Genomic DNA, 114,488 nt, shown 5'->3' on the forward strand with positions numbered 1-114,488 from the left:
GCGCAGGCCGTAGCGCTCGCGCAGTTCGGTCATGCGGTCGTCGAGCAGCATCAGGGTGAGCCCGATGCGCTCCTCCTGTTCCTCGTTCAGGTCGCCCTGGTCGAAGCGGCGCAGCGCCTGACGCTCCATCAACTGGCGCAGCAGTTCCACCACGGTGAGGACGAGCTTGACCAAGTCGCGCTCGACGGTGTCGGGTTCGAGATCGAGGCGTTTGCGCGAAGTCGTCACATCAGATCCCCCCAAGGCGACGAGACGTTCTCGTTGACGGAGCTGATGAGGGCGTTGAGGTCGATCCGGACGAGGTCGACGTCGGCGATCCGCAGGGTGATGTCGCCCGTGATCACGACCCCGCCGGCGAGCAGCCGGTCGAGCAGGTCGACGAGGGCGACCTCACGGCGCTCCACGACGGTCATGAGCCGGCCTCCTGGGAATCCCTCTCCGCCCCCTGGGTTTCCATGTCCACGAAGGAATAGGCGGCCCACGGCCCGGTGAGCTCCACGCGCATCCCGGGCTCCTGGTCCTTGGTGTGGTCGACGATCTCCACGAACTCCTCGGACCCCGCGCGCGGCACGAGATAGGCCGCGTTCAGGACGTTCTGGCCGGACGCCTTGGAGAGGGCGGGGTTCTGCGGCGCGTGGAGACGGGCCGCGTCGGCGTGCTCGGAGAGCAGGGAGTGCAGTCGGCCGGCGAAACGCTCGGCCCGCTGCCAGGTGTCGTCCTGCGCCCTGGCCTGCATCCGGCGCCGCAGCAGATAGTCCCGGCCCGAAGCGGGCTTCGCGCCCGCCTCGGAGCCGGCGCCGCTCGCGGGAGGCTCCGCCTGGGGCTCGACATAGACCTTCACGCCCCACTCCACCCGGCCCTGAAGCCGGTCGAGAGTGCGCCGGAAGTCGTCCTCGCGCTCCTCCATCATCACGCGGACGCCGCTGTCGTCTCGGAAGACGGTGGCGAGCCGCAGCGGCAGCGGTGTGGTGACCGCGGTGAGCGCGTCGATCACCTGCTGGTGGCCGCGGGCGGTCGCACTCAGCCAGTCCAGGTCCTCCAGATGGGAGCGCAGCGGCTCCTCGGCGAAGTCCTTCACCGGCACGTCACTGACGACGGCGACGAGGCCGTGGTGGTGCAGCAGCTTGGCCGGTGCGCCCGCCACCCCCGTCAGCTGGACCTGGAGCGGCGCGTCGAAGGGCCGGCAGACGGCGTACACATAGCGCAGTCCGGTCATGTGGACTCCTCCTCCCGGGACCGGGCACGACCCAGTTCCAGCTCCTCCAGCCGCGCCAACCGCTCTCGCAACTCGGCGTTCTCACGCGTGAGTTGGTCGCGGCGGGCGCGGGTGGAGAGCTCCGGGTCGTCCTCCCACCAGTCGATGCCCATCTCCTTGGCCTTGTCGACCGAGGCGACGATGAGACGGAGCTTGATGGTCAGCAGTTCGATGTCGAGCAGGTTGATCCGGATGTCGCCGGCGATGACGATGCCCTTGTCGAGGACGCGTTCGAGAATGTCCGCGAGATTGGCTCCGCCGCTCTGACCGTACGGCTCCGGCATCCGGCTCGGCATGGTCATCGACGACTCCCGCCCTCGGCGTACTCGGCGTCCTCGTCTTCGGCCTCGTCCTCGTACTCGCCGTCCTCGTCGGCGTCCGCGGAGCCTTCGGCGTCCTCGGCGTCCTCGTCCTCGTACTCCGCCTCGGGCTCGTCCTCGTCGTACTCCTCCTCCTCGGGCTCGCCCTCCTCGTCGTACTCGTCCTCGTACTCCTCGCCGTCCTCCGGCTCGCCTTCCTCGCTGCCGTTCTCGCCGTTCTCGCCGTTCTCGTCGTTCTCCTCGGCCTGCTGCTCCTCCTCCAGCGCGTCCTCGTGGGACTGGACGACCTCGCCGTCGCGGATCTCACCGCGCCAGCCGTCCTCGGCCTCTCCCTTGAGGGTGATGAAGCGGGCGTAGTTCTTCAGATCGAGCCGGGCGCGGCGGCCCTGGGCGCGCCAGATGTTGCCCGTCTTCTCGAAGAGCCCTGAGGGGTAGTACTCGATGACCAGCAGCACGCGGGTGAGGTTGTCCGCGAGGCGGTGGAAGGAGACGACGCCCTTCGTGGTGCCCTTGGCGCCCTCCGAACTCCAGGCGATCCGGTCGTCGGGGACCTGCTCGGTCGTCTTCGCCTTCCAGCTGCGGTTGGACCACCAGACCTTCGCTTGCCAGTCGCTGGTGGTGTCGTCGGCGCGGCTCGCGCTCTTGACGCCCTTGGCGAAGGTGCTGAAGTCCTGGTACTTGGTCCACTGGTCGTAAGCGGTGCGCAGCGGCACGCCGACGTCGATCTGCTCGATGATGACGGTCGGCTTGTTGCCCGAGCCGCTCTTGCCCTTCTTGCCCTTGCCGCCGAGGCTCTTGAAGGCCCCGGTCACCTTGTCCTTGACGCTGGAGGCGCCGACTTCCAGCGCGCTGCGCAGCGGGCCCTTGCCCTCGGCCAGCTTGCGGCCGCCGTCCAGGGCCATTTTGGCGAAGCCGGGGCTGTTGCCCTCGGCGATGTCGTTCAGCTTGCCCGTCGTCTCGCCGAGCTTGCGGCCTACGCCGGTCAGCACGCGCTGGGCCTGGGCGGAGAGGTATTCCTGCACCTCCGCCTTCAGCCGGTCGGCGGCCTCGCTCTGGGCGAGGTCGGAGAGCGGGTTCCCGCCGTCGCCCTTGGCCGCCTTGCCCGCGGCGGAGGTCGCGGATCCGAGGGTCTCGGTCATCACTCACCGCCTCCCTTCGACCCCCGGCTACGGGAGGCCGTCTTGCTCGCCGTCTTGCCGGCCGTCGCGGTCTTCTTCGCGGCGGTCTTCCTGGCGGGGGCCCGCTTGGCGGCGGCGGCCTTCTTGGCCGGGGCCTTCTTCGCGGGCGCCTTCTTCGCGGGCGCCTTCTTCGCGGGCGCCTTCTTGGCGGGCGCCTTCTTGGCCGCCTTCTTCGCGGGGCGCTCGTCCTCGCCCTCGTCCTCGTCCTCGCCCTCGTCGGCGTCGTCCTCGCCGCGGGCCTCCTCGGGCTCCTCCTCGTCCTCCTCCTCGTCCTCGCCGCGGGCCTCCTCGGGCTCCTCCTCGTCCTCCTCCTCGTCCTCGCCGCGGGCCTCCTCGGGCTCCTCCTCGTCGTCGGAGTCGTCGCCCTCGTCCTCGCCGCGGGCCTCCTCAGGCTCCTCCTCGTCGTCCTCGGCGGCCTCGGGCTCCTCCTCGTACGCGTCCTCGGGCTCCTCCTCGTCGTCCGAGCGGGAGCCGGACGCGTCGGGCACGACGCCGTTCAGCTGGTCACGCACGTCGGAGGTCCGGCTGTGCAGCCGGTCGGCGAGCGCGCTCATCTGGCGTTCGACCATGGCGCCGGAGGCGGCCTTGCCGACTCCCCGCAGGTCCTGGCGGAGCTGGTCGCCGATCTCCTTGAACTGCGGGTTGTCCTTCAGCTGCTGGGAGACCATGTCGGCCAGGCCCCGCGGGGTCAGGTTCATCCGCTTGCCGGCCACCAGGGACCCCACCGCGAACGCCAGCTTCATCTTCTTCGTACGCCCGAGGAGATATCCGGCCCCTACCGCGAGGCCCAGTCCCATTCGGTTCATTGTGTCGTCCCGTCCGTTCCCGCGCTTCTGCGCGACGCGATCTCCAGCCGGTCCAGGAGTTCGTCCTCCATCCGGTCGAACTCGTCCTCGGTGATCTCGCCCGCCTCCAACTGCTCTTCGAGCCGGGAGAGTTCGGCCCGGACCGCAGCGGGGTCGTAATAGATCCGCTCGGCCTCCTTGACGACCTGTCCGATCACCCAGCCGCTGCCTCGCACCGGGGCGAACGGCAGCAGCAGCACTTCCGAGATCAGGCCCATTCCTCTGCTCCCTCGCTCGCGCGCCCGGCGTTCGCCGGCCGCTACACCGCGTGCTCGGCCGACGGCACCGCGGGCTTCGCGGGACCGGGTTCGACGAAGCTGTACGGCGGCAGCGGCCCGTTGACGCGGACCTCCAGGTAAGGGCGGCTCTCGCGCAGCGATTCCGCCGCCTCCAGGAACCGTGCCGCGGAGTCGCGGTCCACCAGGAAGGACACGTTGGCCAGCCAGCCGGTGGACTCGGGGCCCGCCTCGACGTCGGCGGCCAGCGGCTCCAGCGCCTGCCGCACCTCCGCCGCGTCCGTGGCCTCACGGGCCTTGACCGCGGCCGCCACCATCTCGCCGAGCTGGAGCTTCTGCTCGTAGGTGCCGCCGCCGGCCTGGCGGTTGGCCTCGGCCATCCCGCGCAGTTCGGGGCTCTCGGCCATCACCTGGTGCAGGACCGCCTCCTCGACGTGGGAGGCCTTCACGTTGTACTCGACCTTGTTGTCGAGGGCCGCCAGCCGCTCCCTGTAGTGCTCCATGCGCTCGGCGAGCACGCCGGTGACGGCGCTGTCGTCGGGGGCGACGCTCCCGAAGCGCATGGGCAGCACGCACCCCTCGGCGCCCGCCTCGGCGAGGACGTTCTGGTGGGCGAGCAGGTCCTTGCGCTTGGGGCGCAGATTCTCCGGGGCGTCGCTGACGATCGCCGCGAGTTCGCCCTCCGTGAGCACCCGGATCTGCATCGGCGGGTCGCCCACACCGCCCAGGCCCTCCGGGAGGGCCGGGTGGGAAGCGGCGGTGATGCCGTAGACGTACGTGCTCACTCCTGCTCCTCCTTACGGCTGCGCGAGGCGGTGGACTTGCGGGCACGCGGCCGCGACTCGGTCTCGCTCTCCTCGCGGGCCTGCTTGAAGGCCCCCGAGATGGTCTCGGCGGCGCCGGACAGGGCGCCCTTGGACTTGCCGCGCGCGCCGGACTCGGTGACCTCGCCGACGATCTCCGGCAGCCCCGGGCTCTTGCGCGGGCCGGCCTCCAGGTCGAGGCGGTTGCACGCCTCGGCGAAGCGCAGATAGGTGTCGACGCTCGCGACGACGACACGTATGTCGATCTTGAGGATCTCGATGCCGACCAGGGATACCCGCACGAACGCGTCGATGACGAGTCCCCTGTCGAGAACGAGCTCCAGGACGTCGTAGAGGCCGCTGGAGCCGCCTCCGCCACCGGACTGCTGTGCCGGGACAACGGTCATGCCGACCGCACCTCCTTGTCTCGCGGATGATGTTCGGGATGTGCCGGGGCCGGGCGGTCTAGCGACCGCCCCGCCGATGTGCGTCGGCCCGTCCGCGCTCGTAGCGGCGAACGCGCCGGTAGCCGGTGAGCTGGCCCTGCGGGTCGAGCTCCACCTCGTAGCTGGCCATGAGGCTCATGGTGTCGGGCACCCGCTCCAGTTCGAGGACCTCGACCTCGAGCGACCAGCCGTCCTCCGTCTGCGTGAAGGACGAGACGCTCTCGGCGGTCATGCCCGTCAGCTCGGCGAGCTGGGCGCGCGCCTGACGCAGCACCTCCATCGGGCTCGGCCGGTCCGCCACGGTGTCGTCCTCGTCTCTGCGGGTGTCTCGGGTGCTCCGCTCGCTGCGCTCCGGAGCACTGTCGTCTTCCTGTGAAGACCGTGAAGTCTTCGTCTCCGATGTGTTCTTCGTGTTCGCCATGACCACCTCTCCTTCCGGGTGGCCTGAAGGTTGTTGGCCAAACCTTCACGAGGGCACGGGTCTGGGCCGCCGCGCGGACACCACTGCGTACCGGCGGTACGTGTATCAGCCACACGAGTCGGCGGGGCCGCGCCGGGCGAGGCGCCGCCGACGCGGGCCGCCCGTCACGGCACGACCGCCGTCTCCACCAGCAGTCGCGCCGAGGCGGCGATCGACTCGGCGTCGATGCCGGCGGCGTGCAGCTGCTCGTCCGGGCTCGCCGAGCCCGGCATCGTCCGCACTCCCAGCCGCACCAGGCGGGGCACCGGCCGGCCGTCGGCGAAGGCTTCCGCGACCGCGTCGCCGAGGCCGCCCTCCTCGTGGTGGTCCTCCACCGTCAGCAGACAGCCGGTCTCCTCGGCCGCGCGCCGCAGCGTCTCCCGGTCCACCGGCTTGACCGAGTACAGGTCGACGACCCTGACGTCGACGCCCTCACCGGCGAGCGCGTCGGCGGCCTTGAGCGCCTCGTGCACGGTGACGCCCGCCGCCACCACGGTGAGCCGGTCCCGGCCGGAGGAGCGCAGCACCTTGCTGCCGCCCACCGGGAACTCCTCGTCGGGCCCGTAGATCACCGGGCTCGCGCCGCGCGAGGTGCGCAGATAGCGGACGCCGTCCAGCTGGGCCATGGTCGCGACCAGGCGGGCGGTCTGGTTGGCGTCGCACGGGTACAGCACGGTGGAACCGTGCACGGCCCGGAACATCGCCAGGTCCTCCAGGCCCATCTGGGAGGGCCCGTCCTGCCCGATGGCCACACCCGCGTGCGAGCCGACCAGGTTGATCCCGGCCCCGCTGATCGACGCCATCCGCACGAAGTCGTACGCCCTGGTCAGGAACGCCGCGAAGGTGGAGGCGTACGGCACCCGGCCGCGCGCCGCCAGGCCCACCGCGGCGGCGACGAGCTGCTGCTCGGCGATGTAGCACTCGAAGAACCGCTCGGGGTGCTCCTTGGCGAAGAACTCGGCCCGGGTGGAGTCGCTCACCTCGCCGTCGAGGGCGACGACATCCTCGCGGGCGGTGCCGAGGGCGGCGAGCGCCTGCCCGTAGGCGTCACGGGTGGCGACGCCCTTGTCGGGGTCGCCCTTCTCCCAGCGCGGCAGGTCGAGACGCCCGTCGGCGACGGCGTGCAGCAGCCGGGCGCTGGGCGGCGGCTGCACCCGCACGCGCAGGTCGCGGACCCCGCCGAGCTCCTCGATCGCCTCGTCGGCGTCCGGGAGCGGCTTGCCGTGCAGCCCCTCGCGGTCCTGGACGGCTTCGACGCCCTTGCCCTTGAGGGTGCGGGCGAGGATCGCGGTGGGCTGGCCCTTGGTGGAACAGGCCTCGCCGTAGGCGCGGTCGACGGCGTCCACGTCATGGCCGTCGACCTCGACCGTGTGCCAGCCGAAGGCCTGGAAGCGGCGCGCGTAGGCGTCGAGGTGGTGCCCGTGGCGGGTCGGGCCGCGCTGGCCGAGCCGGTTGACGTCGACGATGGCCACCAGGTTGTCCAGCTGCTCGTGTCCCGCGTGCTCGGCGGCCTCCCACACCGATCCCTCGGCCATCTCGCTGTCGCCGCACAGCACCCACACCCGCGCCTCGGAGCGGTCCAGCCGCTTCACGGCGAGCGCGATGCCGACGCCGACCGGCAGTCCCTGCCCGAGCGAGCCGGTGGCGGTCTCCACCCAGGGCAGCCGGCGCGGGGTTGGGTGCCCTTCGAGCCGGCTGCCCAGCTCCCGGAAGGTGAGCAGCTCGTCGTCGTCGACGACCCCGGCCGCCTTGTAGGCGGAGTAGAGCAGCGGGGAGGCGTGGCCTTTGGAGAGGACGAAGCGGTCGTTGCCGGGGTGGTCGGGGCGGTCGAAGTCGTAGCGGAGGTGGTGGGCCAGCAGGACGGCCATGAGGTCCGCGGCGGACATCGAGGACGTCGGGTGCCCGGACTTCGCGGCAGCGGCGGCACGGACGCTGTCGACGCGCAACTGCTGTCCGAGTTCGGTGAGTTCGGCGGTGTCCATCGGGTCGCTGATCTCCTTCCACGGGTCGGGGGTGCGAGGGCTGTCGTTGGCTCCTGATATCTGTCGGGCCGCGGCCCCGCCGGGCTCGCGCTCCCCGGCGGCTCACCACGGATCCCTCACGAGCGGACCCATCACGGGCCCACTGAGCGGGCCGGTCACCCGGGCTGACTCACCACCGGGCTGGTCCTGCGCGGTCTCACGGCCCGGCAGGTTCCTGACGGGCTCACCGCCCGGCTGGTTCCTGACGGCGTCGCCACCCGGCTGGTTCCCGGTGGGCTCACCGCCGAGCTGGTCCTGCGCGGTCTCACCGCCTGCGGCTGCGTCATGGCGGGCTCACCCTCCGGCTGGTTCCTGGCGGCATCTCGCGAGCCGGCTGACTCTTCACGGGCTCTCCGCCGGGCCGGTTCCCGGCGGGCCCACCGTCGGGCCGGTTCACGGCGGGTTCACCGCGGGTTCCGCTGGGTGGGGCGGCCGCCGGGCTGGTTCTTGGCGGGTTCGCCGCCCGGCTGGTTCTTGGCGGGTTCGCCGCCCGGCTGGTTCTTCGCGGGTTCACCGCCCGGCTGGGGCTTCGTGGGTGTGGGTTCGTCGGCGGCTTCGTCCTTCGGCGGCCGGCCGTCCGTCCCCGTGGGGCCGTCGTCGTGTCGCCGCTTCGCGGGTTCGTTCTTCACCGGCTCGGGTGTGGGCGAGGTGATCGTCCGGGTGGTGTCCTCGCCGCCGCCCCCGCCCACGGCGCTCTCGACGGCGGTTCCGTCGGCCTGGGCCGGCTCGGGCTGCACCCGGCGCCGCGCGGGCTCGGTGCGCACCGGCTCGGGCGTGGGCGAGGTGATCGTCCGGGACGTGTCCTCGCCCCCGCCGCCACCCCTGGCCCGCGATCCGTCGCCGTGCGCGCTGTCACCGTGCGGCCCGCTCCCGGCCGGGGCCCGGACCAGCTCCGGCGAGGCGGTGTCCAGCGGCACCGCCCAGGAGCGGACCAGGCCCAACTGGACGCCCTGGCGCGGCAGTACGGCGTCCAGGAGCCAGTCGGCGGCGACCCGGACGCGGTTGCCGGGCATCGCGGCGAGATGGTACCCACGGGTCACCACGCCCGCAGGCAGCCCGGAGAGGTGGACGCCCAGCGGGTTGGCAGCGGCCTTGACCCCGCCGAGGTCGACGACGAAGCCCATGTCCTTGTGCCGGTAGGGCCGCAGCTCGCGGCCGGTCAGCGAGGCGGCGATGTTGTGCGCGGCCACCTTGCCCTGTCGCCAGGCGTGCTGCGCCGTCATCGGCGTGTACTGCCCGGGCTTCTCCAGATCGGGCACCGCGGCGGCGTCACCACAGGCGAACACCTCGGGCCGGCCCGGGACCTGCAGCGTCGGTTCGACCAGGAGCCGGCCGCGCTCCAGGGGCAGTCCGAGGGACTCGGCGAGCGGGTCGGGCCGTACGCCCACGCACCACACCAGGGTGTGGGTGTCGACGGACTCGCCGTCGGTCAGCAGGACCCCGTCACGGGTGGCCTCCTTCACGGACGTGCCCATCCGGACGTCGACGCCCCGTCCGCGCAGCACGGAGTCGGCGGTGCGCGAGAGCCGCTCGTCCAGTTCGGGCAGGACGCGGTCGGCGATGTCGAGGAGCATCCAGCGCGGCCGTACGTCCTCGCGCAGCGGGCGGGAGCGCACCAGCGCGTCGGTGAACAGCTGTCCCTGCGCGGCGACTTCGGTGCCGGTGTAGCCGGCGCCGACCACCACGAACGTGCAGCGCGCCATGCGCTCGTCGGGGTCGTCGGCGGTGGCCGCCAGCTCCACCTGCCGGGTGACGTGGTCACGCAGGTAGAGCGCCTCGGGCAGGCCGCGGAAGCCGTGCGCGTGCTCGGCGACGCCGGGGATGGGCAGCAGCTTGTTGACGCTGCCGGCCGCGAGCACCAGCCGGTCGTACTCCAGCGTGTCCTGGCGGCCCTCCGGGTCGGTGTAGTGGACGGTGCGCCCGTCGAGGTCGACGCGGCCCGCCTCGCCGAGCACCAGCCGCACGTCGGGCAGGGTGCCGGAGAGGGAGACGGTGACCCGGCGCGGTTCGAGGATGCCGGCGGACACCTGGGGCAGCAGGGGAAGGTACAGGAAGTAGTCGGTCGGGTTGAGCAGGGTGATGTCGGCCCGGCCCCGGGCCGCCCGCGCCAGGCTGCGGGCCGTCCGGTACCCGGCGAATCCGGCTCCGACGATCACGATGCGGGGTCGACTCACGATTCGCCTCCGGTTGGGGAGTCGTACGGTCGTACAAGGGCTTCCGCGTCCCCCTGGGCAGGGGGGCCAAACGTCGCCGGTGCGCGCGGTCGCGGTTTCCCGGCCGGGCGCCGGGTACCCGGGCAGGCGACCCCCACCCACCCGCGGCACACCAGCGGAGGTTCCCCCATGCCCGAGTACGGCTACTTCCTGTCCACCGAGGAACACGGCCCCGCCGACCTGATCGAGCAGGCACGCATGGCCGAGCAGGCCGGATTCCAGGCGCTGTGGATCTCCGACCACTACCACCCGTGGAACGACGCGCAGGGCCAGAGCCCGTTCGTGTGGTCGGTGATCGGCGCGCTGTCGGAGGCGGTGTCGCTGCCGATCGAGACGGCGGTGACCTGTCCGACGGTGCGGATGCACCCGGCGGTGGTGGCGCAGGCCGCCGCCACCGCGGCGGTGATGACCGACGGCCGGTTCCGGCTGGGCGTCGGCTCGGGCGAGGCCCTCAACGAGCACATCCTCGGCGACGCGTGGCCGCCCGCGCAGGTGCGTCTGGAGATGCTGGAGGAGGCGATCCAGATCATGCGCCGGCTGTTCACCGGCGAGGAGGTCAGCCACCACGGCACCCACTACACGGTGGAGAACGCGCGCCTGTACACCGTCCCCGACCAGCCGGTGCCGATCGACATCTCCGGCTTCGGCCCGAAGGCGACGGCGCTGGCCTCCCGCGTCGCCGACGGCTACATCACGATGATGCCGGAGGAGTCGATGGTGGAGCAGTTCCGCAAGGGCGGGGGCGGCGGGAAGCCGGTCAGCGGCGGCACCAAGGTCTGCTACGGCACGGACCGCGAGGAGGCTCTGCGCACGGCGCACCGGCTGTGGGCGAACGAGCTGCTGCCCGGCGAGCTGGGCCAGGTCCTGCCCACGCCGCGCCACTTCGAGCAGGCGCAGTCGCTGGTCACCGAGGACATGGTGCGCGAGAACCGGGTGTGCGGCGACGACGTCGACGAGCACGTCTCGGCGCTCACGGCGTTCGCCGACGCCGGCTTCGACCGGGTCTACGTCAACCAGATCGGCCCGGACCAGCGGGGCTTCTTCGACTTCTACCGTACGAAGGTGCTGCCGCAGCTGTCGTGAGGCGCCCCCGACGCCGCAGGCCGGGACCCACGACGACGGCGGGGTCCCGGCCTGCGGTGTGACGGCGGTGGTTCAGACGGCGCGTGCCTTCCGGCGCAGTCCCGCCGTCACCGCCGCGCCGACGCCCGCGGCGAGCAGCCCGGCGCCGACCCGCCCCCGGTTGCGGGAGGCCCACTCCTGCGGGCTGTGACCGATCGCCTCGTCGTCGAAGCGGCCGTGGGCGCCGTGGTCGTGCCCGTGGGGGCCGTCGGCGGGTTCCCACAGGTTGCCGGGGCCGTGGGAACCACGGGTCCCGCCCTCCTGCTGCCCGTCGAAGGCGGTGCGGGCCAGGTAGCGGTCGAGGAGGCCGGGGATGACGGCGTTGGCGACGAGGGTGGCGGCGGTGGAGCCGCCCACCCAGTACTCGCGCCGCCGCGCGTGTCCGGCGGCGTGCACGATCGCCCGGGCGGCGACCTCGGGCTGGTACACGGGCGCCACCGGGCGGGCACGGCCCGGCATCCGGTTCAGAACCCAGTCGAACTGCGGGGTGTTGAGGCCGGGCAGCTGCACCATCGTGGTCCGCACCCGGCTGCGGGAGTGCAGCAGCTCGCAGCGCAGGGACTCGTTGAACCCCTGGATGGCGTGCTTGGCTCCGCAGTACGCCGCCTGGAGGGGAACCCCTCGGTAGGCGAGCGCGGAACCGACCTGGACGATCGTGCCGCGGTCGCGGGGCAGCATGTGCCGCAGGGCGGCGCGGGTGCCGAACACGAAGCCCAGGTACGTCACTTCCGTCACCCGGCGGAACTCGTCGGGGGTGATCTCGGTGAACGGGGCGAAGACGCCGGTGAACGCGTCGTTGACCCATACGTCGATGTGGCCATAGGCGTCGACGACCTGCTGTGCCGCGTCCTCGACCGCTTTGGCGTCGGCCATGTCGACGCTCACGGTCAGCGCCTCGCCGCCCGCCCGCTGCACTTCGTCGGCTGCCGCGGCGAGGCCCTCACGGCCCCGGGCGAGGAGGGCGACACGGTCGCCCCGGGCGGCGAAGGCGCGGGCGGTGGCCCGCCCCACTCCCCCGCTGGCACCGGTCACCACGACGACCCTGCGTCCGTCGTCCACCGCCGTCCTCCACGGTGCGCGCATCCGGCATCACGCCCCGTGGTGCGGGCCGTCGGGGCCGCCCTGCCGGGGCACCTCGGGCGGGGTGGACGGCATCGGCGGGACGGACATGCCGAGACCGCCGGCGGGCGTGCCCACGGGCGGGGCGGCGAGGCCCGCTCCGGCGTCGGGGTGGCCGCTCGTGCGGCGGTGCGGGCGGGCGGCGCCGCGCAGCACGTACGCCAGCACACCGAGGATCGCCGCGGTGATCAGCGCGGCGGCCCAGTCGGGCAGCACGAGGGCGAACGCCAGGCCCACGGCGAGGGAGACGGCGGCGCCCGCGTACAGGGCGAGGGCGCCGGACGAGGCGTACAGCACGGCCGTACGGCGCTGCTTGCGGGTCTGCTCGCGCACCTCCTCCCGGATGGTCTCGCGTGCCACCTGCGCCAGCTCGTCGACCAGGTGCTTGTCCAGATGCTCCAGGTGATCCATGCGCTCCATCGGGCTCGGGTACCCGGGGTGTGCGGAGGATAACGCCGCGGAACGCCATGGGGATCGGGTGAAGGCGCCCCGCCTGCGCCGCCGCCCCAACTACGCTCTCACGCATGGAGATTCTCGGAACGACGCTGCGGGTCTGCGTCGACGACCTGGAGGCCGCCGTCCCCTTCTACGAACGGCTCGCGAACGCGCCGGCGCTGCGTTTCGAGCGCGCCGGGGTGCACGTCGCGGCGGTCGGCTGCTTCCTGCTGATGAGCGGGCCCGCCGCCGAGCTGGAGGTGCTGCGCAAGGTGGCGGCGACGATCGCCGTCACGGACGTGGACGAGGCCTACAAGACCCTCACCGACCTGGGCGCGAACATCCTGGCGGGCCCGGTGTCGACCCCGGCGGGCCGAAACCTGGTGGCCCGCCACCCCGACGGCACCCTCTACGAATACGTCGACCGCCGCCGGGGCTGACTGGGCGCGCGCCCGTTCATGCCCGCCCGAGGGCCGCGACGACGAGGTCCGCGAGCAGCGCCCCCGCCGTGCCCTCGGGGTCCAGATCGGGGTCGTAGATGGTCACGTTGAGGCCGGCGCAGCGCGGAGAGGCGAGCAAGGGGCTCAGCAGGCCGACGAGTTCGTCCGGAAGCAGGCCGTCGGGGTCGGGGCTGTCGACGGCGGGCATGACACTCGGGTCGAGCACGTCGGCGTCCAGGTGCACCCAGAACCCGTCCAGTCGGGGGGTGTCGAAGGCCTGGGCGGTGGTCCGGCCGACGGCCTCCGGCCCCTGTGCGCGCAGGTCGCCCACCGTGAACACCGGCATCTTCAGCTCGACGAGTTCGGCGCGGTCGTCGGCGAACTCGTCGCGGATGCCGAAGAACCGCACGTCCTCGTCGCGCAGATAGGGCCCGAGGCCCTCCAGGTCGGTCAGGTCCTGCTGGCCCCGCCCGGTGGCGAGGGCGACCTCCTCGCCGCCCGCGGCGCCCACGCGGTCGGAGTTTCCGGGGTGCCGGAAATCCGGCGAAGCGTCCACCGCGACCAGACCGTAACGGCCGATGCGGCGCAGCGCGAGGGACGAGCCGAGCCCGATCGAGCAGTCCCCGCCGAGCACCACGGGGAAGTCCCCGGCGCGCACATGGCGCTCGATCCGGTCGGCGAGCCTCGCAGTGTAGGAGGCGAGGGCTCGCGCGTTGAAGACGCCGTCCCCCTCCCGCCAGTCGCCCCGGTCGTAACGCGGCGGGACGACCACCCCGCCCTCCAGGGCGCCCAGCCTCTGGACGATCCGCTGTTCGCGCAGCGCACCGGCGAGCTTGTGGCAGCCGGGGACGGTGCCGGGAGCGGGCGGGCGCAGGCCCAGGTTGGAGGGCGCGTCGAGCACGACGAGATTCCGCATGCGGGCATCCTCGCGGACGCCGGGTCGCGCCTTCAACGGCGTTCTCGGGCGGGCGTGGATCTCATCTCCGCCGTCAGGGCCCAGCGTTGGTGGTCTCGCCAGGCGCCGGCTATGTGGATCAGGCCCGGGGAGAAGCCCTCCAGGCGGAAGCCGCAGCTCCGGGCGAGGGCGATCGAGGCGGCGTTGCCGGGCTGGACGTTGATCTCCAGGCGGTGCAGCCGCATCGGGCCGAAGGCGTGGGCGACGACCAGGTCGAGTGCCTCGCGCATCAGTCCCCGCCCGGCGGCGTGCGCGAACGCGCCGTAGCCCAGCGCCCCGTTCTGGAAGGCGCCCTGGACGATGTTGTTGATGTTGACGAATCCGGCGATGGCCCCGTCGTCCTTGGTGCACACCAGGAAGCCGGCCTTGGAGGGGTCCTGGATCAGCCGGTCCGCGTATGCGGTGTACGCGCCGGGGGTGTCCGGCGGGAACAGCCACGGGCGGTGCAGGTCGTGGCTCTCGCGGGCGCGGGCGGTGAACTCGGCGCCGTCCGCGTGGGTGAAGTGGCGTATGCCCACGCGGGGGCCCTCGGCGAGGTAGCGCGATGCGGTGTGCGGCATCCGGCCAGCCTAGTCAGCCGCGCCGCCGCACGGCGTGGGCGCCGCACAGCGCGCCGACGGTCCTCCCGCCGCTCAGATCAGCGCGGGCGCGTCCAGGGTCAGTGTCCCGGCGTCGGCGTCCAGCTCGGCGCTCACGCCGAACGGCACGGTCAGCGCCCCCTCGCAGTGCCCGAAGCCCAGCTCCTCCACGACGGGCACCCCGAGTCCGCCCAGCCGGTCGGCGAGGACGGGGCGCAGCCCCTCGTAGGGGCCGCAGCCCTCCCAGGAGCCGAGGGCGACGCCGGCGACGCCGTCGAGCCAGCCGGTGCGCAGCAGTTGGGTGAGGGCGCGGTCGAGACGGTACGGCGGCTCCCCCACGTCCTCCAGCAGGAGCAGTCCGCCGCGCGCGCCGGCACGGGTGTGCGGGGTGCCGTAGCCGGTGGCGAGGAGGGTGAGGCAGCCGCCCAGGGTGACGCCCCGGGCCCGGCCGGGGGCGAGGGCGGTGCCGGTGGAGGCGAGGACGCGGACGGTCTCCGGGGCGAACAGGGTGGCCCTCAGGTGGTCCTGGGCGCGGGCGTTCTTGATGAAGTCGACGCCGGCGGCGACGGGGCCGTACAGGGTGACCAGGCCGAGGCGGACGGCGAACGCCTCCTGAAGGGCGGTGCTGTCGCTGAAGCCGATGAACACCTTGGGCCCGGCCGCCCGCATGGCGTCCCAGTCGAGCAGGTCGACGACGCGCTGCGCGCCGTAGCCGCCCCGTGCGCACATCACGGCGTCGACGGACGGGTCGCACCAGGCGCGCTGGAGGTCGGCGGCCCGGTCGGCGTCCTCGCCCGCGAGGTGGCCGAGGGTGCGGTGCCGGTCGAGGGCGTGGGGCGCGGCCACCGGGTCGAGGTCCCAGCCGCGCAGGACGTCGAGACCGGCCTGGAGCCGCTCCTCGGCCACGGGTCCGCTGGGGGCGACGACCGCCACCCGGGCGCCGGGGGCCAGCCGGGAAGGGCGTACGAGGTCGTTCACCGTGTGAACTCCAGGGTCGGGATGCCGGGCGGACGCAGCCCGAACACCTGAGCGTACAGCGAGAGCTCGGCCTCCAGGGCGCGCACCATGGTCTCCGCCCGCCGGAACCCGTGCCCCTCCCCCTCGAAAGCGAGGTAGGCGTGCGGGACGCCGCGGCCTGCGATGCGGGCCAGGAGGCGCTCGGCCTGGGCGGGCGGGCAGATCACGTCGTCGAGGCCCTGGAGCAGCAGGAACGGCACGCGGATCCGGTCGGCGTGCTCGACGGGCGAGCGTTCGGCGTACCGGGCGGGCACCTCGTCGAGCGGCCCGACGAGGGTGTCGAGGTAGCGGGACTCGAAGTCGTGGGTGCCGCCGGTCGCCCAGGCCGCGAGGTCCAGGACGGGGTAGACAATGGTGCCGCAGGCGTACACCCCGGCGCCCGTGAGCGAGACGGCGGCGGTCCAGCCGCCCGCGCTGCCGCCGCGGATCGCCAGCCGGTCCCGGTCGGCGGTGCCCTCCTCGGCGAGGGCGAGGGCGACGGCCGCGCAGTCCTCGACGTCGACCACGCCCCACTGTTCGCGCAGCCGGTCGCGGTACTCCCGTCCGTAGCCGCTCGACCCGCCGTAGTCGACCTCGGCGACGCCGATGCCCCGGGAGGTGAAGTAGGCGGTCTCCAGGTCCAGTACGAGCGGGGAGCGGTCGGTGGGCCCGCCGTGCGCCCGGATGACGTACGGCGGCAGCTCGGCGCCCGGGGCGACGCACCCGGGGTTGTGCGGCGGGTACACGTGCGCGTGGACGTCGCGGCCGTCGGGTCCGGTGAAGGTGCGCAGCTGCGGCTCGGGGTAGTAGGCGGGGTCCACGGTGTCGTCGTGCGGCGCGCCGATCACCCGGGCCCGGCCGGTGCGGGTGTCGAGCTCCACCACCTCGTAGGCGCTGCGCGGACTGGCGCCCACGCCGACGACGCGCTCGCCGTGCACGGCGAGGGTGGAGGCGAACTCGGTCCACGGCCCGGCCACGTCGACGACCTCGCCGCTCTCCGGGTCGAGGACGCCGAGCGCGGCGGCCCCCCGGCCGTGCACGACGGCGAGCAGACCGCCGGGAAGGGGCACGAACCAGCGGTGGCCGAGCTTCCACAGCGGCCCGCCGAACTCCTCCTCGCGCGGGCAGACGGGCTCGTGGTCGCGGTAGACGTTCCACCAGCCGGAGCGGTCGCTGGTGTAGAGCAGGCGGCCGTCCGCGGACCAGTCGACCTGGGCGACGGACTCCTCGGGCCCGCCGGCCACCACCCGGGCGTCGTCGAGCGCGCCGTCCGTCCCGATGCCGGCGACGACGACGTCCGTGCCGTCCCAGGGCATCCGTGGATGGTCCCAGGCCAGCCACGCGGCCCGCCGGCCGTCCGGCGAGATGCGCGCCCCGGTGACGAACCGCCGCCGGTCGTCGGTGAGTTCGCGTACGGCGGTCCGGTCCCCGGCGGCCGATCCGTCCAGCGGCACGGCGGCCAGGACCCGGCGCACGTCGGTGGGCCCGTCCCCGGTGAACTCCTCCAGTACGCACCACACTTCGCCCCGGTCGAGCAGCAACTGCGGTTCGGCCCAGCGCAGTCCGCCGCCCACCGGCGACAGCGGGGTCAGCGGCCGGGGCTCGCCGCCCGGCCGCCAGACGTACAGCCGCTGGTCGGCGAAGTGCGCGAACACCACCAGCGGTCGCCCCTCGTGGAGCGCGCCGGCCCAGGGCTGCCCGCCGTACTCGAGCACCCGGCTGCGCACGTTCCACGGAGCCGGCAGCACCGACTCCTCGGCGCCGTCGGCGCGCCGTCGCACCAGGGTGCGTCGGCCGCCCTCGGCGGGGCGGGGCGCCGTCCACCACACCTCGTCGCCGACGAAGCCGACGTACTCGGGCCGCCCGTCGTGCGCCGCGGCGAGCCGCGCGTCGAGCGGCGAGGGCCAGGAACCGTACGGCAGGATCTGCACGTCTCCCCCGCCCTCTCAGGCCGTGCGCAGGAAGCGGTCGAGGACGTCGACGCCGAAGTGGAGCGCCTCGACGGGCACCCGCTCGTCGACGCCGTGGAAGAGCGCCTGGTAGTCCAGCCCCTCCGGCAGTCTGAGCGGCGCGAACCCGTAGCCGGTGATGCCGAGCCGCGAGAACTGCTTGGCGTCGGTGCCGCCGGACATGCAGTAGGGCACCACGTGCCCTCCCGGCGCGAACTCCTCCACGGCGGCGCGCATCCGCGCGTACGTCGGCGAGTCCAGCGGCGCCTGGAGGGCGACCGTGTGGTGCTGGAACTCCCAGTCCACGTCGGGGCCGGTCAGTTCGTCGAGGGTGGCGCGGAACTCGTCCTCGCCGCCCGGCAGATACCGCCCGTCGACATAGGCGACGGCCTCGCCCGGAATGACGTTGATCTTGTAACCGGCTTCCAGCATGGTCGGGTTGGCGCTGTTGCGGACGGTCGCCTCCACCAGCCTGGCGGCCGGCCCCAGCTTGTCCAGCAGGGCGTCCACGTCGTCGAGGCGGGCCTCGAGGCCGTACAGGGCGGCCAGTTCGGTGAGCGCGGCCCGCACGGTCGGGGTCAGCCTGAGCGGCCACTCGTGCTCGCCGATCCGCGTGATCGCGGCGGACAGGCGGGTCACCGCGTTCTCCCGGTTGACCTTGGAGCCGTGCCCGGCGCGGCCGCGGGCGGTGAGCTTCAGCCAGCCGGTGCCGCGCTCCCCCGCCGCGATCGGGTAGATCTCCCGGCCGCCGCCGTCGTGGAAGGTGAACGCGCCGGACTCCCCGACGCCCTCGGTGCAGCCCTCGAAGAGGTGGGGGTGCTCGTCGGCGAGGAAGCCCGAGCCGTCCTCGGCGCTGGCCTCCTCGTCGGCGGTGAAGGCGACCACGACGTCACGCCGGGGCCGTACGCCCTCGCGGGCCCAGGCGCGTACGACGGCGAGGATCATCGCGTCCATGTTCTTCATGTCGACCGCGCCGCGCCCCCACACCACGCCGTCGCGGATCTCCCCGGAGAAGGGGTGCACGCTCCAGTCCGCTGCCTCGGCGGGCACCACGTCGAGGTGGCCGTGGACCAGCAGGGCCTCCGCGGACGGGTCGGAGCCCTCGATGCGGGCGACGACGTTGGTCCGGCCCGGCGTACGCTCCAGCAGCGTCGGCTCGAGTCCCGTCTCGGCGAGCAGCGCGGCCGCGTACTCGGCGGCGGGCCGCTCCCGGCAGTCCCCGCCGCCCCGGTTGGTGGTGTCGATGCGGATGAGGTCGGACGTGAACCGCACGACCTCGTCCCTCGCCTGCGCGTCAGCCATGCTGCTCCTCAGCCGTGTTGTTGCTCAGCCGTATTGTTCCTCGACCGCCGCCGAGGCGACCGTCGTGACCGCCTTGAACGTGCGGATGCCCTCGTACATGGTGCCGCTGGTGTACGCCACCTTGCGCTCCCCGATCCGCGCCACACCCGGCACCACCGTCGCGGCCATCGCCAGGTGTTCGGCGTCGAACTCCACCGCCACGGTGAACGGTCCTTCCTGCGACGGTTCCTGACGGACCGCCAGACGTGCGGCCTCCTTGGCCGCGGCCCGGATGTCGGCGGCGGTGCGGGCCGGCGTCCGGCACACGGCCGCGTACCGCGACACATGGTCCTTGACCGCCACCTTCAGCGCCTCGGGCGCGTACCCGAGGGCGTCCTCGCAGGCCACGTCGTCGCCCGTGACCAGCACCACGGGTACCCCGAACTCGGCGGCCACGCGCGCGTTGAGCAGCCCCTCACTGGCCCGTACGTCGTTCAGCCACACCCCGGTGATGGAGTTGGCGAGGTAGGTGTGCGCGAGGACGCCCTCCGCGCCGGCCCCGGCGTGGTAGCCGACGAAGGCGACGCCGTCCACGTCGCCGTGCTGGACGCCCTCCACCATGGACAGCGACTTGTGCCGCCCGGTGAGCATCTGGGCCCGCTCGTCGAGCTGTTCAAGGAGAAGGTTGCGCATGGTCCAGTGGGCCTCGTTGATCAGGACCTCGTCGGCGCCGCCGTCGAAGAAGCCGAGGACGGCCGCGTTGACGTCCGAGGTGAACAGCGCCCGGCACCGCTCCCACTGCGGGGTGCCCGGCAGCACGTCGGCCGGCCAGGTGACACCGGTGGCGCCCTCCATGTCGGCGCTGATCAGGATCTTCATACCGGCATCCGCCCTTTCCGGGAAACGCCCCGAGCTTAACGGGTCCGTTTCTGCTCTGATCTACCTCGCACGCCGCTCACCGCTCACCTTCGACGAACGGGGAACCAGCCATGACCGGGCGCATACTCTCGCCGGAACGCTTCGAGGCGGACCGGCCGCGACTGCGGGCCGTCGCCCACCGCATGCTCGGCTCGCTCGCCGAGGCCGACGACGCCGTCCAGGAGACCTGGCTGCGGGCGTCCTCGGCCGACCTCGGCGAGGTGAAGAACGTCACCGCGTGGCTGACCACCGTGGTGGGCCGGGTGAGCCTGAACATGCTGCGCTCGCGCAGGACGCGGCGCGAGGAGCCGCTGGAGGCCGCAGAGGCCGGCCTCGGGGCCGGCGGCGATCCCGAGGAGGAGGCGCTGCTCGCCGACTCCGTGGGGGTGGCGCTGCTCGTCGTCCTGGACTCGCTGGGGCCGGACGAGCGGCTGGCGTTCGTCCTGCACGACCTGTTCGCGGTGCCGTTCGACGCGATCGCCCCGCTGATCGACCGCACCCCGGCGACGACCCGGCAACTCGCCAGCCGTGCCCGCCGGCGGGTCGGGGGCGCGACGCCGGCGCCGGCCGGCTCACGGGCCGTGCCCGCCGCCGACGCGCCCCGGCAACGGCAGGCGGTGGAGGCGTTCCTCGCCGCCACCCGCGGCGGTGACTTCGAGGCCCTGCTCGCGCTGCTGCATCCGGACGTGGTCCTCACCGCCGACCGGTTCGTCGTGCCGACGCCGGAGCCGGTCGCGGTCGTCGGCGCCCGCACGGTCGCGCGGGGCGCGATGGCGGCGGCCGGCCGGGCCCGGTTCACCGGCCCCGCGCTGCTCGACGGCCGCGTCGGCCTGGTGATGGCGCCGCACGGGCGGCTGCGCCTGGCCCTGCTGCTCACGGTCACTGACGAGGGGATCTCCCGCATCGAGATCATCGCGGACCGCGAGCGACTGGCCGGGATCGAGGTGGCGGTGCTCGACGACTGAAACCGGACGGACGGACGCGGCGGCCGGGGGATCCCGGCCACCGCGCCCCGGGTCCGGCCCCGGTCGTGGCCGCTCAGACGTAGAGCGCGGGGACCCCGGCCGCCGCACCCCGGGATCCGGCTCCCGTCGGAGCCGCCCAGAACCAGAGCCCGGGGCCCCCTGGCCACCGCACCCCGGGTCCGGCCCCGGTCGTAGCCGCTCAGACTCAGAGCGCGGGGACCCCGGCCACCGCACCCCGGGTCCGGCCCCGGTCGTGGCCGCTCAGACTCAGAGCGCGGGGACCCCCGGCCATCACACCCCGGGATCCGGCTCCCGACGAGAGCCGCTCAGAACCAGAGCATCAGTGACGCGGCGGCCGGCGCCCCGTAGATCAGCGGGAACGGCAGGTGCGAGAACCAGCGGGCGCGCGCCACCGTGGCGGCGGCCCCGAGGAAGTACAGGACCAGGCCCGCCGCGGCCAGCACGCCGATCACGGGCACGAGGAGCCCGGCCAGCAGACCCGCCGCGCCGGCGGCCTTCGCGACGCCCAGCCATGTCCACCAGGCGCGCGGGACGCCGTAGTCGGCGAGCGGCTTCACGGTCCACTCGGCGCCGAGCAGCAAGGACGCGGCCGAGAACCCGGCCAGGACGGCTCCCAGGACGGTGACGACGACATAGGCAGTGGACATGTCAGTGGCTCCTCATCGGGGTGTCGTGCTCGCTTCACCCTCCTGACACGCCGCGCCCCGGAGGTGTGACAGCACCGGGGCGGAATGCCGCCATGACCCAGCTCACATCGTGCGTCCCGCCAGCAGCCACCTCGACGGCAGCTCGATCCGGGTGCCGTCCGGGGTGAACTCGGTCGTGGTGAGCGGGAGTTCACCGGAAGCGAGGACCGTGAGGCCGGCGGCGGCCAGATAGACGGGCACGGCCTCGTCGGCGACCTCGCCAGGGGCGATGCCGTGACTCAGGACGGGGGCGAACTTCGGGGGCGGTCCGGCGGGCCCGCCGGCCAGGTCCTCGAGGAGTGGCCGGGCCGTCTCCGACAGCTCGACGAGGAAGGCCCGGCCGGTGCCGCCGAGGAGGGCGGCGACACCGTCCACGAGCGGCTGGCGGTCGTCGGGCTCGCACTGGTGCAGTACGCCCCTCATATAGACGTTGGCGTCGCCGAGCTCGGCATGCAGCGTCTCGGCCTCACCCTGGGCGGCCGCGTCCAGCCGCCGGTACGCCGCGCGTCCTGCGGGGTCGGCGCGCCGGGCGTGGTCGAGGGCGGCGTCGGCCAGGTCGACGCCGATCACCCGCGGGAAGCGGTCGGCCAGGAAACGCGTCTGGGTGCCGTTGCCGCAGCCGAGGTCGACCAACGGCAGGGCGGCGTCGAGGAGTCGGGGCTCGAAGAAGGCGAGATGGTGGGCGGAGGTCACCGCGGGGTCCGCGTCCCAGAACACCCCGCCCGGCGTCGTCGGGGCCGCCCGCCAGAACCCCTCCCAGGAGTCCCGGTACCGACTCGTCACGCTCATGCCCAACTTCCCTTCGCGCGACGCCGTTTCGGCGTCACCCTCGTTCAGCGCCCCGGCGGCGTCGGCGCGCACCGGACGAACTTCCCGGCGGCCGTGCGGCTGGAGCCGCACCCCCGGGCCGGCGCGCTCACCACGCGGGGCCTCCGGCCCGTGCCCCGCGCCGCTGCACACCCCAGTCGGGGGTGACGGGCACTCGGTCGTTCCGACTGAACTCCAGTACGGGGTAGCCGAGTTCGAGGACCTGGGCGACGATGCGGGCGCTGTCGCCGACGCTGATGCCGGGCAGGATCCCGGGCAGCCGGCGGGCGAGTTCCCCGGCGCCGGGGACGTCGGTGTGCAGGGCGAAAGCGGGGGCGACGCATTCGACGGTCCGCCGGTCCGGCTCCTGCCGCCGGTCCAGGCTCTCGGCGTCGGCGGCCAGCACCAGCAGCCGCTCGGACCCCGGGCCGACGAGGGGGTACGCCCACCACAGGACGTCGACCCTGCCCTTGGCCCCCGTCCCGCCCCGCTCGGGCACGGTCAGCCGGGCCCGCCCGGCGGCCGGATGGCTCAGCGCGCCGTCGAGGGAGGCGTCATCGGCGTGGGAGGCCGGGCCCTCGCAGGGAAGGTCCTCGTCCACCTCGGGGAGCGCCCCGGAGACGGGGAGCAGGTCGATGGCGGGCCGGCCGACCGCCTCGTCCGCGGCGACGCCGAAGAGCCCGCGGGCGGAGCTGCTCCAGTGGGTGACGAAGCCGCCCCGGTCGACGACGACCACGGCGAGCGGGATGCGCGCGACGCCCGAGGGACCGCCCTCCGAAGGCCCGTCAGGTGGACCGGCGTCGGCGCCACGGCTGGGAGGTGCGTGCCTCTCGGTGCCGCGGTCCATGGCCCAGGCCCTCCCGGAGCTGCGCAAGATCTGTTCCGAAGGCACCACCGTACGGCGCGCGCGGCTCGCGATGTGCGTCATTTCTGTAATTGGTTTCACCGCCGGGCCGCCGGGGAACTCCCCCGCCCGGCGCACCGCCGGAGCCCGCGCCACCGCAGGTCAAGCCCCGAATCCAGGGCCCCGGAACGACACGACGGCCAAGGGCCGCCGGGCCCTTGGCCGCCATGGTGACAGCGTGTCCTACTTCTCGACCTCGGTGGCGAGGTTGGCGAGAATCGCGTCGTAGATCCGGCCGAGACCCTTGGGCGCGAAGGTCCTCTCGAAGAAGCCGCCGATGCCGCCGGCGCCGGTCCAGGTGGTCGTCACGACGACCCGGGACCTGCCCTCGCCGGCCGGGGTGACGCGCCAGACGGTGACCATGGAGGAGTTGCGGTCCTTCTCGACCAGCTCGCCGTCGGTGGGCTCGGTGACCTCCAGGAGGCAGTCTCGGACGCGCTTGCTGGTGGCCTGGAGCTTCCAGTGCACGAGGGTGCCCTCGCCGTCGCCGCCCTCGCGCACCTCGTACTCGCTGAACTGCTCGGGCAGCAGCTTCCCGCGCGTGCCGCTGTAGTCGGCGATCGTGTCGAACACCGTCTCCGGGTCCGCCGCGACGACCCGCTCCGTGGTGGCTTCGACCTGCGCCATGGGTTCCTCCAGGTCCTTGTTGCTCAGGGCTGAACAGGGGTTTCCTCAGCTTCGGGGCAAGCCAACCACCCCGCTGTCCGGCCGCCAAATCGGGGCCCCGAAAGCGGTCGCCGGCCGGTCGGAAAGCACCTTCGCACGATCATGGGAACACATGTTCTATTGTGGGCCCAGTGCTACCGAGGAGGCGTCATGCGCTGGGAGAACCTCACCGTGGAGTCCCGCCACGACCGCGCGGCGGACGCCGCCCTGTTCGGCGCGGACGCGGTCACCACCAGGACGTTCGACACGCCCGAGTTCCGCGGGATCACCTTCCACGAGATCCGCGCCCGTTCGATTCTCAACCGGGTGCCGGGCGCCTCCCGCATGCCGTTCGAGTGGACGGTGAACCCCTACCGGGGCTGCACGCACGCGTGCGTCTACTGCTTCGCCCGCAAGACGCACAGCTATCTGGACCTGGACACCGGCATCGGCTTCGACACCCAGATCGTCGTCAAGGTGAACGCGCCCGAACTGCTGCGCCGGCAGCTGGCCTCGCCCCGCTGGCAGGGCGAGCACGTGGCGATGGGCACCAACGTCGACTGCTACCAGCGCGCCGAGGGCCGCTACCGGCTGATGCCGGGCATCCTCTCCGCGCTGCGCGAGCGGGCCAACCCCTTCTCGATCCTGACCAAGGGCACGCTGATCCTGCGCGACCTCGACCTGCTGCGGCAGGCGGCCGAGGTGACCGACGTGGGCGTCTCCGTGTCGGTCGGTTTCGTCGACACCGAGCTGTGGCGCACCGTCGAGCCGGGCACCCCCGCGCCGGAACGGCGGCTGGACGTCGTCCGCACCCTCAGCGAGCACGGCATCGGCTGCGGGGTGCTGATGGCGCCGGTGATCCCCTTCCTCGGCGACGAGCCGGCCCAACTGCGGTCCACGGTAAGGGCGATCGCGGAGGCCGGCGCGACCTCCGTCACCCCGCTGGCCCTGCATCTGCGCCCCGGTGCCCGCGAGTGGTTCATGGCCTGGCTCGGGCAGCACCACCCGCACCTGGTGCGCCGCTACGAGCGGCTGTACGCGGAAGGGGCCTACGCGCCGAGGTGGTACCAGCGCCGGATCACCCGTCAGGTCCACGACCTGGCCGAGGAGTACGGGATCGGCCCCACGCGCGCGGGGATGCCGCGCCGGATCCGGCCGCCCGAGCCGGTCGAGGAGCCGGAGCCCTCGGGCCCCACCCAACTCACCCTGATCTGAGCCTCTTCGGACCGATCCCGAACGGATCGGAACCGATCACGTCGAACTGAGTACGTTCGAGGGCATCCGGCGACCCGATCGGGTCAACAATCGCCGGAACGGGCTCCAGTGATCCCTCTTTCCGGGACGATGCGCCGAGGGCCGTGACCCACGCGGTCCCTCGACCTCCGTCCTGGGAGAACCCATGAGAAAACGCGCAGCCGTGCTGTGCGGAGCCGCCGCCGTCGTGGCCGGGACGATCACCGCCGCGCCCGCCGACGCGAGCCCCACGCACCCCGCGCGCACCGCCCCGGCGACCCGGCTCGCCTGGAAGGCCTGCGGCACCACCGACTCCCCGACGCTGCAGTGCGCTTCCCTGAAAGTGCCGCTCGACCACGCGAGGCCGCACGGCGAGAAGATCACGATCGCCCTGTCCCGCGTCCCGCACACCGCGAAGAAGTACCAGGGGCCGCTGCTGGTCAACCCCGGCGGCCCCGGCGGCAGCGGGCTGGCCCTCGCCGGGTTCGTCGCGTCGTCGCTGCCGAAGGCGGTGGCCGCCCAGTACGACGTCATCGGCTTCGACCCGCGCGGGGTGGGCAAGAGCACGCCCGCGCTGAACTGCGCGCCGGGCCACTCCAAGCCGGTCCGCCCGGACTCGCTGCCGGCGACCGCCGCGGTGGAGCGGGCGAATCTGCGGCGCGCCGAGGGCTTCGCCGCGGCCTGCGGGAAGAAGTACGCCCGCCTGCTGCCGTACATCGACACCCTCAGCGCCGTACGGGACATGGACGCCGTCCGTGACGCCCTCGGCGCGCCGAAGCTGAACTACTTCGGCTACTCGTACGGCACTTACCTGGGCGCGGTCTACGCCAAGCTCTACCCCCAGCGGGTGCGGCGGCTGGTCCTCGACTCGATCGTCGACCCCACCGGCGTGTGGTACGAGGCCAACCTGGCGCAGGACCACGCCTTCAACGACCGCCACCGCGCCCTGATGGCCTGGATCGCGAAGCACGACGCCACGTACAAGCTGGGCACGGACCCCGCGAGGATCGAGGCGAAATGGTACGGGATGCGGGCGGCGCTGGCGAAGCGGGCGGCCGGCGGCAAGGTGGGCGCCGCGGAGCTGGAGGACACGTTCCTGCCCGGCGGCTACTACAACGGCTACTGGCCCCGCCTCGCCGAGGCGTTCGCCGCGTACGTCAACGGCAAGGACACCGGCCCGCTGGTCAAGGCGTACGAGACCTTGGCCGCGGTGGACGCCTCGGGCGACAACGGCTACAGCGTCTACACCGCGGTGCAGTGCCGTGACGCCAACTGGCCGCGCTCCTGGAGCCGGTGGCGCGCGGACAACTGGGCGGCGTACCGGAAGTCGCCGTTCATGACCTGGAACAACGCCTGGTACAACGCGCCGTGCGCGTTCTGGCCGACCCGCTCCCTGGGGCCGGTGAACATCATGAACGGCAAGCTGCCGCCGGTCCTGCTGTTCCAGGCGACGGACGACGCGGCCACGCCGTACGAAGGCGGCGCGACGGTCCACGCGCTGCTGCGCGGGTCCAGCCTCGTCGTCGAGCGGGGCGGCGGCAACCACGGCATCACGCTGAGCGGGAACGCCTGCCTGGACAAGCACCTCGCGGCCTATCTCACCGACGGCACCGTGCCGCGCGACGTCGGCGGGGTGGACGCGGTGTGCGCGGCGCGGCCCGACCCCACACCGCTGACCGCGAAGGCCGCTTCGGGCACGGCCCGCGGTTCCACCCTGCACGGCCTGCTCGGCTTCCGCGGCTGACCACCCGCCCACCCCGTCGGGGGCGCTGTCAGGCCCGTGGTCCAGGATGACGCCATGAGCGATCTGACACGGATTCACGCCCCCGACGGGGTCGCCGCGGCCGCGCAGTACTCGCATGTGGTGTTGGGAGCGGGCCGGTTCGTGGCCGTCTCCGGCCAGCTCCCCCTCGACGAGGACGGCCGCCTGGTCGGCGAGGACGACCCGGCAGCCCAGGCGCGCCAGGTCTTCGAGAACCTGCGGCGCTGCCTGGCCGCCGCCGGCGCGGACTTCGCCGACGTCGTCAAACTCACCTACTTCGTCACGGACATGGCGCACCTGCCGGCGATCCGCGCGGCCCGCGCCGCGCACATACCCGACGACCGGCTCCCGGCCTCGTCGGCCGTGCAGGTCGCCGCGCTGGTGCGCCCCGAGTTCCTGATGGAGATCGAGGCCTACGCGGTGGTGTCCGAGTGACCTCTACGGTGGTTCGCCCGATGGCGCTCGACGACTGTGAGCGGGTCTCCGGGATCCGGATCCGGGGCTGGCAGAGCGCCTACCGGGGACTGATGCCGCAGTCCCACCTCGACGCGCTCGACGTGGGCGAGGACGCCGAGCGGCGGCGCACCTGGTTCGCGCAGGCGGACGGCAGTGTGCGCAACCTGGTCGCGGAGCGGGACGGGCGCGTCGTCGGCTGGGCCGCCCACGGGGCGTACCGGGACGGCGAAGTGCGCACGGACGACGGCGAGTTGTACGCGATCTACGTCGACCCCGAGCACCACGGCGAGGGTCTGGGCCGGGCGCTGCTTGAGGCGTCCCTGCGGGGGTGTGCCGCCGACGGGCGCCGGCTGGTGCGGCTGTGGGTCCTCAAGGGGAACTCCCCCGCCCGCCGCTTCTACGAACGGGCGGGCTTCCACGCGGACGGCGCCGAGGAGCCCTTCGAGGTGGACGGCGTCGAGGTCCCGGAAGTCCGGTACACCAAGCCCCTGACGTGATGACCGTGCCCTGGTCGGACGCTCACGGTGCGACGGCCCCTCAGCGTTGCCGGGGGATGCGGGCCAGCGCGCCGGCCGCCGCCGCCGCGAGGGCCGGGTGGGCCAGCGCGTCGTTGAGGACGGGGCGGGCTCGTGTGTCGCCGAGGACGCCCAGTCCCTCCACGCACGCGAGGGCGACCCGGCGGTAGGGGTCGTGCGGGCGCAGCCGGCGTTCCAGGGTGGTGATCAGCGCGGGCACGGACTCGGGGGCGCGCAACTCCACCAGCAACCTGACCGGTTGCAGCGCGTAGGCGATCCGTAACTCGTTGGTGGCGAGGGTGGCCGCCGCGCGGGCGGTGCGGGGGTCGCCGAGGCGGGCGAGCGCGTGCGCGGCGCCGGCGCAGCGCGGCGGATCGCGGTGGTTGAGCAGCAGGACGAGCGCCTCGAAGGCCCGCCGGTCGCCCGCGATCCCCAGCCGGAACGCGGCCAGTTCCCTCGCCCACAGCGGCTGCCCGGCGGCGGTGAGCACCGCGGCGAGCTCGTCGTGGTCACCGGTGCGCACGAGCCGCTCGAAGGCGGCATCGCCTCCCGACTCCTGCCGTAAGCGTTCCGTGAGCGATCGCAACTCCCCGTCCATGGAGGCGAGCTTAGGACCATCGGGCGGGCGCGTCGGGAGGTATGTCACAAAGTCGAGGTCTGGCGCGCTCGTTACCCGGCGGTTAAGCTCAGACGAGCGAGTTACCCACTCGCACAACCCGCTCGCGGTGGCCTGGTGACGCAGCCGCCGAGAGAGCAGTCGGTTCGGTACACAGGTACCTCAGGCGTGACCCGGCCCCGGGACAGGGCCGGCCGGTCATCACCGTTCCCTCGGGCGTGTGCGCGCCCCGAGCGACGGCCCCGGGCGTGTGCGCAGTGCCCTGACAGGCGCTGACAGCCCGGCAACACCCGCATCCAGCACCTCTGTTCACGCACCGGTGCGCCACGGCCCGGCTCTCGGCAGGGCCTCCCCGGCGCACCCGGTCGCGCTTTTCAGTCGTCACCCTCTTCTCTGGAGTCCCGCGATGGCCACTCCCCTGTCCCACACCTCTCAGCCCTCCCTCCGCACGATCGCCGTGGTCGGTCTCGGCACCATGGGCGCCGGCATCACCGAAGTCCTCGCCAAGGCGGGCCGCGAGGTGATCGGCATCGACGTCGACGAGTCCCAGACGGCGCGCTGTGTCGCCGCCCTGGAGTCCGCCACCGCCCGCGCCGTGGAACGCGGCCGGCTGACCGAGCGGGAGCGTGCCGACGCCCTGGCCCGCCTCCGCACCTCCACCGATCTGCGCGACGCGGCCGACGCCGACCTGGTCATCGAGGTGGCGCCGGAGTCGTACGAGGTCAAGCAGCAGATCTTCCGGGAGCTGGACGGGATCGTGCGGCCCGAGACGATCCTCGCCACCGGCACCAACGCGCTGTCCGTGACCCGCCTCGCCGCCGACTCCGCCCGCCCCGAGCGCGTCCTCGGCCTGCACTTCTTCAACCCCGCCCCGGCGATGAAGCTCGTCGAGGTCGTCTCCTCCGTGCTGACCGCGCCGGCCGCCGTCACCGCCGTCACCGACCTCGCCCTGGACCTGGGCAAGGAGCCCGTCGCGGTCGGCGACCGCCCCGGCTTCGTCGCCGACGGGCTGCTGTTCGGCTACCTCAACCAGGCCGCCGCGATGTACGAGGCGCGGTACGCCTCCCGTGAGGACATCGACGCCGCGATGCGGCTGGGCTGCGGTCTGCCGATGGGCCCGCTCGCCCTGCTGGACCTGATCGGCGTCGACACCGCGCGCACGGTCCTGGAGGCCATGTACGCCGCCTCGCACGACCGGCTGCACGCCCCCGCGCCCATCCTCAAGCAGCTCAGCGAGGCCGGTCTCACCGGCCGCAAGGCGGGCCGCGGCTTCTACACCTACGAGGCCCCGGGCGGCGCGACCGTCGTCGCCGACGCCCTCACGCCGGTGACCGGCGGCACCGGGACCCCCGGCCGTGCGGTGCGCTCCGTCGGCGTCGCCGGGTCCGGCACGATGGCCTCCGGCATCGCCGAGGTGTTCGCCAAGGCGGGCTTCGACGTCGTCCTAGCCGCCCGAAGCGAGGAGAAGGCGCAGGTCGCCAAGGCGCGGATCGGCAAGTCGCTGTCCCGTTCCGTCGACAAGGGCAGGATGACGGCCGAGGCCGCCGCGCAGACCCTGGAGCGCGTCACCCCGGCCGGTTCCTACGACGCCTTCGCCGACGTCGACCTGGCGGTCGAGGCGGTCGCCGAGGACCTGGAGATCAAGCGGCAGCTGTTCGCGACGCTGGACAAGGTGTGCAGGCCGGGCGCCGTCCTCGCGACGACGACGTCGTCGCTGCCGGTGGTCGCGCTGGCGCGTGCCACCTCGCGGCCGCAGGACGTGATCGGCATGCACTTCTTCAACCCGGCGCCGGCGATGAAGCTGGTCGAGGTGGTCCGCACGGTGCTGACCGGCGAGGACGTCCACGCCACGGTGCACGAGGTGTGCGGCCGGATCAGGAAGCACGCCGTGGACTGCGGCGACCGGGCCGGGTTCATCGTGAACGCCCTGCTGTTCCCGTACCTCAACAACGCGATCAAGATGGTCGAGGAGCACTACGCGACCCTGGACGACATCGACGCCGCGATGAAGCTGGGCGGCGGCTACCCGATGGGCCCGTTCGAACTGCTCGACGTGGTCGGTCTGGACGTCTCCCTGGCCATCGAGAAGGTGCTGCACCGCGAGTTCCGCGACCCGGGGCTGGCCCCGGCGCCGCTGCTGGAGCACCTGGTGGCCGCGGGCTGCCTCGGCCGCAAGACCGGCCGCGGCTTCCGCGAACATGCCCGCCGCTGACGGCGCCGGGGACCGGCCGCGGGCCGGAGAGGACTGGGGCGGGCTGCTGGACCCGGCGGCCCCCCTCCCGCCCGCCCCGGCCTGGGCGGGGGGAGCCCGCCGGCCTCGCGGACCGGCGCACCGAGCTGCGCGCATGCAGTACGTTCAGGGCATGCCCCAGCCCGCCAAGTCCTCACGTACCTCAGCTCCGACCGAAGCCCCGGACAGCCCCGCGGGCAGCCGCGCGGCGGCCCAGCGGCTCAAGATGCGCCGGGAACTCGCGGCCGCGGCCATGGAGTTGTTCGCGACGAAGGGGTACGAGGCGACCACCGTCGACGAGATCGCGGCCCGGGCCGGCGTCGCCCGCCGCACGTTCTTCCGCCACTTCCGCTCCAAGGAAGAGGCGATCTTCCCGGACCACGACGACACCCTGATCCGCGCCGAGGCGGTGCTGAACGCGGCGCCCGCGCACGAGCATCCGCTGGACACGGTGTGCCGGGGCATCAAGGAGGTCATGAAGATGTACGCGGCGCGGCCGGAGATCTCGGTCGCCCGCTACAAGCTCACCCGCGAGGTGCCCACCCTGCGCGAGGCGGAGATCGCCTCGGTGGCCCGCTACGAGCGCCTCTTCACCCGTTACCTCCTCGGGCACTTCGACGAGCACGCGCACGACGACGACGCCAACGACGACCCGCTGCTGGCGGAGGTGGCCGCGTCGGCCGTGGTCACCGCGCACAACCACGTGCTGCGGCGCTGGCTGAGAGCCGGCGGCCAGGGCGAGGTGGAGGCGCAGCTCGACCACGCCTTCGCGATCGTCCGCAAGACGTTCGGCACGGGCATCGGGGCCGGGCGCGTGGGCGCCGCGGCCGGCGCCTCGACCCCGGCGTCGGCGGCGGTGTCCGCGCACGGTGAGGTGCTGGTGACGGTGGCGCGGACGGACGCGCCGCTGGACGAGGTGATGCGGACCATCGAGCAGGCGCTCAAGGAGCGCTGAACAGCCCTCACGAGCCCTGCGGCACTGTGATGACGGCCACCCGACCGGGTGGCCGTTTTGGCATGTCAGAGGCCGTTTTCGCGCGGATTCACGAGCCCGTTCGATCGATCATCGCTCATTTGTGACGTAAAGATTTCAGCTGAGTGGAAGTTCTGGCACTCAGTGCCTTGCGAGGTGACACGCGGTGTCATACGTTGAAGGAGTCCGGGCGGCCGGCGTGCAGAGACCTTTCGTACGTCGGCTGTCCCCGCAAGCCCACGGCTTGCGCGCCCGGACGCCTGCGTCACAGGCACCCTCCCGCGCCACAAAGCGCTGCCGAACAGCACCACCGAGCCGAACCGACGGCACACACCCATCCCTCAGCAGCACCGACGTAACCATCGGCGCCCCTCCCTCAGGGCGCTCACCGCCGGAGGCAACACCGTGACCGTGAAGGACATCCTGGCCGCGATCCAGTCGCCCGACTCCACGTCGGCGGACTTCGCCGCCCTCCAGCTCCCCGAGTCGTACCGCGCGATCACCGTGCACAAGGACGAGACCGAGATGTTCGCGGGCCTCGAGACCCGCGACAAGGACCCGCGCAAGTCGATCCACCTCGACGAGGTGCCGCTGCCGGAGCTCGGCCCCGGCGAGGCCCTGGTGGCCGTCATGGCCTCCTCGGTCAACTACAACTCCGTGTGGACGTCGATCTTCGAACCGCTGTCGACGTTCGGCTTCCTGGAGCGCTACGGCCGCACCAACGAGCTGGCCAAGCGCCACGACCTGCCGTACCACATCATCGGCTCCGACCTCGCGGGCGTCGTCCTGCGCACCGGCCCCGGCGTCAACGCCTGGAAGCCCGGCGACGAGGTCGTCGCGCACTGCCTCTCCGTGGAGCTGGAGTCCTCGGACGGCCACAACGACACGATGCTCGACCCGGAGCAGCGCATCTGGGGCTTCGAGACCAACTTCGGCGGCCTCGCGGAGATCGCGCTCGTCAAGTCCAACCAGCTGATGCCCAAGCCGGACCACCTCAGCTGGGAGGAGGCCGCCGCCCCGGGCCTGGTCAACTCCACCGCCTACCGCCAGCTGGTCTCCCGCAACGGCGCCGGCATGAAGCAGGGCGACAACGTCCTGATCTGGGGCGCGAGCGGCGGCCTCGGCAGCTACGCCACCCAGTTCGCGCTGGCCGGCGGCGCCAACCCGATCTGCGTCGTCTCCAGCGAGCAGAAGGCCGACATCTGCCGGTCCATGGGCGCCGACGCGATCATCGACCGCAACGCCGAGGGCTACAAGTTCTGGAAGGACGAGCAGACCCAGGACCCCAAGGAGTGGAAGCGCTTCGGCAAGCGCATCCGCGAGCTCACCGGCGGCGAGGACATCGACATCGTCTTCGAGCACCCCGGCCGCGAGACCTTCGGCGCGAGCGTCTTCGTCACCCGCAAGGGCGGCACCATCACCACCTGCGCCTCGACCTCGGGCTACATGCACGAGTACGACAACCGCTACCTGTGGATGTCCCTGAAGCGCATCATCGGCTCGCACTTCGCCAACTACCGCGAGGCCTGGGAGGCCAACCGGCTGATCGCCAAGGGCAAGATCCACCCGACGCTGTCGAAGGTGTACTCCCTCGAGGACACCGGCCAGGCGGCCTACGACGTGCACCGCAACCTCCACCAGGGCAAGGTCGGCGTGCTCGCGCTGGCCCCCGAGGAGGGCCTGGGCGTGCGCGACCACGAGAAGCGCGCCAAGCACATCGACGCCATCAACCGCTTCCGGAACATCTGAGGTCGTCCATGAGTGAGCGTCAGAAGGACCGGCCGTGGCTCATGCGCACGTACGCCGGTCACTCCACGGCCGAGGCGTCCAACGAGCTGTACCGGCGCAACCTCGCCAAGGGTCAGACGGGTCTGTCGGTCGCCTTCGACCTGCCGACCCAGACCGGCTACGACTCCGACCACATCCTCGCCCGCGGCGAGGTCGGCCGGGTCGGCGTGCCGGTCGCGCACCTCGGTGACATGCGGCGGCTGTTCCAGGACATCCCCCTGGAGCAGATGAACACCTCGATGACGATCAACGCCACGGCCATGTGGCTGCTGGCGCTCTACCAGGTCGTCGCCGAGGAGCAGGGTGCGGACGTCACCCGGCTCCAGGGCACGACCCAGAACGACATCGTCAAGGAGTACCTGTCCCGGGGGACCCACGTGTTCCCCCCGGGGCCGAGCCTCCGGCTGACGACGGACATGATCGCGTACACGGTCTCCCACATGCCGAAGTGGAACCCGATCAACATCTGCAGTTACCACCTGCAGGAGGCCGGGGCCACGCCGGTCCAGGAGATCGCGTACGCGATGTCCACCGCCGTCGCCGTCCTGGACGCCGTGCGCGACAGCGGCCAGGTGCCGCAGGAGCGCATGGGCGACGTCGTCGGGCGGATCTCGTTCTTCGTCAACGCGGGCGTCCGCTTCGTCGAGGAGATGTGCAAGATGCGCGCCTTCGGCCGCATCTGGGACAAGATCACGCTGGAGCGGTACGGCATCCAGGACCCCAAGCACCGCCGCTTCCGCTACGGCGTCCAGGTCAACTCCCTCGGTCTGACCGAGGCGCAGCCGGAGAACAACGTCCAGCGGATCGTGCTGGAGATGCTGGCGGTGACGCTGTCCAAGGACGCCCGCGCGCGTGCCGTGCAGCTGCCCGCCTGGAACGAGGCGCTGGGGCTGCCCCGGCCCTGGGACCAGCAGTGGTCGCTGCGCATCCAGCAGGTTCTGGCGCACGAGAGCGACCTGCTGGAGTACGAGGACATCTTCGAGGGCTCGCACGTCGTCGAGGCGAAGGTGGCGAAGCTGGTCGAGGAGTCCCTCGCGGAGATCGAGCGGATCCAGGAGATGGGCGGCGCGATGGCCGCCGTCGAGTCGGGCTACCTCAAGTCGCAGCTCGTCTCCTCGCACGCCGAGCGCCGGGCCCGGATCGAGTCGGGCCAGGAGAAGATCGTCGGCGTCAACATCTTCGAGACGACCGAGCCGAACCCGCTGACCGCCGACCTGGACACCGCGATCCAGACGGTCGACCCCGCGGTCGAGGCCCAGGTCATCGCCTCACTGCGGAACTGGCGCGACACCCGCTACCAGCCCCCCTTCAACCACCCGCGCCCGTGCAAGGCGCTGGAGAAGCTGAAGGAGGCCGCCAAGGGCACCGCCAACCTCATGGAGGCCACCCTGGAGTGCGCCCGCGCCGGCGTCACCACCGGTGAGTGGGCCGGGGCCCTGCGCGAGGTGTTCGGGGAGTTCCGGGCGCCGACCGGGGTCTCCTCGGCGCCGGTCGCCGTCCCCGCCGAGGAGGGCTCGGCCATGTCCGAGGTGCGCCGCAAGGTCGACCTCACGGCCAAGGACCTCGGCGTGGGCAAGCTGCGCTTCCTGGTCGGCAAGCCGGGTCTGGACGGCCACTCCAACGGCGCCGAGCAGATCGCCGTGCGCGCCCGCGACGCCGGCTTCGAGGTCGTCTACCAGGGCATCCGGCTCACCCCGGAGCAGATCGTGGACGCGGCCCTCGCCGAGGACGTGCACGCGGTCGGCCTGTCGATCCTGTCCGGCTCGCACGCCCAGCTGGTCCCGGACGTACTCGAACGGCTGCGTGTGGCCGGTGCCACAGACATCCCCGTGATCGCCGGTGGCATCATCCCGAACGGGGACGCCGAGCAGCTCCGGGCAGCCGGAGTGGCCGCGGTGTTCACCCCGAAGGACTTCGACATCACCGGAATCATCGGCCGCATCGTCGACGAGATCCGCAAAGCGAACAAGCTCGACCCACTGGAGGTCCCCGCATGACGACCGTCAACCGCCTTCGCCCCCGGCGTTCGTGTCTGGCCGTACCGGGCTCGAACCCCCGCTTCCTGGAGAAGGCGCAGGGCCTCCCGGCGGACCAGGTCTTCCTCGACCTGGAGGACGCGTGCGCGCCGCTCGCCAAGCCCGAGGCGCGGCACACCATCGTCAAGTTCCTCAACGAGGGCGACTGGACGGGCAAGACGAGGGTCGTGCGGGTCAACGACTGGACGACCGAGTGGACGTACCGTGACGTCGTCACCGTCGTCGAGGGCGCCGGCCAGAACCTCGACTGCATCATGCTGCCGAAGGTGCAGTCGGCCCAGCAGATCGTCGCCCTGGACCTGCTGCTGACGCAGATCGAGAAGACGATGGGCTTCGAGGTCGGCAAGATCGGCATCGAGGCGCAGATCGAGAACGCGCAGGGCCTGAACAACGTCAACGAGATCGCGACCGCGTCCCAGCGCGTCGAGACGATCATCTTCGGCCCGGCCGACTTCATGGCCTCCATCAACATGAAGTCGCTGGTCGTGGGCGAGCAGCCGCCCGGCTACCCGGCGGACGCCTACCACTACATCCTGATGAAGATCCTGATGGCCGCCCGTGCCAACAACCTCCAGGCGATCGACGGCCCCTACCTGCAGATCCGCAACGTCGACGGCTACCGCGAGGTCGCCCAGCGCGCCGCCGCGCTCGGCTTCGACGGCAAGTGGGTGCTGCACCCGGGCCAGGTCGAGGCGTCCAACGAGATCTTCTCGCCGTCGCAGGAGGACTACGACCACGCCGAGCTGATCCTGGACGCGTACGACTACTACACGTCCGAGGCGGGCGGCAAGAAGGGCTCGGCGATGCTCGGCGACGAGATGATCGACGAGGCCAGCCGCAAGATGGCGCTCGTCATCTCCGGCAAGGGCCGCGCGGCCGGCATGCAGCGCACCAGCAAGTTCGAGATCCCCACCGACTAGAAGGGCGCTGAGCGCGATGCAGTTCGGACGCACCTACGAGGAGTTCGAGGTCGGGGCGACGTACAAGCACTGGCCGGGCAAGACGGTCACGGAGTACGACGACCACCTGTTCTGTCTCCTCACCATGAACCACCACCCGCTCCACATGGACGTCAACTACGCCGAGAACACGACGGACTTCGGCAAGAACGTGGTGGTCGGCAACTACATCTACTCGCTGCTGCTCGGCATGTCCGTCCCGGACATCTCCGGCAAGGCGATCGCCAACCTGGAGATCGAGTCGCTCAAGCACGTGGCGCCGACCTTCCACGGCGACACGATCTACGGTCAGACGACCGTGCTCGACAAGTGGCCCTCCAAGTCGAAGAACGACCGCGGGATCGTGCACGTCGAGACCAAGGGCTACAAGCAGGACGGCACGCTCGTGTGCGTGTTCCGCCGCAAGGTGATGGTGCCGACCGAGACGTACATCAAGGAGCGCGGCGGCGAGCAGCCGGGCCGCCCGGAACTTCAGGAAGGCTGACCGATGGCCCGCCTCGCCCAGACCGCCGGTCTGACCGACGTCCAGCAGGAGATCCTCTCCACCGTCCGCGACTTCGTGGACAAGGAGATCATCCCCGTCGCCACCGGGCTGGAGCACCGTGACGAGTACCCGCAGCAGATCGTCGACGGACTGAAGGACCTGGGCCTGTTCGGCCTGATGATCCCCGAGGAGTACGGCGGTCTGGGCGAGTCGCTCCTGACGTACGCGCTGTGCGTCGAGGAGATCGCCCGCGGGTGGATGTCGGTCTCCGGCATCATCAACACCCACTTCATCGTGGCGTACATGCTCAAGCAGCACGGCACGCAGGAGCAGAAGGAGCACTTCCTGCCGAGGATGGCGGCCGGCGACATCCGGGGCGCCTTCTCGATGTCGGAGCCGGGTCTCGGCTCGGACGTGTCGGCGATCACGTCGAAGGCGGTGAAGGACGGCGACGAGTACGTCCTGAACGGCCAGAAGATGTGGCTGACCAACGGCGGGACCTCCTCGCTCGTGGCCGTTCTGGTCCGAAGTGACGAAGGACACCCCGAGGGCACCGCGCCGCACAAGTCCATGACCACCTTCCTCGTCGAGAAGGAGCCCGGCTTCGGGGAGGTCCGCCCCGGCCTCACCATCCCGGGCAAGATCGACAAGATGGGCTACAAGGGTGTCGACACCACCGAGCTCATCATGGACGGCCTGCGGATTCCCGCGGACCGGGTGCTCGGCGGCGTCACCGGACGAGGCTTCTACCACATGATGGACGGCGTGGAGGTCGGGCGGGTCAACGTCGCCGCCCGTGGCTGCGGCGTCGCACAGCGTGCGTTCGAACTCGGCGTCGGGTACGCCCAGCAGCGGCACACCTTCGGCAAGCCGATCGCCCAGCACCAGGCCATTCAGTTCAAGCTGGCCGAGATGGCTACCAAGGTCGAGGCCGCGCATGCCATGATGGTGAACGCGGCACGCAAAAAGGACTCCGGAGAACGAAACGACCTCGAGGCCGGGATGGCGAAGTACCTCGCCTCCGAGTACTGCAAGGAGGTCGTGGAGGACGCCTTCCGGATCCACGGCGGCTACGGCTTCTCCAAGGAGTACGAGATCGAGCGCCTCTACCGTGAGGCTCCGATGCTGCTGATCGGTGAAGGTACCGCCGAGATCCAGAAAATGATCATCGGCCGCAGGCTGCTCGAGGAGTACCGGTTCCAGGGCTAGATGTCAGGGTTGGGGGTGTTTTCTTCGAGAAGAAGATCACACCCCGTCAACCCGCTCCGGCCGCCGACTCGGCTTCTTGACTTACCCAGTTGCGGCCTCGAACCGCTACCATCGCGGTAAGCCGCCGTCCCCCTGTCGAAGCGCGGCGTCATCCGCTACGAAGGTCATCCATGCCCCACAGCCAAACCTCTGCACCTCGCGACAGCCTGGTCGGCGTACGCCTTGCGCGTGGAGCATCGCCGTGGCTTCTCCCGACCGTCGCCACCGCAGCCGTCAGCCTGCTCCGCGCCCGCCGCTCCGGCGCCGCGAAGGCCGTCGCCGTTCCCGCCACCGCTCTGGCGGCGGGCATGCTGTGGTTCTTCCGCGACCCCGAGCGCGAGATCGCTCAGGGCCGGGTCATCTCCCCCGCCGACGGTGTGGTGCAGAGCATCATGCCGTGGAAGGACGGGCGTACCCGGGTCGCGATCTTCATGAGCCCGCTCAACGTCCACGTCAACCGCGCCCCGCTGTCGGGCACGGTGACGTCGGTCGAGCACATCCCGGGCGGGTTCGTGCCGGCGTTCAACAAGGAGAGCGAGAACAACGAGCGCGTTGTCTGGCACTTCGACACCGAGCTCGGTGACATCGAGATGATCCAGATCGCCGGCGCCGTCGCCCGCCGCATCGTCCCCTACATCCCTGAGGGCACGAAGGTCGAGCAGGGCGAGCGCATCGGTCTGATCCGCTTCGGCTCGCGCGTCGACATCTACCTGCCCGAGGGCGTGGAGGTCGCGGTCGAGGTGGGGCAGAAGACCGTGGCGGGGGTGACTCGCATTGACCGTGATTGACCCACAGACCCAGTCGGGCTGGGTGCCCGAGGCCGACGAGGCGGACGACGAGGAGGAGATGCCCCTCTCTCTGCGGCTGTCGATAGCGGACACCCTCACCCTCGGCAACGCCACGTGCGGCTTCATGGCGGTGTACTTCACCACCACCGGCATCCTGATCCCGCACCTCACCGGCAGCCAGGAGACCGGCATGGCCCGCCACAGCGCGGCCACCGCGGTCATCCTGATGCTCTGCGCGGCGGTGTTCGACCTCTTCGACGGACTGGTCGCCCGCAAGCTGCGCTCCTCGCCCATGGGCGCGGAGCTGGACAACCTCTCCGACCTGATCAGCTTCGGCCTCGCGCCGGCGTACTTCGTCCTCGTCTACGGCATGGTCGCCAACGACGCTCACCAGCGGGTGGCGGCGGTCGGCGCGATCATGGTGCTGCTGGCGGTGGTGCTCAGGCTCGCCCGGTTCTCCTGCGTGACGGTGAAGGACGGCACCTTCCAGGGCATGCCCTCGCCGTTCGGCGCGCTGACGGTCGTCTCCATCGTGCTGCTGGAGCTGCCCTTCGAGGCCACGCTCCTCGCCATCCTGGGCACCGCCTGGCTGATGGTGAGCCGGGTGGAGTACCCGAAGCCGCGGGGTCGCCTCGCCGGCGCGATGCTCTCCTGGATCGTGCTGTCGATGGGCCTCCTCGCCGCCTGGGCCTTCGACGCCCCCGGCGGCCAGCTGCTCCTCCAGGCCGGCTGCGCGCTGCAGCTGGTGATGGGCGCGGTGATCCCCCTGTTCGCCACGGCACGCCGGGTGAACAACTTCCGCGGCAACCGCCGCGAGGCTCGCGCGGCGCAGCTGCCGTAACGCTCCGCTGAGGGCCCCGGACCCGGCTCGGGTCCGGGGCCCTTCGCGTTCCCCACACCCGGCACCGGCGTGACCGCTTGCTGGGGGCTCCGCCCCCGGACCCCCGACCTATGCCCACCCACCACTCGACTCGCTGGGGAGAAGGGTGAGCGCACCCAGCCCGTCTGGGGGTCCCCCCTCTGGGGGAGTTTGAGGACGAGGCCCGTTCAGGGCCGAAGCGGGGGGCTGGGGGCGGCAGCCCCCAGGACGGGAGGAGACCCCCGCTCAGGACAGGAAGTCGTGTCCGATCCGCTCCGCGGTGCGCTCCAGGATCGGACCGGCCTCGGCGATGCACCGGGCCACGTCCGGCTCGACCTCGGTCAGCGCGTACACCCGCCGGATCCCCGCCCGCCCCAACGCCTCGGGCGGCAACGTCACCCGCCCGCACACCGCGACCACGTCCTTCCCCGCCGCCCGCGCCGCCGCCGCGACCCCGGCCGGCGCCTTCCCGTGCAAGGTCTGCTCGTCCAGCGACCCCTCCCCCGTGACGACCAGCTGCGCCCACTCCAGCGCCGGCGCGAAGCCCAGCACCTCCAGCATCACCTCGATCCCGGCCCGGAACCGCGCACCGAGCAGCAGCGCCCCGTACCCGATGCCGCCCGCGGCCCCGGCGCCCGGCGCGACCGCGTACTCCGCCGCCTTCGGCCCGGCCGCCGCCTCCAGCACCTTCGCGTACCGCGCGAGCGCCGCGTCCAGCGCGGCCACATCGTCCGGGGAGGCGCCCTTCTGCGGCCCGTACACGGCCGCTGCGCCCTTCGGCCCGGTCAGCGGGTTGTCGACGTCGCTGGCGAGGATCAGCTCGACCGAGCCCAGCCGGGGGTCGAGGCCCGAGAGGTCGGCGCGCGCCATGTCCGCGAGGCCGCCGCCGCCCGGGGCGACCGGCTCGCCGTGCGCGTCGAGGAGACGCGCGCCGAGCGCGGACAGCATGCCCGCGCCGCCGTCCGTGGTGGCGCTGCCGCCGACCCCGAACACGATCGTCCGCACGCCCGCGTCCAGCGCGGCGCGCAGCAGCTCCCCGGAGCCGTACGTGGACGCGGTGAGCGGGGCGAACACACCGGCCGGGAGGCGCTGGAGTCCGCTCGCCTCGGCCATCTCCACCACCGCGGTCTCCCCGCGCACCGCGAAGGCGGCGGTGACCTCGTCGCCGAGCGGGCCGGCGACCCGTGCCTCCCGGCGTTCGAACCCGGCCGCGACCGCCGCGGCGACGGTGCCGTCACCGCCGTCGGCGACCGGCAGGGCCTCGACCTCGACACCGGTCACGGCCCGGCGCAGCCCGGCCGTGACCCGCTCGGCGACCTCCACGGCCGTCAGCGAGCCCTTGAACTTGTCCGCGGCCACGAGCACCCGCCGGATGCCCTGCCGTGCAGCGTCCGCCACCTTCCCAACCCCTCGCTCCCCGGGCCCCGAACCCGTCGGGGCCAGTCACGCCGCAGCGACCCTATCCGCCCCGCGCCCCCGCCGTCATGCCCCGCCCGCCCCCTGGACCGGTGCCGTCCCACAAGCGGTTCCACAGGTGCGGGGCGCCGATGACGGTCCGCCGGGCCGGAACACCGCGCTAACGGGTACACCACAACCATGACGACCCTCGTGGGCACCGAGACAGAGCTGGCCGGGCGTGTGCTCGGAGGCTGGCTGGGCCGGGTCGCGGGCAACATGCTCGGGAAACCGGTCGAACAGGGCGAGCTGTGGACGCGTGAGCGCATCGACCGCTACCTGCGCCGGGCCGACGCCCTCCCGCTCACCGACTACCTGCCCGAACCGGCCGCCGGGGACGACGGCCCGCCGCTGCGCCCCGAGTGGCGGGACTGCGTGCGTGGCCGGATCCACGGCAGCTGCCGCGACGACGACGTCGACTACGCCATCCTCGGTCTGCACCTGCTGGAGACCCACGGCTTCGGCTTCAGCACGGAGCAGGTGGGCGACCTGTGGCTGCTGCGGCTGCCGTACCGGCAGACGTTCACGGCGGAGCGGGCGGCCTACCGCAACCTCGCCAACGGGCTGAAGCCGCCGCTGACGGCGACGTACGACAACCCGTACCAGGAGTGGATCGGCGCGCTGATCCGCGCCGACGTGTTCGGCTGGACCCGCCCGGGCGATCCGCGCCGCGCCGCCGCGCTGGCCCGGCGCGACGCGGTGCTGTCCCACACCGGCAACGGGGTGTACGGCGCGATGTGGGCGGCGGCGCTGGTCTCCGCGGCGTTCACCGCGCCGACGGTGCGGCACGCGGTGGAGGAGGCGCTTGCAGTGATCCCGGCGAGCAGCCGCCTGTCCCGCGCCGTGCGCCGGGTCGCCTCCCTGCACGAGGCCGGCCTCGGCTGGGAGGACACGCTGACCACGATGGCCGAGGAGACGGCGGGCCTGGGCTGGATCCACACGGTGCCGAACGCGGCCGTCCTCACCGCCGGGCTGCTGTACGGCGACGGCGACTTCACCCGGACCATCGCGCTCACCGTGCGCGGCGGCCTGGACACCGACTCCAACGGGGCGACGGCCGGTTCCGTGGCCGGCGTGCTCACCGGGGCCGACGCCATCCCCGCCCAGTGGACGGAGCCGCTGGAGGACACCGTGCGCAGCGCCGTGTTCGGTTTCGACGGGGTGCGGATCAGCGAGCTGGCGGAGCGCACGCTGCGGCTGGTCGGAGCGGACGGGTGACCGTGCGTGACGGGGACCCGCGTCCCGCCGGCGCTGGCTAGGCTGCCTCCATGACCGCTGCTGACTACGCCACGTACATCGCCTCCCTGCCCCGTGTCCTGGCCGGTGCGGCCGCCGTCTTCCGCGACGCGGAGGGACGGGTGCTGCTGGTCGAGCCGAACTACCGGGAGGGGTGGGCGCTGCCCGGCGGCACGATCGAGTCCGACGACGGCGAGACCCCGCGGCAGGGCGCGAACCGGGAGACGCTGGAGGAGATCGGCCTCGACCGCCCTCTCGGGCGGCTCCTCGCGGTGGACTGGGTGCGCGGCGAGCACCGGCCGCCGCTGGTGGCCTACGTGTACGACGGCGGGGTCCTCGAAGAGGAGGACCTCAAGGCGATCCGCCTCCAGGAGGAGGAGCTGCTGTCCTGGCGCATGGTCCCGCGCGAGGAGCTCCACGAGTACCTGCTCGGCGGCCTGGCCCTGCGCGTGGCGGCCGCCCTCGAGGCGGTGGACGCGGGCGCGGGCACGGCGGAGCTGGAGAACGGCGTCCGCGTGGGCTGAGCGGCTGACAGGGCTGAGCCGACGGCGGCTGCGGGAGCCGCCGTCAACTCCCCGGGGTCAGCCCTCGGTCTGCCGCGGCCGGTCGTCGATCTCGCGGAGCGCCTCGTCGCGGGCGGCCGCCCGCGCCTCCGTGCGGTGCCCGCGCTCGATGTAGTCGCGCACGACGAGTTCCACGGCGTCCTGCGGGTTGCCTACCCCCGCGAGCACCATGGCCTCGACGACGAGTTCGGCGTCCAGAGAGACAGTCACCTTCGCCATGGCGGCAAGGTAGCACCCGCCCGCCCCGCAAACCGTTCGCGGGTCGCGGATGCCTCGTCCTACCCTCGGTGACATGACCAAGCCACTCGTCGCCGTGCTCAGTGGAGCGGGCATCTCCACGGATTCCGGGATCCCCGACTACCGCGGGCCGCAGGGGCTGTGGCGGCGGGATCCCGAGGCCGAGAAGCTCGTCACCTACGAGTACTACATGGGCGATCCGGAGATCCGGCGGCGGTCCTGGCAGATGCGGCGCAAGAACCGCACCCTGTCGGCCGAGCCGAACGCGGCGCACCGCGCGATCGTCGACCTGGAACGGTCCGGCGTACCCGTACGGGTCATCACCCAAAACGTCGACGGACTCCACCAGATGGCCGGCCTGCCCGCCCGCAAGGTCCTCGAACTGCATGGCTCGGCACGGAGTTTCGTGTGCACCGGGTGCCATGCCCGCGGCCCCATGGAAGAGGCCCTCGCCCGCCTCGACGCCGGCGAGGACGATCCGCCCTGCCGGGAGTGCGGCGCCATCCTGAAGTCGGCCACCGTCATGTTCGGCCAGCGCCTCGACCCGGTCGTCCTCGGCGAGGCCCTTGCCATCGCCAAGGCCTGCCAGGTGTTCATCGCCGTCGGCACCAGCCTCCGGGTCCAGCCCGCCGCCGGCCTGGCAGGCGTCGCCGCCGATCACGGGGCCCGCCTCGTCATCGTCAACGCCGAGCCGACGCCCTACGACGAGGTCGCCGACGAGGTCGTACGGGAACCGATCGGGACGGCGTTGCCGCGGCTGCTGCGGGAGTTGGCCGCGGCGGATCGCCGGCCCCGGTCAGAAGAGGGCTGAGCCGCTTTCGAAGGACAGCAGGCGCCGCTTGCGGTCCAGGCCGCCGCCGTAGCCGGTGAGGCTGCCGTCGGCGCCGACGACGCGGTGGCACGGGACGATGATGCCGACCGGGTTCCTGCCGTTGGCGAGGCCCACCGCACGGGAGGCCGTGGGCGCGCCGAGGGCGTGGGCGAGGTCGCCGTAGGTGCGGGTCTCGCCGTAGGGGATCTTCCGGAGTTCGGCCCAGACGCCGCGCTGGAACGGCGTGCCGTCCAGGCGCAGCGGGAGGGTGAACTCCTTCAACTCGCCCGCGAAGTAGGCCCGCAGCTGGTCTTCGGCCTCGGCGAAGAGGCGGTCGCCGCGGGCGCCGAAGGAGTCCTGCGCGGGCCGGTGCCGCTGGTCGGTCATGTAGAGGCCGCACAGGACGCCGTCGTCGGCGACGAGCGTGAGGGGGCCGTAGGGGCTGTCGATGACGGTGTGCTGCTTCATGGCGCGTCCGTTCGTCGGGCTGCGTCGGTCCGAACGTGCTCAGACCGGAAGGAAGTTGATCGGGTGACTGTCCGTCGCCCACAGGTACTGGACCGCGTAGGCCCGCCAGGGCCGCCAGGCCGCCGCCCGCGCGGTGAGCGCCGCCGGGGTGGAGGGCAGACCCAACTCCCGTGCCGCACGCCGGACTCCGAGGTCGGTGGGGAGGAACGCGTCGGGGTCGCCGAGGGCGCGCATGCCGATGACGTCCACGGTCCAGGGGCCGAAGCCGGGGAGGGCGAGGAGCCGGGCGCGGGCCTGAGCCCAGTCGCTGTCGACGTCCAAGTGCAGTGTGCCGTCCGCAAGTCGGCTGACGAGGTGGGTGAAGGTGGCGCGGCGGGTGCGGGGCATCGCCAGGGACTCGGGGTCGAGGGCGGCGAGCGCCTGAGGGGTGGGGAAGAGGTGGGTGAGTCCGCCCTCCGGGTCCTCGACCGGGTCGCCGTGTGCGGTGACCAGGCGGGCCGCGTGGGTGCGGGCGGCGGCGGTGGACACCTGCTGGCCGAGCACCGCGCGCACGGCGAACTCCGCCTCGTCGACCGTGCGCGGGACGCGGCGGCCCGGAGCCTTGTCCACCAGCGGCGCGAGCAGCGGATCGGCGCGCAGTTGGCCGTCCACGGCGACGGGGTCGGCGTCCAGGTCGAGCAGGCGCCGGCAGCGGCTGATCGCGACGGTGAGGTCGCGCGGGTCGCTGAGGACGAGACGGCAGCCGATGTGGTCGGGGTGCGGGGTGAGCGCCACGATGCCGTGCCCGTGGGGCAGCCGGAGCGTGCGGCGGTACGCCCCCTCGCGCCACTCCTCGACGCCGGGCACGCCGGTCGCCGCGAGGTGACCGAAGACGTTGTCCGGGTTGAACGGGGCGCGGAACGGCAGCCGCAGCTGGAGGGCGCCGGGGGTGGCCGGGCGCGTCCCGGTCCTCTCGGGCCGGCGGCGGGTGCGCAGTTCACTCGGGGAGAGGGCGAAGACCTCGCGCACGGTGTCGTTGAAGGTGCGGACGGAGGCGAAGCCGGCGGCGAACGCGACGTCCACCATCGGCAGTTCGGTGGTCTCGATGAGGAGCCGTGCGGTCTGGGCGCGCTGGGCGCGGGCCAACGCGAGCGGTCCGGCGCCGAGTTCGGCGAGGAGCTGGCGTTCGACCTGGCGGGCGCTGTAGCCGAGGCGGGCGGCGAGACCGGGCACTCCGTCGCGGTCGACGACGCCGTCGGCGACCAGGCGCATGGCGCGGGCGACGAGGTCGGCGCGCTGGTTCCACTCGGGGGAGCCCGGGCTGGTGTCGGGGCGGCAGCGCTTGCAGGCGCGGAACCCGGCCTGCTGGCAGGCGGCGGCGCTGGGGTGGAAGGTCATGTTCTCCGGCTTGGGCGCCACCACGGGGCAGCTGGGCCGGCAGTAGATGCCGGTGGTCAGGACCGCTGTGAAGAACCAGCCGTCGAACCGCGCGTCCTTGGACCGCACGGCTCGCACACAGCGTTCCCGGTCGGTGTGCATCGCGTTGCGCATGCGTTCAGCATCGGCCACCGGGCTCGCGGGCGCTGGCGAGAATCCGACATCGACCTCGCCCGGCCGGGACCGTCGCCGATCGCCTCACCGTCGCAGCCCGCGCCTCAGGGCGGTGGGGGCGGAGCCGGTGACGCGGGCGGCGGGGAGGCGGGGGGCTTGCTCAGCGAGCCGGGGGCGTTCGGCGGGCCGGGGGCGTTCGGCGAGACGGGTGTGTTCGTCGGGCCCGGCGCGCTGGGCGCCAGGAAGTCGACGACGCTCAGCGCGAAGAGCAGGGCGAGGGCGAGACCGATGACGACCCAGCCGGTCGGGTACGGCCACAGCACGTAGGCCAGCACGGCCGCGCCGGTGAGGATCCAGGTGATCCAGGTGCGGTAGCGGGCGACGAACGGGCCGACGGGTCCGGTGCGCATCCCCGCGTGGTCGGCCGTCGTGCGGACGGCCCCGATGCCGGAGTGCCACAGCCCGCGCACCAGGCCGGCCCGGCGGCCGGGCCCGGTCAGCCAGGCGGCGAGGGCGACCACCACGCCGAGGGCGACCACCACGCGCACCCCGGTGCGCAGGAAGCGGGTCAGGGTGTCGTAGACGGTCCCGGCGGCGGCCTGGGACACGTCGGCGGGAAGGGCGTCGAGGTAGACGACGCGGAAGACGGTCAGCGCGATGCCCAGCAGCAGGGTGGCGAGGGCGAAGCACAGGGCGGCGGCGACCAGGGCGCGGCGGCGGCGCGTGGCGAGCAGGACGCCGGCGGCGACCAGCAGGACGGCGACGACGGGCAGCCACACGCCTGCCAGTTGCAGCAGCCGGAAGTAGGTCTTCGCCTCGCCGATCTTCTCGGATCTGAGGACGGTGAAGCTGGTGTGGACCTGGGGGATCTTCTCGGCGACCGTGAGGCCGTCGTCGACCAGGCGCTGCTTGACCTCCTCGACCACGGGGGCGAGGTCGATCGTCACGGTGTCGTTCTCCAGCTTGACGGCTCCGCCGCCGCTGCCGGTGAGGGCCTTGTCCAGGGCGGCGTGGACGCGGCGGTTGGCGTCGGTCCAGATCCGCTGGAAGGCGTCGGAGGCGACGACGGCCTGGGTCTTGTCCTGGACGAAGCTGCGGACCGCGTCCTCCAGGGAGTCGCCCAGTTTCCCCAGAGCCTTCTGCAGGAGCGGCCCTTGGTCCTTCGGGGCCACGTCCTGCAGCAGGGCGGGCAGGTCGAGGTGGCTCATGACGGCGTCGGTGACCCGGCCGGCGACGGCCTTCTGGATGTCCTCGTCGGCGGCGAGCGGCTGGACGGTCTGCACATAGCGGTCGGTGTCGCCGACGATGTCGGCGCTCCAGGCGGCGACCACGCCCAGCGGGGCCAGGAGGCAGCCGAGGACGATGAGGATCACCGCGAGGACGGAGCGCACCCGGTGCCGGGAGGGCCGGCGGGCGGCCCCTTCCGTCTCGCGCGTGCGGTGTCCGCTCTCCAGGGCCGCGATCCGGGCCCGCAGCTCCCGGAGCTCCGCCTGTGCGGCGTCCCCGCCGTCCGAGGGGGCGCCGCCGACGGGCATGTCCGGTGTGTCCGGCATGGCTGAGGCTCCCTCGTCCGGATCGGTGCTGGAGATCCAGCACATCGCGGACGACCCCGACCGGCGACCGAGCCGCACCCGTACGGGTGAGCGGCCCCGCCGTGCCTCGGTGAGGCGCCGGCCTCACATGTTGATCATGTGGCCGGCGAGCCCGTGCACCGCTTCCTTGACCGCCTCCCCGAGCGTCGGGTGGGCGTGGACGTTGCGGGCGACCTCGTGGACGGTGAGGTCCCACTGCTGGGCCAGGGTGAGCTCGGGGAGCAGCTCGGTGACGTCGGGGCCGATGAGGTGGCCGCCGAGGAGTTCGCCGTACCTGGCGTCGCTGATCAGTTTCACGAAGCCGGTGGTGTCGCCGAGGCCGTGGGACTTGCCGTTGGCGGTGAAGGGGAACTTCGCGACCTTCACGTCGTGCCCGAGTTCGCGGGCCTGCGCCTCGGTGTAGCCGAAGCTGGCGATCTGCGGCTGGCAGTAGGTGGCGCGCGGGATCATCGCGTAGTCGAGTTCCATGGTCTCCGCGCCGGCGAGGGTCTCGGCGGCGATGACGCCCATCGCCTCGGCGGTGTGCGCCAGCATCAGCTTGGCGGTGACGTCGCCGATGGCGTAGATGTGCGGGACGGAGGTGCGGCAGCGGCCGTCGACGTCGATCGCGCCGCGCTCGGTGACCGTCACGCCGGTGTTCTCCAGGCCGTACCCGGTGACGTTCGGGGCGAAGCCGATGGCCTGGAGGACCTTGTCGGCCTCCAGGACCTGCCGGGCGCCGTCCTTGCCGGTGACGGTGACGCGGACCTGGGGCCCGGACTCGTCGATGGACTCGACGCGGGTCGAGGTGAGGACGCCGATGCCCAGCTTGCGGTACTGCTTGGCGAGTTCGGCGGAGACCTCGGCGTCCTCCAGCGGGGCGACCCGGTCCAGGAACTCGACGACGGTGACCTCGACGCCGTAGTTGTGCAGGACGTAGGCGAACTCGACGCCGATGGCGCCGGCGCCCGCGATGACGACCGACCGCGGGAGGTCCTCGGCGAGGATCTGCTCCTCGTACGTCACCACGCGGGCGCTGCGCTTGGTGCCGGGCAGGAGTTTGGGGGTGGCGCCGGTGGCGATGACGCAGTGTTCGAAGCCGAGGGTGCGGGTGGTGCCCTCGTAGTCGGTGACCTGGAGGGTGTGGGGGTCGAGGAAGACGCCGCGGCCGTCGAACTCGGTGATCTTGTTCTTCTTCATCAGGTAGTGGACGCCCTTGACCCGGCCGTCGGCGACCTTGCGGCTGCGGCGGAAGGCCTCCCCGTAGTCGAAGGAGACCTCACCCTCGACCTTGATGCCGAAGGTCTTCGCCTCACGCGTGAAGATGTGCGCGAGTTCGGCGTTGCGCAGCAGCGCCTTGGTGGGGATGCAGCCCACGTTCAGGCAGACGCCGCCCCAGTACTTCGCCTCGACGACGGCGACCCGCTTGCCCAGCTGGGCGGCCCGCACCGCCGCGACGTAGCCGCCGGGACCGGCGCCGAGGACCACGACGTCGAAGCGTTCGTCCAGCTCGACCATGGGAGGTTTCCTTTTCCGTGAAGTGTGTGACGGCTGATGCGTCGTTGCGGTCCGATTCTTCCTCGTCCCCGGCCGGGGCGCGTGAGTGATCGGACACTGTTCCCGACATCACGGCGGGCACGGCCACCGGACGGTGGCCGTGCCCGTGGGGGTGGGCCGGCGGCGGCTACTCGGTGGTCGCCGTCGGCCTGCGGGAGGCCTGCGTCGCCTCACCGGTGTTCTTCAGGGGGCGCAGCCGGTAGGTGTACGAGTAGTCGCGGTCGGCGAAGAGCTTGTACTCGTCGTGGGTGTGGGCGCCCCAGCTGTTGTCGCCGCCGACTCCCATCTGGCGGTGGTTCAGTCGCAGGACGACCTCCTTGCGCGGGGTGAGCTGGAAGTCGTGGCGGGCGCCCACCGAGAGGTCCTCGGGGGTGAAGTGGGAGGCGTTGACCTCCAGGAGCGGTTCGCCGGAGACGAGCAGGCCGGCGCCGTCACGGTCGGTGAGGGCGATCCAGCGGACGTCGGTCTTGTTGCCGTTCTCCTGCGGGCGCAGGTAGGGCGTCCACTGTCCGGTGACGGTGCCCGAGTACAGGCCGACGTCGGTGGCGTCGTTGCGGTCCCAGTGGTTCTCCTCGGGGCCGCGGCCGTAGTAGTGGATCCGCTCCAGGCGGTCCGGGAGGAACAGCAGGGTGCCGACTTCGGGGATGTACGGCAGGGAGGCCGCCCCCGGGTGCAGGGTGTTGTCGACCTTGATCTCGCCGTTGCCGAACACGGTGTAGGTGGTGGTGTACGTCGATCGCGTCGTCGTCGGCAGGGTGCCGGCGACCTTGATCTCGACGGCCCGGTCGCGCAGCGCCCGCACGCTGACGCCGGTCACCTCGCGCCGCGCGCCGGCGTCGCGCCAGGTCTGGTTGCGGGTGTGCTGGCCGTTGCCCCGGTCGTTGTCGGTGGGGGCGCGCCAGAAGTTGGGGACCGGCCCGGAGGTGATGAGCTTCTCGCCGCCGGCCCGGTACCTCGTGATGACGCCGGCCTTCTTGTCGACGGTGACCGAGAAGTCCTCGCCGGTGACGGTGACCGACGTCTCGTCGTCCCGGAAGCGGAGCGCCGGGACGCTGTCCAGCGGCACGGGCGTGACGGCGGGGCTGCCGGCGTCGACGGCGAGCTGCTGCCGGGCCACCTCGAAGCCGGCCTTCGCCCACTTCGTGTCCTCCCGGGTGGTGAAGGACAGGTTCAGGAAGTACTCGGCGCCCGGCGCGGGGTCGGCCGGCAGGGCGAAGGGCACGGTGACGTGCTTGCTCGACAGCGGCGGGACGTCCAGCTGGTCGCGGCTCAGCTTCCCGTGCTGGACCGTCTTGCCGTCACAGACGAGTTCCCAACTCCCGTCGAACTCGCGGAGGTCGGTGAAGAGGTACTCGTTGGTGAGGGTGACCGGCGCTCCCTGGGCGAGCCGCCCGGCGGCGGCCGGCGCCACGCCGACCGCCTGGTAGATCCGCTTGACCTCGGCGGACTTGCCGGTGAGTCCGCGGTCGGCGGTGACGATGCCGTCGCCGGAGAAGGCCCCGTCGTTGGGGTTGTCGCCCCAGTCGCCGCCGTAGGCGTAGAACGTCTTGTCGCGGGACCGCTTCTCGGTGAGCCCGACGGTGGCGGCGTCGAACCAGAAGCGCACTCCGTCGTCGCCGGGGCCGCGGCTCTCGGAGGCCAGCTCGGCGGCGCTGAGCGGGCGGGCGTAGACGCGGGCCCGCCGGACGGTGCCGCTGAACTCGCGGGTGGGGTTGTCGACGTCGGTGGCCAGGGAGAGCGAGGCGGTGTTGTTGTCGGGCCTGCGGGTGGTGCTCCGGGTGGCCCGGGCCACGCCGTCGACGTGGAGGGTGACGGTGCCCGCGGTCGCGTCGAAGACGCCCGCGACGTGGTGTTCGCGGCCGGTCCAGTCGTCGGGGAGCGCCCAGCTCGCGGTGACCCACTGGCCCCCGCCGTGGATGAAGAACTCCAGGGTCCGGTTGGTCTGCTTCAGCGCGTACTGGGTGTCGCCCTTGGCGATGATCGGCTGGTGGTAGCCGGTCACGTGCGGGGTGATCCAGGCTTCCAGGGTGAGGGACCCGGTGAGGTCGAGGCCGGCGTCACGGGCGAAGACGGTGCCGCCGGAAACGCCCTTGTCCCGGCTGAAGGAGCCGCTGGGCGCGATGACCTCGCCGCGCAGCGCGGCGGGGCCGGACTCGGTGAGCAGCTTGCGGTGCGGGGCGGGCCAGCTGAGGGCCTGGTCGACGAAGTCCCAGATCCAGCCGCCCTGGAGCACGGGGTAGCGGCGGACGAGGTCCCAGTACTTCTTGAAGTTGCCGCTGGAGTTACCCATGGCGTGGGAGTACTCGATCATGACGTAGGGCCGGGTGTCCGAGGTGTCCTTGGCCCGTGCCTCGACGCGGGAGGGGCTGTCGTACATCTCGGAGCGGATGTCGCTGATCCCGGGCCGGTCGTCGCCCTCGTACTGGATGACGCGGGTGGTGTCGTAGGAGCTGATCCAGTCGTGCATGGCGTTGAAGGTGGTGCCGCCGCCCGCCTCGTTGCCGAGCGACCAGATGACGACCGAGGCGTGGTTCTTGTCGCGGTGGACCATGTTCTGGGCGCGGGCCACGCAGGCGGTGGTCCACTCGGGGTGGTTGCCGGGGTATTCGCCGCGGATGCCGTGGGTCTCGAGGTTGGTCTCGTCCACGAGGTACAGGCCGTACTCGTCGGCGAGTTCGAGCCAGACGGGGTTGTTGGGGTAGTGCGAGGTGCGCACGGAGTTGATGTTCAGCCGCTTGATGATCTCGATGTCCTGGACCATGTCGGCGCGGGTGAGGGCCGAGCCGCGGACCGGGTGCATCTCGTGCCGGTTGGTGCCCCGGAGGGAGACGGGTTTGCCGTTGATGCGCATCAGCCCGTCCCGCAGCGCGAACTCCCGCAGACCGACCCGGTGGGACAGGGTCTCGATCACCTGGCCCGCCGGGTCGCGCAGTTGGAGCACCGCGGTGTACAGCTCGGGGTGTTCGGCGGACCACAGGCGGGGCGCGGGCACGGCCTTCGCGGCCTGTACGGTGCTCTCCCCGCCGGCGCCGAGCGTGACGCTCTGCTGCAACGGCCGGGGCCACACCGGGTGTCCGCCCGCGTCGTACAGCTGGGTCTCCACCGAGTAGCGGCCGGCGCTCCGGCCTCCGTAGTCCCGCACGCTCGCGGTGACCGACAGTTCGGCGGCGCGGTAGTCGTCGCTGAGCGGGGTGTCCAGCCGGAAGTCCCGCAGGTGCACGGCGGGTGTGGAGTAGAGGTAGACCGAGCGGAAGATGCCGCTCAGCCGGATCATGTCCTGGTCCTCCAGCCAGTCGCCGTCGGAGTAGCGGTAGACCTCGACCGCGATCTGGTTGGACCCCGGCTTGAGGTGCTCGGTGATGTCGTACTCGGCGGGGTCGTAGGAGTCCTCGTGGTAGCCGACCAACTCCCCGTTGATCCACACGTAGTGGGCTGACTTGACGCCTTCGAAGTGGAGGAAGGTGCGTCGTCCCGTCGTCCAGTCGCGGGGGACGTTGAACGTGCGGCGGTACTGGCCGACGGGGTTGTAGAGGGTCGGCGCGGCCGGCGGCTGCGCCTCCTCGCCCAGGCCGTTGGGGCCCCACCACGGATAGGTGATGTTGATGTAGATCGGGCGGTCGTAGCCGTGCAGTTGCCAGGCGGAGGGGACGGGGATGGAGTCCCAGTCCCGGTCGTCGAGGTCGGTGCGGAAGAAGTCGGCGTCCCGGTCGTCGGGGCTGTCGGAGTAGGCGAACCGCCACTTGCCGTCGAGGCTGATCCGGTGGGGGGAGTCGGTGCGGTCGGCGGCCAGCGCCTGGGGGACGGTGGCGTACGGCATGAGCGTGGTGTGCGGGGGCTCGGCGCCGAGGCGGAAGACGTCGATGTGCCCGTTCCACTCGGGGGTCGCGGCGGCGCCGGGGGCGGGCTCGGCGGCCGCGGCCGGGTGGCCGACGGCCGGCCCGGACAGGGCGAACGCGCCGAGGACGGCGGCGGACCCTTCGAGAAGACGACGGCGGCTGACGACGGCCCGCTGGGGGCGGTTCTGCCGGTCCATGGACGACACGTGCGGCTGCGACATGACCATGACCTTCCACGGGACGAACCGTGCGGCTGCACGGGACGAGGGTGCGTCAGATCTTGTCCGTTCGTGTTGAGAAAACGAACAGGGCCACGCCGTGTTGGCTGATTATCAACTTAGTTCGGCGCAACATCTCTTGACACCCGCCACGGCAGGTCCGTCTTGCCCCTCCCGCCCCCGGTGCACGCTTCCTCAGTAGACGTCCCGCACATACCGTTTGTCGGACGCGAGCCGCTTGACGTACGCCGCCGCCTCGTCCTCGGCCAGACCGCCGTGCACCACGGCGATGTCGTGCAGGGCCCGGTCGACGTCCTTGGCCATGCGGGAGGCGTCGCCGCAGACGTAGAAGTGGGCGCCGTCCCGCAGCCAGGACCACAGCTGCGAGCCGTGCTCGCGCATCCGGTCCTGCACATAGACCTTGGCGCGCTGGTCACGGGAGAAGGCGGTGTCCAGACGGCTGAGGACGCCGTCGGCGTGCAGGGCGGTCAGCTCCTCCTCGTAGTAGAAGTCCGTCGCCCGGTGCTGCTCGCCGAAGAACAGCCAGTTGGGGGCGTGGTGGCCGCGGGCCCGGCGCTCTTCCAGGAAGCCCACGAAGGGCGCGACACCGGTGCCGGGCCCCACCATCACCATGGGCGTGGCCGGGTCGGCGGGCGGACGGAAGGACGGGGCGCGCTGCACGTGCACCGGCACTCGCGCGCCAGGCTCGGCGTCGGCGAGGAACGGCGAGCAGACGCCCTGGCGGGGGCGGCCGGCCAGGTTCTCGTAGCGCACCACGGAGACCGTGAGGGAGACCAGGTGCGGGTCGGCCGCCGGGCTGGAGGAGATGGAGTACAGGCGCGGCTGGAGGCGTCCCAGCGTCCCCGCCCACTCCTGCGGCCCGGCCCGGACGCCGAACTCCGCGGCCACGTCGACCGCCTGCCGGCCCCAGGACCACTTCGCCAACTCCCCCTTGTTGTCCGGGCGCAGCAGCTTGCGCAGCTCGCGCGGATCCCGGGTGCGCTCGGCGGTGAAGCGCAGCAGGGCGGGAGTGATGCGGGTGATGTCGAGATGGCGCAGCAGCGCTTCACCGAGGGGGACCTCGCCGGCCCCGCTCACCTCGACGGCGGCGTCGGCGTCGAGACCGGTCACGGCCAGCCACTCCGCCACCAGGTCCGGGGAGTTGAGGGGGTGCACGCCGAGGGCGTCGCCGGCCTCGTAGCCGAGCGGGGTGTCGTTGTCGCGGGTGTCGAAGGTGAAGCGGCGCACCTCCTTGCCGGAGCCCGGCAGGCTCAGCAGCCGGTTCCCGACGAGGCGGGCGGTGACGGGGGCGGGGCGCTTGGAGCGTGCCGGGGCGGCCGCCGCGGGCGGGGCCACGGTGGGGGCGGGCGCGGCGGCGGCACGGATGCCCGACGGGTGGTGTGAAGGCGTCGGCGGTGCCGGTGCGGGCGCCGGTTCCGCGTTCTCCTTCAGCGCGGTGAGCACATGGTCGAGCCAGGCCTCCGCCTCGCTCTCGTAGTCGGGTTCGCAGTCGGTGCGGGGGGCGAGCCGGACGGCGCCCAGTTCGCCCAGCCGGTCGTCGAGGCGTCGGCCGTGCCCGCAGAAGTCGTCGTAGGAGGAGTCGCCGAAGGCGAGGACGGCGTAGCGCCGCCCCTCCAGGCGTCCCGCGTCGGGCGCGGCCAGGCCGTCCCAGAACCCGGCCCCGTTGTCGGGGGCGTCGCCGTCGCCGAACGTGCTGGTGATCAGCAGCAGGTCGGCGTCGCCGGGGAGCGCGGCGGGGTCGGCCTCGTCCATGGCGACCAGGGAGGCCGCGTGGCCGCCGTCGGTGAGCCGCCGGGCGGTGGCGGCGGCGAAGTCCTCGGCGTTGCCGGTCTGGGAGGCCCACAGGATCACGACGCTGCGGCCGGGAGCCGGCCGGGGCTCGGGGCTGCTGCGGGAGTACAGCCCGGCGAGGGTGCCGTTGACCCACAGGGCGTGCTCGGGGCTGAAGGGGGCGTCCGGGGGCAGGACGGGGACTCCGGGGGCGCCGGCCGGGATGCCGGCCAGGAAGCCCACGAGGTACTGCCGTTCGCGTGCCGTGAGGACCGGGGGCGGACTCGGCTCCAGGCCGAAGACGGCGGCCGCCGAGGGCTGCACGGCGGCCGGCACGGCGAGCGCGCCGCCCGCGTCGGGAGGCTGCGGTCCCGCCGGCGCCTTTCCGTTCGCCGGGGGCCCCACGCCGCTCGCCCCGAGGGCACCCCCCGGTGTCTGCACGCTCACCGGCGTCGACACCTTCGTCAGCGCCACCGCGCACACCTTCAGCTCGGGCTGGAAGGACAGCGGGTCGACGGCGTCGCTGGTCACGGCGTTGACGCTGAGGTACTCGCCGAACAGGTCGTTCCAGTGGAACGGCGCGAAGCAGGAGCCGGGCAGCACCCGGTCGGTGACCACGGCGGGCAGCACGGCGCGCCCGCGCCGTGAGGCGACCTCGACGGAGTCGCCGTCGGCGACGCCGAGCCCGGCCGCGTCCTGCGGGTGCACCTCGACGAACGGGCCGGGGTCGAGCTTGTTGAGCTTGGCCACCTTGGCGGTCTTGGTCAGGGTGTGCCACTGGTGCTGGAGGCGGCCGGTGTTCAGCACGAACGGGTAGTCCTCGTCCGGCATCTCGGCCGGCGGGACGTGCGGACGGGCGTGGAAGACGGCACGGCCGCTCGGGGTGGCGAAGGTGAGGGAGCCGTCGGCGTCGACGTAGCGGATCGGGTTGCGGTCGGGGCCGTCGGGGTCGGCGGCGGGCCACTGCACCGGGGCGGCGCGCAGCCGGTCGTAGGAGACTCCGCGCAGGTCGTAGCCGGTCTGCGGGTTGTGGAAACTCTTGATCTCCTCGAAGACCTCCTCCGCGCTGTCATGGCGGAAGCCGTCCTCGTACCCCATCGCCCTCGCGACCTCGGCGATGAGACGCCAGTCGGCGCGGGCCTCGCCGGGCGGGTCGGCGGCGGGGCGGGCGAGGGTGAGGTTGCGCTCGCTGTTGACGAGGACGCCCTCGGTCTCGGTCCACAGCGCGCCCGGCAGGACCACGTCGGCGTAGGCGTTGGTCTCGGTGTCGGCGAAGACGTCCTGGGTGACGACGAACTCGGCGGCCTCCAGGCCCTCGATGACCGTCTTGCGGTGGGCGACGGAGGCGACCGGGTTGGTGCAGATGATCCAGCAGGCCTTGATCTCGCCGTCGGCCATCTTCCGGAACATCTCCACCGTGCCCTTGCCGACGCCGTCGGCGCGGATCGTGCCCGGCGGCAGCCCCCACCGTTCCTCGACGAAGGCGCGGTCGGCGTCGACGAGCACGGACCGCTGGCCGGGGAGTCCGGGGCCCATGTAGCCCATCTCCCGCCCGCCCATCGCGTTGGGCTGGCCGGTGAGGGAGAAGGGGCCGCTGCCCGGGCGGCAGATCTTGCCGGTGGCTAGATGCAGGTTGACCAGGGCGTTGGTGTTCCAGGTGCCGTGGGTGGACTGGTTGAGGCCCATCGTCCAGCAGCTGGTCCACTCCCCCGCCTCGCCGATCAGCCGGGCCGCCTCACGCAGGGCTTCCTCCGGGACACCGGTGATGCGGGCGACGGCGGCGGGCGGGTAGTCGGCGAGGAACTCCGGCATCGCCTCCCAGCCCTCGGTGTGGGCGGCGACGAATTCGGGGTCGGTGTGGCCGTTCTCGTGCAGCAGGTGCAGCAGGCCGTTGAGCAGGGCGAGGTCCGTACCCGGGTTGACCTGGAGGAACAGGTCCGCCTTCTCGGCGGTCGCGGTGCGGCGCGGGTCGACGACGATCAGCTTGGCGCCCGCCTTCACCCGGTCCGTCAGCCGCAGGAAGAGGATCGGGTGGCAGTCGGCCATGTTGGAGCCGATGACGAGGAAGACGTCCGCCTTGTCGAGGTCCTCGTACGAGCCGGGCGGCCCGTCGGCGCCGAGCGAGAGCTTGTAGCCGGTGCCGGCGCTCGCCATGCACAGCCGGGAGTTCGACTCGATCTGGTTGCTGCCCAGATAGCCCTTGACCAGCTTGTTCGCCAGATACTGCGCTTCGAGGCTCATCTGCCCGGAGACGTAGAGGGCGACCGCGTCGGGGCCGTGCTCGTCGACGATCGCCCGCAACCGCCGGGCCGTCTCGGCGACGGCCGCGTCCACGGGCGCGGGCTCAGGTTCCTCCCCGCGGTCGGCGCGGACCAGGGCGGTGGTGAGCCGGCCCGGCGCGGCGAGCATGTCGGCGGTGGTCGCGCCCTTGGTGCAGAGCCGGCCGCGGTTGGCGGGGTGCTCCTTGTCGCCCGTCGCCTTCAGGACCGTGCGGCGTCCGTCCGGTCCGCGGCCGACGTCGAGGACCATGCCGCAGCCGACGCCGCAGTACGAGCAGACCGTGCGCACCTTCGTCGCGCTGTCGGTCCGCGGGTCCGGCACGGCCACGGGCGCCCCCTTCTGTCTGACGGTCGGCCTGGTGAGAGCCTCTGCGAGCCTTCGGCGACCGTACGAACCGCGCATTACGCAGGTGTCTCCCGGACCGGCGGCCAGGGGTTAAGCCCGACGCACAGCGGGGGGCGGGCGGGTGTGAGTACGCGGTCCCGCCCAGGGGGTGACCGGCCTCGCTCAGTCGAGCCGTGCGGTGAACGCGGCGTACGCCCGCTCGTCGAAGAGGACGAACCTCGCTTCCTCGACCGCCGTGTCCGTGGCTCGCACCGTGTCCACGGCGATCCGCGCGGCGTCGTCCACCGGCCAGCCGTAGACGCCGGCGGAAACGGCGGGGAACGCGACCGTGCGGGCGCCGAGTTCGTCGGCGACCCGCAGCGACTCCCGGTAGCAGGAGGCCAGCAGCTCCGAGCGGTCCTCGGTGGGGCTGTACACCGGGCCGACGGTGTGGATCACCCAGCGTGCGTCGAGCGCGCCGGCGGTGGTGGCCACGGCGCGGCCGGTGGCCAGTCCCTTTCCGTAGTGGGACGCGCGCAGGGCGCGGCACGCCTCGAGGATGGCGGGGCCGCCGCGCCGGTGGATGGCGCCGTCCACTCCCCCACCGCCGAGCAGCGAGGAGTTGGCCGCGTTGACCACGGCGTCAACGGACTGCCGGGTGATGTCGCCCTGCACGAAGGTGATGGCGGTCATGGCTCACGCTTCCTTTTCCTCAGCGGGTGGCCCGGGAGCGGCGGCGCGGGGCCTTCGGCCGGGCCGGCGGATCACGGCTCCTGCCGCAGCCTGCGCCAGACCGCCTTCGCCGCGTTGTGCCCGGACATGCCGTGGACGCCCGGCCCGGGCGGGGTGGCCGAGGAGCAGATGAAGACGGCCGGGTGCGGGGTGGAGTACGGGGACAGGGACAGCCGGGGGCGCAGCAGGAGCTGCAGTCCCGAGGCCGCGCCCGAACCGATGTCGCCGCCGACGTAGTTGGCGTTGCGGGCGGCGATCTCGGCGGGGCCCGCGACGGCCCTGGCCAGGACGCGGTCGCGGAAGTCCGGTGCGAAGCGCTCCAGTTGGCGTTCCATCACCTCGGTGAGGTCGCCGGTCCAGCCGTTGGGCACATGGGCGTACGCCCAGAAGACCTGCTTGCCGGCCGGGGCGCGGGTGGGGTCGACGACGCCGGGCTGCACGGTGATCATGAAGGGGCGCGTGGGCGGGCGGCCCTCCCGGGAGGCGGCGCGCAGGGCGGCGCCGATCTCCGCGCTGTCCGCGCCGATCTGGACCGTGGTGGCGGCCCTGGCCTCCGGGGCGGTCCAGGGGACCGGACCGTCCAGCGCGTAGTCGATCTTGAAGACGCCGGGGCCGTACTTGTAGCGCTCGTAGAAGCGGCCGAGGCCGGCGATGCGGGCGAGGGCGGTGGGCGAGGTGTCGAAGACGTAGGCGCGGGCCGGGGGCAGGTCGTCGAGGCGCTTGACCTCGTAGTCGGTGTGGATGGCGCCGCCCAGGTCGGTGAGGTAGCCGGCGAGGGCGTCGGAGAGGGCCTGGGAGCCGCCGCGGGCCACCGGCCAGCCGCGGGCGTGCGCGGCGAGGGCGAAGACCAGGCCGACCGCGCTGGTGGCGAAACCGCCGAGCGGGGCCATGACGTGGGCGACCAGACCGGCGAAGAGGGTCTTGGCGGGCTCGTCCCGGAAGCGCCGGGTGAGCCAGGTGGAGGGGGGCAGGCCGGCCAGTCCGAAGCGGGCCAGGGTCACCGGGTCGCGGGGCAGGGCGGTCAGCGGCAGGGACATGAAGTCCCGGACGAGGGTGTCCCATCGGGGCAGGAACGGTTCGACCAGCCTGCGGTACGCGCCCGCGTCGCGCGGCCCGAAGGAGGCCGCGGTCTCGGAGACCGAGCGGGACAGCACGGCGGCGCTGCCGTCGGGGAAGGGATGCGCCATGGCCAGTTCGGAGTGCAGCCAGCGCAGGCCGTAGCGCTCCAGGGGCAGGGCGCGGAAGGCGGGCGAGTTGACGGCGAGGGGGTGCGCGGCGGAGCAGGGGTCGTGACGGAATCCGGGGAGGGTGAGCTCCTCGGTGCGGGCGCCGCCGCCCACCGTGTCCCTGGCTTCGAAGAGGGCCACGGAGAAGCCGCGCCTCGCCAGCTCCACGGCGGCGGTCAGACCGTTCGGTCCCGCCCCCACCACGACCACGTCAAGCATCGGCACTTCGGACCCCTTCGTCAGCCGGTGGCCTCCGCGTTCAGGATATGCCGGGGGCCTGACACGGCCGACGCGGCGGTGTCCTGCGGCGCCCCGGCACCGGCGGCTTCCGGCCTCTTGTTACGCGGGAAGGCCGCCCGGCGACTCAGCGCCGCCCCCGGTGAGCAGCTCCCGCACGCGTCGCGCGGTCGCCGCGTCGCGGGCCGCCGTGAACGGCAGGCTGTTGCCGCCGGTGATGCGGAACGGCTCGCCACCGAGCGTGAGATGGGCGCCGCCGGCCTCCTCGACCAGCAGCAGTCCCGCCGCGTGGTCCCAGGCCGCCTCCCAGGAGAAGGCGGTGGCGTCCAGCTCGCCCCGGGCGATGGCGAGGTACTCCAGGCCGGCCGAGCCGCAGGGGCGCGGGGCGACGCCGTCCGTCCACAGCCCGAGCAGGGAGCGCTTCTGCTCGTCGGTGGTGTAGTCGGGGTGGGAGGTGGCCACCTCCAGGTCACGGCCGGGCGTGGGCGGGCCGGCGAAGAGCCGCTGCCCGTCGAGGAAGGCCCCGCCGCCGCGTACGGCGGTGGCGAGCCGGTCGAGGGCGGGCGCGTACGTCCAGGAGGCGAGCACGACGCCGTGGCGGGCGAGGGCGACCAGGGTGCAGAAGCCGTCGTCGCCGTGGACGAACTGCCGTGTGCCGTCGACCGGGTCGACGATCCAGACGAAGGCGTCGCCGCGTATCGCCTCGTACGTCGCCGGGTTGGCGTGGACCGCCTCCTCGCCGACGACGACCGAGCCGGGCAGCAGGCCGCCGAGGGCGTCGGTGAGGTACAGCTCGGCGTTGCGGTCGGCGTCGGTGACGAGGTCGTGCGGGCCGTTCTTCTGGTCGATCTCGTGCGCGGCGAGCTGCCGGAAGCGGGGCATGATCTCGGCCGCGGCGGCCTTGCGGACGGCTTCCTCCACGTCGGCCGAACGGCGGGCGAGAAACTCGTCGATGGTTTCCATGTCTTCGATCATGCCTCCATGAGAGCACGCCCCACTGACAATCCCCGCCGGGGCGGTGCACACCGGGTGGAATCCGGATGAAGAAGGGGTTCGCCCCGGCACCCTTCGACAGCCCCTTCGAAGGCTGACTTCAACGGCCCACTTCAACGGCCCACGGCGTAGCCCTGCATGCCGCGCGGGTTCGCCGCCGCCGACAGGATCCCCGTCCGCGGGTCGCGGGCGACCGCGCAGAGGCGGCCCTCCGACCATGCGGCGCCGACGGCCACGTCGTGGCCGCGCCGGCGCAGCTCCTCGACGACCTCCGCGGGCATGCGGGACTCGACGGTGAGGCTGCCGGGGCGCATGCCGCGCGGGTAGAACGAGCCCGGGAAGGAGTCGTTGTGCCAGTTCGGGGCGTCGATCGCGCCCTGGAGGTCGAGGCCTCCGCGCACGCGCGCGCGGAGGGCGACGGCGAGGAGGAAGTGCAGCTGCCACTGGTCCTGCTGGTCGCCGCCGGGCGTGCCGAAGGCCAGCGCCGGGACGCCGTCGCGCAGGGCGATGGTGGGGGTGAGGGTGGTGCGGGGACGGCGGCCCGGTGTGAGGGTGTTCGGCAGGCCCTCGGTCAGCCATGTCATCTGCAGCCGGGTGCCCAGCGGGAAGCCCAGTTCGGGCACGACCGGGTTGGACTGGAGCCAGCCCCCGCTGGGGGTGGCGGCGACCATGTTGCCCCAGCGGTCGACGACGTCGAGGTGGCAGGTGTCGCCGCGGGTCAGCCCCTTGGCGTCGACCTCGGGTTCGCCCGGCACGGGCGAGGTCGGCGTCTTGGCGACGGTCGGCTCGCCCACGCCCATCGGGCTGAAGCCGGGCTCGTCGGACAGGACCACGCGCGCGTGCTCGCTCAGTCGGGGGACGCGCCCGCCGGGTGCGCCGGGCCGCAGCTCGTACGACGCCTTGTCGGCGACGAGGGCGCGCCGCCCGGCGTTGTAGGAGTCCGAGAGCAGCTCGGCGAGCGGGACGTCGGCCGCGTCGCCGTACCAGGCCTCGCGGTCGGCCATGGCCAGTTTGCAGCCCTCGACGAGCAGGTGGACGTAGTCGGCGGAGCCGTAGGGGGGCAGTTCGGGCGGGAGCAGGGCGAGTTGCTGGAGGAGGGCGGGTCCCTGGCTCCAGGGGCCGGCCTTGCACACGGTCCAGCCGTTCCAGTCGTACGTCGCCGGCGCCTCGTACGTCGCGGACCAGGCGGCGAGGTCGTCGGCGGTGAGGACGCCGGTGTGGTGGGCGCCGCTGGTGTCCAGGGTGGGGCGGCGCGCCTGGCGGACCATCGCGTCGGCCACGAACCCGGTGCGCCACACCTGCCGCGCGGCCTCGATCCGGGCCTCCCGGTCGCCGGCGCCCTCGGTCTCGGCGAGCAGCCGCCGCCAGGTGGCCGCCAGGGCGGGGTTGCGGAACAGCCGGCCGGGTCGGGGCGCTTGTCCGCCGGGGAGGTACACCTCGGCGGAGGAGGTCCATTCCGTCTCGAACAGCTCGCGTACCGTCTCGACGGTCGCGCCGAGGTTCTCCACGGGCGGGTGGCCGTCCTCGGCGTACCCGACGGCGTACTTCAGCACGTCGGCGAGGGACTTGGTGCCGTGGTCGCGCAGCAGGAGCATCCAGGCGTCGAACGCGCCGGGGACGGCGGCGGCGAGCGGTCCGGTGCCGGGGACGAGGTCGAGGCCGAGCGCCTTGTAGTGCGCGGCCGTCGCCCCGGCGGGCGCGACGCCCTGCCCGCACAGCACCCGCACCTCACCGCCGGCCGGCGCCAGCAGGACCGGCACTTCGCCGGCGGGCCCGTTGAGGTGCGGCTCGACGACATGCAGCACGAACGCCCCGGCCACGGCGGCGTCGTAGGCGTTGCCCCCGTCCTCCAGAACGGCCATGGCCGACTGCGAGGCCAGCCAGTGCGTGGACGAGACCATGCCGAAGGTGCCCTGGAGGGTGGGGCGGGTGGTGAACAAGGAGGCTCCTCACTGCACGGCGGTCCGTCACGCGATCGTACGGTCCCGGGGGAATCGGAGCGGGGCCGGTGTGAGGGTTGGGTCACTGTGGCCGTGCGCTGAGCGTTCGCTCTTTCGCCGGGCGGGGAGTCATGTGACACTGGCGTACCCGTCCGTATCGCGGGCCGCGTCCGCCTCGTCCTGACGAAAGAGCGCCGTGCGTTCTCTGCCCTTGCCGCTCGCGCTCACCGCGCGCATCTCCCCCGTGGCCGTGCTCGCCTGCGCGGGCTGGGCGTTGACCTCCGGTCCGCTCACCTCGGCGCAGAGCACCGACGCCGCCACGACGCAGAAGCCCCCCTCGCCGTCGCAGAGCGCGCCGTCCTCCACGGCGGTGTCGAAGACGTACGCCTCCGCGCCCGCGCCCTGTGCGGGGGTGGCCGCGAAGACCGTCGCCTCGCTGGTGCCGGGGGCGAAGGCGGCGGGCAAGGAGATCCCCTCCACCGACACCACGCTGCGCCGCACCTGCTCCTGGAACGCCCTCAAGGGCTACGACTACCGCTGGCTCGACGTCTCGTTCGAGCTGATGGACTCGGACGAGGCGGCGCGGTCCTCGTACAAGGAGCGGGTCGGGGACAAGAGCGGCGGCGGGGCGGTGCCGGGGCTCGGCGACGAGGGGTATTCGGTGGTCAACCTGGCCACCGAGGACAAGCAGCAGACCCGTGAGGGCACGGTGTTCGCGCGGGTGGCCAACGCGCTGGTGGTCGTGACGTACAACGGCAGCGACTTCGAGACACAGAAGGCGCCCGGCACGGACGAGATCAACAAGGGTGCGATCAAGGCGGCGAAGGAAGCGGTGGCCGCGTTGCGGGCCGGCCCGAAGAGCTGAACTCCTCGGGCCGGCCCGCTCGTTCGCTGTCCGCACCGGTCAGACGGTGGCTTCCTCGCGGCGTCCGCGCAGCAGCATCAGGGCGACGTACAGCACCATCGAGGTGCCCAGGCCCACCGCCCAGCCGTAGTCGGCGAGCGGCTCCAGTGCGGGGACGGGCCGGCCGTCGATCAGCGGTTCGAAGCTGGCGCCGCCGACGGCGAGGACACCGCCGACGACGAAGGCGACGACCGCCCGCCAGTTCCAGCCGCCGTCGTACCAGTACCGTCCGCCCGCGCGGTACAGGTCGCTCAGGTCGAGCCGGCCGCGGCGCAGGATCCAGTAGTCGGCGATGAGGATGCCGGCGACCGTGCCGAGCAGTCCGCCGACCAGGCCGAGCCAGGTGAAGATGTAGCCCTGCGGGTCGGAGTACAGCTTCCACGGGAAGATCAGCACGCCGAGGACGCAGGTGGCGAGGGCGCCGGTCCGGAAACTGATCTTCCGGGGTGCGATGTTGGAGAAGTCGAACGCCGGTGAGACGAGGTTCGCGGCGATGTTGACCGACAGGGTCGCCACCAGCACCGTGACCAGCGCGAAGAGCAGGCCGACGGCGTTGTCCGTCTTGGCGGCGAGCTGGACCGGGTCCCAGATCGTCTCGCCGTAGACCGCCTGCGAGCCGGAGGTGACCATCACCGACAGCAGCGCGAACAACGTCATGGTGGTGGGCAGACCCAGCGCCTGTCCCCAGGTCTGCGCCTTCTGGGACTTGCCGTAGCGGGTGAAGTCGGGGATGTTCAGCGACAGCGTGGACCAGAAGCCGATCATGCCCATGAGCGACGGCCAGAACAGCTTCCAGAAGTCGCCGCCCCAGCCGAGCTTGGAGGGCTGGTCGAGCAGCGGGCCGAAGCCGCCGGCCTTGTCGCTCATCCAGACCAGCATCACGAGCGCGCCGACGAGGACGAAGGGCGCGGCCCAGTTCTCGAAGCGGCGGATCGTCTCCATGCCCCGGTAGATGACCGCGACCTGGATCGCCCAGAAGATCGCGAACGACAGCCACATCGTCCAGGCGTAGCCGCCGACCTTCCCGGCGTCCGTCCAGCCGTTCCCGATGAGTTTGCCGGCGAGGAAGTAGATCGCCTCGCCGCCGATCCAGGTCTGGATGCCGAACCAGCCGCACGCCACCAACGCCCGCACGACGGCGGGGAGGTTGGCGCCGCGGATGCCGAAGGAGGCGCGGGCGAAGACCGGGAAGGGGATGCCGTACTTGGGTCCCGCGTGCCCGGTGAGCAGCATCGGGACCAGCACGATCACGTTGGCCAGCGCGATGGTGAACACCGCCTGCTTCCAGTCCATGCCGACGGCGATCAGACCGGAGGCGAGCGTCCACGACGCCGTGTTGTGGGCCATGCCCACCCAGAGCGCGGAGAAGTTGTACGTGGTCCAGGTGCGCTTGTCGACGGGGACCGGCAGCAGGTCCTCGTTGGCGTAGGGGCCGCTGGGCTGCGGCGAACCGGGGGCGATCTCCACCCGGCCGTCGGCGAGGGTGACTTGGGCGGTCGGGGGTATGGCCGTGGGAGCGGTGTCGGTCATGGGCAGGCCAATCAAACGAGAGGTGGATCCGGAAAGGCCGTGCGGGTCTTTCGGCCCCCTCCCCGCCTTGCGCGGCGGGGAGGGGAGAACTGGGGTGGGGGGTCGGGAAGCCCGGCCTCGGGATCGGGGAGCCCGACTCCGGGGCCGCCAAGCCCGACTCGGGCTGCGGGTCAGGCGTTGATCGCGGGGATGACCGTGGCGCCGTAGGCGTCGATGACCTTCTCCTGCGCGTCGTGCATGTCGTAGAGGGCGAACTGGTCCACGCCCAGCTCGCGCAGTGCCCGGAGCTTCTCGATGTGCCGCTCGGCGGTGCCGATCAGGCAGAACCGGTCGACGATCTCGTCGGGGACGAACTCGGTGTCGGGGTTGCCGCTGCGGCCGTGGTGGGAGTAGTCGTACCCCTGGCGGGCCTTGATGTAGTCGGTGAGTTCCTCCGGGACCTGGGCGGAGTGCTCGCCGTACTTGGACACCAGGTCGGCGACGTGGTTGCCGACCATGCCGCCGAACCAGCGGCACTGGTCGCGGGCGTGGGCGAGGGCCTCGGGCGAGTCGTCGTCGGTGACGTAGGCCGGGGCGGCGACGCAGATCGTCACCTCGGACGGGTCGCGGCCGGCGGCGACGGCGGCGTCCTTGACGGCTTTCACCATGTACTCGGTGAGGTAGAGGTCGGCGAGCTGGAGGATGAAGCCGTCGGCCTCCTCGCCGGTCATCTTCAGCGCCTTGGGGCCGTAGGCGGCCATCCAGACGGGGAGTTCGGCGCCTTCCCCGATCCAGGGGAACCTGACGACGGTCCCCCCGAGGTCGGCCTCCTGGCCCGAGCCGAGAGCCCTGATGACCTTCATCGCGGAGCTGATCCGGGCGAGGGTGTTGGGGGTGCGTCCGGCGACGCGCATCGCGGAGTCACCCCGGCCGATGCCGCACACCGTGCGGTTGCCGAACATGTCGTTGAGGGTGGCGAAGGTGGAGGCGGTGACCTCCCAGGTGCGGGTGCCCGGGTTGGTGACCATCGGGCCGACCGTCAACCTGCTGGTGTTTGCGAGGATCTGACTGTAGATCACGAACGGCTCCTGCCAGAGCACGGCGGAGTCGAAGGTCCAGCCGTGGGTGAAGCCGTTGTTCTCGGCCCGCCGCATCAGGTCGATGACCTTCGAGGCCGGCGGATCCGTCTGCAGGACGAGTCCGAAGTCCATGGCGCCGCTCCCTAGTTGAGGTACTGACAGGTCGAGCGCGGGGTGTAGACGCCGTGACCGGCGCGTCCGGTGAACTCCCGCTCGGTGATGACGGGTTCGCCCCGGGATAGGACCGTCTCGACGCGGCCGGTGATCCGCCTGCCCTCGTACGCCGAGTAGTCGACGTTCATGTGGTGGGTCTCGGCGGAGACGGTCTGCTCGGCGTGCGGGTCGTAGACGACGATGTCGGCGTCCGCGCCCGGGGCGATGGTGCCCTTCTTCGGGTACATGCCGAACATGCGGGCCGGCGTGGCGCAGGCGATCTCGATCCAGCGGCGGCGGGAGATGCGCCCGTCGACGACGGCCTGGTGGAGCAGGTCCATCCGGTTCTCCACGCCCGGCAGGCCGTTGGGGATCTTGGAGAAGTCGCCCCGGCCCAGCTCCTTCTGGCCCACGAAGCAGAAGGGGCAGTGGTCGGTGGAGACCACCTGGAGGTCGTTGGTGCGCAGGCCCTGCCACAGCTTGGCCTGGTGCTCCCGGGGGCGCAGCGGGGTGGAGCAGACGTACTTGGCGCCCTCGAAGCCGGGTTCGGCGAGGTTGTCCGTGGACAGGAACAGGTACTGCGGGCAGGTCTCGCCGAAGACGTTCAGGCCCTCGTCGCGCGCCCGCGCCAGTTCGGCGACCGCCTCCATCGCCGAGACGTGCACGACGTACAGGGGCGCGCCCGCGACCTGGGCGAGCCTGATGGCCCGGTGGGTGGCCTCGGCCTCCAGCAGGGCTTTGCGGACCTCGCCGTGGTAGCGGGGGTCGGTCTCGCCGCGGGCGAGCGCCTGCTCCACCAGGACGTCGATCGCGATGCCGTTCTCGGCGTGCATCATGATCAGGCCGCCGTTGTCGGCGGAACGCTGCATGGCGCGCAGGATCTGCCCGTCGTCGCTGTAGAAGACGCCGGGGTACGCCATGAACTGCTTGAAGGAGGTGACGCCCTCCTCCACCAGCAGGTCCATCTCCTTGAGTGTCTCCTCGTTCACGTCGGAGACGATCATGTGGAAGCCGTAGTCGATCGCGCAGTTGCCCTCGGCCTTGGCGTGCCAGGCGTCCAGGCCCTCGCGCAGGGTGTGGCCGACGCTCTGCACGGCGAAGTCGACGATGGTGGTCGTGCCGCCCCAGGCGGCGGCCCGGGTGCCGGTCTCGAAGGTGTCGGAGGCGAAGGTGCCGCCGAACGGCAGCTCCATGTGGGTGTGGACGTCGACCCCGCCCGGGATGACGTACTTCCCGGTGGCGTCGATGCTCCGCTCGGCGGTCCAGGCCTCGGCGGCCGGGGTGCCGGAGGCGGCGAGGGCGGCGATCCGGCCGTCCTCGATCAGGACGTCGGCGTGGATCTCGTCGGACGCGGTGACGACGAGACCGTTCCGGATGACGGTACGGCTGCTCATGGGTTGACTCCGCTGGGTTGTGGTCGTGTGCGGGTCGTCGTGGACCGGTGGCGCTCACGCGGCGGAAGCCGCATGTCAGGCGGGGCCCCGCGCCCCTGAAGGGCTGTGCCTTTCACGAAGCGCGGGTCACCGCCTTCGTCACGGAGCCGTCAGCGGCTCGTACGCGTCGGGGCGGCGGTCGCGGTAGAACTGCCAGCGGTCGCGCACCTCGCGCAGCTTGGCCATGTCCAGGTCGCGGACGACGAGTTCGGGTTCCTTGTCGCTCGCCACCTCGCCCACGAACTGGGCCTCGGGGTCGACGAAGTAGGAGGTGCCGTAGAAGTCGTTGTCGCCGAGCTCCTCCACGCCGACCCGGTTGATCGCGCCGACGAAGTACTCGTTGGCGACGGCCGCCGCCGGCTGCTCCAACTGCCAGAGGTAGGCGGACAGGCCCCGTGAGGTCGCCGACGGGTTGAAGACGATCTCTGCGCCCGCCAGGCCCAGGGCGCGCCAGCCCTCCGGGAAGTGGCGGTCGTAGCAGATGTAGACGCCGATCCTGCCGACGGCGGTGTCGAAGACGGGCCAGCCGGCGTTGCCGGGCTTGAAGTAGAACTTCTCCCAGAAGCCCTTGACCTGCGGGATGTGGTGCTTGCGGTACTTGCCGAGGTAGGAGCCGTCGGCGTCGATCACGGCCGCCGTGTTGTAGAGGACGCCGGGCTGCTCCTCCTCGTACATCGGCAGCACCAGGACGATGCCGTGTTCGCGGGCGAGCTCCTGGAAGCGGCGCACGATCGGGCCGTCCGGGACGCGTTCGGCGTACTCGTAGAACGCGGGGTCCTGGACCTGGCAGAAGTACGGTCCGTAGAACAGTTCCTGGAAGCACAAAACCTTCGCGCCCTGGGCGGCCGCGTCGCGCACCGCCTGCTCGTGCACCTGGATCATCGATTCCTTGTCGCCGGTCCACGCGGTCTGGAAGACGGCGGCACGGATCACTCGGCTCATCGGGACCTCCGGTCGCTCGGTGTGCTGGGGCGGACGCCGGCTCCGACGTCCGCCCCAGGAGCGTAGGAAGCGCGCATCCGGGCTTTGAGTTGCACCGTGTCACGTCTGCGGGTGTGCGGCGTGCCACCGTGTCACGTGTTCCTCGGTCCATGTTTCACAACCGTTTTCCCAGGTCGTCAGGGGTTTCAGGCTTGTTGCGCGTCATGCGCGAGGAGCGCGATGTGCACGGACGCCGCCTGTTCGAAGTCGTCGAGGTCCACACCGAGCCGGCTCTGTATCGCCTCCAGCCGGCGGTACAGCGCGGGCCGGGAGACATGGTGGAGCTGGGCGGTGCGGGACTTGTTGCGGCCGGTGGCCAGGTAGGTGCGCAGGACGGCGAGCAGGTCCTCGCCGGCCGCGCACAGCAGCCCGTCCAGCTCGCGTTCGGCGAAGGACTGCACATGCGGGTCGTCGCGCAACAGGCGTATGAGGCCCCGCAGATGGACGTCCCTCAGCCGGACGACGGCCGGGAGGTCGAGGGCGGCCGAGGAGCCGGCGACGGCGTCCGCGACGTGCCGGGCCTCGCGCAGGCCCGCGGGCACGTCGTCCCAGGCGGTCCGCGGGGCGGCCGCGGCGACGACGGTGCGGGGCTCCCCCGTCTCGGTGCGCAGCCGGGCGGCGAAGTGGGCGGCGAGCGCCTCGGCGTCCTGGTCGCGGGCGAGGCTGAGCAGGACGGCGGTGGCGTCGTCGGCGAGCTCGGCGACCAGGCCGGACAGACCGAGCAGGCGCAACAGCCTTTCGAGCCGGCCCGCGCCCGCGTCGCGGACGACGAGCGGGACGAAGGTGCGCCGGTTGACCGGCAGTCCGGCCGCGCGGGCGCGGGGCAGCAGTTGGCGGGCGGGTACGACGCCGGAGACCAGGTCGGTGAGGAGGCCCTGCGCGGACTGCTCCTCCCAGGTGTGGGCGGTGGCGCCGCCGAGCATGCGGTGCAGGACGAGGGCCTCGGCGGCCCGGTCGGCGAGCAGCCGTCCGCCGGCGGTGTCGCCGCGGTAGCCGCACAGCATGATCTGCCCCCAGCGTTCGCCGCGCCCGCCGAGTTCGGCGCGGATCCAGCCGTCGCCCTCGGTGCCTCCGGCCTGGCGGGCGATGCGCTCCCAGTCGCGCAGCACGTCGTCGACCGCGGCCCGCTCTCCGGCGGTGGCGAGGACTCGGTGGGCGAGGTTGGTGACGACGACGGGGCAGCCGGTGTGGTGGGCGATCTCGTCGAGGAGGCTCTGCAGCGGGGCGCCGGCGGTGATGAGGCCGGTGAGGGCGGTGCGCACCGCCTCGGACAGGCTCACGGCGGCGAACTTGCTCCGCACGAGCCGGGACTGGACCTCTTCGGTGAGTTCGGCGAAGGGGAAGGGCCGGTGCAGGACGATCATCGGCAGCCCGCACCGTTCGGCGGCGCGGCGCATCGCGTCCGGGGTGGCCGGGAAGGCCCGTCCGAGGCCGAGGACGACGGCGGCGGCCTCGGCGCGGTGCAGGGAGCGGACGTAGTCGGCCTGGGCGTCCTCGTCGCCGGCGAGCAGCACGCCGGTGGTGAGCACCATCTCGCCGCCGCTGAGCATCACTCCGACGTCGGCCGCCTCGGCGACGTGCACCCAGCGCACGGGGCGGTCGAGCTGGGCGGAGCCGGCCACCACCTCGGGCTCACCTGCCGACACCCGCTCCAGCGACAACACCTGACGGACCGTGAGCGCCGGCCGCAGGGGCTCGGGGGACTTCGGCGGCTCGAAGGGCTCCATGGGCCCCCGGTAGTCGAAGACGGTGGTCATGACGGTGTTCCCTTGCTCGTCCGCTCACTCACGTCGCCGTCACCGGGTGCTCCGGAGCGCGTCGTCGAGGATCGCGGCGCCCTCCTCGGCCTCGGTGACGGCCAGGGACAGCGGCGGGGCGACGCGCAGGGCGCTGGTGTCGTGTCCGCCGCCCTTGCCGACGAGCAGGCCGCCCGCGCGGGCCGCCGCCAGCACGGCCGCCGCCCGGTCCGGGTCGGCCCGGTCGGTGCCGGGCCTGGTCAGCTCGACGCCGATCATCAGCCCGCGCCCGCGCACCTCCCGTACTCCGGGGTCCTGGGCGGTGACCGCCCGCAGCCGTTCGATGAGCAGCCCGCCGACCCGCCGGGCGTTGCCCTGGAGGTCGTGCTCCAGCAGGTAGGAGAGGTTGGCGAGGCCGGCCGCCATGGTGACCTGGGTGCCGCCGAAGGTGGAGATGCTGTTGGCGTCCAGGCAGTTCATGATCTCGGCGCGGGCGACGACGCCGCCGATCGACATGCCGTTGCCGATGCCCTTGGCGAAGGTCACGATGTCCGGCGGGCCGTTGCTGCCGTGCGCCTGCCAGCCCCAGAAGTGCTCGCCGGTGCGGCCCCAGCCCGTCTGCACCTCGTCGGCGATCCACAGGATCCCGTGGGCGTCCAGCACTTCGCGGAACGCCGCGTAGAGCCCGTCCGGAGGCGAGGTGAAGCCGCCGACTCCCTGGATCGGCTCGGCGATCAGCGCCGCGGGCGCGCGGGTGTGCCCGAGCAGGTCCCGCAAATCCTCGACGCAGGCCGCGATGAAGTCGGCGTCGCCCAGGTCGGCGTACGGGCCGCGGGTGCGCACACCGCCGTGGACGTACAGCGTCTGGAGCGGGGACAGGGAGGTCGGGGACCAGCCGCGGTTGCCGGTGATGCCGACCGCGCTGAAGGAGCGGCCGTGGTAGCTGTTGCGCATCGCCAGGACGGTGTTGCTGCGCCGGTACGTCGTCGCCAGCAGCAGGGCGGTGTCGTTGGCCTCGGTGCCGGAGGTGGTGAAGAAGACGCGGGCGTCCGGGATGCCGCTCAACCGGGCTACCCGCTCGGCCAGTTCGACCATGGGGCGGTTGAGGTAGAGCGTGGAGGAGTGGATGATCCGTCCCGCCTGCTCGCTCACCGCCTTGGTCACCTCGGGCAGGGCGTGCGCGGTCATCGTCGTGAGGATGCCGCCGAAGAAGTCGAGGTACCGCCTCCCCTCGGCGTCCCAGACGTGACGGCCCTCGCCGTGCGTGATCTCCAGCGGGTCGTCGTAGTACAGGGCGAGCCAGTCCGGCATGACCCTGCGGTGGCGGTCGTACAGTTCGCCGCTCATGGCCGCACCAGCCCTTCGTAGGCGTCGGGGCGGCGGTCGCGGTAGAAGGCCCACGTCTGCCGCACCTGCTCGACGAGGTCGAAGTCGAGGTCCCGGACGAGGAGTTCCTCGTCCCGGTCGCTGCCGACCTCGCCGACGAACTGGCCGCGCGGGTCGACGAAGTAGGACGTCCCGTAGAAGTCGTTGTCGCCGTACTCCTCCACGCCGACCCGGTTGATCGCGGCGACGAAGTACTCGTTGGCGACGGCCGCGGCGGGCTGCTCCAGCTGCCAGAGGTGGGAGGACAGGCCGCGGTGGGTGGCCGACGGGTTGTAGACCAGCTGGGCGCCGTTCAGGCCGAGCTGCCGCCAGCCCTCCGGGAAGTGGCGGTCGTAGCAGATGTAGACGCCGACCCTGCCGACGGCGGTGTCGAAGACGGGCCAGCCGGCGTTGCCGGGTTTGAAGTAGTACTTCTCCCAGAAGCCCTTGACCTGCGGGATGTGGTGCTTGCGGTACTTGCCGAGGTAGGAGCCGTCGGCGTCGATCACGGCCGCCGTGTTGTAGTAGAACCCGGACTGCTCGATCTCGAAGACCGGGACGACGATCACCATGCCCGTCTCGCGGGCCAGCTCCCGCATACGGCTCACGGTCGGGCCGTCGGGGACCGGCTCGGCCCAGCGGTAGTGCTCCGGTTCCTGGACCTGGCAGAAGTAGGGGGCGTTGAAGACCTCCTGGAACCCGATGATCTTCGCGCCCCGCCGGGCCGCCTCGCGGGCGTGCTCCTCGTGTTTCGCCACCATGGACTCGGTGTCGCCGGTCCAGGTGGCCTGGACCAGAGCGGCACGTACGACGTTGGCCATGAGCTGCTCCTTCGACGGGAACGTCAGAGCCTCTACACCCGTAGACGATGGCCGTAGAGGGACGAACGTAAGCCTCCGGGACAGGCTTGCCAAGACCATCGCCGTCAACCCGCGGTGTCGATCGCGTTTCACCCCTGTGGGCGAGCGGCGGGGCGTACGGCGTACAGGCCGGCAGGCGGGGCGCTGTCGGACGGGGCGCTGTCGCGAGCGCGGGGGCGGGCGGGGCCGGGGCCCGGTCCGGTTCGGCGCCCGCGTGGCCCGGCTTCTCTCGGCTTTCGCTCGGCTCACGGGGTGAAGCCGGCCGCCTTGAGGGCGTTCTTGAGGTCGCGGCGGCGGTCCTTCGAGACGGCCCGGGCGGCCTCCATCAGCAGCGGGACGAGGAGGTGCGGCTCCGGTTCCGCGCCGCGGGCGACGTCCTCGGGGGTGCGGACCCGGACGAACGCGTCGAGCAGCGCCTGCGCCTCGCGGCGGCGCGACTGCGCCGTCAGCACGCTGACCGCCTTGCCGACCTCCTCGGCCGGCCGTACGACGCCCTGCCGCAGGACCTGCTCCCCGTCGGCCGCGCGCCCCGCCTCGGTCAGGGCGTCCGCCACGGCCACCAGCCGTTCGGCGGGCAGCGAGGCCGCCTCCCACAGCAGGGTCGCCCAGTCGGCGTTCAGCCCGGCACGCTGGAAGCCGGCCGCGAGCAGCGGAATGCGGGCCGCGGGGCCGTACGCCAGCTCCACGAGGAGCGCGTGCGCCTCACCGCTGCGGCCCTCGCCGCGCAGCCGCACGAGCCGCTCCACGACTTCGGCGTGCTCGGTGTTCTGCGGCCCCGTGCGGTCCGGCGCCTGCCCCTCCGGTCGCGCGTCGCCTGTGGTGGGCCTCGCCGACGGCTCGGTCCGAGGGGGCTGGAGGGGCTCCTGCACCGCGTGCGCCTCGGCTGCGGCACCGGCGAAGCGGGCGCCCCGCGGGGTGCGGGGCGAGGGGATCCCGGTTCCCGGGCCGGTCTCGGGTACGGGCGTGGGCGCGGGGATCAGCGGCTCGGCCGTGGGCGGCACCACGACGGGAGCGGTGTCCTCTCCCTCGGTCATCCCGGCGAACCGAGCACTGCCCCGCCGACGTCTGCGCTGCATGGGGGCGGGGTCGGCGGCCTCGTCGGGGGCGGGGGCGGAGTGGGCGTCGGCCGTCGGCGTCTCTGCGGCCCGGACCGTCCCGGCGGGGCCGGGCCAGGCGCCGTGGCCCGCTTCGGGCGCGTGGCCCTGCCGGCCGGTGCCGCCGGTCTCCGCGGGGGCGGTGTGGTGGTACCCGGCGGTGTGGTCGTACCCGGCGGGCTCCGTCGGCCGTGCGGAGGCGCTCGCGGGTCTCCCGCTCGCACGCGGGCGGATCAGGCGGGACGACCCCGGGTCCTGCGGGGCAGCCGTGCGGCGGTCCAGTTCGGCGAGGCGGTGGCTGAGTTCGGCGCAGCGGGCGGTGGCTCGTTCGTGGTCGTCCTGGGCCCAGGCCAGGTCGAGACGGAGGCCGTCGACCTCCTCCTCGGTGCCGGCGGAGGCCAGTCGGCGGCTGATCTCGGCCTGCCGCTCGGCGGTGTGGCGCTGCTCGCGGAGCATGGCGTCGAGCCGGTCGCCGAGGGCGTCCCGGCCGCCGGGGCGGGCGTCGTGGGCGGCGACGGCGGCGGCGTGCAGCGGCCGCGCCTGTTCCGCGTCCCGGGCGGCCACGTCGGTGCCGTACTCCGCGGCGAGGTCCTGGAGCAGGGCCTCGACGACGTCCCAGGGCGGAACCTCGGCGCCTGCGAGGCAGGCCCGCATACCGTGCGGGTCGCGCTGCCAGAAGACGGCGCACCAGCCGGAGCCCTGGTCGAGGCGCGTCAGCAGACCGTCCAGGTACTGCGCGAACTCCCGCATCTGCGACGGGAGCTGATCCCAAGCCATCGCTCGACTCCCGCCCGACCGGAGAACTCCGATCCGTAGAGAACACCAGTTGTGTTACAGCGGGGCTACGGTGACCTTTCGAGACGGACGCGGCGGGCTTATTGCCCGATCTTGACCGAATGGCACACCCTCGACGGCCAGAATCACATCACTGACGCGACCGCGGACGCCCGATCGCTCACCCCAGCGGCCCGGCGCCCGCGAGTGCGCAGCGGTCGGCCAGCTCGTCCATCGACAGGCCGAGGGCCCGGGCGAGGGCGGAGATCGTGAAGAAGGCCGGGGTCGGGGCCCGGCCGGTCTCGATCTTGCGGAGGGTCTCGGCGGAGACGCCGGCGTTCGCGGCGACCTCGGCCATGCTCCGGTCGCCACGGGCTTCACGGAGCAGTCTGCCGAGGCGCTCGCCGCGCTCGCGCTCTTCGGGGGTCAACGGGGTGCGCACCATGACACCATTCTAATACCGGTATAGTAATTGGCATGGTGGAACTGAAGACGGACGCATCCATCGATGCCATGTACGAGACCGGCCAGGTCGTCGCCCGTGCTCTGACGGCCGTACGGGAGGCCGCGGCGGTCGGCGTCTCCCTGCTGGAGCTGGACGAGCTGGCGCACGGCGTGCTGCGCGAGGCGGGCGCGACCTCGCCCTTCCTCGGCTACCGGCCCTCCTTCGCCCCGACGCCCTTCCCGGCGGTGCTCTGCGTGTCCGTGAACGACGCGATCGTGCACGGCATCCCCACCGCCTACCGGCTGCGCGACGGCGACCTGGTCTCGATCGACTTCGGCGCCGAGCTGAACGGATGGGCCGGCGACTCGGCGCTCAGCTTCACGGTGGGCACGGCGCGGCCGGCCGATCTGCGGCTGATCGAGACCGCCGAGCGCGCCCTCGCCGCCGGCATCGAGGCGGCCGTCGTCGGCAACCGCATCGGCGACATCGCGCACGCGATCGGCAGCGTGTGCCGGGTGGCCGGGTACGGGGTCCCGGCCGGCTTCGGCGGCCACGGGATCGGCCGCCGTATGCACGAGGATCCGCCCGTCCCCAACGAGGGCCGGCCCGGGCGGGGGCTGCGTCTGCGGCGGGGCATGGTCCTGGCGATCGAGCCCATGCTCATCGGGGGCGGGACCGACGGGTACCACGAGGCGCCCGACGGCTGGACCCTCAAGACGAACGACGGGTCGCGGGCGGCGCATGCGGAACACACGGTGGCTGTCACGGATGCGGGGCCTCGGGTTCTCACGGAGCGGGTGGCTGCGCCGGCTGTGCAGTGACGTGAGGTGACCGTGGGTCGGCCGGGGCGGTGCGGTTGTGGCCGTGTCGGTGGTTTGCTGCGGCGCCGTTGTGGCTGGTCGCGCAGTTCCCCGCGCCCCTTGAGGGTCCTGCCGGGCCGTTCCTGAGACGGCACCGGTTGTCGGTGTGCGGTGGTCGGCTGTCCCGCCGTCGGGGCCGGTCGCGCAGTTCCCCGCGCCCCTGGGGGTGCTGCCGGGCTGTTCCTGAGACGGCACCGGTTGTCGGTGTGCGGTGGTCGGCTGTCCCGCCGTTGTGGCTGGTCGCGCAGTTCCCCGCGCCCCTTGGGGGGCTTCCGGGGCGTTCCTGAGACGGTCGACGTCACGACGTGCCGGGGGTTCTCGGGCGTGACAAGGTGGAGTCGGTGGTCTCAGCGGCTCCTCGGGTGTAGCGCCGCACGGCATGGGCACCCGTCCGCACCGGCAACCGCACGTCGATCGAACGGAACGCCATGACCAGCGGCTTCACCAGCCCGGAGGGCTACGGCGACCCCTTCGGTGAGTTCCTGGCCCGCTTCTTCGGCGGGTCCCGCCCCGGCCCTCGCCAGATCAACATCGGTCAGCTCCTGAGCCAGCCGGCCAGGGAGCTGGTCCGCGGCGCGGCGCAGTACGCCGCCGAACACGGCAGCCGTGACCTGGACACCGAGCACCTCCTGCGCGCGGCTCTCTCCGCGGAGCCGACCCGTACGCTGCTCAGCCGGGCCGGCGCGGACCCCGACTCGCTCGCGACGGAGATAGACGAGCGCTCGGGCCCCGCCCAGCACCCGCCGGGCGAGGTGCCGCCGCCGACCTCGCTGTCGCTCACCCCGGCCGCCAAGCGCGCCCTGCTGGACGCCCATGACCTGGCCCGCTCGCGTGGCGCCGGGTACATCGGCCCGGAGCACGTGCTCAGCGCCCTCGCGGCGAACCCGGACTCCGCGGCCGGGCACATCCTGAACGCGGCCCGCTTCGCGCCGGCGGCGGGCGGCCCCCGGCCCGAACCGCCGGACGCCGCGCAGCCGCGCCCGGAGCGGCCGTGGCCCACCGAGACGCCCACCCTCGACAAGTACGGCCGCGATCTCACCGAGCTGGCCCGCGAGGGCCGCGTCGACCCGGTGATCGGGCGGGAAGAGGAGATCGAGCAGACCATCGAGGTGCTCTCCCGGCGCGGCAAGAACAACCCGGTACTCATCGGGGACGCCGGCGTCGGCAAGACGGCCGTCGTGGAGGGCCTCGCGCAGCGCATCGCCGACGGCGACGTGCCGGACGTGCTCAGCGGCCGCCGCGTCGTCGCCCTGGACCTGCCCGGCGTGGTCGCCGGCACCCGCTACCGCGGCGACTTCGAGGAACGCCTCAACAACATCGTCGGCGAGATCCGCGCCCACTCCGACCAGTTGATCGTCTTCATCGACGAACTGCACACGGTCGTCGGCGCCGGCGGGGGCGGCGAGGGCGGCTCGATGGACGCCGGGAACATCCTCAAGCCGGCCCTGGCCCGCGGCGAGCTGCACATCGTCGGCGCGACGACGCTGGAGGAGTACCGGCGGATCGAGAAGGACGCGGCGCTGGCCCGGCGGTTCCAGCCGATCCTGGTGCCCGAACCGTCGGTCGCAGACGCGATCGAGATCCTGCGCGGCCTGCGCGACCGCTACGAGGCCCACCACCAGGTCCGCTACACCGACGAGGCGCTGACGGCGGCGGTGGAGCTGTCCGACCGGTACCTGACCGACCGGCGGCTGCCCGACAAGGCCATCGACCTGATCGACCAGGCCGGAGCGCGGGTGCGGCTGGGGGCGCGCACCAAGGGCACCGACGTGCGCGCGATGGAGCGCGAGGTGGAGCAGCTGGCCCGGGACAAGGACCAGGCGGTCGCCGACGAGCAGTACGAGCAGGCGACGCAACTGCGGGACCGTATCGTCGAGTTGAAACAGCGGATCCTGGACGCCGCGCACAGCGACGAGGTCGACGAGGGTCAGCACCTGGAGGTCACCGCCGAGGCGATCGCCGAGGTGGTGTCGCGGCAGACGGGGATCCCCGTGGCCAGCCTCACCCAGGAGGAGAAGGACCGGCTGCTGGGCCTGGAGGAGCATCTGCACGAGCGGGTCGTCGGCCAGGACGAGGCCGTAAGGGTCGTCGCGGACGCGGTGCTGCGCTCGCGTGCGGGGCTGTCGAGCCCGGACCGGCCGATCGGCAGCTTCCTCTTCCTCGGCCCGACCGGCGTCGGCAAGACGGAACTGGCGCGCGCGCTCGCGGAGCAGTTGTTCGGCAGCGAGGAGCGGATGGTCCGCCTGGACATGAGCGAGTACCAGGAGCGGCACACCGTGAGCCGGCTGGTGGGCGCCCCGCCCGGCTACGTCGGCCACGAGGAGGCCGGGCAGCTCACCGAGGCGGTGCGCAGGCACCCGTACTCGCTGCTGCTGCTCGACGAGGTGGAGAAGGCGCATCCCGACGTCTTCAACATCCTGCTCCAGGTCCTCGACGACGGCCGGCTCACCGACTCCCAGGGCCGCACGGTCGACTTCACCAACACGGTCATCGTGATGACGAGCAACCTGGGCTCGGAGGCGATCACCCGCGGCGGGGGCATCGGCTTCGGGCCGGGCGGCGCGGACGCCGACGAGGAGGCGCGGCAGGAGCGGATCCTGCGGCCGCTGCGTGAGCACTTCCGGCCCGAGTTCCTCAACCGCATCGACGAGATCGTCGTCTTCCGTCAGCTGACCGGTGAGCAACTGCGCCGGATCACCGACCTGTTGCTGGACGGGACCCGTCGGCTGCTCACCGCCCAGGACATCGCGGTCGAGTTCAGCGACGCGGCCGTCGACTGGCTGGCCGAGCGTGGGTACCAGCCGGAGTACGGCGCCCGGCCGCTGCGCCGCACCATCCAGCGCGAGGTCGACAACCGGCTGTCGCGGCTGCTGCTCGACGGGCAGGTCGAGGAGGGCGACCGGCTGACGGTGGAGGTCGAGGACGGACGGCTCGCGTTCCGCACCGCGCCGCCCGTCCCCGCCGCGGAGCTATGACGCCGGGCGCACCACCTGCGCCGATCCGCCGCCCCGCCGTGTCTTCTCGGCGGCTGCCAGCCACTTGCCATCGGGCAGCCGCTGGACGCCGGTGGCGGCGCCGATCTCGGGGTTGAGCCGGAAGGAGTGGCCGAGGGCCTCCAACTGCCTGGCCACGTCGCTTCCGTACAGGCCGGGTTCGAGTTCGGTCTGGGCGGCGTTGCGCTGGCTGGCGCGGGGCGCGGCGATGGCGTCCACGAGCGGCAGCTTCCGGTCGAGGAAGCCGGTGAGGGTCTGCAGCACGGTGGTGATGATGGTCGCGCCGCCGGGCGAGCCGAGCGCCACGACGGGCTTGCCGTGCCGGTCGAGGACGATCGTCGGCGAGATCGAGGAGCGCGGCCGCTTGCCCGGCCCCGGCAGGTTCGGGTCGTGCACGGCCGGGTTGGCCGGGGCGAAGGAGAAGTCGGTCAGCTCGTTGTTGAGGAGGAAGCCGCGGCCGGGGACGGTGATGCCGCTGCCGCCGGTCTGCTCGATGGTGAGCGTGTAGGCGACGACGTTGCCCCACTTGTCGGCCACCGTCAGGTGCGTGGTGTTCTCGCCCTCGTACGTGGTCGGCGCGGCCGTGCCGCCGGCACCGCAGGGCACGGGGTGACGGGGGTTGCCGGGAGCGAGAGGGCTGGTGAGGACGGCGTCGTCCTTGATGAGGCAGCCGCGTGAGTCCGCGTACTTCTGCGAGAGCAGTTCCTTCGTCGGCACGTCCTCGAAGGCGGGGTCGCCGACCCAGCGTCCGCGGTCGGCGAAGGCGATGCGGCTGGCCTCGATGTAGCGGTGCAGGTACTGGGCCTGGGTCGCCTTGGACAAGGCGGTGCGCTCCAGGATGTTCAGCGCCTCGCCCACGGTGGTGCCGCCGGAGGAGGAGGGCGCGATGGAGTAGACGCCCAGACCGCGGTAGGACGTCCTGGTCGGCGCCTGGAGCCGGGTGCGGTAGCCGGCGAGGTCCTTCGCCGACAGCTTGCCCGGGCGGGCGTTCCAGCCCGAGGCCGGGTCGACGGGCGGGTGGTTGACGGTGTCGACGATGTCGTCGGCGATGTCGCCCCGGTAGAGCGCGCGGACCCCCTTCTTGCCCAACTCCTTGTAGGTGCGGGCGAGGTCGGGGTTCTTGAAGGTCGAGCCGACGGCGGGGAGCCGTCCGCCGGGCAGGAACAGCCGGGCGGTGTCCGGGAAGTAGCGGAAGCGGGTCTCGTTGGCCGCGGTCTGGCTGCGGAAGGTGTCGTCGACGGTGAAGCCGTCGCGCGCCAGCCGTTCGGCGGGCTTCAGCAGCGTGCCGAGCTTTCTGCTGCCCCACTTGTCGAGGGCGCTCGCCCAGGTGGCGGGCGTTCCCGGGGTGCCGACCGCGAGGCCGCTGCTGACGGCGTCGGTGAAGGCGATCGGTTTGCCGTTCTCCTGGAAGAGGTTCGCGTCGGCGGTCCGCGGGGCGGTCTCGCGTCCGTCGATGGTGCGCACGGTACGGGACTTGGCGTCGTAGTAGACGAAGTAGCCGCCCCCGCCGATGCCGGCGGAGTAGGGCTCGGTGACGCCGAGGGCGGCGGCGGTGGCGACGGCCGCGTCGACGGCGTTGCCGCCGCTCCTCAGCACCTCGATGCCGGCCGCGGAGGCGTCGGCGTCGACGCTGGCCACCGCGCCGCCGTAGCCGACCGCGACCGGGGTCTTGGCAACGGCCGTTCTCGCGGCGGCGGGTGGGGCCGTGGCTCCCACCGAGACGACGGCGGCCGAAACCGCCAGGACCGACAGTTTCCGCGCGACAGGGCGACGCATCCGTACCTCCAGTCCGGGAACGTCCGCGCAGCGTAACCACATTCGAGCGGCCCCGACAGCCCGCCTCGGCGCACTGTCATACGGCTGCCACACCTCGAACACGGGTACGCCACAGGAACGTTCGCCCGCTAGCATGCGCGCCCATGAACGACGACGTGCGCAACATCGTCCTGGGCGTGGTCGCGGCCGGCATCAGTGCCGCGCTCGGCTGGGTGGCCCGCACCTACCTGTGGAAGCGCCGGCTCCGGCGCAAGCAGGCGTTCTTCGGGCTGCCGGACAACTCGGAGTCGCTGCTCGTGGTGAACCGGGGCGCGGCCGGCCCCGAGCTCGCGGTGATGCGCTACGACGTGTTCGCGCTGCTCGAACTGGCCGCGCTGATCAAGGACTGTGGCGCCCAGGCGCAGGTCGTCGCGCACGATGTGGCACGGCAGGGTTTCGGTGAACGCACCGAGTTCTGCGTCGGCGGGCCGGCGTCGAATCGGCGGATGACGGCTCACCTCGCCTCGTTGCTGCCGGGCGTGCGGATGAACGTCGACGCCGAACCCACGCCCGACCGGGGGGCGTTGCAGATCGGCGCCGAACGGTACCGGCTGGAGGCGGGTATCACGGAGTACGTGCTCCTCGCGCGGCTCACCGTCGAGGCGAGCCCGCACAACCGGCCCGTCTTCCTCTTCTGCGGCCAGACGGCCATCACCAACCAGGCCGCGACCCGCTATCTCGCCCGCCATCACGAGCGCCTGCGGCGCAAGCACGGCAACAGCTCCTTCGTGCTGCTGCTGAAGGTCGTCAACTCACACGCCTACGGTCCTGACGTGGTGGAGGAGGTGGCGGACGTGACGCGGGCGGCGCGGGCGCCGCTGCCCGCTCAGGCGACCGCGGCCCGCCCCTCCCACCGCGCGTCCTGACGCCCGCCCGGTCCGGCCTGACCCGTCGTCGGCACGATCAGCCCGCTGCCCGGCGAGCACAACCCGTCCGGCGCACGGCTGACCTTCTCCTCACCGGCGGGCGACCCGTGGAACGGGCCGGTTCCGCCGCGCGAGCAGTGATCGCCGACCGTGGCCGGGCGGGTGGAGCTCTCTGGCTGGACTGCTGCCTCTGGGTCCTCGCGGACCGGATGAACGACACATCGTAGTCGAGACGACGGAGTCGGCGGGCACGCTCGGAGCCGATCGGTGGCCCGCGACGCCGAATCACCGCCCGTGGTCACAGGGCGAGTTCACCTGCCGACTCGCGGTGAGCGGCGGGGCCGCGGAGGCGCTCGCGGGAGGGGCCCGGCTGCTGAGGCCGTCAGGCCTCCGCCACCTCGCCGTAGAGCTGGGACAGTTCGGGGACGCCGTTCGCCGCCCATTCGTGGCCGGCCGCCACGACGTCGAACTCACGGCCGGACGCCAGCCGTACGAGGGGGCGGCCGCCCGGCCAGACCTGCCACTGCGCGCCGGGGACGGTCCGCACGGTCACCGTGCCGAGGTAGAGCCCTGCGTCGTTGCCGAGCCACGGGAGGATCTCCTCGTCGTCGCGCCAGCGCGGCACCAACTGGTCAAGGGCCTCCAGGGAGCGCGCGGAGTCGTCGAGGAGGACGCCTTCCCGGGCGGCCAGGGAGCGCAGCAGGTCGCATTCGGAGAGCAGTTCGGCGATCCCCTCGGGGTCGGCCGCCGGCGTCGTCTCACCCTGCTTCTTGCGCCTGATGCCCAGGAACGGGATGTTCATGGCCTCAGAGTGACATTCACACCGATGTGCGCACCATAGGGGCGCGCGGGCGACCGGGCCGGGCCGGCCCCCCGTCGCCGCGCGCCGCCGCTCCGCTCACACCTCCAGGTCGACGACGACCGGCGCGTGGTCCGAGGCGCCCTTGCCCTTGCGCTCCTCGCGGTCGACGTAGGCGTCCTTCACGGCCTTGGCGAACGGCTCGTTGCCGTAGACCAGGTCGATGCGCATGCCCCGGTTCTTGGGGAAGCAGAGCTGGCGGTAGTCCCAGTACGTGAACGGGTGCTCGTACTTCAGGGGGCGCGGGACGACGTCGGACAGGCCGGACTCGCGCAGCGCGGCGAGGGCGGCGCGCTCGGCGGGCGTGACGTGCGTGGAGCCCTCGAAGGCAGCCGGGTCGAAGACGTCGTCGTCGGTCGGCGCCACGTTGTAGTCGCCCAGCACGGCGAAGGGGCGGCCGCCGCCCGCGTCCCCGGCGGTCGCGGCCTTGAGTGCCTCGAACCACTGGAGCTTGTAGGCGTAGTGCGGGTGGTCAACCTCGCGGCCGTTGGGCACGTACACCGACCAGACGCGGACCGGGCCGCAGGTCGCGGAGATCGCGCGGGGCTCGAAAGCGCCCTCGTAGCCCGGGTCGCCGGGCAGGCCCTTGACGACGTCCTCCAGGCCGGCCCGGGAGATCACCGCCACGCCGTTCCACCGGCCGGTGGCGTGCACCGCCGCCTCGTAGCCCAGCTCGCGCAGCTGGTCGAACGGGAACTGCTCCTCGGCGACCTTGGCCTCCTGGAGGCACAGCACGTCCGTGCCGCTGCTCTCCAGCCAGGCCAGGAGCCTCGGAAGGCGGGCGGTGATCGAGTTGACGTTCCAGGTCGCGATGCGCATGCCTCACAACCTACCGGGCGGCACTGACACTCACAGAGACGTGCTCTCCCCCGGCGCCAGCCGCCGGTGCTCCGCGCCGCCGAGGGCCCCGATCTGGTTGTCGTAGATGGGACGGGCGAGGTCGGTGAGGAGCGCGTCGTGGATGTCGTAGGCGCGCTGCGGCTTCACCTCGCGGACGTAGTCGATGACTTCGGAGATCTTGCTCCAGGGGGCCATGACGGGGAGCATCAGCGTCTCCACGGCGGTGCCGGGGACGGTGAGCGCGTCGCCGGGGTGGAAGACGCGGCCGCCGTCGATCAGATAGCCGACGTTGGTGATGCGCGGCAGGTCGGGGTGGATGACGGCGTGCAGTTCGCCGTGGACCTGGACGTCGAACCCCGCGGCGGTGAAGGCGTCGCCGTGGCCGACGGTGTGGACGCGGCCCGGGTAGGCGGCGGAGAGCCGCTCCGCGACCGAGCGCAGCGTCCACAGTTCGGTGCCCGGGTCGGCGTCCAGCGCGGCCCGCAGCCGCCCCTCGTCGAAGTGGTCGGGGTGCTCGTGCGTGACCAGGATCGCGTCGGCGCCCTCGGCCGCGTCGGGCTCGCTGAACCCGCCCGGGTCCAGGACGAGCGTGCGCCCCTCCTTCTCCAGACGGACGCAGGCGTGCGACTTCTTCGTGAGCTTCGTGGTCGTCATGTCCTCCATCCTGCCTTCCGGGGCGCGGGGAACGACGCTCACTCGGTGGGCGTGGTCTCCTCCTGGATGACCTGCTGGGCCACCCGGAAGGCGCTGTTCGCCGCCGGTACGCCGCAGTACACGGCGGCCTGGAGCAGAACTTCCTTGATCTCGTCGGGGGTGAGGCCGTTGCGCAGGGCGGCACGGGTGTGGAACGCGAGCTCCTCCAGGTGGCCGCCGGCGACGAGCGCGGTGAGGGTGACGCAGGAGCGGGAGCGCCGGTCGAGGCCGGGCCGGTCCCAGATCTCACCCCAGGCGTAGCGGGTGACGAAGTCCTGGAAGTCGCCGGAGAAGTCGTCGGCCTGCGACAGCGCCCGGTCGACGTGGGCGTCGCCGAGCACCTCCCGGCGCACCTTCAGTCCCGCGTCGTAGGGGTCGGGGCGGCTCATGACCTGCGGCGGCTCGACGAGGCCGGCGGGCGCGATCTCGGCGACGGGGGCGGTCGCCGGCGGGGGCGTGGCGCCGGCCGGCTTGAGGGAGACGCCGGGGACGGCGGTCTGGCCGGTGCTGTGGTCGTGGGTGGGCTGCCAGGCGGTGGAGAAGTGCCGCACCAGCAGGTCGGTGACGGCCGCCGGCTGCTCCACCGGCACCAGGTGCGAGGCGCCGGGTACGACGGCGAGGCGGGCGTCCGGGATGCCGGCGACCAGGGTGCGCGCCTCGGCGGGGCCGGTGACCTGGTCGTCGGAGCCGACGAGGACCAGCGTCGGCACGCCGACGAGCCCGAGTTCGGCGCGCACGTCGAACGCGGCGAGCGCCTCGCAGGCGCCGATGTAGCAGCCGGGGTCGGTGGTGCGCACCATCTGCACCGCCCAGTCGGTGATGGCGGGCTGCGCGGCGGCGAAGCCGCTGGTGAACCAGCGGTCGGGTGAGCTGCGGGCGATGGGGTCGAGGCCGTTGGTCCGCACGATCACGCCGCGCTGCCGGAACTCGTCCGCCGTGCCGAACCGCGGGGAGGCGGCGATCAGGGCGAGCGAGGCGACGCGTTCGGGGTGGCGCAGCGCCAGCTCGACGCCGACCGCGCCGCCGAGCGCGCAGCCGGCGTAGCCGAAGCGCTGCACGCCGAGCGCGTCGAGCGTGGCGAGCAGCCGCGCGGCGAGGTCGGCGACGGAGCCCGCGGGGTAAGCGGGGGCGCCGCCGTGTCCGGGCAGGTCGTAACGGAAGATCCGCCACTGCCGCGCCAGCTCGGGGACCTGCCGGTCCCACATGTGCCATGTGGTGCCCAGTGAGGGACCCAGGATCAGGACCGGAGCGTCTTCTGGCCCGTCAAAGCGGTATTGCAGGGTGTTCGGGGGTGTCTCACTCACGCCCCAGACCTTCTCACGTCTCACGGACGCCCCTATAACGCAGGGGCGTGGACAACCGGTCTGACCAAGTTGAAGACCTCGCGGGCGGCATATCGCTTGAGGCATCGGATGATCTCACGTGGGGCCTTGCCCTCCTGGGTGCGGCGTTCGTGGTACGCCTGGGTGCGCGGGTCTTGGCGCAGGCGGGTGAAGACGATGCGGTGCTGGGCGGCGTTGGCCTGGCGGTCGCCGCCGTGGTTGAGCCGGCGCGTGCTCCGCCGGCCCGGGGGGTACTCGATGGGGCTGACTCCGCAAAGGGCAGCAAAGGACGCCTCGGTGTTCAGTCGCTCGGGGTTGTCTCCGATGGTGATCAGGAGAGTGACGGCGCTGTCCGGGCCGATGCCCACCTGTTCGAGTAGCTGTGGGGCGTGGCGTTCGACGAGCCGGGTCACGCGCTGGTTCAGCTCATCGATCTGCCCGGTGAGCTGCTCGATGCGCTCGGCGAGCATGCGCAACGTCAAGTGGGTGGCCTGGGCCACCGCGTCCTCGTCTCCCCCACCGTCGGGTGGGCCGAGGCGCGCGCAGGTGCGGAACAGCTCGCGGTTGCCCAAGCTGGACAGCTGTTCACGCAGGACGGGCTCGGCTCCACTGTCTCGAGCACAACCGCATAACCCGACCGCTACGGAAGACTTCGTCCGAACCGGTAGTGAACCTGCTCTGTACGGGTAACGACGCGTTGACTCCTCGTCCACCCGTGACCGGCATTGACGGACAGCCGAGCGGGGGCGCCACACCGGCTGTCCCGTTCGCGCCGCTCTGCACATCGGCCTCTGTGTCTGCAAGACTCGGCGCGACCGTCACGCCGCTATTCGCGTTGCAGAGCTTCCGGTCCGGCACCACCTCATGTTCCGACCAGGACTACAGCGAGCTGTGTCTCGATCTACGCCGACTTCGCTGCGCGGACGGCCGTGACGCCCGCGCTGCCATACTCCATGTTCGCGCTCGGCTCCGGTGCGCACTGCCATCTGGAGGCGATCGGCTATGCCCTCGGAGCCCTCAAGTACGATCGCCTAGCCATCGAACTGATCACTGAGAGCAGCGTTCCTCGTCCACTTCAGCACTGACCACCCGGTCGCGGGCTGGGGACAAGGTTCGCCATCCGCAACCCCGAGTGCCAGGGCGCGCACGAGAATGGGCTGCGGCTCTGGCCGTCCCCCGGTGCCTTGGGGCTCCAGGAGTCTGCCATGACAACACGGGCCCCGAACGACACCGGGGGCATTGTGCCAACGATGTGGTGGGACGACGGTAACGGCACCGCGATCTTGCCCCATGTGACACATGCGTTCGCATGTCTGGCAGGGCCGTTCGGGCATGATGGGGAGGGTGCTGGGAGGCACCTTTCTGGAGGGAGCAGGAATGGCGGAGAGTCCGGCGCAGGGGCGGAAGGGCGGTCCGGCGGCGCCCCAGTTGCGGCTGGACGAGCTGCTGGAGGGCCTGCAAGCACAGGTCGAACAGGTCCGCGCGACCCGGGACCGGGTGCACACGCTGCTGGACGCGGTCCTCTCCATCGGCACCGATCTGGATCTCGACGTGGTGCTGCGCCGGATCACCGAGTCCGCCGTAACCCTGGTGGACGCCCAGTACGGGGCCCTGGGAGTGCTCGGCGAAGAGGGGAAGATCCGGCAGTTCATCACGGTCGGCATGGACGAGAGCACCATCGAGGAGATCGGGCACTATCCCGAGGGCAAGGGCATCCTCGGGCTGCTGATCCGCGAACCGGAGCCGCTGCGCCTGGCCGACCTGGGCCGCCATCACGACTCCGTCGGCTTCCCCGCCGGGCATCCGCCGATGACCACGTTCCTGGGGGCGCCGGTGCGCGTGCGCGACCAGGTCTTCGGCAACCTGTACCTGACCGACAAGCGCGGCGGGGCGGAGTTCGACGACGATGACGAGGCGGTACTGCGCACGCTGGCGGCCGCGGCCGGCGTCGCGATCGACAACGCCCGCCTGTACGAGGACTCCCGCCGCCGGGAGCAGTGGCTGGCGGCGAGCAGCGACCTGACCCGCAGCCTGCTGTCGGGCACCGACCCGGACCAGGTGCTGTACAAGGTCGCCTCGACCGTCAGGGCTCTGTCCGGAGCGGACCTGGTGACGCTGGCGGTGCCGTTCGACGGCGGCGACGAGCTGGTGATCGACGCCGCCGACGGTGAAGGTGCCGAGCAGGTCCAAGGGCTGGTACTGCCGGCCACCACGCTGGCCGCGAAGGTCTACCAATCCAACGAGCGGATCACCAGCAGTGCGCTGTCCGACGAACCGCAGGCCGGGGGCGGCTCCGCGGCCAAGATCGGCCTGGGGCCCGGATTCCTGCTTCCCCTGGGCGGCGGCGAGCACGTGCGCGGGGTTTTGCAGGTCGCCAACCTGCATGGCGGCAGAGAGTTCTCCGAGGCCACCATGGCCATGATCAGCAGTTTCGCCGACCAGGCCGCACTGGCCCTGGAGATCGCCGAACACCGGCGCGAGGCCGACCACCTGCTGGTCCTGACCGACCGCGACCGCATCGCCCGCGACCTGCACGACCTGGCCATCCAGCGCCTGTTCGCCTCCGGGCTCACTCTGAACTCGGTGCTCGGCCGCATCTCCGACCGGCCCCAGGTGGCCGAGCGGGTCCAGCGAGTGGTGGACGACCTCGACGACACCATCAAGACCGTGCGAGGCACGATCTACGCACTGCGCGAGCGCGACCGTGCCGACAGCCGCGGCGGTCTGCGCGGGAGGCTGCTGGCCGAGACGGACCAGGCCGCCGCCGTACTCGGGTTCACCCCCGCCCTGCGCATGACCGGTCTGCTGGACACCGTCGTGCCCGCCGACCATGCCGAGCACCTGCTGGCGGTGCTGCGCGAGACGCTTTCGAACACCGCCCGGCACGCACACGCCACCGCCGTCGAGGTCACGGCCGAGACGGACGGCACTCGGCTCCACCTGCGCGTCGCCGACAACGGCACGGGCGTCGACCCGGCCGTCGCCCGCCGCAGCGGCCTGGACAACCTCCGCCGGCGCGCCACCGACCTCGGGGGCAGCTTCACTCTCGAGCCGAACGAGCCCACCGGCACCATCGTGGAATGGACGGTGCCCCTCTCCGTACAGCCGGAAGCCTGATCCCTGTGAATCGCCGTCTCTTGAGGAGCCTTCGGGCCGTTGGGCCCAGCAGTTGAGGCCGAACGCCCGATCCCTGCAGCGCTCCCGTCTCCGCTCGTGGAGGGGACTCGCCCCGCCTTCGCCTCAGCGCGTCGGAGCGGGGTCGAGCCCTGCACAGGGTGTGGGAGACGAAATTCTTCAACACGGTGGAAGCCCGCGCCGACGGAACGTCGCAGGGCGGTGGAAGTACGCGGCCGCAGCAAGGGCCGTCACGGTCGGGGCGCCACGACGTCTGGGCGGCGATGAAGTGGATCACTCCGGTGGCGGTCGGCCTGATCGTGTACGCGCTGCCGCAACCGGACGGGATCAAGTCCGGCGGCTGGGCGGTCCTGGCCATTTTCACCGGCACCGTGCTCGGCCTGATCGTGCAGCCGCTGCCGCTGCCGCTCGGCGGTCGCATTGGTCGGCCTCACGGTCACCATGATCACCGGCACGTTGAAACCGGACTTTGCGCTCGGCGGTGGGTGGAGCGCACCACCTTGTCATGCGACCAGCGGTCACGGTAAAACTCGTCCGCCTGGCGCCCGCCCTTTCGGTGCAGCGTGCGCAGATCCTCAGAGACCTCAGCCCGGGTGAAGAACCGGCGGCTGCGCACCAGCGCCTCCGCCAGCTCGCCGTCCATGCCCGCCCGTGCCTGGCTGGTTTCCGTGCCCACCGTGCCACTCCGTCCCGGGCGTGCTGGCCCGTTCGAGTCGTGATCGAGTCTGGCCGCACACGACTCTACGACCGCATTCCCCCGAAAGGTCAACAGCCGCACCACACCTACGCAAAACAGGGCACGTGGAGATCGTCTGCGTACGAAGCGGTCACCCGGGCTCCGCAGCACTATGCCGGGAGATGCGAACCAACGGGCAGCCCGGCCGTGCCGATAGTGCGGTGCACAGGCGGCCCACCGCCGGATCTGTCTGGCGGTGGGCCGCGAGTGAGCGGTCAGGCAGCCGGCCGGGACAAAGCCCTGCCTGCCTCTGCGCGAACCTTCTCGACTGCTTCCCACTGCTCGGTGTCGAGGTTGGCGAGCGCGGCCGGGAAGACGCCGTCCTGTTCCTTGAGTATGTGCTCGCGCAGCAGAGCGAGGGTCTCGATGAGCCGGTCCGGCCAGGTGGGGTCGGTCAGGAACGGTCCGTCCGCCTCAGCCAGCACCGCTTCGATCCGGCGGTGCTCGTCCTCCAGCGCGGCGATCTGTTCGGGGAACTCCCCGGCCAGGGCCGGGAACAGTCCGTGCTCCTCCACGCGGGTGTGTGGGCCGAGCACGGAGGTGATCTCGCGGGCGAGTTCGGCCATCCGGGCGATCGCGCCGTCACGCCGGGCGTCGCGTATGTGGCTGATGAGGGTCACGACCCTGTCGTGTTCCTGGGTCAGCTCGTCGATGGTCTCCAGCGCCTGGCAGCCGCAGTATTCGCACACCGCTGCCTCTCCCTTCCTGTTCGGTCTGTGGTTCTCGGCTGCTGGTGTCACACGGTGGTCTGTGCGGCGCGGTGCCGGCGTCCGTGGCCGGCACGCGGAGCCCGGTCGTCGCCTTGGACGGCAGAGCGGACACCGGTGAGGGTGAAGGCCAGCGCTGCGGCGGCCACGATCGCGAGCAGGGCGAGACCGGCCGCGTAGGTTCCGTACTCGCCGTAGAGCGAGCCCATCACCAGCGGCGGGAGGAAGCCGCCCAGGCCGCCCGCGGCGCCGACGACGCCGGTGACCGAGCCGACCTGGTTGGCTGGGGTCCGCAGGGCCACCAGGGCGAAGGTCGCCCCGCTGCCGGCGCCGAGTGCGGCGGCCATCGACAGGAAGGCGATGGTGCCCACCGGGGTCAGCGGCAGGGTAAACGACTGCACCACGGCCCCGGCCACGACCACGGCCAGCGATCCGGCCAGCACCCGGACCGGGCCCATGCGGTCCGACAGCCAGCCGCCGACCGGGCGCATCGCCACCGCCAGCAGCACGAATCCGGCCATGCGGTTTGCGGCGTCGGCCTGGGTCAGGCCGTAGCCGGTCTTGAGGTAGGTGGGCAGGTAGACGGAGAAGGCCACGTAGCCGCCGAAGGCCACCGCGTACAGCGCGGATGCCTGCCAGGTGATGCCGAGGCGCGCGGTGGCGGCCAGACGGCGGGCCAGGGGCTCGGTGGGCACGGTGCGGCCGGGCGCGTCGCGCAGCAGCAGTGCGGCGGTCACGGCGTAGACGGCGAGCATCGCGGCGGTGATCAGGAACGGGGTCGCCATGCTGTTGGCGTCGACGAGCTTCACGGTGGTCAGGGCGCTGATGGCGGTGCCGCCCATGCCGGCGCCGAAGACGCCGATCGCGAGGCCGCGCCGCTCGGGCGGGAACCAGGCGTTGACGAGGGGCACGCCGACGGCGAAGGCTGTGCCGCCGATACCGAGGAAGAATCCGCCGACCAGCAGGGCGGCAAGGGAGGAGTGCCCGCCCAGACCGAGGTAGAGCACCGGCACGATGGTGACGGCCGACACGATCGGGAACATCACGCGTCCGCCGAACCGGTCGGTCAGGGCGCCCACCGGGATGCGGCCCAGGGAGCCGACCACCACCGGCACCGCCACCAGCAGCGACTGCTCGAACGACGACAGGTCGAGGCTGTCCTTGAACCGCGGGCCGAGCGGGCTCAGCAGCGCCCACGCCCAGAAGTTCACGGCGAAACCGACAGTGGCCAGGGCCAGCATCAGCCACGCCTGGCGGGATACCGGAGCACCTGACGGTGAGCTGTCGCCCTTCGACTTCAACGGCTGGACCATGTTGTCCGTCCCTTTCCTCTGGATGGTGGTGCGGCACCACCGGGATCGCAAGCGCGTGGGCAGGCCCCTTGCCTGCCCAACGGCGTCCCGTGACCACTGTCCGCATCCGGGCTCACGAGCGGCATGGGCCATCAGTCCCTGCGGGGGGCCAGACAGGCCCCTGGTTCGGACCCGACCGTCCATCGGTCCCGTGTACCCGAGACCGCCGCGTGCGGCCGCTGGTTCACGGTGGGGTAGGGCCGGTCGGCCCTACCCCACCGATCGCCGACGGGGGACGATGGACTGATGTTCCAGACAGACGGCTTTCGCGCACTCGACCGGCCGGAGTGCCTGCGCCTGCTGGCCAAGGTGCCGGTCGGCCGCGTGGTCTACACCCGGCAGGCACTGCCCGCGGTCCTACCCATCAACTTCTCCCTGGACACGGACTCCTCCGTCCTGCTGTGCACCTCACCGGCCTCGGATCTCGTCCAGGCCATCGACGGTGTCGTGGTCGCCTTCGAAGCGGACGAGTTCGACGCGGCGACCCGGTCCGGCTGGAGCGTGGTCGTCACCGGACGGGCCACCGTGGTGACCGATCCCGCCGAGCACGAGCGCCTTACGCAGACAGGCCCGAGCTCCTGGATGCCCTTGCGGGAGTCGATGTTCGTACGGATCGAGTCCGAGATGGTCACCGGACGCGAACTCAGGGGAACGCCCAGCCCACAGTGAGACACAGCGAGTAGCCACTGCGGGGTCTTGCCACCTCCAACGCGGGCAGGCGTCCAGCAGCGCGGGCAGCGGCCCGGGCCGACGGCGGGAGGTCAATCCGCCAGCCCGCTGCCCCTGTGGTGGCCCCCCGACTCCAGCGCATCAGGTACGACGTTCGCGGACGCGCGGGGCGTACGCGCGCCGTCCGGGCCGTACCCGAAACGGATCAGCAGCTGTGGGCTGCGGCGCTGCCTCGATCCAGCCATCGCCTCGCGCAGGTCCGGCCACTCCATCGCCTGGTGCAGCATCGAGGTTCGCACCCCGTGCACGGTCGCCGTCAGCAGCACGCGCTCCAGGGCCTGACCCGCCCGCAGCCAGTCGTCCCGTCCGTCGTGGGACGTCCACAGCAGGGCCGCTTGGGCATGGCGTTCGAAGCGCAGGGCGGGCAGCTGCGGCACGGGCAGCGCAGCGGTGAAGTCCCGCACCGGTATCCGCCCGGACGCGTCCCGCGGGCCCAGGGCTGTGAAGGGAATGCCGTAGGCGGCGTCCGCTCCCGGGGCGGTGATCCAGGTACGCGCCTCGGCCGCGCGGGCCGGGTGGCCGGCGTTGCGGGCCTCGGCCGCCGCCGTCAGGCGCAGCAGGCGCCGCGTCCCCGTGATGTCGGGAACCTCCAGGTGCGCGCCCTCAGCCCGGGCCGAGCTGATCATCTCGTTCACGATCGGGTCAGGCACGGGGCGGCCGGTGAAGGGCATCCGGCTCGTGTGGCGCCGCTCGACCGCCCCATACAGCTCGCTCAAGGACGGCTGCCCGCGCTCAACGGACTCGGTCAACTGCACCGTGGCCAGCAGATCCGGATCGTCCGGTGCAGGACGCAGCCGGACGACAGGCTCCCAGCCCAGGGACTCCGCAGCCACCCGGATGTTGAAGACAGCAGCGCCCACCGACAGGTACTGGGCACGCAGATGGGGATCGGCTATCGGTAGTCGTCGTCCTCGGTCGACATGAACAAGGATCGACCTGGTGTCCGGGTCCAGGCCGAACCGCCAGGGCTGCGTGTTGTGGATCGACGGCGCCGCCACCGCCGCGGCCAGCAGGGCCTGAACGGCCGGCGCGTCGACTTTCCGGGTCTGCATCACGGCTCCTTCGCCGAACTCTGCTCTGTTCCGTCAACCTTGTGCCGTCGGCCCGTCGGGGACGAGGGTTGACCAGCGTGCGCCTCGGGGCCGGTTTCCACCCGGCGGCCGGCGTGGGTGGCGAGTTCGGCGGGCAGCCCGCGTTCGGGGAAGGTGATCTTCTGGGCGGCCAGCTCGGTACGGATCTCCTTCCTGCCGCTGCGGCCACGCCACAGCATGACCGGTCCAGCAACGATCAGGGCCATACCGACCGTCCCAAGCAGGGTGCCGGCCCGGCGGTGCGATCCGTCCATGACGTGTTGTCCTTCTTTCCTTGCTTGCGGGTGCGGCGCGGTGCGTGGACATCGGCTGAAGCGAGGGTCACGCACCGCCGCGGGGTGATTGACGTCGGGTCAGCGGTGGCTGAGCCGCAGCCGCCAGGCTTCGGGTCCGCGTTCGAGGTATTCGACCGAGAACGCCCCCGGGTTGCGCTGCTCGATCTGCGCGAGAAGCGGAAGCGGGTCGTGGTGGGCGATCAGCACCATCGCAGTGCCCGCCGGAACGGCGTCGAGCGCGCCGAAGACCGTGGCGTGACGAACGGCATGCGGAACGTCCCTGACGTCCAGTTCGGGTTCGTTCGCCTTCTCCCCGCCGCCGCAGCCGCACACGCCGCCGCAGTCTCCGGTCTCCTCGATCCGCGCTTCGTACATGTCGTGCCCTTCCTCGTTGTGCTGATCTTCTGGGGAGTTCTTGTCGGACGAGTCGTTCGCGAGCCGGTGGTGCATGTCCGCCAGTAGGTCCGCCAGGGAGATCCCGGGCGTCATGGCGAGCAGCGGCAGGACGAGGCCGTTCTCCTTGGCCAGGTGCTCCTCGAAGAGCACCTGCAGGGCCCGGGCGTCGGCCGCCGCGCCCGCCGGGGTGGGAGCGGCGCGCAGGGCGTCGACGAGCGCGGTGAGGCAGCGGTGTTCGCCGATCAGGCTCTCGATGAGCAGGCGGGCCTCGGGCATGTGGTGGGCGGCGGGGTAGAGCGCGGCTTCCTCGGCTGCGGCGTGCGGCAGGAGCGAGCGGTCGCAGAAGGCGACGAGACCGGTGTGGATCTTCTCGGCGGCGGTCGGGTCCCGGTCTACGGCGGTGAGCAGCATCTTCACTCGTCCGGCGAGCTCCCCGGCCAGTCGTGCGTGATGCGCCTCGGCGCTTTCCAGGGCCGTGGCGTCTCGGGGGTGCGAGGCGAGGGTGAGCACGCTCATGAGGGTCTCTCCAGCGGGTCGGGCCGACTCGGCCGGCCGATGCGGGCGGGGGTGGCATTTCCGGCTACCGACTCCGGAGGGGACGCCGCGTCCGGCCGCACAGGGGCGGCCGGACGCACGACCGAGCCGGGCGCCACGCGCCGTACGCGCTCTGCCTGCGGCGGCCGGGACGGGGGATGGGCCGCCTGACAGACGGGATGCGGTCGTACAGACAGACGGGCATCTGCGGTTCGATCACAGCCAGCATGCAACGCCCCGCTCACCCGCCTCCCCGGCCGACCGGACCCGGCACTGGGACCATTGGTCCCTATTGCCACCAGCAACATGGGGCCGGTAGGCCATCTGCCAAGGACCGCCAGCCCCAGGTGTCGGATGCCGTGCGCCGCTTAGCGTCCTGGCCATGGAGAACGATCAGAACGCACGGCGTGAGGCGCTGCGCGCCGGTGAGAGCTGGCCGCTGGCGGCCCGCAGGCTGCTCACGCGCCGCGAGGTGTCGGCCGACGGGCGTGCCGTGTTCGGCACGGGCGACGCGAAGTGGGAGGGCTTCTACCGGGACCGCTGGTCGCACGACAAGGTGGTGCGCTCCACGCACGGGGTGAACTGCACCGGTTCCTGCTCGTGGATGGTGTACGTCAAGGACGGCATCATCACCTGGGAGCACCAGGCCACCGACTACCCGTCGATCGGCGCCGACTGCCCCGAGTACGAGCCGCGCGGCTGCCCCCGTGGAGCCTCGTTCTCCTGGTACACCTACTCCCCCAGCCGGGTGCGCTACCCGTACGTGCGCGGCGCGTTGCTGAAGCTGTGGCGCGAGGCCCGCAAGCGGCTGGGCGATCCGGTGGCGGCCTGGGCCGAGATCACCGGTGACCCGGCCAGGGCGCGCGCCTACAAGCGGGCGCGCGGCAAGGGCGGCCTGGTGCGTGCCGACTGGGACGAGGTGAGCGAGCTGGTCGCCGCCGCCCAGGTGCACACCGTCAAGGCGTACGGCCCCGACCGTGTCGCGGGCTTCTCGCCCATCCCGGCGATGTCGATGGCGTCCTTCGCGGCCGGCGCGCGGTTCCACTCGCTGATCGGCGGCACACTGCTGTCGTTCTACGACTGGTACGCAGACCTGCCGATCGCCTCCCCGCAGGTCTTCGGCGACCAGACGGACGTGCCGGAGGCGGCGGACTGGTGGAACGCGGGTTATCTGATCATGTGGGGTTCCAACATCCCCGTGACCCGCACGCCCGACGCGCACTTCCTCACCGAGACCCGCTACAACGGCACGAAGGTGGTCGCGGTCAGCCCCGACTACGCCGACAACGTCAAGCACGCCGACGAATGGCTCGCCCCGCACCCCGGCACGGACGGCGCGCTGGCGATGGCCATGGGGCATGTGATCCTGCGCGAGTTCCTCGTCGACCGCCAGGTGCCGTACTTCCAGGACTACCTGCGCAAGTTCACCGACGCCCCGTTCCTGGTGTCCCTGCGCGAGCACGACCACGGACTGGTCCCCGACGGGTTCCTGACCGCCGCCGACCTCGGGCACGACACGGAGAACGCCGAGTCCAAAACAGTTCTCCTGGACGGGGCCACGGGCGATCCGGTGGTCCCCGGCGGCTCGCTCGGCTTCCGGTGGGGGGAAGCCGAGCGAGGCCGCTGGAACCTGAACCTGGGCGACGTCGTGCCCGAGTTGAGCCTGCTGGAGCGGGCCGAGGACACCGCCGAGATCGCGCTGCCCCGGTTCGACGAGGGCAGCACGGAGGGCGGCTCCGTCCTGGTGCGCGGGGTGCCGGTGCGCCGGATCGGCGGGCGTCTGGTCACCACGGTCTTCGACCTCATGCTCGCCCAGTACGGGGTGCGGCGTCCCGGGCTTCCGGGCAGCTGGCCGTCGTCGTACGAGGACGCCTCGCAGCCGTACACCCCCGCCTGGCAGGAGATGATCACCTCGGTCCCGGCCGAGCAGGCCGCGCGCATCGCGCGGGAGTTCGCCCGCAACGCCGAGCGGACCCAGGGCCGTTCGATGATCGCGTTGGGTGCGGGCACCAACCACTGGTTCCACTCCGACACCATCTACCGCGCCTTCCTGGCGCTGACGACCATGACCGGCTGCCAGGGCGTCAACGGCGGCGGCTGGGCGCACTACGTCGGCCAGGAGAAGGTCCGCCCGGTCACCGGGCAGCAGCACCTTTCGTTCGCCTTCGACTGGCAGCGGCCCACCCGGCACATGGCCGGCACCTCCTACTGGTACCTGAACTCCGACCAGTGGCGCTACGAGGCCTTCGGGCCCGAGGAGTTGGCTTCCCCGCTCGGGCAAGGGCGGTTCAGGGGCAAGGGCTTCGCCGACTGTCTGGCGCAGGCCGTGCGGCTGGGCTGGACACCCGGTCACCCCGGCTTCAACCGCAACCCCCTCGACCTGACGGACGAAGCCGCGGCGGCGGGCCGGCCGGTCGCCGAGCACATCGTCGACGAACTGAAGTCCGGCGCACTGCGGTTCGCCGTCGAGGATCCGGACGACCCGGCCAACTTCCCGCGTGTGCTGACCGTGTGGCGTGCCAACCTGCTGGGCTCCTCGGGCAAGGGCAACGAGTACTTCCTGCGCCACCTGCTCGGCACCGACGCGGCGGTCCGCTCCGAGGAGACTCCGCCCGAGCACCGGCCGAAGGACGTGGTGTGGCGGGAGGAGGCTCCCGAGGGCAAGCTCGATCTGCTGGTCTGCATGGACTTCCGGATGACCTCCACCGGCCTGCTCGCCGACGTCGTCCTGCCGGCGGCGACCTGGTACGAGAAGGACGACCTGTCCAGCACGGACATGCACCCCTTCGTCCATGCCTTCACCCCGGCCATCGCCCCGCCCTGGCAGGCGCGCACCGACTACGACACGTTCCTGACCATCGCCGACCGGTTCAGCGAACTGGCCGCCGACCACCTGGGCAAGCGCACCGACGTCCTCGCGGTGCCACTGTTGCACGACACACCGGACGAACTCGCCCAGCCCGGCGGGGTGGTGCGGGACTGGAAGGCCGGCGAGTGCGAGCCGGTTCCCGGGAAGACCATGCCGAAGCTGGTCACGATCGAGCGGGACTACGCCGCGATCGCGCAGAAGATGCGTGCCGTGGGTCCGCTGCTCGACACCCTGGGCACCACCACCAAGGGCGTCACCGTCCACCCGAACCAGGAGATCGACGACCTCCGGCGCCGTAACGGCACCGTCAGGGACGGAGTCGCCGCCGGACGGCCCTCGCTGGCCACCGCGAGCGACATGTGTGAGGCGATCCTCGCCCTGTCCGGCACCACCAACGGCCGCCTGGCCACCGAGGGCTTCCGCGAACTGGAGCGGCAGACCGGCAGCGAGGGCCTGGTGGAGCTCGCCGCCGAGCGCGAGGCCGAGCGGATCACCTTCGCCGACACCCGCACCCAGCCCCGCTCGGTGATGACGTCGTACGAGTGGTCGGGCTCGGAGACCGGTGGGCGCCGCTACTCACCGTTCGTGATCAACACCGAGCACAAGAAGCCCTGGCACACGCTCACCGGACGGCAGCACTTCTTCGTCCAGCACGACTGGATCGCCGAACTGGGCGAGCAACTCCCGGTCTACCGGCCGCCGTTGAACACGCCCAAGCACTACGGCGACGAGGAACTGCGGGAGGACGGCCGGGCGGAGGTCACGGTCCGCTATCTGACCCCGCACTCGAAGTGGTCCATCCACTCGAACTACCAGGACAACAAGTACATGCTCGACCTGTCCCGAGGCGGACCCACGATCTGGATGTCCCTGGAGGACGCCGAGAAGATCGGCGTGAAGGACAACGAGTGGATCGAGGCGTACAACCGCAACGGCGTCGTCGCCGCCCGCTCCGTGGTCACCCACCGGATGCCCGAGGGCACCGTGTACATGTACCACGCCCAGGACCGCAACGTGAACGTGCCGAAGACCGAGGTCAGCGGCAAGCGCGGCGGTATCCACAACTCGCTCACCCGCCTGCTGCTCAAGCCCACCCATCTCGCGGGCGGCTACGCGCAGTTCACCTACGCCTTCAACTACTACGGCCCCACCGGCAACCAGCGCGACGAGGTCACCGTCATCCGCCGCCGCTCGCAGGATGTGGAGTACTGACATGCGCGTCATGGCACAGATCGCGATGGTGATGAACCTCGACAAGTGCATCGGCTGCCACACCTGCTCCGTCACCTGCAAGCAGACGTGGACCAACCGCACCGGCGTCGAATACGCCTGGTTCAACAACGTCGAGACCAAACCCGGCGTCGGCTACCCCCGCCGCTACGAGGACCAGCAGCAGTGGAAGGGCGGCTGGATGCTCGACAAGCGCGGACGGCTCGTCCTGCGCTCCGGCGGACGCCTCAAGCGGCTCCTGTCGATCTTCTCCAACCCCGACCTGCCCTCCATCGAGGACTACTACGAGCCGGTCACCTACGACTACGACAACCTCGTCAACGCCCCCGCCCAGAAGGACATCCCCGTCGCCCGCCCGCGCTCGGTCCTCACCGGCAAGCCCACCGCCATCACCTGGGGCGCCAACTGGGAGGACGGCCTCGGCGGAGCACCCGAGAACGCCGGCGGCGACCCCAACCTCACCGGGGAATGGGCGCAGAAGGTGAAGTTCGAGTTCGAGCAGACCTTCCTCTTCCACCTGCCCCGCCTGTGCGAACACTGCCTCAACCCGGCCTGCGTCTCCGCCTGCCCCTCGGGCGCGATGTACAAGCGGGTCGAGGACGGCATCGTCCTGGTCGACCAGGACCGTTGCCGGGGCTGGCGGATGTGCGTGACGGCGTGCCCGTACAAGAAGGTGTACGTCAACCATGCCACCGGCAAGGCCGAGAAGTGCACTTTCTGCTTCCCGCGCATCGAAGCCGGGCAGCCCACCGTCTGCTCCGAGACCTGCGTCGGCCGACTGCGCTACCTGGGACTGCTCCTCTACGACGCGGACAAGGTCGGCGAGGCCGCGGCCACCCCGGACGAGAAGGAGCTCCTCGACGCCCAGCGCGGGGTCTTCCTCGACCCGCACGACCCCGAAGTCCGCGCGGCAGCCCGCGAGTCGGGTATCCCCGAGGACTGGCTGGAGGCGGCCCGCCGCTCCCCCGTGTACGACCTGGTCATGCGCTACAAGGTGGCGCTGCCGCTGCACCCGGAGTACCGCACCCTGCCCATGGTCTGGTACGTGCCCCCGCTCTCCCCCGTCCTCGACGCCGTCGACGCGGCGGGCGGCGACCAGGACGACCCCGACCACGTCTTCGCCGCCGTCACCCGGCTGCGCATCCCGCTGGAGTACCTGGCGGAACTGTTCACCGCCGGAGACGCCGACGTGGTCGCCGGGGTGCTGATGAAGCTCACCGCGCTGCGCTCGTACATGCGTGAGCGCACCCTCGGCGAGGACGGCGACGAAGTCGTGCTCAAGGCCGTCGGGCTCACCGGCCGGGAGGCGGAGGATCTGCACCGGCTGCTCGCCGTCGCCAAGTACCAGGACCGGTACGTCGTCCCCGCCGCCCACAAGGAGGACGCCGCCGCGCTGACCGCCATGGAGAACCGCTGCCCGGTCGAGACGTCCGGCGACCCCGAGCCCCGCAAGATCATGCTCGGCATCCCCACCCTGCGCCGCCGTACACCCGAAGCCCCCGCCGGAGGCCGTCCGTGAGCCCGCTGCCCGCAACGATTCCCGCCCTCGTCCGCACCCGCGTCCGGGCGGCCGTACGCCGCCCGGCCCGGCTCACACCTGAGGAGACGGCGGGCCGAGCCCTGATACTGCGGCTCGTGTCGCTGCTCCTGCAGTACCCCGACTCCGAACTGACCGCAGCGCGCACGGAGTTGACAACCGTGGTGGAAGCTCTTCCGGCCACGCCCGCGGCGGAACACCTGGCCCGGTTCACCGACTGGTTCGCCGGGCAGGAGCCCGAGGCGCTGGAGCGGCACTACGTCGAGATGTTCGACCTGCGCCGCAAGAGCAGCCTCTACCTCACCTACTATCTGCACGGTGACACCCGTCGGCGGGGCATGGCCCTGCTCACCCTGAACCAGCGCTACAGGGCCACGGGCTGGGACACCGACGGGGGCGAACTGCCCGACCACCTCCCGGTGGTGCTGGAGTTCGCCGCCCTTGTAGGCCCAGGTGGCGGCGAGGCACCGCTGCGCCAGCACCGGCGCGGACTGGAACTGATCCACCGTGCCCTGGCCGACGCCGACTCCCCCTACCGGCACGTCCTGGCCGCGCTGCTCACCCTGCTTCCGCCGCCCACCGAGGCGGACCGCGCGGCGGTGGCCCAGCTCGTCGCCGAGGGCCCGCCCAACGAGGAGGTCGGCCTCGACCCCTACGGAACCTACGGCGACGGCGAGTTCGCACCTCCGGGCACCTTCGTGCCGCCCGTGCCCGCCCCGCCGACCTGTGTTCCACCTGCTCCGACCAGCCGTACGGAAGGCCCCCGATGAACGCCGTACCCACCCCTCTGGCCGCCGCGTCCACGAGCGGCGCCGACCTCCTGTTGTGGGTCGCCGTTCCCTACATCTGTCTCGCCGTGTTCGTGGTGGGGCACATCTGGCGCTACCGCCAGGACCAGTTCGGCTGGACTTCCCGCACCACCCAGCTCCTCGAACACCGCTGGCTGCGCTTCGGCAGCCCGCTCTTCCACCTCGGCGCCTTCATGGTGATCGCCGGGCACGTGGTGGGTCTCGCCATTCCCGACTCGTGGACCGAGGCGGTCGGCATCACCGAGCACGCGTACCACACCACGGCCGTGTGGGCGGGCTCGGTGGCGGGCGTCGCCATGGTCGCCGGGCTGGGCATGCTCTGCGCCCGCCGGCTGCTGACCCGCCAGATCCGGCTCGGCACCGACCGCAGCGACAAGCTCCTCTTCCCCCTGCTGTCCGCCACCGTCGTGCTGGGCATCACCGCCACCGCCGCCCACAACGTGTTCGGCGCCGGCTACGACTACCGCTCGACCGTCTCCGTCTGGTTCCGCGGCCTGTTCGTCCTCCAGCCGCAGCCCGAGGCCATCACCGGGGCCCCGCTGCTGTTCCAGCTGCACGCCCTGAGCGCCTTCCTGCTCTTCGCGGCCTGGCCGTTCACCCGGCTGGTGCATGTGTGGAGCGCGCCGATCGGCTACCTGGCCCGCCCGTACCTGGTATACCGGCGACGCTCCGCCCCGACCGCGGCCCCGACGACCGCGGGCCGGACCCGGTCGGCCTCCGGCTCCGGGCGAGCCGCATGAGCCACGAACCCGTGCTGGCGCCGGACGCGACGCCCGTCCGGCGCCAGCACCGACCACAGCACTGCGCACCACCCGCTCACGAACCCAAGAAGGATGATCATGGACGATGTACTGGGAATGGACGGCCGCGGTGAAGGCCGACCTGGGTATCGACCTCGAAGTCGACCTGGCTCTGCTTCTCGCCGTCGCGGGCGACGCCGCTCACGGTGTCGCCCGGCCCGCCGCGCCGCTGACGACCTTCATGGTCGGGTATGCGGCGGGGCAGGCAGGCGGCGGGCCCGAAGCGGTGGCCGACGCAGCCCGGCGCGCCGGAGAACTCGCCGCACGCTGGGCAGGCGCTCTCGCTCCGCGGCCCGCTCGGTCAGTTGCGAGGGAGCGTGCCGGCGACGTGCTCGGTGAGGTCGAGCAGCCGGTTGGTGTAGCCCCACTCGTTGTCGTACCAGCCGAAGACCTTCACAAGGTCGCCGTGCGCCTGGGTCAGCGGGGCGTCCAGGACGCAGGAGGCCGCGTCGCCGACGACGTCGCGGGAGACGATCGGGGCTTCGGACACGCGCAGGATGCCCTTGAGCGGCCCGTCGGCGGCCTCTCGGAAGGCGGCGTTGACCTCGTCGGCGGTCACCGGCCGGTCCAGGACCACGCTCAGGTCGGTGAGTGAGCCGTCCTCGACGGGGACGCGTACGGCGATGCCGTCCAGGGTGCCGGACAGCTCCGGAAGGACCAGGCCGACGGCGCGGGCGGCTCCGGTGCTGGTGGGAATGATGTTGACGGCGGCGCTGCGGCCGCGGCGGAGGTCCTTGTGCGGGCCGTCGAGGACGACCTGGTCATTGGTGTAGCCGTGGATGGTGGTCATCAGCCCCTTGACGAGGCCGAAGCGGTCGTCGAGGACCTTCACCATGGGCGCCACGCAGTTGGTGGTGCAAGACGCGTTGGAGACGACGTGGTCCCGCTGCGGGTCGTAGGTGTCCTCGTTGATGCCCATGACGACGGTGGCGTCGACGCCCTTGCCCGGCACGGACAGCAGCACCTTGCGGGCGCCGCCCTTCAGGTGCAGACCGACCTGCTCCCGGGTGCGGAAGCGGCCGGTGGACTCGATGACGATGTCCACGCCGAGGCCGGCCCAGTCCAGGGCGGCCGGGTCGCGTTCGGCGGTCACGGCGATGCGGTGCCCGTCGACGGTGATCGAGGTGTCGTCGTGCTCGACGGTGCGGCCGATGCGGCCATACGTCGAGTCGAACTCCAACAGGTGCGCCAGCGCGGCCGGCGAAGTGAGGTCATTGACCGCCACGACCTCGACGGCTGGGCCGGCCTCGGTCTCCGCGCGCTGCAGCACCAAGCGCAGGTAGTTGCGTCCGATGCGGCCGAAGCCGTTGATTCCCACGCGCACGCTCATGTCCGTCGTCCTCCCGATCGATCCGCGTCTGTCTGCGCTGCCAGCCTGCTGGCCGGGGATGCGATCGGACATGTGCCGTACGGGGGCGAGCCGCGGGACGTTCGGCCCCACAGCTCGCCCGGGGGAGTCAGCGGCCTTCTTGCTTCAGCCGGTCCTGAGCCTGGGTGGCGATGACGGCGGCCTGGATGCGCCGCTCCACACCGAGCTTGGCCAGCAGCCGGGAGATGTGGTTCTTCACCGTCTTCTCGGCCAGGTAGAGCCGCTGCCCGATCTGGCGGTTGGTCAGGCCCTCCCCGATCAGGGCCAGGATCTCCCGCTCACGGTCGGTCAGGCCCGGCAGGGCGTCGGGCTCGGGCTCCGGTTCCTGGCCCTGGCGCAGGCGGGCCATCAGCTTGGCGGTGGCGCTGGGGTCGAGCAGGGACTGTCCGCGGGCCACGGTGCGCACGGCCGAGACCAGGTCGGAGCCCTGGATCTGCTTCAGCACGTACCCGGACGCCCCCGCCATGATCGAGTCCAGCAGCGCCTCCTCGTCGTCGAACGAGGTCAGCATCAGACACGCCAGCTCCGGCATGCGTGAACGCAGCTCCCGGCACACGCTCACCCCGTCGCCGTCCGGCAGGCGCACATCCAGCACCGCGACCTGGGGGCGCAGGGCGGGCACGCGGGTCAGGGCCTGTTCGGCATTGGCGGCCTCGCCGACCACGGTGATGTCCGGCTCGTCGTCCAGCAGGTCGTGCACCCCGCGCCGTACCACCTCGTGGTCGTCCAGCAGGAAGACCCGGATCGGGTTGTCGGGGCCGGGCTGCTCGCCGTCCGCCATCGAATACTCCTTGATCTGCTTCTTCTGCGCCGTCTGAATCCCGCACCGGACTTCGCCCATGGCTGCGACCGGTCCTTGTCTATCGCAGATCTTGCGCGATCCCGGGCCCAAGGGCCAGGGCCGGTCGGCCCTACTGGCACTGGCGCGCCGTCTGCCCACTGGGTACCCCATCGGACCTGATCGCCTCGCCCGTAACCACCGCTGCCGAACAGTGACCACTTGAGCGCGTCGGCCAGATCCCCGGCCGGGTGGTCGGCCGCGCCGTGGCCGTCCCGCGCATCACAGCACCCCGCGGCTGGACTCGCGGCGGATCAGTCCGGCGGCCTGCGGGTCGCCTGACGGGCCGGATCGGCACGAGGGCGCGGGCTGCCGGCCGCGCTGCATCAAGCCCACCAAACGCCGTGGCTCATCCCACGGCAGTGAATTCCGCCGGACAGAGGGGTCGGGTGCCGATCGCGGTTCAGGGCCGACCGGCCCCACTCGTGAGGACGTCCAGCACCTGCCGCAACACCAGTCCGCAGTCGACCCTGGAACCGCACCGCACCGACAGAGTCTGAGGAGCATTCCATGAAGGCAGCAGTCGTCCGGTCCTTCGGTGAACCGCTGGTGATCGAGGAACGGCCGGATCCGGAGCCAGGTCCCGGCCAGGTCCGCATCCGGCTCGAGGCGTCCGGGCTGTGCCACACCGACATCCACGCCGCGCACGGCGACTGGCCCGTCAAGCCGACCCCGCCGTTCGTCCCCGGCCACGAAGGCGTCGGCATCGTCGAGGCGCTCGGCGACGGCGTGACCCACCTGACCGTCGGCCAGCGGGTTGCGGTGCCGTGGCTGGGCTGGGCGTGCGGACGCTGCGAGCACTGCCTGTCCGGCTGGGAGACCCTGTGCGAGCAGCAGCAGAACACCGGCTACAGCGTGGACGGCGGGTACGCCGAGAAGATGCTCGCCCCGGCCGACTTCGCCGCCGTGGTCCCCGAGGGCATCGACCCGCGCGACGCCGCCCCGCTGACATGCGCCGGCGTGACCACGTACAAGGCGCTGAAGGTCGCCGGCGTCTGCCCGACCCAGCTCGTGGCGATCTCCGGCATCGGCGGCCTCGGCCACCTCGCCGTGCAGTACGCGAAGATCGCCGGAGCCACGGTCGCCGCGATCGACGTCACCGACGACAAGCTCGACCTCGCCCGTGAGCTCGGCGCGGACATCCTGATCGACGCCCGCAAGGAGGACCCGGCCGAGGTGCTCAGGCAGCACGGGGGCGCGCACGCGGCGATCGCGCTGGCCGTCGACGAGCAGGCGTTCGCCTCCGTCTACGGCGGTCTGCGGCGCGGCGGCAAGCTGGTCATGGTCGCCCTGCCCGCCGGCGGCACCATCCAGGTACCGATCTTCGACACCGTCCTGAACGGCACCTCCGTCATCGGCTCCATCGTCGGCACCCGCCAGGACCTGGACGAGGTCTTCCAGCTGCACGCCGCCGGACGCACCAAGGTGATCTACGAGACCCGGCCGCTGGAGACCGTCAACGACTCCATCGCGGAAGTTTTGAACGGTCAGATCAAGGCGCGCATCGTCTTCGAGATGTGACCCTCCGGCATGGCCGCTGTGCCTCCTGCACTGATCGGAGTGCAGCTCGGCCAGTTGCCAGGCCCGCACCTGCCCCTTGCGAAGCAGGAAGGAACAGCACTGTCATGGTCCGTTACGTGTACGCGTTCACCGAGGGCGGCCGTGACATGGCCGACCTGCTCGGCGGCAAAGGCGCCAACCTGGCCGAGATGACCCGGATGGGTCTGCCGGTGCCGCCGGGATTCACGATCACCACCCAAGCCTGCCGGGCCTTCCTCGCCACCGGATCCGAACCGAAGGGCCTGATCCGCGAGATCTCCGATCACCTGACCGTCCTGGAGCAGGCCGCCGGACGGCGGCTGGGGCAGCCAGACGACCCGCTGCTGCTGTCCGTTCGCTCCGGAGCCCGCTTCTCCATGCCCGGCATGATGGAGACGATCCTCGACATCGGCCTCACCGACGAATCGGTCCTGGGCCTGGCAAAGTCCTCCGGGAACGAACGCTTCGCCTGGGACTCCTACCGCCGGCTCGTGCAGATGTTCGGCAGCACGGTCATGGGTGTCGACAGTGCCCTTTTCGAGAACGTCATGGCCAGCCTCAAGGAAGCCCACGGCGCGGTCGACGACCTGGGCCTGGAGGCAGGTGATCTGTCCGAGCTCGTCGAGGCGTACAAGGAGCTGATCCGCCAGGAGACCGGAGAGTACTTCCCGCAGTCCCCCGCCGAGCAGCTTCGCCGGGCGGTCCTGGCCGTCTTCGAGTCCTGGAACGGCGAGCGCGCCCGCCTCTACCGCCGCCGCGAACACATCCCCGACGACCTCGGCACCGCGGTCAACGTGCAGCGGATGGTCTTCGGCAATCTCGGCCCCGACTCCGGCAGCGGTGTCTCCTTCACCCGCGACCCGGCCACCGGGCACCGCGGTCTGTACGGCGACTACCTGTCCAACGCCCAGGGCGAGGACGTCGTCGCGGGCATCCGCAACACTGTCGGGCTCGACGAGCTCAAGCACCTGAACCCGGAAGCGTACGTCCAACTGCGCGACCACATGGGGACGTTGGAGACCCATTACCGCGACCTGTGCGACATCGAGTTCACGATCGAGCACGGCCGGCTGTGGATGCTGCAGACGCGGGTGGGCAAGCGCACCGCGGAGGCAGCGTTCGCCATCGCCGCCGAGCTGGTGGACGAGGAACTCATCACCCCGGACGAGGCTCTGGCCCGGGTGAGCGGGGACGGCCTGGCCCGGCTGATGTTCCCGCGCTTCGACACCGACGCGGTCGGCTCGGCGCTCGCGCACGGCATCCCCGCCTCGCCGGGTGCCGCCGTCGGGGCCGCGGTGTTCGACTCGGCCGAGGCGGTGCGTCGCGCCGCAGCGGGCGAGAAGGTGGTCCTCGTACGGCAGGAGACCACTCCCGACGACCTGCCCGGCATGGTCGCCGCCCAGGCCGTGCTGACCAGCCGTGGCGGAAAGACCAGCCACGCGGCCGTGGTCGCCCGCGGCATGGGCAAGGTGTGCGTCTGCGGCGCCGAGGAACTCGCCGTGGACACGCAGGCGCGGACGTTCACGACCAACGGCACCACCGTAGCCGAAGGCACCGTCCTCTCGGTCGACGGCTCTGAAGGCGCCGTATACCTCGGCGCCGCACCGTTGGTCGACTCCTCGGTGATGCGCTACTTCGAGACCGGCGAACGGACAGCGGGCCTGGTCAACGCCGTGGCCCGGGCCATGGAGCAGGCAGACGGGGTGCGGAAGTTGGGCGTGCGGGCCAACGCCGACACGCCCGAGGATGCCGCGCGCGCCCGCCGGTTCGGCGCTAAGGGCATCGGTCTGTGCCGCACCGAGCACATGTTCCTCGGTGACCGCCGGCAGCTGGTCGAGGCGATGATCCTGGCCCGTACCGACGGCGAGCGCGAACGGGCGCTGGACGCGCTGCTGCCGCTGCAGCGGCAGGACTTCGTCGGCATCCTGGAAGCGATGGACGGGCTGCCGGTCACGATCCGGCTCCTCGACCCTCCGCTGCACGAGTTCCTCCCGGACCGCACCGAACTCGCGGTGCGTCTCGCGGCTGCTGAGGCACACGGCACCTCGCCCAGTGCGCACGACGCCGAACTGCTGGACGCCGTGAACCGTATGCACGAGGAGAACCCGATGCTCGGCCTGCGCGGGGTGCGCCTGGGGCTTGTGGCACCGGGCCTGGTGGCCATGCAGGTGCGGGCGATCGCCGAGGCGGTCGTGGAGCGCAAGCAGGCCGGCGGCGACCCGCGAGCCGAGATCATGGTGCCGCTGATCGACACAGTCGAGGAACTGCGGCTCGTCCGCGAGGAAGTCGAGCAGGTACTGGCCGAGGTCTCCAAGGCGTCGGGCGTCCCGGTCGAGTGCCCGGTCGGCACGATGATCGAGCTGCCCCGGGCCGCCCTGACTGCGGGCCGCATCGCCGAGGAGGCGGAGTTCTTCTCCTTCGGCACCAACGACCTGACCCAGACCACGTGGGGCTTCTCCCGGGACGACGTGGAGGCGGCGTTCTTCTCCGCCTACCTCGACAAGGGCATCTTCAAGGTGTCCCCGTTCGAGACGATCGACCGCGATGGCGTGGGGCGCCTGGTCGAGATCGCGGTCGCCGAGGGCCGCGCCGCACGACCTGGCCTGAAGATCGGCGTGTGCGGCGAGCACGGCGGAGACCCGGAGTCGGTGCACTTCTTCCACGCTGCCGGGCTCGACTACGTCTCCTGCTCACCCTTCCGCGTACCCGTCGCACGCCTGGAGGCCGGACGTGCCGCCCTGCCCGAGACAGAGGACAGCGACAGCAGGTGACGGGTGGCCCGGCTCCCTCAACAGGGAGCTGGGCTGCTTCTCCACTGCCGCGGTGGGAGCGACCGGCGCTCACTGCGGCCGTGGAGAAGCACACGTCCGTACGGGCATGGCGATCCGGGGCATTCGGTTCACCGGCCTCGAGACACTCGGCCACCGCTTCATCGGCTGCGCCGGACCTGCTGCGGGTCTTCCTGCGGACGGACGAGGAGATCCGCCAGTCCAGAAACTCGAGACCGGCCGGCCATCCGAGTGCCCGCAGGTGTGCGGTGATCCTCGTGGCGACTCACCGGCGGTGGGCCACCCGGCCCCGCCAAGCAGGGCCGGTCAGACGCCCACCCGGGACCCGGGGGACCTGCGCAGCGAAGCGATGCCGGAGAGAGGCTGCTGGTGGAGCCACGCCCATCCATTCGGCGCCGCTCCTGTACGGGCCGCAGACCGTGCGGCTTCACCTCTCGACCACGGAGGCACCCACATGACCCGCCACGACGACCGAACCGCGAACGCTGCCCCCGCCGAGGCGCCGTCGGACATCGCCGTCGCCGTCGACCGGCTGGTCACGAACGGGCTCAAGGCACTGGCCGACTACGAGGAACTCGACCAGGAGCAGGTCGACCACATCGTCAACAAGGCATCGGTCGCCGCTCTGGACCAGCACACCGCGCTTGCACGGCTCGCGGTGGAGGAGACCGGACGCGGCGTCTTCGAGGACAAGGCCGCCAAGAACATGTTCGCCTGCGAGCACGTCACGCACAGCATGGGCCACATGAAGACCGTCGGCGTGATCGCCCGCGACGACATCGAGGACATGACCGAGATCGCGGAACCGGTCGGCGTGGTGTGCGCGATCACGCCCGTGACCAACCCGACCTCCACGACGATCTTCAAGGCGCTGATGGCGCTGAAGACCCGCAACCCGGTGGTGTTCGCCTTCCACCCCTCCGCCCAGCGGTGCAGCGCTCAGGCGGCCCGCATCGTGCGCGACGCCGCAGTCGCCGCGGGCGCGCCCGAGCACTGCATCCAGTGGGTCGAGACCCCGTCCGTCGAGGCGACCAGGACACTCATGCACCACCCGGGCGTCTCCCTCATCCTCGCCACCGGCGGCAACGCCATGGTCAAGGCGGCCTACTCGGCCGGAAAGCCCGCCCTCGGCGTGGGCGCCGGCAACGTCCCCGCCTACGTGCACAAGAGCGCGAAGCTGCGCCGGGCCGTCAACGACCTGGTGCTGTCCAAGTCGTTCGACAACGGCATGATCTGCGCCTCCGAACAGGCCGTCATCCTCGACGAAAAGATCTACGACGCCGCCCTTGCCGAGTTCCGCACCCTGCACGCCCACCTGGCCACCGCCGAGGAGAAGGCGAAGCTGGAGCGGTTCCTTTTCCCCGCCGCCGCCTCGAACAAGGGCTGCGAGCCCAAGGTGAACGCGGCGGCCGTCGGCCAGAGCCCCCAGTGGATCGCCGAACAGGCCGGCTTCACCGTATCCGCGGACACCTCGCTGATCCTGGTCGAGGCGGAGCGGGTCGGCCCGGACGAGCCGCTGACCCGCGAGAAGCTGTGCCCGGTGCTCGCCGTGCTGCGGGCCGGCTCCGACCGGCAGGGCTTCGACCTCGCCGCCGACATGGTCGCCTTCCACGGACAGGGCCACAGCTCCGTCATCCACACCGAGGACCGCGAACTCGCCGAAGCGTACGGCCGGCGCATGAAGACCGTACGGGTCATCGTCAACTCGCCCTCGTCGCAGGGCGCCATCGGCGGTATCTACAACAACCTGCTGCCCTCCCTGACCCTGGGCTGCGGCTCCTGGGGCAGCACCTCGGTGTCCAACAACGTCTCCGCTCCCCAACTCCTGAATGTCAAACGGGTTTCCACCCGCCGCAACAACCTTCAGTGGTTCAAGGTGCCGCCGAAGATCTACTTCGAGCCGCAGGCCATCCGCTACCTCGCCGACATGCCGGACATCCACCGCGTCACGATCGTCACCGACGCGACCATGACCCGCCTCGGCTTCGTCGACCGCGTCACGCACGTCCTTCAGCGCCGCCGCGAGCCGGTGACCGTCCAGATCATCGACAACGTCGAGCCCGAGCCGAGCATCGACTCCGTGCGCCGCGGCGCCCGCCTCATGGGCGACTTCTGCCCGGACACGATCATCGCGCTCGGCGGCGGCTCGCCGATGGACGCGGCCAAGGTGATGTGGCTGCTGTACGAGCAGCAGGCCGACGGCAAGGACGTCGACTTCGCCGACATGCGGCACAAGTTCTCCGACATCCGCAAGCGCGCCTTCCGCTTCCCCGTCCTGGGCAAGCTGGCCCGCCTGGTGTGCGTACCCACCACCTCCGGCACCGGCGCCGAGGTCACCCCCTTCGCCGTCATCTCCGACCCGGCGACCGGCAAGAAGTACCCGCTGGCCGACTACGCCCTCACCCCCAGCGTGGCCATCGTCGACCCGCTGCTCACCGCTGAACTGCCCCCGGCGCTTGCGGCCGACAGCGGCTTCGACGCCCTCACCCACGCCATCGAGGCGTACGTGTCCGTCTACGCCAACGACTTCACCGACGGCCTGGCCCTGCACGCGATCCGCCTGATCTTCGACAACATCGAAGCGGCGGTGAACGACCGTGCGGCCCGCCCGGACGCCCAGGAGAAGATGCACAACGCCGGCACCATCGCGGGCATGGCCTTCGGCAACGCCTTCCTCGGCATCGTCCACGCCATGTCCCACACCCTCGGCGCCACCTTCCACATCGCGCACGGCCGCACCAACGCCGTTCTGCTCCCCCACGTCATCCGCTACAACGGCACGGTCCCGAACAAGCTCACGGGCTGGCCCAAGTACGAGCACTACCGCGCCCCCGAACGCTTCCAGGACATCGCCCGCACGCTCGGGCTGCCCGCCACCACCGCGGCCGAGGGCATGGAGTCCCTCGCCACCGCCGTCGAGCGGCTGCGAGACACGGTCGGTATCGAACCGTCCTTCCAGGCCCTGGACGTCGACGAGCGGAGGTTCCTCGAGGCTCTGCCCCAGCAGGCCCTCAACGCCTACGAGGACCAGTGCGCACCCGCCAACCCGCGGATGCCCATGCTCGACGACATGGAGGAGATCATGCGAGCGGCCTACTACGGCCCCGCCAACGTGCGTGGCGAATAGGCTCCCGTCCGACATGCCCGAGGAACTGGGCACCCCGCTCGCGTATGCGGTTGATGATCTCAGACCGTTGTACGCGGGGCGGTGGCGGGGTTTGTCGGGGGCGCCGAGGACGGGGGCGAGGACCTCGGAGTTCGGCTCTTCGGTCTGCAGATCGGCAGGACCGGGAACCTGTACGGCCGGGTGCCATTACCGCCTGGCGTCGACTGTCGGGGAGACCTGCACGCTCGTGCTGCAAGCGAGCTGATCGGCGCGGATGGGCGTGCCGGACCCCGCGTCTGCCGCATGATCCGTCAGTTTGGGATCTGAGCTCCGAGGAGGGCTCCTCCGATCCAGCCGACAGGGCCATGGGAGACGTACATGAAGTGGTTGGTCTCGTTGCTCGGTGCCGGGCTCGTGATGATCACGCTGCGGGACCTGTTCCACACTCTCTGGCACCCCACCCACCACGGCGGCCTGAGTCGCCTCGTCATGACAGCCTTGTGGCGGCTGGCCCGGCGCTTCCGCGCCCGCAGGCGGGTGGTCGGGCTCGTCGGACCGCTCGCCATGGTTACGGTCGTGGGCATGTGGGCCGGCACCGTCGTCCTCGGCTGGGCCGTCATCTACTGGCCCCACATGCCCGGGGCGTTCACCTTCTCCCCCGGTTCCAAGGCGGCGCAGGAGCCAGCGTTGCTCGACTCCATGTACCTCTCGCTCGTCACGGTGGCCACCCTGGGCCTGGGAGACATCGCACCCGGCGAGGGCTGGCTCCGCCTGGCCTCTCCGCTTGAAGCCCTTGTCGGCTTCGCCCTGCTGACGGCCACGGTCTCCTGGGTGCTGGAGATCTACCCAGCGCTGACCCGCAGAAGGGTCCTCGCCATCCGGCTGGCGCTGCTGCGCGACTCCGACCCGACGACGCTGCAGATCGACTGCACCGCAGGGGCGCTGCTGCTGGACAGCCTGGCCACGGAGGTCGTACGGGTCCGCATCGACTTCACCCAGTACGCCGAGGCGTACTACTTCCATGACGGAGAGGACCACTCGTCGCTGGCGGCCATGGTCGGCTACGCCGCCGCCCTTGCCCAGTGCGGACAGGCAGCGCGGCGGCCGGAGGTGCGACTGGCCGGCGACGTGCTCGCCGGCGCGCTGAAAGACCTCGCCACCATCCTCGACCAGCGCTTCCTCCATACGGGCGGAACGCCGGCGCTGGTCTTCGCCGCGTACGCCGCCGACCACGGCCGCAGCCGCGCGCACCATTGAGCAGGGTGTAATCAGTTCACAGCGCCCGCAGGCCGTGCTCCCGGAACTGCTCGCGGACCCGCTCGGTCAGTTCCGGACCTGGTGCGGGTGTGTGGCGCAGCGGGAAGGGGATGCCCAGCGCCTCGTACTTGTGGGCGCCGAGCTTGTGGAACGGCAGGACGTCCACGCGGTCGACGTTGCCCAGCCCGGCGAGGAACGCGCCGAGCCCGTCGACGGCCGCCGGGTCGTCGGTCCAGCCCGGCACGAGGACGTAGCGGATCCACACCGGGACATTGAGCCGGTCCAGGCGGGTGGCGAAGTTCAGAGTCGGGGAGAGGTCTCCCCCGGTCAGCTTCCGGTAGGTGCGGACGTCGAAGGACTTGACGTCCAGCAGGACCAGGTCGGTGTCGGCGAGCAGTTCGCCGGTCGCGCGGGCACCGAGGAAGCCGGAGGTGTCGAGGGCGGTGTGCAGGCCGAGTTCCTTGCAGCGGCGGAAGACCGCGGCCGTGAACGCGGGCTGCAGCAGGGCCTCGCCGCCGGTGAGCGTCACTCCCCCGCCCGCGGTGGTGATGAAGGGCCGGTACTTCTCGATCTCGCCCAGCACCTCGTCGACGGTGGTCGGCGTGCCGTCGCGCATGTGCCAGGTGTCGGGGTTCGCGCAGTACAGGCAGCGCAGGGGGCAGCCGCTGAGGAACAGGACGAACCGGGTCCCGGGCCCGTCCACTCCCGTGGACAGGTCCCAGGAGTGGACGCGGCCGGTCACCGGCTCGACGGTGGTGTTCACAGCGCTCCGTGGAAGGTGCGGCTGATCACGTCGAGCTGCTGCTCGCGGGTCAGGCGGACGAAGTTGACGGCGTATCCGGAGACCCGGACGGTCAGCTCCGGGTACTTCTCGGGGTGTTCCATGGCGTCCTCGAGGGTCTTCCGGTCCAGGACGTTGACGTTCATGTGGAAGCCGCCGGAGGCCGTGTAGGCGTCGAGGATGCCGACCAGGTGGCCCGCGCGCTCGGCCGGGTCGTGGCCCAGCCCCTCGGGTGTGATCGTCGTGGTCAGCGAGATGCCGTCGCGGGCCTGCTCGTAGGGGAGTTTGGCCACCGACAGGGCGGAGGCGGCGACACCGTGCCGGTCCCGGCCGTTCATCGGGTTGGCCCCCGGTGCGAACGGGGCGCCGGCGCTGCGGCCGTCGGGTGTGTTGCCGGTGTGCTTGCCGTAGACGACGTTCGAGGTGATGGTCAGCACCGACTGTGTGTGCTCGGCGTCCCGGTACGTGGGGTGCTCGCGCACCTTCGCCATGAAGGACTCCACCAGGCCGACGGCGATGCTGTCGGCGCGGTCGTCGTTGTTGCCGTACGCCGGGAAGTCCCCTTCGGTCCGGAAGTCGACGGCCAGCCCGGACGCGTCCCGGAAGACCTTGACGCGAGCGTGCTTGACGGCGGACAGACTGTCCACGGCGACCGACAGACCGGCGATGCCGCACGCCATGAACCGGTGGACCGGGTAGTCGTGCAGCGCCATCTCGATGCGCTCGTAGGCGTACTTGTCGTGCATGTAGTGGATGACGTTCAGCGCATCGACGTACGTCCGGGCCAGCCAGTCCAGCATCCGGTCGTACGCCGCCGAAAGCTCCTCGTAGTCGAGGTACTCGCCGGTCAGGGCGGGCGTCGCGGGCGCGATCTGCTCGCCGGTCATCTCGTCCCGGCCGCCGTTGACCGCGTACAGCAGTGCCTTGGCCAGGTTGACCCGCGCCCCGAAGAACTGCATCTGCCGGCCCACAGCCATCGCCGAGACACAGCAGGCGATCGCCGTGTCGTCACCGGTGCGCGGGCGCATCAGGTCGTCGGACTCGTACTGGATGGCGCTGGTGTCGATGGAGACCTGCGCGCAGAACTCCTTGAAGCCCCCGGGCAGCCGCGACGACCACAGGACGGTCAGGTTCGGCTCGGGGGCGGGGCCGAGGTTGTAGAGGGTCTGCAGGAAGCGGAAGGAGGTGCGGGTGACCAGCGGGCGACCGTCGGTGCCGATGCCGCCGATGGACTCCGTCACCCAGGTGGGGTCACCGGAGAACAGCGCGTCGTACTCGGGCGTGCGCAGGAACCGCACGATCCGCAGCTTGATCACGAAGTCGTCGATCAGCTCCTGGGCACGTGTCTCGTCGATGCGGCCCTCGTCGAGGTCGCGCTGGAGGTAGACGTCGAGGAAGGTGGAGGTGCGGCCCAGTGACATCGCGGCGCCGTTCTGCTCCTTCACCGCCGCCAGGAAGCCGAGGTAGAGCCACTGCAC

94 protein-coding genes and 2 pseudogenes (2 of these 96 cut by a window edge) are annotated in these 114,488 nt (G+C 71.9%); 35 read left to right on the top strand and 61 right to left on the bottom strand.

The window, feature by feature from the left end; genetic code table 11:
• The 12 genes from EV567_RS06900 to EV567_RS06955 all read right to left on the bottom strand — a co-directional run.
• Positions 1-228 carry the 5' portion of a gas vesicle protein K gene (locus tag EV567_RS06900; protein ID WP_130437762.1) on the bottom strand. The gene continues 57 nt to the left of window position 1, outside the view, so 228 of the gene's 285 nt are visible here — the first part of the coding sequence; the start codon lies at positions 226-228; its stop codon lies beyond the left edge, outside the window.
• A complete protein-coding gene (locus tag EV567_RS06905; protein ID WP_130437763.1) occupies positions 225-413 on the bottom strand; it encodes a gas vesicle protein in 189 nt (62 codons plus the stop codon). Before EV567_RS06905 ends, EV567_RS06900 begins: the two co-directional genes overlap by 4 nt.
• Positions 410-1,216, bottom strand: coding sequence for a GvpL/GvpF family gas vesicle protein (locus EV567_RS06910; RefSeq protein ID WP_130437764.1), 807 nt, complete (start codon positions 1,214-1,216; stop codon positions 410-412). The genes EV567_RS06905 and EV567_RS06910 overlap by 4 nt, the downstream gene beginning before the upstream one ends.
• Positions 1,213-1,557 (bottom strand): gas vesicle protein, encoded by a 345-nt coding sequence (locus tag EV567_RS06915; RefSeq protein ID WP_130437765.1) that lies wholly within the window; start codon positions 1,555-1,557, stop codon positions 1,213-1,215. The genes EV567_RS06910 and EV567_RS06915 overlap by 4 nt, the downstream gene beginning before the upstream one ends.
• Positions 1,554-2,714, bottom strand: a complete 1,161-nt coding sequence (locus tag EV567_RS06920; protein ID WP_130437766.1) for an SRPBCC family protein — start codon at positions 2,712-2,714, stop codon at positions 1,554-1,556. The genes EV567_RS06915 and EV567_RS06920 overlap by 4 nt, the downstream gene beginning before the upstream one ends.
• Positions 2,714-3,559 carry a DNA primase gene (locus EV567_RS06925; RefSeq protein WP_130437767.1) on the bottom strand — a complete coding sequence of 282 codons (846 nt, stop codon included), beginning with the start codon at positions 3,557-3,559 and terminating at the stop codon, positions 2,714-2,716. Before EV567_RS06925 ends, EV567_RS06920 begins: the two co-directional genes overlap by 1 nt.
• Positions 3,556-3,816, bottom strand: coding sequence for a gas vesicle protein GvpG (locus EV567_RS06930; protein WP_130437768.1), 261 nt, complete (start codon positions 3,814-3,816; stop codon positions 3,556-3,558). The genes EV567_RS06925 and EV567_RS06930 overlap by 4 nt, the downstream gene beginning before the upstream one ends.
• Before the next feature lie 41 nt (positions 3,817-3,857).
• On the bottom strand, positions 3,858-4,619 hold the full coding sequence (locus EV567_RS06935) for a GvpL/GvpF family gas vesicle protein (protein WP_130437769.1): 762 nt from the start codon (positions 4,617-4,619) through the stop codon (positions 3,858-3,860).
• Positions 4,616-5,044: a gas vesicle structural protein GvpA gene (locus tag EV567_RS06940; protein ID WP_130437770.1), complete on the bottom strand. Its 429-nt coding sequence runs from the start codon at positions 5,042-5,044 to the stop codon at positions 4,616-4,618. The genes EV567_RS06935 and EV567_RS06940 overlap by 4 nt, the downstream gene beginning before the upstream one ends.
• A 58-nt stretch (positions 5,045-5,102) precedes the next feature.
• Entirely contained in the window at positions 5,103-5,504 is a 402-nt protein-coding gene (locus tag EV567_RS06945) for a gas vesicle protein (RefSeq protein ID WP_130437771.1), read from the bottom strand.
• A 164-nt stretch (positions 5,505-5,668) separates the two neighbouring features.
• A complete protein-coding gene (locus EV567_RS06950) occupies positions 5,669-7,525 on the bottom strand; it encodes a transketolase (RefSeq protein ID WP_130437772.1) in 1,857 nt (618 codons plus the stop codon).
• A gap of 443 nt (positions 7,526-7,968) precedes the next feature.
• Positions 7,969-9,738 (bottom strand): NAD(P)/FAD-dependent oxidoreductase, encoded by a 1,770-nt coding sequence (locus tag EV567_RS06955; RefSeq protein WP_242620706.1) that lies wholly within the window; start codon positions 9,736-9,738, stop codon positions 7,969-7,971.
• A gap of 168 nt (positions 9,739-9,906) precedes the next feature.
• Between EV567_RS06955 and EV567_RS06960 the strand changes: the two genes are divergently transcribed.
• Positions 9,907-10,860 carry a TIGR03557 family F420-dependent LLM class oxidoreductase gene (locus EV567_RS06960; protein WP_130437773.1) on the top strand — a complete coding sequence of 318 codons (954 nt, stop codon included), beginning with the start codon at positions 9,907-9,909 and terminating at the stop codon, positions 10,858-10,860.
• Between the two features lie 72 nt (positions 10,861-10,932).
• On the opposite strand, the gene EV567_RS06965 is transcribed toward EV567_RS06960, so the two are convergent.
• A complete protein-coding gene (locus EV567_RS06965; protein WP_130437774.1) occupies positions 10,933-11,982 on the bottom strand; it encodes an SDR family oxidoreductase in 1,050 nt (349 codons plus the stop codon).
• Positions 11,983-11,988: 6 nt separating this feature from the next.
• Entirely contained in the window at positions 11,989-12,438 is a 450-nt protein-coding gene (locus tag EV567_RS06970) for a phage holin family protein (protein WP_130437775.1), read from the bottom strand.
• A gap of 104 nt (positions 12,439-12,542) precedes the next feature.
• Here EV567_RS06970 and EV567_RS06975 point away from each other — a divergent pair, with 104 nt between their 5' ends.
• Positions 12,543-12,893, top strand: coding sequence for a VOC family protein (locus EV567_RS06975; protein WP_130437776.1), 351 nt, complete (start codon positions 12,543-12,545; stop codon positions 12,891-12,893).
• Between the two features lie 16 nt (positions 12,894-12,909).
• Here EV567_RS06975 and EV567_RS06980 read toward each other — a convergent pair whose 3' ends face one another.
• From EV567_RS06980 to EV567_RS07005, 6 genes are all read right to left on the bottom strand, one after another.
• Complete coding sequence (locus tag EV567_RS06980) at positions 12,910-13,809, bottom strand: arginase family protein (RefSeq protein ID WP_130437777.1); 900 nt, start codon at positions 13,807-13,809, stop codon at positions 12,910-12,912.
• 32 nt (positions 13,810-13,841) lie between these two features.
• Entirely contained in the window at positions 13,842-14,408 is a 567-nt protein-coding gene (locus EV567_RS06985) for a GNAT family N-acetyltransferase (RefSeq protein ID WP_130437778.1), read from the bottom strand.
• A 72-nt stretch (positions 14,409-14,480) separates the two neighbouring features.
• Positions 14,481-15,404 (bottom strand): LD-carboxypeptidase, encoded by a 924-nt coding sequence (locus EV567_RS06990; RefSeq protein WP_130437779.1) that lies wholly within the window; start codon positions 15,402-15,404, stop codon positions 14,481-14,483.
• Positions 15,401-17,353 carry a prolyl oligopeptidase family serine peptidase gene (locus EV567_RS06995; RefSeq protein WP_130437780.1) on the bottom strand — a complete coding sequence of 651 codons (1,953 nt, stop codon included), beginning with the start codon at positions 17,351-17,353 and terminating at the stop codon, positions 15,401-15,403. The genes EV567_RS06990 and EV567_RS06995 overlap by 4 nt, the downstream gene beginning before the upstream one ends.
• A 15-nt stretch (positions 17,354-17,368) precedes the next feature.
• The gene (locus tag EV567_RS07000; RefSeq protein WP_130437781.1) at positions 17,369-18,673 is read right to left on the bottom strand and encodes a M20/M25/M40 family metallo-hydrolase; all 1,305 of its coding nucleotides are present in this window, start codon (positions 18,671-18,673) and stop codon (positions 17,369-17,371) included.
• A gap of 24 nt (positions 18,674-18,697) precedes the next feature.
• The gene (locus tag EV567_RS07005) at positions 18,698-19,531 is read right to left on the bottom strand and encodes a M55 family metallopeptidase (RefSeq protein WP_130437782.1); all 834 of its coding nucleotides are present in this window, start codon (positions 19,529-19,531) and stop codon (positions 18,698-18,700) included.
• A 110-nt stretch (positions 19,532-19,641) separates the two neighbouring features.
• Between EV567_RS07005 and EV567_RS07010 the strand changes: the two genes are divergently transcribed.
• Positions 19,642-20,535: a sigma-70 family RNA polymerase sigma factor gene (locus EV567_RS07010; protein WP_130437783.1), complete on the top strand. Its 894-nt coding sequence runs from the start codon at positions 19,642-19,644 to the stop codon at positions 20,533-20,535.
• Positions 20,536-20,861: 326 nt separating this feature from the next.
• Here the strand turns inward: EV567_RS07010 and EV567_RS07015 are convergent, their stop codons facing one another.
• From EV567_RS07015 to EV567_RS07030, 4 genes and pseudogenes are all read right to left on the bottom strand, one after another.
• Positions 20,862-21,203, bottom strand: a complete 342-nt coding sequence (locus EV567_RS07015) for a DoxX family protein (protein WP_130437784.1) — start codon at positions 21,201-21,203, stop codon at positions 20,862-20,864.
• 102 nt (positions 21,204-21,305) lie between these two features.
• On the bottom strand, positions 21,306-22,031 hold the full coding sequence (locus tag EV567_RS07020; protein WP_130437785.1) for a class I SAM-dependent methyltransferase: 726 nt from the start codon (positions 22,029-22,031) through the stop codon (positions 21,306-21,308).
• A gap of 148 nt (positions 22,032-22,179) precedes the next feature.
• Positions 22,180-22,896: pseudogene (locus EV567_RS07025) on the bottom strand (PAS domain-containing protein); the annotation flags it as partial.
• 240 nt (positions 22,897-23,136) lie between these two features.
• On the bottom strand, positions 23,137-23,580 hold the full coding sequence (locus EV567_RS07030) for an SRPBCC family protein (RefSeq protein ID WP_130437787.1): 444 nt from the start codon (positions 23,578-23,580) through the stop codon (positions 23,137-23,139).
• Between the two features lie 189 nt (positions 23,581-23,769).
• On the opposite strand from EV567_RS07030, the gene EV567_RS07035 reads away from it, so the two are divergent.
• The 4 genes from EV567_RS07035 (at position 23,770) to EV567_RS07050 (ending at position 27,546) form a co-directional block, all read left to right on the top strand.
• The gene (locus EV567_RS07035; protein WP_130437788.1) at positions 23,770-24,813 is read left to right on the top strand and encodes an Rv2578c family radical SAM protein; all 1,044 of its coding nucleotides are present in this window, start codon (positions 23,770-23,772) and stop codon (positions 24,811-24,813) included.
• Between the two features lie 184 nt (positions 24,814-24,997).
• Positions 24,998-26,575, top strand: a complete 1,578-nt coding sequence (locus EV567_RS07040; RefSeq protein ID WP_130437789.1) for an alpha/beta hydrolase — start codon at positions 24,998-25,000, stop codon at positions 26,573-26,575.
• Between the two features lie 54 nt (positions 26,576-26,629).
• Positions 26,630-27,028, top strand: a complete 399-nt coding sequence (locus EV567_RS07045; protein ID WP_130437790.1) for a RidA family protein — start codon at positions 26,630-26,632, stop codon at positions 27,026-27,028.
• Positions 27,029-27,048: 20 nt separating this feature from the next.
• Positions 27,049-27,546 carry a GNAT family N-acetyltransferase gene (locus EV567_RS07050; RefSeq protein ID WP_207228697.1) on the top strand — a complete coding sequence of 166 codons (498 nt, stop codon included), beginning with the start codon at positions 27,049-27,051 and terminating at the stop codon, positions 27,544-27,546.
• 40 nt (positions 27,547-27,586) lie between these two features.
• Here the strand turns inward: EV567_RS07050 and EV567_RS07055 are convergent, their stop codons facing one another.
• A complete protein-coding gene (locus EV567_RS07055; RefSeq protein ID WP_130437792.1) occupies positions 27,587-28,162 on the bottom strand; it encodes an adenylosuccinate lyase in 576 nt (191 codons plus the stop codon).
• Positions 28,163-28,586: 424 nt separating this feature from the next.
• Between EV567_RS07055 and EV567_RS07060 the strand changes: the two genes are divergently transcribed.
• The 9 genes from EV567_RS07060 (at position 28,587) to pssA (ending at position 39,527) form a co-directional block, all read left to right on the top strand.
• A complete protein-coding gene (locus EV567_RS07060; RefSeq protein WP_130437793.1) occupies positions 28,587-30,392 on the top strand; it encodes a 3-hydroxyacyl-CoA dehydrogenase family protein in 1,806 nt (601 codons plus the stop codon).
• Positions 30,393-30,543: 151 nt separating this feature from the next.
• A complete protein-coding gene (locus tag EV567_RS07065; protein WP_242620709.1) occupies positions 30,544-31,365 on the top strand; it encodes a TetR family transcriptional regulator in 822 nt (273 codons plus the stop codon).
• 423 nt (positions 31,366-31,788) lie between these two features.
• Positions 31,789-33,132 (top strand): crotonyl-CoA carboxylase/reductase, encoded by a 1,344-nt coding sequence (gene ccrA / locus EV567_RS07070; RefSeq protein WP_130437795.1) that lies wholly within the window; start codon positions 31,789-31,791, stop codon positions 33,130-33,132.
• 8 nt (positions 33,133-33,140) lie between these two features.
• Positions 33,141-35,168, top strand: coding sequence for a protein meaA (locus EV567_RS07075; RefSeq protein ID WP_130437796.1), 2,028 nt, complete (start codon positions 33,141-33,143; stop codon positions 35,166-35,168).
• Positions 35,165-36,127 carry a CoA ester lyase gene (locus EV567_RS07080; RefSeq protein WP_130437797.1) on the top strand — a complete coding sequence of 321 codons (963 nt, stop codon included), beginning with the start codon at positions 35,165-35,167 and terminating at the stop codon, positions 36,125-36,127. The genes EV567_RS07075 and EV567_RS07080 overlap by 4 nt, the downstream gene beginning before the upstream one ends.
• Before the next feature lie 16 nt (positions 36,128-36,143).
• Positions 36,144-36,650: a MaoC family dehydratase gene (locus EV567_RS07085; RefSeq protein WP_130437798.1), complete on the top strand. Its 507-nt coding sequence runs from the start codon at positions 36,144-36,146 to the stop codon at positions 36,648-36,650.
• Between the two features lie 3 nt (positions 36,651-36,653).
• On the top strand, positions 36,654-37,859 hold the full coding sequence (locus EV567_RS07090) for an acyl-CoA dehydrogenase family protein (RefSeq protein WP_130437799.1): 1,206 nt from the start codon (positions 36,654-36,656) through the stop codon (positions 37,857-37,859).
• A 170-nt stretch (positions 37,860-38,029) separates the two neighbouring features.
• Positions 38,030-38,686, top strand: coding sequence for a phosphatidylserine decarboxylase (locus EV567_RS07095; protein ID WP_130437800.1), 657 nt, complete (start codon positions 38,030-38,032; stop codon positions 38,684-38,686).
• Positions 38,687-38,708: 22 nt separating this feature from the next.
• Positions 38,709-39,527, top strand: a complete 819-nt coding sequence (gene pssA / locus EV567_RS07100) for a CDP-diacylglycerol--serine O-phosphatidyltransferase (RefSeq protein ID WP_130438297.1) — start codon at positions 38,709-38,711, stop codon at positions 39,525-39,527.
• A 264-nt stretch (positions 39,528-39,791) separates the two neighbouring features.
• On the opposite strand, the gene EV567_RS07105 is transcribed toward pssA, so the two are convergent.
• Positions 39,792-40,910, bottom strand: a complete 1,119-nt coding sequence (locus tag EV567_RS07105; protein ID WP_130438298.1) for a glycerate kinase — start codon at positions 40,908-40,910, stop codon at positions 39,792-39,794.
• Positions 40,911-41,141: 231 nt separating this feature from the next.
• Here EV567_RS07105 and EV567_RS07110 point away from each other — a divergent pair, with 231 nt between their 5' ends.
• Both EV567_RS07110 and EV567_RS07115 read left to right on the top strand, forming a co-directional pair.
• Positions 41,142-42,218, top strand: coding sequence for an ADP-ribosylglycohydrolase family protein (locus EV567_RS07110; protein WP_130437801.1), 1,077 nt, complete (start codon positions 41,142-41,144; stop codon positions 42,216-42,218).
• A 50-nt stretch (positions 42,219-42,268) separates the two neighbouring features.
• Positions 42,269-42,760, top strand: coding sequence for an NUDIX hydrolase (locus tag EV567_RS07115; RefSeq protein WP_130437802.1), 492 nt, complete (start codon positions 42,269-42,271; stop codon positions 42,758-42,760).
• A gap of 57 nt (positions 42,761-42,817) precedes the next feature.
• On the opposite strand, the gene EV567_RS07120 is transcribed toward EV567_RS07115, so the two are convergent.
• Positions 42,818-43,018 carry a type II toxin-antitoxin system VapB family antitoxin gene (locus EV567_RS07120; protein ID WP_130437803.1) on the bottom strand — a complete coding sequence of 67 codons (201 nt, stop codon included), beginning with the start codon at positions 43,016-43,018 and terminating at the stop codon, positions 42,818-42,820.
• A gap of 73 nt (positions 43,019-43,091) precedes the next feature.
• On the opposite strand from EV567_RS07120, the gene EV567_RS07125 reads away from it, so the two are divergent.
• Positions 43,092-43,847 (top strand): Sir2 family NAD-dependent protein deacetylase, encoded by a 756-nt coding sequence (locus EV567_RS07125; RefSeq protein WP_130437804.1) that lies wholly within the window; start codon positions 43,092-43,094, stop codon positions 43,845-43,847.
• Here EV567_RS07125 and EV567_RS07130 read toward each other — a convergent pair.
• The 10 genes from EV567_RS07130 to EV567_RS07175 form a co-directional block, all read right to left on the bottom strand.
• Complete coding sequence (locus tag EV567_RS07130) at positions 43,833-44,315, bottom strand: methylated-DNA--[protein]-cysteine S-methyltransferase (RefSeq protein WP_130437805.1); 483 nt, start codon at positions 44,313-44,315, stop codon at positions 43,833-43,835. The genes EV567_RS07125 and EV567_RS07130 overlap by 15 nt on opposite strands.
• Positions 44,316-44,354: 39 nt before the next feature.
• The gene (locus EV567_RS07135) at positions 44,355-45,833 is read right to left on the bottom strand and encodes an AlkA N-terminal domain-containing protein (RefSeq protein WP_130438299.1); all 1,479 of its coding nucleotides are present in this window, start codon (positions 45,831-45,833) and stop codon (positions 44,355-44,357) included.
• A gap of 116 nt (positions 45,834-45,949) precedes the next feature.
• Complete coding sequence (locus EV567_RS07140) at positions 45,950-47,380, bottom strand: hypothetical protein (protein WP_242620738.1); 1,431 nt, start codon at positions 47,378-47,380, stop codon at positions 45,950-45,952.
• Between the two features lie 141 nt (positions 47,381-47,521).
• A complete protein-coding gene (gene lpdA / locus EV567_RS07145; RefSeq protein WP_130437806.1) occupies positions 47,522-48,934 on the bottom strand; it encodes a dihydrolipoyl dehydrogenase in 1,413 nt (470 codons plus the stop codon).
• 166 nt (positions 48,935-49,100) lie between these two features.
• Positions 49,101-53,030 (bottom strand): glycoside hydrolase family 2 TIM barrel-domain containing protein, encoded by a 3,930-nt coding sequence (locus EV567_RS07150; protein WP_242620710.1) that lies wholly within the window; start codon positions 53,028-53,030, stop codon positions 49,101-49,103.
• 192 nt (positions 53,031-53,222) lie between these two features.
• Positions 53,223-57,347 (bottom strand): molybdopterin-dependent oxidoreductase, encoded by a 4,125-nt coding sequence (locus tag EV567_RS07155; RefSeq protein WP_407071574.1) that lies wholly within the window; start codon positions 57,345-57,347, stop codon positions 53,223-53,225.
• Between the two features lie 258 nt (positions 57,348-57,605).
• Complete coding sequence (locus EV567_RS07160; RefSeq protein WP_130437809.1) at positions 57,606-58,115, bottom strand: O-acetyl-ADP-ribose deacetylase; 510 nt, start codon at positions 58,113-58,115, stop codon at positions 57,606-57,608.
• A 71-nt stretch (positions 58,116-58,186) separates the two neighbouring features.
• Positions 58,187-59,599: an NAD(P)/FAD-dependent oxidoreductase gene (locus EV567_RS07165; protein ID WP_130438300.1), complete on the bottom strand. Its 1,413-nt coding sequence runs from the start codon at positions 59,597-59,599 to the stop codon at positions 58,187-58,189.
• A 120-nt stretch (positions 59,600-59,719) separates the two neighbouring features.
• Complete coding sequence (locus EV567_RS07170) at positions 59,720-60,592, bottom strand: inositol monophosphatase family protein (RefSeq protein WP_130437810.1); 873 nt, start codon at positions 60,590-60,592, stop codon at positions 59,720-59,722.
• Between the two features lie 131 nt (positions 60,593-60,723).
• On the bottom strand, positions 60,724-62,550 hold the full coding sequence (locus EV567_RS07175; protein ID WP_130437811.1) for a gamma-glutamyltransferase family protein: 1,827 nt from the start codon (positions 62,548-62,550) through the stop codon (positions 60,724-60,726).
• 196 nt (positions 62,551-62,746) lie between these two features.
• On the opposite strand from EV567_RS07175, the gene EV567_RS07180 reads away from it, so the two are divergent.
• Positions 62,747-63,415 (top strand): hypothetical protein, encoded by a 669-nt coding sequence (locus EV567_RS07180; RefSeq protein WP_130437812.1) that lies wholly within the window; start codon positions 62,747-62,749, stop codon positions 63,413-63,415.
• 39 nt (positions 63,416-63,454) lie between these two features.
• Here EV567_RS07180 and EV567_RS07185 read toward each other — a convergent pair whose 3' ends face one another.
• From EV567_RS07185 to EV567_RS07225, 9 genes are all read right to left on the bottom strand, one after another.
• A complete protein-coding gene (locus EV567_RS07185) occupies positions 63,455-64,984 on the bottom strand; it encodes an NCS1 family nucleobase:cation symporter-1 (RefSeq protein WP_165430321.1) in 1,530 nt (509 codons plus the stop codon).
• A gap of 170 nt (positions 64,985-65,154) precedes the next feature.
• The gene (locus EV567_RS07190) at positions 65,155-66,174 is read right to left on the bottom strand and encodes a TIGR03842 family LLM class F420-dependent oxidoreductase (RefSeq protein ID WP_130437814.1); all 1,020 of its coding nucleotides are present in this window, start codon (positions 66,172-66,174) and stop codon (positions 65,155-65,157) included.
• Between the two features lie 11 nt (positions 66,175-66,185).
• A complete protein-coding gene (gene hydA / locus EV567_RS07195; RefSeq protein WP_130437815.1) occupies positions 66,186-67,589 on the bottom strand; it encodes a dihydropyrimidinase in 1,404 nt (467 codons plus the stop codon).
• A gap of 138 nt (positions 67,590-67,727) precedes the next feature.
• A complete protein-coding gene (locus EV567_RS07200) occupies positions 67,728-68,570 on the bottom strand; it encodes a nitrilase-related carbon-nitrogen hydrolase (RefSeq protein ID WP_130437816.1) in 843 nt (280 codons plus the stop codon).
• A gap of 185 nt (positions 68,571-68,755) precedes the next feature.
• Positions 68,756-70,336 carry a PucR family transcriptional regulator gene (locus EV567_RS07205; RefSeq protein ID WP_130438301.1) on the bottom strand — a complete coding sequence of 527 codons (1,581 nt, stop codon included), beginning with the start codon at positions 70,334-70,336 and terminating at the stop codon, positions 68,756-68,758.
• Between the two features lie 69 nt (positions 70,337-70,405).
• Positions 70,406-71,692, bottom strand: coding sequence for an aspartate aminotransferase family protein (locus EV567_RS07210; protein ID WP_130437817.1), 1,287 nt, complete (start codon positions 71,690-71,692; stop codon positions 70,406-70,408).
• Positions 71,689-72,531, bottom strand: a complete 843-nt coding sequence (locus EV567_RS07215) for a nitrilase-related carbon-nitrogen hydrolase (RefSeq protein WP_130437818.1) — start codon at positions 72,529-72,531, stop codon at positions 71,689-71,691. The genes EV567_RS07210 and EV567_RS07215 overlap by 4 nt, the downstream gene beginning before the upstream one ends.
• A gap of 284 nt (positions 72,532-72,815) precedes the next feature.
• Positions 72,816-74,441: a hypothetical protein gene (locus EV567_RS07220; protein ID WP_130437819.1), complete on the bottom strand. Its 1,626-nt coding sequence runs from the start codon at positions 74,439-74,441 to the stop codon at positions 72,816-72,818.
• Between the two features lie 178 nt (positions 74,442-74,619).
• Positions 74,620-74,883: a helix-turn-helix domain-containing protein gene (locus tag EV567_RS07225; RefSeq protein ID WP_130437820.1), complete on the bottom strand. Its 264-nt coding sequence runs from the start codon at positions 74,881-74,883 to the stop codon at positions 74,620-74,622.
• Positions 74,884-74,915: 32 nt separating this feature from the next.
• Here EV567_RS07225 and map point away from each other — a divergent pair, with 32 nt between their 5' ends.
• Both map and EV567_RS07235 read left to right on the top strand, forming a co-directional pair.
• A complete protein-coding gene (gene map / locus EV567_RS07230) occupies positions 74,916-75,704 on the top strand; it encodes a type I methionyl aminopeptidase (RefSeq protein WP_130437821.1) in 789 nt (262 codons plus the stop codon).
• 467 nt (positions 75,705-76,171) lie between these two features.
• A complete protein-coding gene (locus EV567_RS07235; RefSeq protein WP_130437822.1) occupies positions 76,172-78,718 on the top strand; it encodes an ATP-dependent Clp protease ATP-binding subunit in 2,547 nt (848 codons plus the stop codon).
• Here EV567_RS07235 and ggt read toward each other — a convergent pair.
• Positions 78,713-80,512 (bottom strand): gamma-glutamyltransferase, encoded by a 1,800-nt coding sequence (ggt, locus tag EV567_RS07240; RefSeq protein WP_130437823.1) that lies wholly within the window; start codon positions 80,510-80,512, stop codon positions 78,713-78,715. The two genes, EV567_RS07235 and ggt, sit on opposite strands and share 6 nt — an antisense overlap.
• 143 nt (positions 80,513-80,655) lie before the next feature.
• On the opposite strand from ggt, the gene EV567_RS07245 reads away from it, so the two are divergent.
• Positions 80,656-81,417, top strand: a complete 762-nt coding sequence (locus EV567_RS07245) for a hypothetical protein (protein ID WP_207228700.1) — start codon at positions 80,656-80,658, stop codon at positions 81,415-81,417.
• A gap of 382 nt (positions 81,418-81,799) precedes the next feature.
• Here EV567_RS07245 and EV567_RS07250 read toward each other — a convergent pair whose 3' ends face one another.
• The 5 genes from EV567_RS07250 to EV567_RS07270 all read right to left on the bottom strand — a co-directional run bounded on the left by EV567_RS07250 (position 81,800) and on the right by EV567_RS07270 (position 85,631).
• Positions 81,800-82,219, bottom strand: a complete 420-nt coding sequence (locus EV567_RS07250) for a DUF6278 family protein (protein WP_130437824.1) — start codon at positions 82,217-82,219, stop codon at positions 81,800-81,802.
• Between the two features lie 96 nt (positions 82,220-82,315).
• Positions 82,316-83,095 carry an exodeoxyribonuclease III gene (locus EV567_RS07255; RefSeq protein WP_130437825.1) on the bottom strand — a complete coding sequence of 260 codons (780 nt, stop codon included), beginning with the start codon at positions 83,093-83,095 and terminating at the stop codon, positions 82,316-82,318.
• Between the two features lie 30 nt (positions 83,096-83,125).
• Positions 83,126-83,770: an MBL fold metallo-hydrolase gene (locus EV567_RS07260; RefSeq protein ID WP_130437826.1), complete on the bottom strand. Its 645-nt coding sequence runs from the start codon at positions 83,768-83,770 to the stop codon at positions 83,126-83,128.
• Between the two features lie 38 nt (positions 83,771-83,808).
• The gene (gene pcaC, locus EV567_RS07265) at positions 83,809-85,113 is read right to left on the bottom strand and encodes a 4-carboxymuconolactone decarboxylase (protein ID WP_130437827.1); all 1,305 of its coding nucleotides are present in this window, start codon (positions 85,111-85,113) and stop codon (positions 83,809-83,811) included.
• Positions 85,114-85,145: 32 nt separating this feature from the next.
• Entirely contained in the window at positions 85,146-85,631 is a 486-nt protein-coding gene (locus tag EV567_RS07270; protein ID WP_242620711.1) for a transposase, read from the bottom strand.
• A gap of 877 nt (positions 85,632-86,508) precedes the next feature.
• Between EV567_RS07270 and EV567_RS07275 the strand changes: the two genes are divergently transcribed.
• Positions 86,509-88,248 (top strand): GAF domain-containing protein, encoded by a 1,740-nt coding sequence (locus tag EV567_RS07275; protein WP_165430322.1) that lies wholly within the window; start codon positions 86,509-86,511, stop codon positions 88,246-88,248.
• A 281-nt stretch (positions 88,249-88,529) separates the two neighbouring features.
• Positions 88,530-88,793 (top strand): anion permease, encoded by a 264-nt coding sequence (locus tag EV567_RS07280; protein ID WP_407071575.1) that lies wholly within the window; start codon positions 88,530-88,532, stop codon positions 88,791-88,793.
• Positions 88,794-89,217: 424 nt separating this feature from the next.
• On the opposite strand, the gene EV567_RS07285 is transcribed toward EV567_RS07280, so the two are convergent.
• Both EV567_RS07285 and EV567_RS07290 read right to left on the bottom strand, forming a co-directional pair.
• Entirely contained in the window at positions 89,218-89,691 is a 474-nt protein-coding gene (locus EV567_RS07285; RefSeq protein WP_130437828.1) for a hemerythrin domain-containing protein, read from the bottom strand.
• Between the two features lie 47 nt (positions 89,692-89,738).
• Positions 89,739-90,950, bottom strand: coding sequence for a NarK/NasA family nitrate transporter (locus tag EV567_RS07290; RefSeq protein ID WP_207228721.1), 1,212 nt, complete (start codon positions 90,948-90,950; stop codon positions 89,739-89,741).
• 357 nt (positions 90,951-91,307) lie between these two features.
• On the opposite strand from EV567_RS07290, the gene EV567_RS07295 reads away from it, so the two are divergent.
• Positions 91,308-91,730 (top strand): pyridoxamine 5'-phosphate oxidase family protein, encoded by a 423-nt coding sequence (locus EV567_RS07295; protein WP_130437830.1) that lies wholly within the window; start codon positions 91,308-91,310, stop codon positions 91,728-91,730.
• 92 nt (positions 91,731-91,822) lie between these two features.
• Here EV567_RS07295 and EV567_RS07300 read toward each other — a convergent pair whose 3' ends face one another.
• The 3 genes from EV567_RS07300 to EV567_RS07310 form a co-directional block, all read right to left on the bottom strand.
• Positions 91,823-92,842, bottom strand: coding sequence for an Acg family FMN-binding oxidoreductase (locus EV567_RS07300; RefSeq protein ID WP_242620712.1), 1,020 nt, complete (start codon positions 92,840-92,842; stop codon positions 91,823-91,825).
• Positions 92,842-93,135: a hypothetical protein gene (locus tag EV567_RS07305; protein ID WP_130437831.1), complete on the bottom strand. Its 294-nt coding sequence runs from the start codon at positions 93,133-93,135 to the stop codon at positions 92,842-92,844. Before EV567_RS07305 ends, EV567_RS07300 begins: the two co-directional genes overlap by 1 nt.
• 99 nt (positions 93,136-93,234) lie before the next feature.
• On the bottom strand, positions 93,235-94,068 hold the full coding sequence (locus EV567_RS07310) for a DUF2249 domain-containing protein (RefSeq protein WP_130437832.1): 834 nt from the start codon (positions 94,066-94,068) through the stop codon (positions 93,235-93,237).
• A 400-nt stretch (positions 94,069-94,468) separates the two neighbouring features.
• On the opposite strand from EV567_RS07310, the gene EV567_RS07315 reads away from it, so the two are divergent.
• From EV567_RS07315 to EV567_RS28065, 5 genes and pseudogenes are all read left to right on the top strand, one after another.
• Entirely contained in the window at positions 94,469-98,167 is a 3,699-nt protein-coding gene (locus EV567_RS07315; RefSeq protein WP_130437833.1) for a nitrate reductase subunit alpha, read from the top strand.
• Between the two features lies 1 nt (position 98,168).
• On the top strand, positions 98,169-99,704 hold the full coding sequence (narH, locus tag EV567_RS07320) for a nitrate reductase subunit beta (RefSeq protein WP_165430323.1): 1,536 nt from the start codon (positions 98,169-98,171) through the stop codon (positions 99,702-99,704).
• Positions 99,701-100,492: a nitrate reductase molybdenum cofactor assembly chaperone gene (narJ, locus tag EV567_RS07325; protein WP_130437835.1), complete on the top strand. Its 792-nt coding sequence runs from the start codon at positions 99,701-99,703 to the stop codon at positions 100,490-100,492. The genes narH and narJ overlap by 4 nt, the downstream gene beginning before the upstream one ends.
• Positions 100,489-101,271, top strand: a complete 783-nt coding sequence (narI, locus tag EV567_RS07330) for a respiratory nitrate reductase subunit gamma (RefSeq protein ID WP_130437836.1) — start codon at positions 100,489-100,491, stop codon at positions 101,269-101,271. Before narJ ends, narI begins: the two co-directional genes overlap by 4 nt.
• 115 nt (positions 101,272-101,386) lie before the next feature.
• A pseudogene (locus EV567_RS28065) lies at positions 101,387-101,626 on the top strand (DUF6457 domain-containing protein); the annotation flags it as partial.
• Between the two features lie 6 nt (positions 101,627-101,632).
• Here the strand turns inward: EV567_RS28065 and gap are convergent.
• The gene (gap, locus tag EV567_RS07340) at positions 101,633-102,661 is read right to left on the bottom strand and encodes a type I glyceraldehyde-3-phosphate dehydrogenase (protein WP_130437837.1); all 1,029 of its coding nucleotides are present in this window, start codon (positions 102,659-102,661) and stop codon (positions 101,633-101,635) included.
• A 127-nt stretch (positions 102,662-102,788) separates the two neighbouring features.
• Entirely contained in the window at positions 102,789-103,481 is a 693-nt protein-coding gene (locus EV567_RS07345) for a response regulator transcription factor (protein WP_130438304.1), read from the bottom strand.
• 567 nt (positions 103,482-104,048) lie between these two features.
• Here EV567_RS07345 and adhP point away from each other — a divergent pair.
• The 4 genes from adhP (at position 104,049) to EV567_RS07365 (ending at position 112,229) form a co-directional block, all read left to right on the top strand.
• A complete protein-coding gene (gene adhP, locus EV567_RS07350) occupies positions 104,049-105,059 on the top strand; it encodes an alcohol dehydrogenase AdhP (RefSeq protein WP_130437838.1) in 1,011 nt (336 codons plus the stop codon).
• Between the two features lie 104 nt (positions 105,060-105,163).
• The gene (gene ppdK / locus EV567_RS07355) at positions 105,164-107,848 is read left to right on the top strand and encodes a pyruvate, phosphate dikinase (RefSeq protein WP_130437839.1); all 2,685 of its coding nucleotides are present in this window, start codon (positions 105,164-105,166) and stop codon (positions 107,846-107,848) included.
• Between the two features lie 472 nt (positions 107,849-108,320).
• Entirely contained in the window at positions 108,321-110,993 is a 2,673-nt protein-coding gene (gene adhE / locus EV567_RS07360) for a bifunctional acetaldehyde-CoA/alcohol dehydrogenase (protein ID WP_130437840.1), read from the top strand.
• Between the two features lie 357 nt (positions 110,994-111,350).
• The gene (locus EV567_RS07365; RefSeq protein WP_130437841.1) at positions 111,351-112,229 is read left to right on the top strand and encodes a potassium channel family protein; all 879 of its coding nucleotides are present in this window, start codon (positions 111,351-111,353) and stop codon (positions 112,227-112,229) included.
• 16 nt (positions 112,230-112,245) lie between these two features.
• Here EV567_RS07365 and pflA read toward each other — a convergent pair whose 3' ends face one another.
• Entirely contained in the window at positions 112,246-112,992 is a 747-nt protein-coding gene (gene pflA, locus EV567_RS07370; protein ID WP_207228702.1) for a pyruvate formate-lyase-activating protein, read from the bottom strand.
• Positions 112,989-114,488: the 3' portion of a formate C-acetyltransferase gene (pflB, locus tag EV567_RS07375; protein WP_130437842.1), read on the bottom strand. Its footprint extends 762 nt past the window's final position; only the last 1,500 of its 2,262 coding nucleotides appear in the window; its start codon lies off the right edge, out of view; the stop codon is at positions 112,989-112,991. Before pflB ends, pflA begins: the two co-directional genes overlap by 4 nt.

This window comes from Streptomyces sp. BK239 (genome assembly GCF_004217285.1).
Lineage (GTDB): Bacteria > Actinomycetota > Actinomycetes > Streptomycetales > Streptomycetaceae > Streptomyces.

Bases quoted from the DNA above. Each gene is read 5' to 3' on its own strand.
- map (WP_130437821.1), top strand. From the start codon at position 74,916: ATGGTGGAACTGAAGACGGACGCATCCATCGATGCCATGTACGAGACC.
- EV567_RS07110 (WP_130437801.1), top strand. From the start codon at position 41,142: ATGACGACCCTCGTGGGCACCGAGACAGAGCTGGCCGGGCGTGTGCTC.
- EV567_RS07365 (WP_130437841.1), top strand. From the start codon at position 111,351: ATGAAGTGGTTGGTCTCGTTGCTCGGTGCCGGGCTCGTGATGATCACG.
- EV567_RS07020 (WP_130437785.1), bottom strand. From the start codon at position 22,031: ATGAGCGTGACGAGTCGGTACCGGGACTCCTGGGAGGGGTTCTGGCGG.
- EV567_RS07140 (WP_242620738.1), bottom strand. From the start codon at position 47,380: ATGCCCGTCGGCGGCGCCCCCTCGGACGGCGGGGACGCCGCACAGGCG.
- EV567_RS07090 (WP_130437799.1), top strand. From the start codon at position 36,654: ATGGCCCGCCTCGCCCAGACCGCCGGTCTGACCGACGTCCAGCAGGAG.
- EV567_RS07155 (WP_407071574.1), bottom strand. From the start codon at position 57,347: ATGGTCCTCGACGTCGGCCGCGGACCGGACGGACGCCGCACGGTCCTG.
- hydA (WP_130437815.1), bottom strand. From the start codon at position 67,589: ATGAGCAGCCGTACCGTCATCCGGAACGGTCTCGTCGTCACCGCGTCC.
- EV567_RS06975 (WP_130437776.1), top strand. From the start codon at position 12,543: ATGGAGATTCTCGGAACGACGCTGCGGGTCTGCGTCGACGACCTGGAG.
- EV567_RS07210 (WP_130437817.1), bottom strand. From the start codon at position 71,692: ATGAGCGGCGAACTGTACGACCGCCACCGCAGGGTCATGCCGGACTGG.
- EV567_RS07080 (WP_130437797.1), top strand. From the start codon at position 35,165: ATGACGACCGTCAACCGCCTTCGCCCCCGGCGTTCGTGTCTGGCCGTA.
- narH (WP_165430323.1), top strand. From the start codon at position 98,169: ATGCGCGTCATGGCACAGATCGCGATGGTGATGAACCTCGACAAGTGC.
- EV567_RS06965 (WP_130437774.1), bottom strand. From the start codon at position 11,982: ATGCGCGCACCGTGGAGGACGGCGGTGGACGACGGACGCAGGGTCGTC.
- EV567_RS06985 (WP_130437778.1), bottom strand. From the start codon at position 14,408: ATGCCGCACACCGCATCGCGCTACCTCGCCGAGGGCCCCCGCGTGGGC.
- EV567_RS07045 (WP_130437790.1), top strand. From the start codon at position 26,630: ATGAGCGATCTGACACGGATTCACGCCCCCGACGGGGTCGCCGCGGCC.
- EV567_RS07060 (WP_130437793.1), top strand. From the start codon at position 28,587: ATGGCCACTCCCCTGTCCCACACCTCTCAGCCCTCCCTCCGCACGATC.
- EV567_RS07235 (WP_130437822.1), top strand. From the start codon at position 76,172: ATGACCAGCGGCTTCACCAGCCCGGAGGGCTACGGCGACCCCTTCGGT.
- EV567_RS07085 (WP_130437798.1), top strand. From the start codon at position 36,144: ATGCAGTTCGGACGCACCTACGAGGAGTTCGAGGTCGGGGCGACGTAC.
- EV567_RS07300 (WP_242620712.1), bottom strand. From the start codon at position 92,842: ATGCAGACCCGGAAAGTCGACGCGCCGGCCGTTCAGGCCCTGCTGGCC.
- EV567_RS07010 (WP_130437783.1), top strand. From the start codon at position 19,642: ATGACCGGGCGCATACTCTCGCCGGAACGCTTCGAGGCGGACCGGCCG.
- EV567_RS07000 (WP_130437781.1), bottom strand. From the start codon at position 18,673: ATGGCTGACGCGCAGGCGAGGGACGAGGTCGTGCGGTTCACGTCCGAC.
- EV567_RS07250 (WP_130437824.1), bottom strand. From the start codon at position 82,219: ATGAACATCCCGTTCCTGGGCATCAGGCGCAAGAAGCAGGGTGAGACG.
- EV567_RS07295 (WP_130437830.1), top strand. From the start codon at position 91,308: ATGTTCCAGACAGACGGCTTTCGCGCACTCGACCGGCCGGAGTGCCTG.
- EV567_RS07165 (WP_130438300.1), bottom strand. From the start codon at position 59,599: ATGCTTGACGTGGTCGTGGTGGGGGCGGGACCGAACGGTCTGACCGCC.
- EV567_RS07075 (WP_130437796.1), top strand. From the start codon at position 33,141: ATGAGTGAGCGTCAGAAGGACCGGCCGTGGCTCATGCGCACGTACGCC.
- EV567_RS06970 (WP_130437775.1), bottom strand. From the start codon at position 12,438: ATGGAGCGCATGGATCACCTGGAGCATCTGGACAAGCACCTGGTCGAC.
- narI (WP_130437836.1), top strand. From the start codon at position 100,489: ATGAACGCCGTACCCACCCCTCTGGCCGCCGCGTCCACGAGCGGCGCC.
- EV567_RS06905 (WP_130437763.1), bottom strand. From the start codon at position 413: ATGACCGTCGTGGAGCGCCGTGAGGTCGCCCTCGTCGACCTGCTCGAC.
- EV567_RS07015 (WP_130437784.1), bottom strand. From the start codon at position 21,203: ATGTCCACTGCCTATGTCGTCGTCACCGTCCTGGGAGCCGTCCTGGCC.
- EV567_RS07150 (WP_242620710.1), bottom strand. From the start codon at position 53,030: ATGTCGCAGCCGCACGTGTCGTCCATGGACCGGCAGAACCGCCCCCAG.
- EV567_RS06945 (WP_130437771.1), bottom strand. From the start codon at position 5,504: ATGGCGAACACGAAGAACACATCGGAGACGAAGACTTCACGGTCTTCA.
- EV567_RS07095 (WP_130437800.1), top strand. From the start codon at position 38,030: ATGCCCCACAGCCAAACCTCTGCACCTCGCGACAGCCTGGTCGGCGTA.
- EV567_RS07245 (WP_207228700.1), top strand. From the start codon at position 80,656: ATGAACGACGACGTGCGCAACATCGTCCTGGGCGTGGTCGCGGCCGGC.
- EV567_RS07255 (WP_130437825.1), bottom strand. From the start codon at position 83,095: ATGCGCATCGCGACCTGGAACGTCAACTCGATCACCGCCCGCCTTCCG.
- EV567_RS07005 (WP_130437782.1), bottom strand. From the start codon at position 19,531: ATGAAGATCCTGATCAGCGCCGACATGGAGGGCGCCACCGGTGTCACC.
- EV567_RS07275 (WP_165430322.1), top strand. From the start codon at position 86,509: ATGGCGGAGAGTCCGGCGCAGGGGCGGAAGGGCGGTCCGGCGGCGCCC.
- lpdA (WP_130437806.1), bottom strand. From the start codon at position 48,934: ATGGTCGAGCTGGACGAACGCTTCGACGTCGTGGTCCTCGGCGCCGGT.
- adhP (WP_130437838.1), top strand. From the start codon at position 104,049: ATGAAGGCAGCAGTCGTCCGGTCCTTCGGTGAACCGCTGGTGATCGAG.
- EV567_RS06930 (WP_130437768.1), bottom strand. From the start codon at position 3,816: ATGGGCCTGATCTCGGAAGTGCTGCTGCTGCCGTTCGCCCCGGTGCGA.
- EV567_RS07310 (WP_130437832.1), bottom strand. From the start codon at position 94,068: ATGAGCGTGCTCACCCTCGCCTCGCACCCCCGAGACGCCACGGCCCTG.
- adhE (WP_130437840.1), top strand. From the start codon at position 108,321: ATGACCCGCCACGACGACCGAACCGCGAACGCTGCCCCCGCCGAGGCG.
- EV567_RS07050 (WP_207228697.1), top strand. From the start codon at position 27,049: ATGGCGCTCGACGACTGTGAGCGGGTCTCCGGGATCCGGATCCGGGGC.
- EV567_RS07125 (WP_130437804.1), top strand. From the start codon at position 43,092: ATGACCAAGCCACTCGTCGCCGTGCTCAGTGGAGCGGGCATCTCCACG.
- EV567_RS07280 (WP_407071575.1), top strand. From the start codon at position 88,530: ATGAAGTGGATCACTCCGGTGGCGGTCGGCCTGATCGTGTACGCGCTG.
- EV567_RS07225 (WP_130437820.1), bottom strand. From the start codon at position 74,883: ATGGTGCGCACCCCGTTGACCCCCGAAGAGCGCGAGCGCGGCGAGCGC.
- EV567_RS07290 (WP_207228721.1), bottom strand. From the start codon at position 90,950: ATGCTGGCCCTGGCCACTGTCGGTTTCGCCGTGAACTTCTGGGCGTGG.
- EV567_RS06950 (WP_130437772.1), bottom strand. From the start codon at position 7,525: ATGGACACCGCCGAACTCACCGAACTCGGACAGCAGTTGCGCGTCGAC.
- EV567_RS06915 (WP_130437765.1), bottom strand. From the start codon at position 1,557: ATGACCATGCCGAGCCGGATGCCGGAGCCGTACGGTCAGAGCGGCGGA.
- EV567_RS07170 (WP_130437810.1), bottom strand. From the start codon at position 60,592: ATGATCGAAGACATGGAAACCATCGACGAGTTTCTCGCCCGCCGTTCG.
- EV567_RS07130 (WP_130437805.1), bottom strand. From the start codon at position 44,315: ATGAAGCAGCACACCGTCATCGACAGCCCCTACGGCCCCCTCACGCTC.
- EV567_RS07065 (WP_242620709.1), top strand. From the start codon at position 30,544: ATGCCCCAGCCCGCCAAGTCCTCACGTACCTCAGCTCCGACCGAAGCC.
- EV567_RS07035 (WP_130437788.1), top strand. From the start codon at position 23,770: ATGCGCTGGGAGAACCTCACCGTGGAGTCCCGCCACGACCGCGCGGCG.
- EV567_RS06960 (WP_130437773.1), top strand. From the start codon at position 9,907: ATGCCCGAGTACGGCTACTTCCTGTCCACCGAGGAACACGGCCCCGCC.
- EV567_RS07305 (WP_130437831.1), bottom strand. From the start codon at position 93,135: ATGGACGGATCGCACCGCCGGGCCGGCACCCTGCTTGGGACGGTCGGT.
- EV567_RS07185 (WP_165430321.1), bottom strand. From the start codon at position 64,984: ATGACCGACACCGCTCCCACGGCCATACCCCCGACCGCCCAAGTCACC.
- ggt (WP_130437823.1), bottom strand. From the start codon at position 80,512: ATGCGTCGCCCTGTCGCGCGGAAACTGTCGGTCCTGGCGGTTTCGGCC.
- EV567_RS07040 (WP_130437789.1), top strand. From the start codon at position 24,998: ATGAGAAAACGCGCAGCCGTGCTGTGCGGAGCCGCCGCCGTCGTGGCC.
- EV567_RS07135 (WP_130438299.1), bottom strand. From the start codon at position 45,833: ATGCACACCGACCGGGAACGCTGTGTGCGAGCCGTGCGGTCCAAGGAC.
- EV567_RS07260 (WP_130437826.1), bottom strand. From the start codon at position 83,770: ATGACGACCACGAAGCTCACGAAGAAGTCGCACGCCTGCGTCCGTCTG.
- EV567_RS07220 (WP_130437819.1), bottom strand. From the start codon at position 74,441: ATGGCTTGGGATCAGCTCCCGTCGCAGATGCGGGAGTTCGCGCAGTAC.
- EV567_RS07030 (WP_130437787.1), bottom strand. From the start codon at position 23,580: ATGGCGCAGGTCGAAGCCACCACGGAGCGGGTCGTCGCGGCGGACCCG.
- EV567_RS06920 (WP_130437766.1), bottom strand. From the start codon at position 2,714: ATGACCGAGACCCTCGGATCCGCGACCTCCGCCGCGGGCAAGGCGGCC.
- EV567_RS07115 (WP_130437802.1), top strand. From the start codon at position 42,269: ATGACCGCTGCTGACTACGCCACGTACATCGCCTCCCTGCCCCGTGTC.
- EV567_RS06980 (WP_130437777.1), bottom strand. From the start codon at position 13,809: ATGCGGAATCTCGTCGTGCTCGACGCGCCCTCCAACCTGGGCCTGCGC.
- EV567_RS07055 (WP_130437792.1), bottom strand. From the start codon at position 28,162: ATGGACGGGGAGTTGCGATCGCTCACGGAACGCTTACGGCAGGAGTCG.
- EV567_RS07160 (WP_130437809.1), bottom strand. From the start codon at position 58,115: ATGACCGCCATCACCTTCGTGCAGGGCGACATCACCCGGCAGTCCGTT.
- EV567_RS07190 (WP_130437814.1), bottom strand. From the start codon at position 66,174: ATGGACTTCGGACTCGTCCTGCAGACGGATCCGCCGGCCTCGAAGGTC.
- EV567_RS07315 (WP_130437833.1), top strand. From the start codon at position 94,469: ATGGAGAACGATCAGAACGCACGGCGTGAGGCGCTGCGCGCCGGTGAG.
- EV567_RS07345 (WP_130438304.1), bottom strand. From the start codon at position 103,481: ATGGCGGACGGCGAGCAGCCCGGCCCCGACAACCCGATCCGGGTCTTC.
- EV567_RS07205 (WP_130438301.1), bottom strand. From the start codon at position 70,336: ATGGAGCCCTTCGAGCCGCCGAAGTCCCCCGAGCCCCTGCGGCCGGCG.
- EV567_RS06940 (WP_130437770.1), bottom strand. From the start codon at position 5,044: ATGACCGTTGTCCCGGCACAGCAGTCCGGTGGCGGAGGCGGCTCCAGC.
- EV567_RS07215 (WP_130437818.1), bottom strand. From the start codon at position 72,531: ATGGCCAACGTCGTACGTGCCGCTCTGGTCCAGGCCACCTGGACCGGC.
- EV567_RS06925 (WP_130437767.1), bottom strand. From the start codon at position 3,559: ATGAACCGAATGGGACTGGGCCTCGCGGTAGGGGCCGGATATCTCCTC.
- EV567_RS07120 (WP_130437803.1), bottom strand. From the start codon at position 43,018: ATGGCGAAGGTGACTGTCTCTCTGGACGCCGAACTCGTCGTCGAGGCC.
- ppdK (WP_130437839.1), top strand. From the start codon at position 105,164: ATGGTCCGTTACGTGTACGCGTTCACCGAGGGCGGCCGTGACATGGCC.
- gap (WP_130437837.1), bottom strand. From the start codon at position 102,661: ATGAGCGTGCGCGTGGGAATCAACGGCTTCGGCCGCATCGGACGCAAC.
- EV567_RS06910 (WP_130437764.1), bottom strand. From the start codon at position 1,216: ATGACCGGACTGCGCTATGTGTACGCCGTCTGCCGGCCCTTCGACGCG.
- EV567_RS07200 (WP_130437816.1), bottom strand. From the start codon at position 68,570: ATGAGCCGAGTGATCCGTGCCGCCGTCTTCCAGACCGCGTGGACCGGC.